The 115,343-nt window shown below is 54.6% G+C and carries 105 protein-coding genes (2 of these 105 cut by a window edge); 86 read left to right on the top strand and 19 right to left on the bottom strand.

The features are described from left to right. The 22 genes from ABD796_RS27465 to ABD796_RS27355 all read left to right on the top strand — a co-directional run. Positions 1–57, top strand: the 3' portion of a protein-coding gene (locus ABD796_RS27465) for a peptidoglycan DD-metalloendopeptidase family protein (protein WP_344914337.1). It extends 486 nt beyond the left edge of the window; only the last 57 of its 543 coding nucleotides appear in the window; its start codon lies off the left edge, out of view; it ends in the stop codon at positions 55–57. A gap of 166 nt (positions 58–223) precedes the next feature. After that, positions 224–994, top strand: a complete 771-nt coding sequence (locus tag ABD796_RS27460; protein WP_344914335.1) for a helix-turn-helix domain-containing protein — start codon at positions 224–226, stop codon at positions 992–994. Positions 995–1,259: 265 nt separating this feature from the next. Beyond that, on the top strand, positions 1,260–1,769 hold the full coding sequence (locus ABD796_RS27455) for an endonuclease V (protein ID WP_344914333.1): 510 nt from the start codon (positions 1,260–1,262) through the stop codon (positions 1,767–1,769). A 19-nt stretch (positions 1,770–1,788) separates the two neighbouring features. Beyond that, on the top strand, positions 1,789–3,117 hold the full coding sequence (locus ABD796_RS27450; protein ID WP_344914331.1) for an SMI1/KNR4 family protein: 1,329 nt from the start codon (positions 1,789–1,791) through the stop codon (positions 3,115–3,117). 491 nt (positions 3,118–3,608) lie between these two features. Further along, entirely contained in the window at positions 3,609–10,292 is a 6,684-nt protein-coding gene (locus tag ABD796_RS27445; RefSeq protein WP_344914329.1) for a cadherin-like beta sandwich domain-containing protein, read from the top strand. Between the two features lie 233 nt (positions 10,293–10,525). Next, positions 10,526–11,221 (top strand): hypothetical protein, encoded by a 696-nt coding sequence (locus tag ABD796_RS27440; protein ID WP_344914326.1) that lies wholly within the window; start codon positions 10,526–10,528, stop codon positions 11,219–11,221. 58 nt (positions 11,222–11,279) lie between these two features. Next, on the top strand, positions 11,280–11,888 hold the full coding sequence (locus ABD796_RS27435; RefSeq protein ID WP_344914324.1) for a DUF4304 domain-containing protein: 609 nt from the start codon (positions 11,280–11,282) through the stop codon (positions 11,886–11,888). A gap of 100 nt (positions 11,889–11,988) precedes the next feature. Further along, positions 11,989–12,534, top strand: a complete 546-nt coding sequence (locus ABD796_RS27430) for a helix-turn-helix transcriptional regulator (RefSeq protein ID WP_344914322.1) — start codon at positions 11,989–11,991, stop codon at positions 12,532–12,534. Further along, positions 12,491–12,958 (top strand): WYL domain-containing protein, encoded by a 468-nt coding sequence (locus ABD796_RS35715; protein WP_425566941.1) that lies wholly within the window; start codon positions 12,491–12,493, stop codon positions 12,956–12,958. Before ABD796_RS27430 ends, ABD796_RS35715 begins: the two co-directional genes overlap by 44 nt. Positions 12,959–13,053: 95 nt before the next feature. Continuing rightward, positions 13,054–13,572, top strand: coding sequence for a DinB family protein (locus tag ABD796_RS27415; protein WP_344914320.1), 519 nt, complete (start codon positions 13,054–13,056; stop codon positions 13,570–13,572). Between the two features lie 143 nt (positions 13,573–13,715). Then, positions 13,716–15,464 (top strand): sensor histidine kinase, encoded by a 1,749-nt coding sequence (locus tag ABD796_RS27410; protein ID WP_344914318.1) that lies wholly within the window; start codon positions 13,716–13,718, stop codon positions 15,462–15,464. After that, positions 15,442–16,560 (top strand): response regulator, encoded by a 1,119-nt coding sequence (locus ABD796_RS27405; protein ID WP_344914316.1) that lies wholly within the window; start codon positions 15,442–15,444, stop codon positions 16,558–16,560. Before ABD796_RS27410 ends, ABD796_RS27405 begins: the two co-directional genes overlap by 23 nt. A gap of 122 nt (positions 16,561–16,682) precedes the next feature. Then, positions 16,683–17,885, top strand: coding sequence for a macrolide family glycosyltransferase (locus ABD796_RS27400; RefSeq protein ID WP_344914314.1), 1,203 nt, complete (start codon positions 16,683–16,685; stop codon positions 17,883–17,885). Positions 17,886–18,041: 156 nt separating this feature from the next. After that, positions 18,042–18,785, top strand: a complete 744-nt coding sequence (locus ABD796_RS27395) for a hypothetical protein (protein WP_344914312.1) — start codon at positions 18,042–18,044, stop codon at positions 18,783–18,785. A 421-nt stretch (positions 18,786–19,206) separates the two neighbouring features. Then, complete coding sequence (gene mqo / locus ABD796_RS27390; protein WP_344914310.1) at positions 19,207–20,709, top strand: malate dehydrogenase (quinone); 1,503 nt, start codon at positions 19,207–19,209, stop codon at positions 20,707–20,709. A 214-nt stretch (positions 20,710–20,923) separates the two neighbouring features. Continuing rightward, the gene (locus ABD796_RS27385) at positions 20,924–22,399 is read left to right on the top strand and encodes a protein adenylyltransferase SelO (RefSeq protein WP_344914308.1); all 1,476 of its coding nucleotides are present in this window, start codon (positions 20,924–20,926) and stop codon (positions 22,397–22,399) included. A gap of 180 nt (positions 22,400–22,579) precedes the next feature. Continuing rightward, complete coding sequence (locus tag ABD796_RS27380) at positions 22,580–23,413, top strand: alpha/beta fold hydrolase (RefSeq protein WP_344914307.1); 834 nt, start codon at positions 22,580–22,582, stop codon at positions 23,411–23,413. Positions 23,414–23,416: 3 nt separating this feature from the next. Beyond that, positions 23,417–24,400, top strand: a complete 984-nt coding sequence (locus tag ABD796_RS27375; RefSeq protein WP_344914305.1) for a sensor domain-containing diguanylate cyclase — start codon at positions 23,417–23,419, stop codon at positions 24,398–24,400. Positions 24,401–24,454: 54 nt separating this feature from the next. Continuing rightward, positions 24,455–25,141 carry a hypothetical protein gene (locus ABD796_RS27370; RefSeq protein ID WP_344914303.1) on the top strand — a complete coding sequence of 229 codons (687 nt, stop codon included), beginning with the start codon at positions 24,455–24,457 and terminating at the stop codon, positions 25,139–25,141. A gap of 48 nt (positions 25,142–25,189) precedes the next feature. Next, positions 25,190–26,083, top strand: coding sequence for an SMI1/KNR4 family protein (locus ABD796_RS27365; RefSeq protein ID WP_344914301.1), 894 nt, complete (start codon positions 25,190–25,192; stop codon positions 26,081–26,083). Between the two features lie 25 nt (positions 26,084–26,108). After that, on the top strand, positions 26,109–26,453 hold the full coding sequence (locus ABD796_RS27360; protein WP_344914299.1) for an immunity 51 family protein: 345 nt from the start codon (positions 26,109–26,111) through the stop codon (positions 26,451–26,453). A 266-nt stretch (positions 26,454–26,719) separates the two neighbouring features. After that, on the top strand, positions 26,720–27,706 hold the full coding sequence (locus ABD796_RS27355) for a polysaccharide deacetylase family protein (protein WP_344914596.1): 987 nt from the start codon (positions 26,720–26,722) through the stop codon (positions 27,704–27,706). A gap of 96 nt (positions 27,707–27,802) precedes the next feature. Here the strand turns inward: ABD796_RS27355 and ABD796_RS27350 are convergent, their stop codons facing one another. After that, a complete protein-coding gene (locus ABD796_RS27350; protein ID WP_379119023.1) occupies positions 27,803–30,985 on the bottom strand; it encodes an ATP-binding response regulator in 3,183 nt (1,060 codons plus the stop codon). 50 nt (positions 30,986–31,035) lie between these two features. Beyond that, positions 31,036–34,179 (bottom strand): ATP-binding protein, encoded by a 3,144-nt coding sequence (locus ABD796_RS27345; RefSeq protein ID WP_379119222.1) that lies wholly within the window; start codon positions 34,177–34,179, stop codon positions 31,036–31,038. Positions 34,180–34,379: 200 nt separating this feature from the next. Here ABD796_RS27345 and ABD796_RS27340 point away from each other — a divergent pair, with 200 nt between their 5' ends. Continuing rightward, entirely contained in the window at positions 34,380–37,244 is a 2,865-nt protein-coding gene (locus tag ABD796_RS27340; protein ID WP_344914295.1) for a hypothetical protein, read from the top strand. Between the two features lie 70 nt (positions 37,245–37,314). After that, complete coding sequence (locus ABD796_RS27335; RefSeq protein WP_344914293.1) at positions 37,315–38,265, top strand: YbjN domain-containing protein; 951 nt, start codon at positions 37,315–37,317, stop codon at positions 38,263–38,265. Positions 38,266–38,329: 64 nt separating this feature from the next. Here ABD796_RS27335 and ABD796_RS27330 read toward each other — a convergent pair whose 3' ends face one another. From ABD796_RS27330 to ABD796_RS27320, 3 genes are all read right to left on the bottom strand, one after another. Further along, positions 38,330–38,734 (bottom strand): DUF2752 domain-containing protein, encoded by a 405-nt coding sequence (locus ABD796_RS27330; protein ID WP_344914291.1) that lies wholly within the window; start codon positions 38,732–38,734, stop codon positions 38,330–38,332. After that, complete coding sequence (locus ABD796_RS27325) at positions 38,715–39,053, bottom strand: DUF4234 domain-containing protein (RefSeq protein WP_344914289.1); 339 nt, start codon at positions 39,051–39,053, stop codon at positions 38,715–38,717. Before ABD796_RS27325 ends, ABD796_RS27330 begins: the two co-directional genes overlap by 20 nt. 277 nt (positions 39,054–39,330) lie before the next feature. Then, positions 39,331–40,221 carry a hypothetical protein gene (locus tag ABD796_RS27320; protein WP_344914287.1) on the bottom strand — a complete coding sequence of 297 codons (891 nt, stop codon included), beginning with the start codon at positions 40,219–40,221 and terminating at the stop codon, positions 39,331–39,333. A 228-nt stretch (positions 40,222–40,449) separates the two neighbouring features. Here ABD796_RS27320 and ABD796_RS27315 point away from each other — a divergent pair, with 228 nt between their 5' ends. The 16 genes from ABD796_RS27315 (at position 40,450) to ABD796_RS27240 (ending at position 56,926) form a co-directional block, all read left to right on the top strand. Further along, positions 40,450–41,889: a M14 family zinc carboxypeptidase gene (locus ABD796_RS27315; protein ID WP_344914285.1), complete on the top strand. Its 1,440-nt coding sequence runs from the start codon at positions 40,450–40,452 to the stop codon at positions 41,887–41,889. A 194-nt stretch (positions 41,890–42,083) separates the two neighbouring features. Then, on the top strand, positions 42,084–42,725 hold the full coding sequence (locus tag ABD796_RS27310; RefSeq protein WP_344914283.1) for a helix-turn-helix transcriptional regulator: 642 nt from the start codon (positions 42,084–42,086) through the stop codon (positions 42,723–42,725). Between the two features lie 107 nt (positions 42,726–42,832). Next, a complete protein-coding gene (locus ABD796_RS27305) occupies positions 42,833–43,819 on the top strand; it encodes an ABC transporter ATP-binding protein (RefSeq protein WP_344914281.1) in 987 nt (328 codons plus the stop codon). Continuing rightward, positions 43,816–44,808, top strand: a complete 993-nt coding sequence (locus ABD796_RS27300) for an ABC transporter ATP-binding protein (RefSeq protein WP_344914279.1) — start codon at positions 43,816–43,818, stop codon at positions 44,806–44,808. The genes ABD796_RS27305 and ABD796_RS27300 overlap by 4 nt, the downstream gene beginning before the upstream one ends. Beyond that, positions 44,805–45,914 carry an amidohydrolase/deacetylase family metallohydrolase gene (locus tag ABD796_RS27295; RefSeq protein WP_344914277.1) on the top strand — a complete coding sequence of 370 codons (1,110 nt, stop codon included), beginning with the start codon at positions 44,805–44,807 and terminating at the stop codon, positions 45,912–45,914. The genes ABD796_RS27300 and ABD796_RS27295 overlap by 4 nt, the downstream gene beginning before the upstream one ends. A 72-nt stretch (positions 45,915–45,986) precedes the next feature. Next, the gene (locus ABD796_RS27290) at positions 45,987–46,904 is read left to right on the top strand and encodes an ABC transporter permease (protein ID WP_344914275.1); all 918 of its coding nucleotides are present in this window, start codon (positions 45,987–45,989) and stop codon (positions 46,902–46,904) included. Between the two features lie 17 nt (positions 46,905–46,921). Continuing rightward, on the top strand, positions 46,922–47,773 hold the full coding sequence (locus tag ABD796_RS27285; protein ID WP_344914272.1) for an ABC transporter permease: 852 nt from the start codon (positions 46,922–46,924) through the stop codon (positions 47,771–47,773). Positions 47,774–47,815: 42 nt separating this feature from the next. After that, complete coding sequence (locus ABD796_RS27280; RefSeq protein ID WP_344914270.1) at positions 47,816–49,057, top strand: threonine synthase; 1,242 nt, start codon at positions 47,816–47,818, stop codon at positions 49,055–49,057. Positions 49,058–49,125: 68 nt separating this feature from the next. Continuing rightward, complete coding sequence (locus tag ABD796_RS27275) at positions 49,126–50,658, top strand: ABC transporter substrate-binding protein (RefSeq protein WP_344914268.1); 1,533 nt, start codon at positions 49,126–49,128, stop codon at positions 50,656–50,658. A 23-nt stretch (positions 50,659–50,681) separates the two neighbouring features. Then, the gene (locus tag ABD796_RS27270; RefSeq protein WP_344914266.1) at positions 50,682–51,839 is read left to right on the top strand and encodes a M20 family metallopeptidase; all 1,158 of its coding nucleotides are present in this window, start codon (positions 50,682–50,684) and stop codon (positions 51,837–51,839) included. Between the two features lie 6 nt (positions 51,840–51,845). Next, a complete protein-coding gene (locus ABD796_RS27265) occupies positions 51,846–52,904 on the top strand; it encodes a serine hydrolase domain-containing protein (protein WP_344914264.1) in 1,059 nt (352 codons plus the stop codon). 10 nt (positions 52,905–52,914) lie between these two features. After that, the gene (locus tag ABD796_RS27260; RefSeq protein ID WP_344914262.1) at positions 52,915–54,000 is read left to right on the top strand and encodes a mandelate racemase/muconate lactonizing enzyme family protein; all 1,086 of its coding nucleotides are present in this window, start codon (positions 52,915–52,917) and stop codon (positions 53,998–54,000) included. Positions 54,001–54,035: 35 nt separating this feature from the next. After that, on the top strand, positions 54,036–54,500 hold the full coding sequence (locus tag ABD796_RS27255; RefSeq protein WP_344914260.1) for a RidA family protein: 465 nt from the start codon (positions 54,036–54,038) through the stop codon (positions 54,498–54,500). A 121-nt stretch (positions 54,501–54,621) separates the two neighbouring features. Further along, a complete protein-coding gene (locus tag ABD796_RS27250; protein ID WP_344914258.1) occupies positions 54,622–55,131 on the top strand; it encodes a DUF1572 family protein in 510 nt (169 codons plus the stop codon). 195 nt (positions 55,132–55,326) lie between these two features. Further along, positions 55,327–56,553: a DEAD/DEAH box helicase gene (locus ABD796_RS27245; RefSeq protein WP_344914256.1), complete on the top strand. Its 1,227-nt coding sequence runs from the start codon at positions 55,327–55,329 to the stop codon at positions 56,551–56,553. A 208-nt stretch (positions 56,554–56,761) separates the two neighbouring features. Next, positions 56,762–56,926 (top strand): hypothetical protein, encoded by a 165-nt coding sequence (locus tag ABD796_RS27240; RefSeq protein ID WP_344914253.1) that lies wholly within the window; start codon positions 56,762–56,764, stop codon positions 56,924–56,926. Between the two features lie 128 nt (positions 56,927–57,054). Here ABD796_RS27240 and ABD796_RS27235 read toward each other — a convergent pair whose 3' ends face one another. Then, on the bottom strand, positions 57,055–57,798 hold the full coding sequence (locus ABD796_RS27235) for an SDR family oxidoreductase (RefSeq protein WP_344914251.1): 744 nt from the start codon (positions 57,796–57,798) through the stop codon (positions 57,055–57,057). A 165-nt stretch (positions 57,799–57,963) separates the two neighbouring features. Here ABD796_RS27235 and ABD796_RS27230 point away from each other — a divergent pair, with 165 nt between their 5' ends. The 21 genes from ABD796_RS27230 (at position 57,964) to ABD796_RS27130 (ending at position 80,244) form a co-directional block, all read left to right on the top strand. Beyond that, the gene (locus ABD796_RS27230) at positions 57,964–58,347 is read left to right on the top strand and encodes a winged helix-turn-helix transcriptional regulator (protein ID WP_344914249.1); all 384 of its coding nucleotides are present in this window, start codon (positions 57,964–57,966) and stop codon (positions 58,345–58,347) included. A gap of 119 nt (positions 58,348–58,466) precedes the next feature. Beyond that, a complete protein-coding gene (locus ABD796_RS27225) occupies positions 58,467–59,657 on the top strand; it encodes a helix-turn-helix domain-containing protein (RefSeq protein ID WP_344914246.1) in 1,191 nt (396 codons plus the stop codon). 48 nt (positions 59,658–59,705) lie between these two features. Next, entirely contained in the window at positions 59,706–60,728 is a 1,023-nt protein-coding gene (locus ABD796_RS27220; RefSeq protein WP_344914244.1) for an ABC transporter substrate-binding protein, read from the top strand. Between the two features lie 57 nt (positions 60,729–60,785). Then, positions 60,786–61,643 carry an alpha/beta hydrolase gene (locus ABD796_RS27215; protein ID WP_344914242.1) on the top strand — a complete coding sequence of 286 codons (858 nt, stop codon included), beginning with the start codon at positions 60,786–60,788 and terminating at the stop codon, positions 61,641–61,643. Positions 61,644–61,828: 185 nt separating this feature from the next. Next, positions 61,829–62,668 carry an STM4015 family protein gene (locus ABD796_RS27210; RefSeq protein WP_344914240.1) on the top strand — a complete coding sequence of 280 codons (840 nt, stop codon included), beginning with the start codon at positions 61,829–61,831 and terminating at the stop codon, positions 62,666–62,668. A gap of 1 nt (position 62,669) precedes the next feature. Then, a complete protein-coding gene (locus ABD796_RS27205; protein WP_344914238.1) occupies positions 62,670–63,893 on the top strand; it encodes an STM4014 family protein in 1,224 nt (407 codons plus the stop codon). Positions 63,894–63,947: 54 nt separating this feature from the next. Continuing rightward, a complete protein-coding gene (locus ABD796_RS27200) occupies positions 63,948–64,733 on the top strand; it encodes an STM4013/SEN3800 family hydrolase (protein ID WP_344914236.1) in 786 nt (261 codons plus the stop codon). Between the two features lie 26 nt (positions 64,734–64,759). Then, positions 64,760–66,124, top strand: a complete 1,365-nt coding sequence (locus ABD796_RS27195; protein ID WP_344914234.1) for an STM4012 family radical SAM protein — start codon at positions 64,760–64,762, stop codon at positions 66,122–66,124. After that, a complete protein-coding gene (locus ABD796_RS27190; RefSeq protein ID WP_344914232.1) occupies positions 66,121–66,996 on the top strand; it encodes an STM4011 family radical SAM protein in 876 nt (291 codons plus the stop codon). The genes ABD796_RS27195 and ABD796_RS27190 overlap by 4 nt, the downstream gene beginning before the upstream one ends. Next, positions 66,996–67,340, top strand: coding sequence for an MGMT family protein (locus ABD796_RS27185; protein WP_344914230.1), 345 nt, complete (start codon positions 66,996–66,998; stop codon positions 67,338–67,340). The genes ABD796_RS27190 and ABD796_RS27185 overlap by 1 nt, the downstream gene beginning before the upstream one ends. Positions 67,341–67,641: 301 nt before the next feature. Next, positions 67,642–69,321, top strand: a complete 1,680-nt coding sequence (locus tag ABD796_RS27180) for an ankyrin repeat domain-containing protein (RefSeq protein WP_344914228.1) — start codon at positions 67,642–67,644, stop codon at positions 69,319–69,321. Between the two features lie 69 nt (positions 69,322–69,390). Further along, the gene (locus ABD796_RS27175; RefSeq protein WP_344914226.1) at positions 69,391–70,104 is read left to right on the top strand and encodes a DNA alkylation repair protein; all 714 of its coding nucleotides are present in this window, start codon (positions 69,391–69,393) and stop codon (positions 70,102–70,104) included. A gap of 170 nt (positions 70,105–70,274) precedes the next feature. Beyond that, the gene (locus ABD796_RS27170) at positions 70,275–70,658 is read left to right on the top strand and encodes a MarR family winged helix-turn-helix transcriptional regulator (RefSeq protein WP_344914224.1); all 384 of its coding nucleotides are present in this window, start codon (positions 70,275–70,277) and stop codon (positions 70,656–70,658) included. 12 nt (positions 70,659–70,670) lie between these two features. Next, positions 70,671–71,423 carry an SDR family NAD(P)-dependent oxidoreductase gene (locus tag ABD796_RS27165; RefSeq protein ID WP_344914222.1) on the top strand — a complete coding sequence of 251 codons (753 nt, stop codon included), beginning with the start codon at positions 70,671–70,673 and terminating at the stop codon, positions 71,421–71,423. 234 nt (positions 71,424–71,657) lie between these two features. Next, positions 71,658–73,022: an extracellular solute-binding protein gene (locus tag ABD796_RS27160; RefSeq protein ID WP_344914220.1), complete on the top strand. Its 1,365-nt coding sequence runs from the start codon at positions 71,658–71,660 to the stop codon at positions 73,020–73,022. Positions 73,023–73,132: 110 nt separating this feature from the next. After that, on the top strand, positions 73,133–74,017 hold the full coding sequence (locus ABD796_RS27155; protein ID WP_344914217.1) for a carbohydrate ABC transporter permease: 885 nt from the start codon (positions 73,133–73,135) through the stop codon (positions 74,015–74,017). A gap of 1 nt (position 74,018) precedes the next feature. Next, on the top strand, positions 74,019–74,843 hold the full coding sequence (locus ABD796_RS27150) for a carbohydrate ABC transporter permease (RefSeq protein ID WP_344914214.1): 825 nt from the start codon (positions 74,019–74,021) through the stop codon (positions 74,841–74,843). A gap of 112 nt (positions 74,844–74,955) precedes the next feature. Next, positions 74,956–76,287 (top strand): extracellular solute-binding protein, encoded by a 1,332-nt coding sequence (locus ABD796_RS27145; RefSeq protein WP_344914211.1) that lies wholly within the window; start codon positions 74,956–74,958, stop codon positions 76,285–76,287. Beyond that, entirely contained in the window at positions 76,284–78,143 is a 1,860-nt protein-coding gene (locus tag ABD796_RS27140; RefSeq protein WP_344914208.1) for a cache domain-containing sensor histidine kinase, read from the top strand. Before ABD796_RS27145 ends, ABD796_RS27140 begins: the two co-directional genes overlap by 4 nt. A 5-nt stretch (positions 78,144–78,148) precedes the next feature. Beyond that, positions 78,149–79,750, top strand: a complete 1,602-nt coding sequence (locus ABD796_RS27135) for a response regulator (RefSeq protein ID WP_344914205.1) — start codon at positions 78,149–78,151, stop codon at positions 79,748–79,750. A 14-nt stretch (positions 79,751–79,764) separates the two neighbouring features. Next, entirely contained in the window at positions 79,765–80,244 is a 480-nt protein-coding gene (locus ABD796_RS27130) for a hypothetical protein (RefSeq protein WP_344914202.1), read from the top strand. 25 nt (positions 80,245–80,269) lie between these two features. Here the strand turns inward: ABD796_RS27130 and ABD796_RS27125 are convergent, their stop codons facing one another. Further along, a complete protein-coding gene (locus tag ABD796_RS27125; protein ID WP_344914199.1) occupies positions 80,270–81,001 on the bottom strand; it encodes a YHYH domain-containing protein in 732 nt (243 codons plus the stop codon). A 135-nt stretch (positions 81,002–81,136) separates the two neighbouring features. Here ABD796_RS27125 and ABD796_RS27120 point away from each other — a divergent pair, with 135 nt between their 5' ends. The 5 genes from ABD796_RS27120 (at position 81,137) to ABD796_RS27100 (ending at position 85,301) form a co-directional block, all read left to right on the top strand. Then, positions 81,137–81,898 (top strand): GNAT family N-acetyltransferase, encoded by a 762-nt coding sequence (locus ABD796_RS27120; protein ID WP_344914196.1) that lies wholly within the window; start codon positions 81,137–81,139, stop codon positions 81,896–81,898. A 2-nt stretch (positions 81,899–81,900) separates the two neighbouring features. Next, positions 81,901–82,074, top strand: coding sequence for a hypothetical protein (locus tag ABD796_RS27115; RefSeq protein ID WP_344914193.1), 174 nt, complete (start codon positions 81,901–81,903; stop codon positions 82,072–82,074). Between the two features lie 307 nt (positions 82,075–82,381). Beyond that, positions 82,382–83,578, top strand: coding sequence for a ParM/StbA family protein (locus ABD796_RS27110; protein ID WP_344914190.1), 1,197 nt, complete (start codon positions 82,382–82,384; stop codon positions 83,576–83,578). A 32-nt stretch (positions 83,579–83,610) separates the two neighbouring features. Beyond that, entirely contained in the window at positions 83,611–84,090 is a 480-nt protein-coding gene (locus tag ABD796_RS27105; protein WP_344914187.1) for a hypothetical protein, read from the top strand. A 569-nt stretch (positions 84,091–84,659) separates the two neighbouring features. After that, the gene (locus tag ABD796_RS27100; RefSeq protein ID WP_344914184.1) at positions 84,660–85,301 is read left to right on the top strand and encodes an NAD(P)-dependent oxidoreductase; all 642 of its coding nucleotides are present in this window, start codon (positions 84,660–84,662) and stop codon (positions 85,299–85,301) included. Between the two features lie 87 nt (positions 85,302–85,388). Here the strand turns inward: ABD796_RS27100 and ABD796_RS27095 are convergent, their stop codons facing one another. Further along, positions 85,389–86,210 (bottom strand): class I SAM-dependent methyltransferase, encoded by an 822-nt coding sequence (locus ABD796_RS27095; protein WP_344914181.1) that lies wholly within the window; start codon positions 86,208–86,210, stop codon positions 85,389–85,391. Positions 86,211–86,389: 179 nt separating this feature from the next. Here ABD796_RS27095 and ABD796_RS27090 point away from each other — a divergent pair, with 179 nt between their 5' ends. The 5 genes from ABD796_RS27090 to ABD796_RS27070 all read left to right on the top strand — a co-directional run bounded on the left by ABD796_RS27090 (position 86,390) and on the right by ABD796_RS27070 (position 91,382). Continuing rightward, a complete protein-coding gene (locus ABD796_RS27090; RefSeq protein ID WP_344914178.1) occupies positions 86,390–86,935 on the top strand; it encodes an NADPH-dependent FMN reductase in 546 nt (181 codons plus the stop codon). A gap of 170 nt (positions 86,936–87,105) precedes the next feature. Further along, complete coding sequence (locus ABD796_RS27085) at positions 87,106–88,341, top strand: M16 family metallopeptidase (RefSeq protein ID WP_344914175.1); 1,236 nt, start codon at positions 87,106–87,108, stop codon at positions 88,339–88,341. A 111-nt stretch (positions 88,342–88,452) separates the two neighbouring features. Continuing rightward, positions 88,453–89,481 (top strand): agmatine deiminase family protein, encoded by a 1,029-nt coding sequence (locus ABD796_RS27080; RefSeq protein ID WP_344914172.1) that lies wholly within the window; start codon positions 88,453–88,455, stop codon positions 89,479–89,481. Between the two features lie 101 nt (positions 89,482–89,582). Beyond that, entirely contained in the window at positions 89,583–90,458 is an 876-nt protein-coding gene (aguB, locus tag ABD796_RS27075) for an N-carbamoylputrescine amidase (protein ID WP_344914169.1), read from the top strand. 120 nt (positions 90,459–90,578) lie between these two features. Next, positions 90,579–91,382: a polysaccharide deacetylase family protein gene (locus ABD796_RS27070; protein WP_344914166.1), complete on the top strand. Its 804-nt coding sequence runs from the start codon at positions 90,579–90,581 to the stop codon at positions 91,380–91,382. Between the two features lie 144 nt (positions 91,383–91,526). Here ABD796_RS27070 and ABD796_RS27065 read toward each other — a convergent pair whose 3' ends face one another. The 3 genes from ABD796_RS27065 to ABD796_RS27055 form a co-directional block, all read right to left on the bottom strand. Continuing rightward, positions 91,527–91,961 (bottom strand): DoxX family protein, encoded by a 435-nt coding sequence (locus tag ABD796_RS27065; RefSeq protein ID WP_344914163.1) that lies wholly within the window; start codon positions 91,959–91,961, stop codon positions 91,527–91,529. Positions 91,962–92,048: 87 nt separating this feature from the next. Beyond that, positions 92,049–92,654: a TetR/AcrR family transcriptional regulator gene (locus tag ABD796_RS27060; RefSeq protein WP_344914160.1), complete on the bottom strand. Its 606-nt coding sequence runs from the start codon at positions 92,652–92,654 to the stop codon at positions 92,049–92,051. A gap of 180 nt (positions 92,655–92,834) precedes the next feature. Then, on the bottom strand, positions 92,835–94,199 hold the full coding sequence (locus ABD796_RS27055; protein ID WP_344914157.1) for a TrkH family potassium uptake protein: 1,365 nt from the start codon (positions 94,197–94,199) through the stop codon (positions 92,835–92,837). Positions 94,200–94,351: 152 nt separating this feature from the next. On the opposite strand from ABD796_RS27055, the gene ABD796_RS27050 reads away from it, so the two are divergent. The 3 genes from ABD796_RS27050 to ABD796_RS27040 all read left to right on the top strand — a co-directional run bounded on the left by ABD796_RS27050 (position 94,352) and on the right by ABD796_RS27040 (position 99,019). After that, entirely contained in the window at positions 94,352–96,751 is a 2,400-nt protein-coding gene (locus ABD796_RS27050) for an ATP-dependent DNA helicase (protein WP_344914154.1), read from the top strand. Positions 96,752–97,378: 627 nt separating this feature from the next. Further along, positions 97,379–97,801, top strand: coding sequence for a DUF1641 domain-containing protein (locus ABD796_RS27045; RefSeq protein ID WP_344914151.1), 423 nt, complete (start codon positions 97,379–97,381; stop codon positions 97,799–97,801). Between the two features lie 39 nt (positions 97,802–97,840). Then, the gene (locus ABD796_RS27040) at positions 97,841–99,019 is read left to right on the top strand and encodes an NAD(P)/FAD-dependent oxidoreductase (RefSeq protein WP_344914146.1); all 1,179 of its coding nucleotides are present in this window, start codon (positions 97,841–97,843) and stop codon (positions 99,017–99,019) included. A 71-nt stretch (positions 99,020–99,090) separates the two neighbouring features. Here the strand turns inward: ABD796_RS27040 and ABD796_RS27035 are convergent, their stop codons facing one another. After that, complete coding sequence (locus ABD796_RS27035) at positions 99,091–100,188, bottom strand: YeiH family protein (protein WP_344914141.1); 1,098 nt, start codon at positions 100,186–100,188, stop codon at positions 99,091–99,093. A 125-nt stretch (positions 100,189–100,313) separates the two neighbouring features. On the opposite strand from ABD796_RS27035, the gene ABD796_RS27030 reads away from it, so the two are divergent. After that, a complete protein-coding gene (locus tag ABD796_RS27030; RefSeq protein WP_344914138.1) occupies positions 100,314–101,195 on the top strand; it encodes a LysR family transcriptional regulator in 882 nt (293 codons plus the stop codon). A 125-nt stretch (positions 101,196–101,320) separates the two neighbouring features. Here ABD796_RS27030 and ABD796_RS27025 read toward each other — a convergent pair whose 3' ends face one another. Beyond that, complete coding sequence (locus tag ABD796_RS27025) at positions 101,321–103,180, bottom strand: ABC transporter ATP-binding protein (protein WP_344914135.1); 1,860 nt, start codon at positions 103,178–103,180, stop codon at positions 101,321–101,323. After that, positions 103,180–103,842, bottom strand: coding sequence for a PadR family transcriptional regulator (locus tag ABD796_RS27020; RefSeq protein ID WP_344914132.1), 663 nt, complete (start codon positions 103,840–103,842; stop codon positions 103,180–103,182). The genes ABD796_RS27025 and ABD796_RS27020 overlap by 1 nt, the downstream gene beginning before the upstream one ends. Before the next feature lie 264 nt (positions 103,843–104,106). Between ABD796_RS27020 and ABD796_RS27015 the strand changes: the two genes are divergently transcribed. The 7 genes from ABD796_RS27015 (at position 104,107) to ABD796_RS26985 (ending at position 109,969) form a co-directional block, all read left to right on the top strand. Further along, positions 104,107–104,616, top strand: a complete 510-nt coding sequence (locus ABD796_RS27015) for a cation:proton antiporter regulatory subunit (protein ID WP_344914128.1) — start codon at positions 104,107–104,109, stop codon at positions 104,614–104,616. Between the two features lie 3 nt (positions 104,617–104,619). Further along, complete coding sequence (locus ABD796_RS27010) at positions 104,620–105,840, top strand: cation:proton antiporter (RefSeq protein WP_344914125.1); 1,221 nt, start codon at positions 104,620–104,622, stop codon at positions 105,838–105,840. Between the two features lie 486 nt (positions 105,841–106,326). Beyond that, a complete protein-coding gene (locus tag ABD796_RS27005) occupies positions 106,327–107,682 on the top strand; it encodes a dicarboxylate/amino acid:cation symporter (RefSeq protein WP_344914122.1) in 1,356 nt (451 codons plus the stop codon). 109 nt (positions 107,683–107,791) lie between these two features. Beyond that, positions 107,792–108,382 (top strand): TVP38/TMEM64 family protein, encoded by a 591-nt coding sequence (locus tag ABD796_RS27000; protein WP_344914120.1) that lies wholly within the window; start codon positions 107,792–107,794, stop codon positions 108,380–108,382. A 152-nt stretch (positions 108,383–108,534) separates the two neighbouring features. After that, a complete protein-coding gene (locus ABD796_RS26995; RefSeq protein ID WP_344914117.1) occupies positions 108,535–108,900 on the top strand; it encodes a response regulator in 366 nt (121 codons plus the stop codon). A 223-nt stretch (positions 108,901–109,123) separates the two neighbouring features. Beyond that, entirely contained in the window at positions 109,124–109,339 is a 216-nt protein-coding gene (locus tag ABD796_RS26990; RefSeq protein WP_344914592.1) for a YwbE family protein, read from the top strand. A 96-nt stretch (positions 109,340–109,435) separates the two neighbouring features. Next, positions 109,436–109,969 (top strand): DinB family protein, encoded by a 534-nt coding sequence (locus ABD796_RS26985; protein ID WP_344914114.1) that lies wholly within the window; start codon positions 109,436–109,438, stop codon positions 109,967–109,969. A 100-nt stretch (positions 109,970–110,069) separates the two neighbouring features. Here ABD796_RS26985 and ABD796_RS26980 read toward each other — a convergent pair whose 3' ends face one another. After that, positions 110,070–110,537 (bottom strand): hypothetical protein, encoded by a 468-nt coding sequence (locus tag ABD796_RS26980; protein WP_344914112.1) that lies wholly within the window; start codon positions 110,535–110,537, stop codon positions 110,070–110,072. A 154-nt stretch (positions 110,538–110,691) separates the two neighbouring features. Next, positions 110,692–111,198: a MarR family winged helix-turn-helix transcriptional regulator gene (locus ABD796_RS26975; RefSeq protein WP_344914109.1), complete on the bottom strand. Its 507-nt coding sequence runs from the start codon at positions 111,196–111,198 to the stop codon at positions 110,692–110,694. Positions 111,199–111,364: 166 nt separating this feature from the next. Between ABD796_RS26975 and ABD796_RS26970 the strand changes: the two genes are divergently transcribed. Beyond that, on the top strand, positions 111,365–111,850 hold the full coding sequence (locus tag ABD796_RS26970) for a CcdC family protein (protein ID WP_344914107.1): 486 nt from the start codon (positions 111,365–111,367) through the stop codon (positions 111,848–111,850). Positions 111,851–112,042: 192 nt separating this feature from the next. Here the strand turns inward: ABD796_RS26970 and ABD796_RS26965 are convergent, their stop codons facing one another. The 3 genes from ABD796_RS26965 to ABD796_RS26955 form a co-directional block, all read right to left on the bottom strand. Continuing rightward, complete coding sequence (locus ABD796_RS26965) at positions 112,043–112,465, bottom strand: hypothetical protein (RefSeq protein WP_344914104.1); 423 nt, start codon at positions 112,463–112,465, stop codon at positions 112,043–112,045. Further along, entirely contained in the window at positions 112,452–113,084 is a 633-nt protein-coding gene (locus ABD796_RS26960) for an ImmA/IrrE family metallo-endopeptidase (protein WP_344914101.1), read from the bottom strand. The genes ABD796_RS26965 and ABD796_RS26960 overlap by 14 nt, the downstream gene beginning before the upstream one ends. A 103-nt stretch (positions 113,085–113,187) precedes the next feature. Beyond that, positions 113,188–113,574, bottom strand: coding sequence for a helix-turn-helix domain-containing protein (locus ABD796_RS26955; RefSeq protein ID WP_344914099.1), 387 nt, complete (start codon positions 113,572–113,574; stop codon positions 113,188–113,190). A 234-nt stretch (positions 113,575–113,808) separates the two neighbouring features. Between ABD796_RS26955 and ABD796_RS26950 the strand changes: the two genes are divergently transcribed. The 3 genes from ABD796_RS26950 to ABD796_RS26940 form a co-directional block, all read left to right on the top strand. Continuing rightward, positions 113,809–114,441 carry a hypothetical protein gene (locus ABD796_RS26950; RefSeq protein ID WP_344914096.1) on the top strand — a complete coding sequence of 211 codons (633 nt, stop codon included), beginning with the start codon at positions 113,809–113,811 and terminating at the stop codon, positions 114,439–114,441. 280 nt (positions 114,442–114,721) lie between these two features. Further along, positions 114,722–115,117, top strand: a complete 396-nt coding sequence (locus ABD796_RS26945) for a hypothetical protein (protein ID WP_344914094.1) — start codon at positions 114,722–114,724, stop codon at positions 115,115–115,117. 114 nt (positions 115,118–115,231) lie between these two features. Next, a protein-coding gene (locus ABD796_RS26940) for a phage tail terminator family protein (protein ID WP_344914091.1) crosses the window boundary here: on the top strand, positions 115,232–115,343 show its 5' portion. It continues 314 nt past the right edge of the window; only the first 112 of its 426 coding nucleotides appear in the window; its start codon is at positions 115,232–115,234; the stop codon falls past the right edge of the window.

The following is a 115,343-nucleotide window of genomic DNA, read 5'->3' as shown; positions in this document are numbered from 1 at the left end:
TTAAGAGAATTGGGAAAGTACTTTAAGCAACTGGGAGACAGAAGGTATCATTGTTAATAGCGGGAGATGTTTCAGAATATCAAGTGGACGCGCGCAGATAGGTTGATTCAACTGAAGGTAAAGCTTTTTCAACCGTGGGTTGATGACTCACGTACACCTCCATACCAAAAGGGACGGGAGCACCTTATGATAAAGGCAAACAGGCAAGGAGGTTTTCCTTTCAATGGATAAATTAAGCAATACCGGTGTAAAGCTTGCTCAACTACGGCGATCCCATGGCATGACCCAAGAAGAGCTGGGGAAACGGTTATCTGTGTCTGCAAAAGCTGTATCCAAGTGGGAGAATGGCGACTCTTTACCGGATCTTTCGCTTATTGTAATGCTAGCGGAAACTTATGATTGTACGACAGACTATTTGTTGGGGCGGGAGGGTGGACTCGTATCGTTGCTACCCCAGATCCGAGAAACGTTCGTTAGCATGACAGTAGAAGAAAAAATCGGCTTCCTCGGAGATATCATCACGGTAGCAGGAGCATCGATGCCTACGCCTCCGGTTAGCCCGCACGGGCATCCCTCGCTTGTGCACATTCGCTTGGGTCCATTTGGAATCGGTCTATGGGCAAAGGATCGGCTGGTCTGTATCGCGACGACGACGTTTCTGAATGAAGCAGTTGAAACGTTAGGAAAAGAAGCCGATTTCCCGCTCACCCTTCTGCCCGACGAAATCCGTCCTGTCCTATTAGCCCTCTTACGAGACATGAATGATTTGAAACCGGACTACGCAGTAGATGAAAAGACGCTACAATCTCTCTTGCCAAATACCATGAATTTCGATGATGTCCTTACGGAATGCATCGAACTGGGATTTGTAGATCGGGTACGCGGCGGCTACCGGCTGAATTTCAAGGCTGATCTTGCGGTGCGATTACTAGCAATCATTCATCAAACGATCAACAAGCGGGGAACGATGAATGTGACGGTGGGGAGACCTTAGTAACCGTTTTATTGAAGTAAGCAGGTATGGCGGGTTTGCGCGGCTGCGCAGAGCCCGTCTTTTTCGTTTTCGGCTTTTGCACGAGTGGTCTTGGCCGCCGGCCGAGCGGAAGAAGGCCTAGCGAACTATACGTCGGAGCGTGAAAATTAAGGTATACTGATAGCATGAAAAAACGGAACCGAGATATTTCCAAAGTCTGTGCTGCACTTGCGGAAGGCTATCATATATGGCTTAAACTGAGCTTTGAAGGAAGGAATCACTATCCATGATCGTCGCTGTCGATGTGTATTACGAGGAAAACAAGGCAAAATCAGTGGGGGTTATTTTTCAAAGCTGGGAAGATTCCAAACCACTCGAAATCATCACGTCTTATACGGAAAATCCTCCAGAGTACGAACCGGGATTTTTCTATAAACGTGAGCTTCCTTGCATACGGGAATTGCTGAAAGGTACAGATATTAACCAAATCCATACCATTGTTGTGGATGGCTATGTGTACTTAAACGATGAGAAAAAGCCCGGGCTCGGACATTATGTTTACACCGATTTTGCAGGGGAAATTCCAGTGATCGGTGTTGCCAAAAGCGCCTTTCACGACAACGAAGCCTTTGTCCAAAAGGTTTACCGGGGCAACAGCTCCAAGCCTTTGTACATAACCTCTGTCGGCATGGAGCTAGCAGTCGCTGCCAAGCACATCCGGAGCATGTACGGAGCATACCGATTTCCGCATCTGCTGAAATTGCTGGATCAGCAAACGAAGGAAACCCGGCTCTAAACAACAGGGGGGATGCAAGATGTTGTTTTGGAAGAAAGAAACGCAGCTTGATCGAATACAAAACAAACTCGAACAGGCCATGCGCAAAGATACGGCTTTTTCGGTGTTTGGAGCATCCTCGCACCAATACAAGGTTCGTGAAAAGCTTGCGGCAAAAGAGCTTGAAGACTGGCAAGCAAAAAATCAGGTCACACTGCCGAAGCTGTATACGCAGTTTTTAACGAAAGTCGGTAATGGAGGTGCGGGACCGTTTTACGGGATGTATTCGCTTGAAAAGGCAACCTCCTATACCGGTACATACGCACTCACTGCAAAATGCGTTCTGCACCCCGGAATGACAAAAGAGGAATGGAACCGTCTGATCGAGCCTCTGATCAAGGATGAGGACATCCCCGATCTGGAATACGACGCTGTCCGTGATCGGGTACTGGGCGGCATGTTGTGTATCGGGACACAAGGCTGCGAATACGATATGTACCTCGTACTGGAAGGGGAATACAGGGGAAAAGTCGTTTACACGTCAGATTTTCATCCGGATCACCCCTTTTTCTTTGTCTATGAAGAACACGTTCTGGACTGGTATGAGCGCTGGCTGGAAGAAATCATTCTGGATTATGATATCGCGTGGTTTGGCAGCAGAATGCCGGGCGATGAGAATGCGTTGATACAGGTTTATCAAAACGCCCCAAACGAAGAAATCCAATCCAAAGCGCTTGGTGGAATGTTCAAGTTTAAGAAAATATCGCAGCCAACCATTGATTTTTTAAAAAGTGTTGCCGGGCAAAGTCAAAAGGATCGCGCAACAGCCATTCAGCTCATTTGCAAAACCTCTCTTGACGCGGGAAGAGACTTTCTTCTCGAGTTGTTGCATGCTGAAAGAAACGAAGATTTTTTACAAGCTTTAAACATCCTGAACTGGTACGGGAAATCTTCAGATTTAAAGCAATTTATAAAAGTGATCCTGCAAAGTCTGGATAGGGTTCACGACCCGGAAACGTTACGTCATGTGGGATATGTTTTGGAATCTTCCGGCGCGGTTACCCTCGAAAACTTCGCGCCCTTTTTGTGCCACAACGACTCGAATATGCAGGCTGCCGCAATCTATGCCACACGTAATTGTAAGGACAAAACAGAAAGGTGGAAAATTGTAGAACTTGTGTTTATGGGCGGCGACAAGGAGGTTATGAAAAACACGATTTTGTATTGGGGCATTGTCCCTCATGAAAAGTTATTGCCTTATTATAAGGCGGTCTGGCCGGAATATAAAAACAATCCTAATTTCAGGGAAGCATTTATAGGTTGTTTGAAGGAATTAAATGTGCCGGATGATTATTTTGACAAAGAATAAGGGAAAACCGTATGTTAAGCACAAAAAGCAATAAACTCATTCTCTCGGGACTGGGCTTATTGCTTTTTGTTATTGAACAGGGACGGGGATCCACGGCGTGCGGCCTGGATGAACAGACCTGAGCTTTCGAAGATGTGTCACCGAATGCACACAAGCCTCCAAACCCGCCTAAGAAGTGGGGATGGAGGCTTGTGTTTTTATTGAAGTATTTTTTTCTATATTTACCCCAGTTTAACCTTGGACGTTTACAATGAGTTCGCTTAAGAAATAGGGTTCATTGCTAATGATGATGATCCAAGCTCAAATACAAGAAATGGAGGGGTAGAATGAAAATAAGGTTGAGGAGTAAGGTTTATCGAAGCTTCATTTTATTGCTTATAGGAATTATGATGGGGGCCTCGTATCCCAATTCTTCCTTCGCTGCTAACTCTGTCTTTAATGGAGGAGACGGGTCGGTCGCGTCCCCTTACCTGATTGCAAACGCGGATCAGTTGAATGCGATCCGAACGAATGTAAATGCCAGCTATAAGCTAGTTTCGGATATTGATTTGTCCGCGTATGCCGCATCCGATGGAGGGAAGGGCTGGAAGCCGGTAGAGGGAAATTTCTCCGGATCGTTGGACGGTGACGGCCATCGCATTACAGGTTTGTATATCGATCGCGGCAATGACGGAAATGTGGGCTTGTTTAGCTCCATTTATTCGGGCAAAATCGTGAATGTGAAGATCATTCAAGCCGATGTCAAAGGAGGCTCTACGACCGGGATTTTAGCGGGAAGCGTCGTATTCGCCACGCTTTCGCAAGTGTACACGTCCGGTCGTGTCCAAGGCAACCAGGAGGTAGGAGGGCTGGTTGGCAAGCTGGAGGACTCGAACGCCAGTTATACCGGTTCTTCTGCAACCGTCGAAGGAAACGCGTATAATGTCGGCGGCTTGATCGGTCACTATTACGGCGGTAATGGAGAGCTCGCGGACAATTATGCCGAAGGAGATGTTCACGCAGCCGGTTCCAGCGTAGGAGGGCTTGTTGGTTTCTCGATTTCCGGCACGATCAAGCGGAGCTACGCTTCCGGCAACGTGGTTAGCGATCAAGAAACGGCCGGGGGATTGCTGGGAACGGGAAATTCCGGCAGCATTCAGGACAGTTATGCGCTCGGCTCCGTGAAAGGAACGCAAACGGTCGGCGGTTTGGTCGGCTATTTTAATGGCATTGCGATCGCGAACAGCTATTCGACCGGTCATGTTGATGCCGACAACAGCCTGGGCGGTTTTGGAGGATACAGCTACGGTTCCACGGTTACGAATTCGTTCTGGGATGAAACGGCATCTGGCCGTCCGTACAGCTACGGCTGGAGCTCCGATCCTTCGGGTGTTACCTCATTAACGACTTCGGGCATGCAGAACTCGGCCAACTTCGCAGGCTGGAACTTTAATGGAACATGGGCCGGCGCTTCGGGAACTAGCTATCCGTATTTGCAGGATAACGCGCCTTTATGGTTGACGCATTTGGCCGTGTCCCCTAACGCGGGTATAAGCGGTACCTTGACGCCAACGTTCCATTCGGCTACGAAGCAATATAATATCAGCGTGACCAATGTTGCCGATTCCGTGACGATTACGGCTCCGGCGGCGAATGGCAGAGCAACGGTAGCTATTCTCGGAGGAACGACGCTTGCTGCCGGCAACAATACCGTAACCTTGACGGTCAGCGACGGCAATGGCCGGGATCAAGTCTATACGTTGCACGTACATAAGCTGGCTTCGAACGCCTTGTCTTCCGATGCCCAACTATCGGATTTGCAAGTGAACGGGGTTTCTATACCAGGGTTCAACGGCAGCACAGAGACTTACTCCGTACCTGTCCCGAATACGGCTACGACTGCCACGATAACGGCTGTCACCCGCCATCCCGATGCATCCTATGCCGTCACCGGATGCAGCAATCTCGTTCTGGGGAGCAACCTCTGCACGGTTACCGTAACGGCATCGGATGGAACCCAGAAGATTTATTCCCTTACGGTGATTCGCAACCGATTCGCTGGGGGAGAGGGAACAGCAGCATCCCCTTATCTTATTGCTACAGCGGATCAACTCAATGAGGTTCGGAACGATTACCAGAAAGTGTTTCGGCTTACGGCCGACATCGACTTGTCCTCCTACGCGTCAGCAGACGGAGGGGAAGGCTGGAAACCGATCTATTTTGAAGGTGTTCTGGACGGGAATGGGCATAGCATAACGGGGCTTACCATACGGCGTCCGAATGAAGATATCATCGGTTTGTTTCAATATATTTATTTGGGCAGCGTGTCCAATCTAAAACTTGTCCAAGCGGCGGTCACCGGTCGGGATAAAGTAGGCATGTTGGTAGGATGGCACAGCTCGGGTACGGTAACTAATGTTTCTGCTTCCGGTACGGTGTCGGGCCGAGATAGCGTGGGTGGTTTGATCGGTTATGTGACATACGGCTCGGTGTCCATGAGCGGCTCCATCGCCGCCGTGGCCGGCAGCGGCAGTGCAATCGGCGGTTTAATCGGACTCAATGAGGGCGGCACGGTAGACACAAGCTATGCGGAGGGCAACGTTCAAGGCTCCAGTACGGTGGGGGGGCTTGTAGGCAGCGATAGAAACTCGGGAAAGGTCTCCAACTCTTACGCGACGGGACAAGTGACCTCCGTACAAGCATCGGCAGGCGGTCTGATCGGCAAAACCCAATCCGGAACCTATAAAAACAATTACGCCACCGGCAAGGTGACGGGAGGCAGTGCAGTCGGCGGATTGGTAGGTACGAAAACGAGCGGAACCTTTACGAACAGCTATTGGAATAAGACGACCTCAGGGATGAATAGCGGAGTCGGTTCAGGAACAGCTACTGGAATAACGGGATATACGACAGATACGATGAAGCTTAGCGCGAGCTACAATACATGGGATTTTAGCACCGTATGGAATATCGTCAGCGGGACGACGACTCCATATCTTCGCGGAACTGCGCCTTTGTGGCTGACCAGTCTGACGGTAACACCGGATTCGGGGGCAAGCGTTCCCGTGTCCCCAAGTGTGGACAATATGACGTCGGCGTATACGGCTGTCGTTGCAAGTAATGCTCATAGCGTCACTGTAACAGGAACGAGGTTAAACCCAGCGGACACCTTGACTGTAACAGGAGGAACGAACCTTGTTGCCGGGACGAACCCTGTAACGATTACGGTCGCGAGCTCGACCGGTTTCGGCAGCAGGGCATATGCATTGAATGTGGTTCGTTCCGATCCGTCGGCTGCAGGGCTAAGCTCGCTTACCCTGTCCTCCGGCACACTGAGTCCGAGTTTTACGGAAACCGTAACCGACTATACGGCGAGTGTTGCATACAGTGTTACGGCTCTCACCGTGACTCCGGTTGTCAGTAACCTAGGCTCTACAGTGAAAGTGAACGGAGTGGGCGTGGCGAGCGGCCAAGCGAGCGGAAGCATTTCGCTTACGGCAGGTACGGCGAATACGGTTATGATCGAGGTCACATCAGAGGACGGAACGCAAACGAAAACTTACACAGTGATTGTCACGCGTGCGGCAGGAAGCTCGAACGCCAATTTAAGTGCTTTGACAACAAGCGGCGGCGCGCTGAGTCCAACATTTGCAGCCGGAACTGTAACTTATACGATTCCCACTGTTGCGAATACGACCTCCTCGATTACCGTTAGGCCGACTGTAGCGGATTCCACGGCGACGGTGAAGGTGAAGGTAAACGAAGGAACCGATAGTATTGTAACAAGCGGCACCAACAGCCCGGCGCTCCCTCTTAATGTGGGCAGCAATAGCATTGTCGTGACGGTAACGGCGCAAGACGGGACGACGAAAAGCTATACCATCTCTGTGACACGTGCAGCAAGCACAGTCGCGACATTGGCTGGTTTAACCTTGTCTTCGGGCGCGTTAAGTCCAACCTTTAATGCCAATACGATGTCCTATACGTCTACTGCAGCGAACAGTTATTCCAGCGTCACGGTTACACCGACCGTTACGAATTCGAATGCGACTGTCACCGTGAGCGTCAACAGCGGCACTCCGACACCGGTTGTCAGCGGTCAGAGCAGCGCGCCTCTTGCTTTGAATACGGGTTCCAATATTATTAATGTCGTTGTGACAGCTCAGGATGGCACAACGACGAAGACATACAAAATTACGGTTACACGCAACAAAAGTAACAACGCGGACATGACAGCCTTTAGCTTCGAGGGATTATCCCCGGCTGTGAGCGGTACGATCAGCGGAACTGCGATTTCCTTGACTGTTCCCTATGGAACGAATAGAAGTGCGTTGGTTGCCACCTTCACAAGCGCTCAAGCATCCAGTGTTCAAGTGGGGTCAATCTTGCAAACGAGCGGGGTAACGGCGAATAATTTTAACGCTCCGGTTGTTTACAAGGTGACGGCCGAAGACGGGACGACGACCAAAAACTATACGGTAACGGTAAGCGAATCGCCAGCGCCGTTAAGCGGAGCGAACGATATTGTTGGTTTTACGCTGGCAGAGCAGACAGGAGCGGCAACGATTCAAGCAGCTACGCATTCGGTGGCGATTGAGGTAGCGGATGGAACCAATCTGTCGAGCTTGGCACCGACGGTGGCAGTATCTCCCCATGCAACGGTAAGCCCGGCTTCCGGGGCAACGGTGAACTTTTCCAATGGTCCGGTAAGTTATACCGTAACCGCCCAAAATGGCGCTACTCAGGTATGGACGGTAACGGTAAGCGAAGCGCCAGCGCCGTTAAGCGGAGCGAACGATCTTGTTGGTTTTACACTGGCGGCACAGACCGGGTCGGCAACGATTCAAGTAGCAACGCATACGGTCACGATTGAAGTAGCTCATGGAACGAACCTGGCGGCCTTGGCGCCGACAGTGACGGTATCTACGTATGCAACGGTAAGCCCGACTTCCGGGGCGACGGTGGACTTTTCCAATGGTCCAGTAAGTTATACCGTAATCGCCCAAAATGGCGCTACGCAGGTATGGATGGTAACGGTAATAGAAGCATCGGCCCCTTTAAGCGGAGCGAACGATATAGTGAGCTTTACGCTTGCAGCGCAGACAGGGGCGGCAACGATCCAAACCGCAACGCATACGGTGGAAATTGAAGTAGCGCATGGAACCAATCTGTCGACGTTGGTGCCAACAGTGACGGTATCAACTTACGCTACGGTAAACCCGGGTTCAGGAGCAACGTTGGACTTCTCCAGTGCTCCCGTCAGTTACACAGTAACCGCCCAAAATGGCACTGCACAGGTATGGACGGTCACGGTAAGCGAAGCGCCAGCACCACTAAGCGGAGCGAACGATATAGTGAGCTTTACGCTTGCAGCACAGACCGGGTCGGCAACGATTCAAGCGGCAACACATTCGGTGGAAATTGAAGTAGCGCATGGAACGAACCTGTCGACTTTGGCGCCGACGGTGACGGTATCTGCCCATGCGACGCTAAGCCCGGCTTCCGGGGCAACGGTGAACTTCAGTGGTGGAGCGGTCAGCTACACCGTAACCGCCCAAAATGGCGCTACGCAGGTTTGGACGGTCACGGTAATAGAAGCATCGGCCCCTTTAAGCGGAGCAAAAGATATTGTGAGTTTTGCGTTGGCATCGCAGACAGGAGCGGCAACGATTCAAGCAGCAACGCATACGGTCATGATTGCAGTAGCTCAAGGAACCAACCTGTCGAGCTTGGCGCCGACAGTGACGGTGTCGACGTATGCAACGGTAAGCCCGGCTTCCGGGGCGACGGTGGACTTTTCCAATGGTCCCGTTAGTTATACCGTAACCGCCCCAAATGGCGATACCCAGGTGTGGACGGTGACGGTAAGCGAAGCGCCAGCGCCCTTAAGCGGAGCGAAAGACATTGTGAGCTTTGTGCTAGCAGCGCAGACAAGTGCGGCAACGATTCAATCGGCAACGAATACAGTCACGATTGAAGTGACGCATGGAACCAACCTGTCGAGCTTGGCGCCGACAGTGACGGTATCCACGTATGCAACGGTAAGCCCGGCCTCCGGGACGACGGTGGACTTTTCCAATGGTCCCGTTCGGTATACTGTAACCGCACAAAACGGGACACAGCAGACCTATCTCGTTGCGGTAAATCTTGCTCCGTTAGTACCAACCAGCCCTGGCAGTGGCGGCGGTGGCGGTAGTAGTTCTCCGGCGGTTACACCAACTTCGGCGAACGGTAAATTGATTTTGCCGGCTGGCTCCTCCGGTATTGCGAAGTTGGACGACGAGATCGTCGTCACCATTCCTGCTGGAGCAACAGATCAAGACATGCAGCTCACGATAGAAAAATGGCTCGACCTCGCCAAATTGAACATGAAAAACGTAGTCTTAATTAGTTCTGTATTCGAAGTCACTAAGAATGTTAGAGAACATTTCAAAAAGCCAGTATCCATTACGATTATCTTTGATCCTAACCAAGTTCCAAAAGGTCAAACACCGGCCATCTATTATTATGATGAAGCTCAGAAATTATGGATTCGTATTGGCGGAGAGGTGAGGGGTAACCAAGTTACAGCTCAGACCGATCACTTTACAAGATTTGCAGTGTTAACTCCTCGGGAGGAGCAGGCGACGCAGCCCGAGAATACCCAAATTCGGTTCTCCGATATAAGGGGTCATTGGGCGGCAGCGAGTATTGATCAAGCGGTGGCCAAAAGGCTGGCAAACGGTTATCCTGATGGAACGTTTCAACCCGATAGATCGATTACCCGGGCCGAATATGCAGTAATGCTTTTCCGGGCCATGATCCTTCGGCAGGAGGAGAGCGGGGAGCTTCTCTTTAAGGAGCGTATTGGTTCGTGGGCCAAACAAGCCATTGGGCAGCTTGTTAAAATGGGTGTAGTGAGCGGTTATGAAGATGGAAGCTTCCAGCCGGATCGGGAGATCACTCGTACCGAGATGACGGTTATGCTTGCTAGAACATTAAACACCGTTTATGGTATTGAGGGTCATCCAACCTATGACCTAGCGGTCTTTGACGATCATGCTAGCATACCCGAATGGGCAAAGGCTGAAATAGCTACTGTGGTCAGGCTGGGGATTGTGCAAGGTCAGGCGGGCAATCGTTTCGCACCAGTCTCCCTGGCGACTAGGGCCGAAGCGATAACCGTTCTATTGAGGGTGTTGGAGTTGAAGAAATAGGTAAGGCGTACCAAGAGTAATAGGCCGTGCTCTCATGATGAGTGCGGCTTATTTTTATTTTGTAGAGATGCTTGTCTGGACGGGACATTTTGAATCGCAAATAGGATCGGAAGCTCCGTGCCCGAAAAAAATGCTCCCAAGGTCTGATTCAAAAAATGCAAAGTGATAGAATAATTGTTGAAGGCAAGTACATATGGCGAGAAGGGTTCGGAGATGAAGGGAGGAACATGACGATGCTTCTGAAAGACACCGATCAATTGGATGACTTAAAGGCGTTTCTAATCAACTGGTACGGAAAGTACGATAGCGCCTACGGAGTGCCCGAGGGCGAGATCCCGGCCGATCTTCCAACGGCGTTGCGTGAGCTATATGCGTTTGCAGGACGCTGGAAGGATGGTTCCGATGACCACCTAGAGAACTCTCCAGAAATATTTCAACATCAGGATTGCCTATATAGGGTGGAGCGACTGAAAAGGGATCAGAGCAAAATCACGTTTCTGGAGGAAAACCAAGCAAATTGGACGTGCCAAGTGGAGACGGGCAATAACCAGTCTCCTGTCTACTGCGACGAATGCCTGCTTTGGGATGACCATGCGGAAGGACATATCATCGTAAATGACTCTTTATATCATTTCTTGAAAAGCTTTTGTTTACAGGAGGTCGTGTTTGGCTGCAAACACCTTTACACGGTAAAAGGAGAACTGGATAACATACAAGTATTGTTTCATAAGCCGGTGGAAGAAGTGTGGCTCGATGGGTTCTATACGAGCCCGAAAGAAGAGGGGCCCACTCATTCCTTTTACCGTTTCGGGGACGTATTGGTGATGGAGCGTTACGGAGACTATTGGTTGGGATATAACGTTGATGCACCTGCGGACTTTAATCCGGATACCCTTTCTTCCATAAAACTGATACCCGTTACCTCTTGATGGTGGCCTTATGTTTCTGTGATAACCATTCAAAACGATACTTACTGGAGGGATTACGATGCAGCAACGTTTTAACGATATGATCAAGCAGGATGTAAAGCCGTTTCTTTCCAAGCGCGGCTTCGCGAAGAAGGGTTTGAATTTCAGTAAACACACAGAGAGCCTTATCCATATATTCAATTTCCAAAAATCGTCCGGCAATTCGGCGGACAATGTAATGTTTTATGTGAACTGCGGTATATACTCAGCGGAGTTGGCACGGATACAATCGAGAGATGTTTTGACGGCCCCCCAGGAGGTGGATTGCCACTTCAGAGCGAGAATCAAGGACATAGCGGAGGCGGCTCCAGATCGTTTTTCAATCACTCCCGATACGAATATGGATGAGTTAAGGGAAGCGCTGCTGCATGGATTAGAAGAAGTTATCCGATTCTATGAGACGATGACCAGTGCCAGATGCATTGTTGATTACTACACGGCGGGCCCATTCCTGCATCTGGGCGAAGAGAGCTTTCATTTGTTATTTCAATCCGATGATGTCGCAGCAGCCAAACAATATTTGAAGGCTTTGCAGGAAAAGTACGGAGCCGAACAGCGATGGACCATATTTGAAAATAAATACGAGGCCATCTTCAATCAATACGGAGTGGAATTTGATAAGCTCTAACATCCTGCAAGTGGAAATAGTTCGGAGGTTCCGAAGAATGTACAGATAGGGTGCAGTGCTCAATCGATTTCATTTACGCGAGAAAAAGAAGGTGCTCCCGGTGGCGAAATGGGATAACATGCTGTCCATGCTTTGGATGCTGCAATCCGGAAGGAAGCTTACCGCCGCGCAAATCGCGGACAGTTTGGAGATCAGCGTCCGCACCGTGTACCGGTATATCGACGCATTATGCGCCAGCGGAGTGCCAGTCGTCGCGGAATCGGGCCATGACGGCGGCATTCGCATTCTGGAAAGCTTCAAGGAGACGCCCTTGTTCTTCAACTCCTTAGAGCTAAAGGCGTTCGTGGACGCGTTTAAATTTGCGCAAGGCGCTGGCTATCCGTATACGGAGGAGCTGGAAAGCGCATTGAAGAAGGTGGAGAATGGGCTGCACGAAGAGCAGCGCCATGATCTGTCCCGTCAGACGAGCGGCTTGGATGTGATTTCTTCGGCGCGTCCGCCGTCCTTCGTCCCGTTGTTGCGGGACCTGGAGCAGGCGGCGAAGGACGGGCGAACGGTCTGTATCGCCTATCGCAAAGCGAATGCGGAGCAGGCCGACGAACGTGAAGTCGATCCGTATGGATTGGCTTACGACCGAAACGAATAGTACGCTGTCGCATTCTGCCATCGATCGCAGGCGGTGCGGACGTTCCGCGTGGACCGCATCGCGCGGCTGGAGCCGACCGAAGCGCGGTTCGATAAGCCGGAGCGTTTCTCCGTCCGCCTATTTCCGCGACCAGTCCGAGCGGGAACGGGAGGCGGACGGGCCGCTGACGGCCATCCGCATTGAGGGAGAGCCCGACACGCTGAACGCGGTTTGCGAACACTGGCATCTGCGCCACTATTTGACGGAACGGACCGATCGGGAGGCGCGGTTTCTGCTCGACGTCCCGACGATGAACAAGTACCTTCCTATTTACCTGATGACGTTCGGCACAGCTATTCGCATTCGGGAGCCGCTGGGACTGAAGCGTCGGATCCAGGAAATAGCACAAGGAATCGCAAACCATTACGAAGACGATCCCGATTGAACTTTGCTGACAACGATTGGCAGTCAATCCGGTATACGATAGAGACAAGGCTGCGCAGCCAAACGACGACGAATCAAGGAAAGGGGAATTCATCCATGCTTCAACATCCGCATTCATTGTACGAATACCATGTTTGGGCGAACGACCGGCTGTTTGTCCACCTGGAGCAGCTTCCGAAAGATGCGTTCCATGCGGAAGTGACGAGCGTGTTCCCGTCCGTTTCGCAAACGTTTGGGCACATGTACTTGTTCGAACAGCTTTTTATGTCCGTGCTCGCGGAAGTTCCGAATGAGGACATTTTTCCGAAAATCCCGGGCTGGACAGAGGAAGCGCAGGGCAAAACCGTGGACGAATTGCGGCGGCTGTTCACAGGGGTCGCCGAACAGTTCCGCGATTTGCTCGGGCGTACGCCCGACCCGGACAAGGCGATGACGATCGAGCATCCGCAGTACGGTCGTCTCGATACGCATTTCTCCGACATCCTGCGGCATGTGGTCAACCACGGGACGTATCACCGGGGCAATGTGACCGCGATGCTGAGGCAGCAAGGGTATACCGGGGTTCCGACCGATTATATGTTATATTTGGTGGAACGGCAGAAAGGTCAACGGTAACGGGGGCGGCGCGCGCGGCTGACGGTTTTATCATAAACCCTACAGAAACAGACTCTACGGTCGATATATAGAAAGAGGGTATGACTTCGCATGTGAGGAATGGAATCATCAACGGTACCGATGATGGTGGAGGACCTACTTCTATGGCTACAACAATGGAATTTATCTTTATGATTGCTTCAGTGATCATAATGTGCATCATCTTTATCTTTGTGTATGAGTTTAGAAAAGAACGCGGTATAAACTATCTGATCGGTGTAATCGTGTGCCGAATTAGTTATGCAAGCGGTGTTATTCTGGAGAAAAGCAGCGATACCTTGATGGATAAACTTTTTTTTCGCAATATCCATCAAACCGCGTTAAATTTAATGGTCCCGTTCTTCGTCTTGTTCGTACTTGAATTGGTCGCTCACGGCAAGCTATTTCGGACACGAGGCAAGATTATGCTCATCTTGGTATTCGCGCTCTGGTCGATGCTGATGTGGTTCGATTCGGATCTTCATGTGATCTATCGTAAGGTTGAACTCTATGATGGTCATCTATTCACGATGAAAACCTGGTATTCTATGACGTACTCTTTGATTTGCTACAGTATCGTGGCGGTTTGTTTTTATTTTCTAATTCAATATATAAGGAATATCCGTAAAGATTTGCGCAAGCCAGGGATGTGGGTTCTGTTTTTGATCTCATTTTCGGTTATTATAGAGATTGTGAAATTAGTCAATCCGGAGTGGTCGTCATGGTTGCTTCCAGTGTCGGTCTACTGTGGTTTCTTAGGCATGTTGGTTCTACTTATTATAATGCGATACAAGTTTTTCTCTCTCGTTCCTTTTGCAAGAAATATTGTACTGGATACGCTTCAGGAAAGTATTCTGATTGCGAATGCTTCAGGAAAGATTATAGATAGCAATAAACAGGCTTCTCATTGGTTTTCAGGGATGGGTTATGCAACTATTTCCGGGCGGAATATCTCGGAACTGCTGGCGCTTTGGCCCCATTGGTATACGTTGTGCCAGACTATGCAACAAGGAAATGTAGAGATTGACGCTTGGCTGGATGGAGAAAGAAAAGTTTACAGTGTGAACGTATATCCGCTTCATACACTACGTAGGCAGGGACAGGGGAGTATTTCTCTTATCTTTGATATTACGGAGAAGCAGCGTCATCTGGAGCAGATCGCTCAACTCAACCAGTTGAAGGATCAACTGTTTACGATCGTGTCGCACGATATTCGTAGTCCGCTGGCGTTGCAATTTCAACTCGTTGAATTGCTGGAAGAGGATCGAGACCGTTTCGGTCCGGATCACCGGGAGATCGTGGAGATGCTGGGCGGCCAGATTCGGAACACGCTCGGAATGGCTACGAATTTGTTGGAATGGTTTCGCAGCCAGCGGGAAGACATGGCTCTTCGTCCACAGTTACTGGAGTTGTCTGAGGTAGTGGAAGAATGTTGTCATGCGCTGCATATTAAAAGCGAAGCCAAACAGATTATGGTGCATCAAGACATTGCCTTAGGCACTCGTGTGTATGCTGACCGGGAAGCGCTTGGATTAATTATTCGCAATTTGTTATCCAACGCGATTAAATTTACCGGATTGGGCGGTTCCGTCCATGTCCATGCCCAGTTATCGGGGGAGATGGTGATCGTTTCTGTCCGCGATAGTGGGGTTGGCATGGACGAGGAGCAGGTTCGTCAGCTATTTAACGAGAAGCAGCTCCATTCATCGGCAGGCACAATGGGAGAAAAGGGCGCGGGACTGGGACTTCTCGTCAGCCGACAGTTCGTACAACGAAGCGGCGGGACTATATGGGTGGAAAGCAAAGGTGGGCAAGGAAGCGTATTTTACTTCACCATGAGAGGGGAGCGGCATGATGAAAGTTCTCATAGTTGACGATGAGCCTGCCATGTTGTTCGCTATGAAGCGGATGCTATCGACGATGGAAGACGTGGAGCTTGTCGGGAGCTTTCAGAATGCGGAAGAGGCGCTGGACTTCGTGCGGAATCAGGATGTGCATCTAGCATTTCTGGACATCAAGATCGCCGAGGATGACGGATTAGAGCTGGCCCGCCGCTTGCGTTCGCTTCGTGCCGAACTTGACATCGTGTTTACTACCTCACATACAGAATTTGCGCTCCATGCTTACGATGTTTATCCATTGGACTATATGGTAAAGCCGATTTCCAGAAAGCGTCTGGCCCAGACGATTACTCAAGCAACTAACAGACGCAGCGCTTCTTCTGATGACGCTGGCGACCTCACGATGAATCGACTGACGGTTCGGGGCCTGGGTTGCTTCGAGGCCAGTAGTAAGCATGCGGGTGCTGTGAAATGGATTTCCAAAAAAAGTATGGAGTTGTTTGCCTATTTGCTCGTTAACCGGGGGCGAAGCGTAACCAAAACCCGAATTTTGGAGGATATTTTCCCGGACAGGCCCCTCAAGAATGCGGAAACGTATCTCTATACGGCAGTTTATCAACTGAGGAAAGCGTTGTCGCCGCATGGGTTCAAGGATATGGTCATTTCAGCGCAAGAACAGTATCGTTTAGACTTGGATCAAGCCGATGTCGATTTTATTCAATGGGAGCAGGACGTAAAGGAGTTATCGGAAATCAACGCAGCGAATGTAGCGGCGGCAATCGATCTGGAGAAACAGTTTGCAGGCGAACTGTTCGAGAATCATTCGTTTATGTGGGCAACGGTGGAACATGAGCGAGTGGACATTATGTACGATACCTTTGCCAAGCTTCTCGCAAACTGGCTGCTGGCTCGGAAGCAATTCAGGGAAGCGGCGCAAATTGCGAGAAGACTGGTATCCCGTAACGAGTTTGAAGAAGAGTCAAATCTTCTTCTGTTGAATATATACGGAGCCTTAGGAGATCGACAGTCGCTACATAACCAGTACGAGCACTATAAGCAATTGCTGCTTCAAGAGCTTGGCTTGCAGCCTTCGTCGATGATTCAACAGCTATACGAACAGCATCAGTGATCACCTTCTCGTATATGGAGAGGGTGTTTGTTGTATTTTGTCAACTTTCGGGCCATCCTATAGAGTATCCATGATTTGATGCGAGAAATGGTAGAAAACAATATGCCTGAGGAGTGATAACCGTGGCGCGTGTTTTATTTATCAATGGTGGATCAGAAGGGCATATCAATCCAACGATTGGAGTTGTGCAAGAGCTTGTTTCTCGTGGAGAAGAGGTCGTGTACTTCTCTATAGAGGCTTTTCGGGAGCGTATCGAGAAGGCGGGAGCTGCCGTACGGACATTTGACGATCAAAGATTTATAAAAGCCTTTATCTCAGGTGGAAGAGATTATTTACTGGAAAGAATCAACGGTCTTTTGCTTACGGCAGATATAGTTATACCAAGCGTTCTTGAACAGATCAAAGGGGAGTATTTCGATTATATCATTCATGATTCCATGTTTGGTTGCGGGCGTTTGCTTGCTCAAATGCTTAAGCTTCCTGCAATCAGCTCCTGTACTTCTTTCGCGCAGACAAAAGAATCATTCGATCATAGGATGGAACAGTTTTACATAAAAGCTCCTGCAGACATAGTGAAACCGATACACGATACATTTCAAAATCTGACGATAAATATAAAGGAGCAATACGGTGTGGAAATCCATTCTCCTTACGAAGTGTTTTGTAATCCTGCACCGCTTACAATCGTTTATACGACAAGGGCGTTTCAGCCTTATGGAGAAACATTCGACCCAACGTATACATTTGTTGGTCCTTCCATCTCTCCGCGATTCACTCAAGAACAGTTCGACTTTCCTGCAATCAAGGGAAAAAACCCCATTTACATTTCGATGGGCACCGTCTTCAATCAAGCTATTGATTTCTATAAGCTTTGTTTCGAGGCATTTGGCAATACGGATCATACGATGGTTATGTCCATCGGAAATAAAGTGCAAATCAACGATTTGGGGGAAATACCCAAAAACTTTATCGTAAAACATTATGTTCCGCAAACGGATGTATTGCCATACACGAAATTATTCATTACACATGGTGGAATGAACAGCACCCATGAAGGTCTTTATTACGGGGTTCCGTTACTTGTAATCCCGCAAAGCGCGGATCAGCCGATCATTGCGGAACAAGTCGCCAATAGTGGGGCAGGCCTTACCTTACAAATGCAAAGCTTGACGGCAACTCAACTACGTGAAGCTGCAGATCATGTATTGGGACTCTCCTCGTTCAAGAATGCCGTTGCAACGATCAGGGATTCCTTTCGAACATCAGGTGGGTATCATCAAGCGGTTGAGGAGATTTTCAAATTCAAAAGTCAATATTGTTTCTAGTCTCCTAGTACAAAGTCAGAGCTAATCCTCTGTATTCGGGAAGACTCGATCCCTTGCAATGCACGTTTTGAATGGATAAAGCCAGATGGTACATTTACGTGGTCTTTTTAAGTGTAATAAGAGCAATTCCATTGAACGTAGCAGGGGGAGTATCTTATGCTTATTTCTAACCATTTAACAAGGTATAAACAGGCGCTGCTTTCACTCCCCAAGGATACTACGCTAGCAAAAGAAGACCTGCTGGTCGATGATTTTTTAATGAAGCGGGATGGGGAACTCGAAATGTACTACGCGCCGCATAACGAGTACATCAACGCATCGGCTAAGGTGGTCATGATTGGACTGACTCCTGGCTGGACACAAATGAGAATCGCTATGCAAGAAGCAAAGGCGGGCCTGGAAGAGGGGCTTTCCGATGAGGACGTTTGCAGAAAAGCGAAAGAAGACGCCGGATTCGCAGGTACAATGAGAATCCATTTGACAAACATGCTGGATGCACTTGAGCTGCATCGGCATTTGAATATATCGTCCAGCAGCGAATTGTTTCAGGAGCATCGGGAACTGCTGCACACTACTTCTTTGCTGCGATTTCCGGTTTTTGTTGGGAGGGAAAACTATAACGGAACCCATCCACCTTTACTATCGAACCCATTTCTCAAGCAGGCGGCCCTATTGTCTGTGCATGAAGAGCTTGAGTGTTTGAAACAAGAACTCATTATTCCGCTGGGAAAAACGGTGGAGGGCATTCTTCGGCTTCTCGTGCAGGAAGAGAAGCTGAATGCTGAACAATGCTTATGGGGATTTCCTCACCCGTCTGGAGCCAATGGACATAGACTTAAACAATTTGCGACTCACCAACATCATATGAAAGCGATGATCAAGGCCATTTCGCGAAAATAAGAAAATATGCGGTTACTTTGGAGCTTCAGCGACAAAATGTTCTTTTGGTTTACAGTTTTGACTGGTACAATAGGTATTAGTGTTATCTTTTTGTTAAAAGGAACTGATGCGGACATTGCCAATAACATCCTCTATGATTTGTTTCATTTTCGTAATTCCCTACAGTTAATTTCCGAATAAAAGTACGTCAAATTCATGTTTGTGTATTCCTAGTGTTCCACTGAAATTTACCTGCTTTTAAATAGCATATAACTATCATATAATAGTAAATAACGCAATCTATAAATACAATGATACGCTATGACGAGGATATATGGAATCCAGAAAAGGTGTGTGACCAGGTCGCAGCCTGGCTTGCTATGGAGTCTAAGCAGAAGTGCCTCATCTTTTCTTCAACTATTAGCGTGTAAGGACGGTAAAAATGAGCAACAGCCAAATCAAAACAGACGTTATCTTAATTGGTGCCGGAATCATGAGTGCGACTTTAGGGTCACTGTTGAAAGAATTAGTGCCGGACTGGAAAATTACAGTGTTCGAGAAGCTGGCAGGCGCGGGAGAGGAAAGCTCCAACGAATGGAATAATGCCGGAACGGGGCACGCTGCATTGTGCGAGCTTAACTACACAGCCGAAAAACCGGACGGAACTATAGATATTAGCAAAGCTATAAAAGTGAATGAACAGTTTCAAGATTCCATGCAGTTTTGGTCCTATCTTGTTAACAGCAATCGGATTCGTAATCCGCAGGACTTTATTATGCCGCTGCCTCATATGAGCTTGGTTCAAGGGGAACAAAATGTAGCGTATTTGAAAAAACGTTTCGAAGCGATGTCTAACAATCCCCTGTTTCAAGGGATGGAATTCTCCGATGATCCGGACAAATTGATGGAATGGATTCCGCTTATTATGAAAGAGCGGACACTGAATGAACCTATAGCGGCAACAAGAATAAAATCCGGCACGGATGTCAACTTTGGCGCTTTAACGCGTATGTTGTTTGATCATTTAAAGGGTAAAAGCGTCGATATCAAATACAAACATAATGTTGATGATATGAAACGCACCAGCGATGGCTTGTGGGAACTGAAAGTGCGGAATGTGGATAGCGGTTCAGTCGAACGCCATACTGCCAAATTCGTCTTTATCGGGGGCGGGGGAGGAAGTTTTCCTTTGCTGCAAAAATCCGGTATCTCTGAAGGGAAGCATATTGGAGGATTCCCGATAAGCGGGCTATTTATGGTGTGCAACAATCCGAAAGTTGTAGCGCAGCATCATGCCAAAGTATATGGCAAAGCTAAGGTTGGTGCGCCTCCAATGTCGGTTCCGCATCTGGACACCCGATTTATCGATAATAAAAAATCGCTGCTCTTTGGGCCGTTTGCCGGCTTCTCGCCAAAGTTCTTAAAAACCGGTTCCATGTTTGATTTGATAGGCTCTGTAAAACCGAATAATGTGTTAACGATGCTGGCGGCTGGAGCGAAAAACCTTTCATTGACCAAATACCTCATCCAGCAAGTGATGTTATCGAAAGAAAAGCGTATGGAAGAGTTGCGGGAGTTTATACCGAACGCCAAGAATGAGGATTGGGATTTATTGGTGGCGGGCCAGCGTGTGCAAGTTATTAAAGATACGGTTGCTGGCGGTAAAGGAACGCTTCAATTCGGTACGGAAGTGGTTAGTGCCGCTGACGGATCGATAGCCGCACTGCTAGGCGCTTCTCCAGGTGCGTCTACTGCTGTTTCCGTCATGCTTGAAGTAATAGAAAAATGTTTCCCGCAGCATTTAAAAGCATGGGAACCGAAAATAAAAGAAATGATTCCAGCTTATGGCGTGTCCCTTTTGAAAAAGCCAGAGCTTATCCGCGACATTCATACTTCAACAGCGCGGACGCTTCGTCTAAACGGTGAACTGCATCCCGTCAAGTAGACGGTATGAAAAATAAAAATGGCTTATATGGCACCCGCACGGGTGCCTTTTCTTTTTCGCCGAGGGTCCAAAATGCTGTTCCGTGAGTCCGGATGAAGGTATAACAAATTGGCATAAGAAGACACTACCATGAGACGATATGGAGAGCGTTAACTCAAAAAAGGCATAGTATGGTATGATTTTTTACAGAAAACCACACAAAAAAGGTGATACGATGACAGAGCATCAAGCAAGCATAGAAGCAGGATGGAACTTCGACAATAGTTATGCGCGTCTGCCGAAATCATTTTTTACCTATCTTAACCCAACCTCTGTAGGTTCACCGAACTTGATCATCTTGAATCATGCATTGGCAGCATCACTGGGGTTGGACGTCGAGGAGCTGAGAAGCAAAGAGGGGGTAGAGGTGCTGGCCGGCAACCGGGCCCCCGAAGGCGCCATGCCTCTTGCTCAAGCTTACGCAGGGCATCAATTTGGGCATTTTACCATGCTAGGGGATGGCCGTGCTTTGCTGCTTGGCGAACAGATCACTCCCCAAGGCGATCGGGTGGATATTCAGCTTAAAGGTTCAGGCAGAACACCGTATTCCCGTCAAGGCGATGGTCGAGCGGCACTTGGGCCGATGCTGCGCGAATACATCATCAGCGAAGCTATGCATGCACTCGGCATCGCAACCACCCGGAGCCTGGCTGTGACGGCAACCGGCGAGGAAGTCATTCGTTATACCGAGGAGCCCGGCGCCATTCTTACTCGGGTGGCCGCCAGTCATCTGCGTGTCGGCACCTTTCAATACGCTGCCAATTGGGGCACTGACCAAGATGTTAGGAGCTTGGCTGATTACACCTTGCAAAGACATTTTCCCGAAGTTGAAGCAGATGACAACCGCTATATTCGCCTGCTTCAGGAAGTGATCAAGCGTCAGGCGGAGCTGATTGCCAAATGGCAGCTCGTTGGCTTCATTCACGGGGTCATGAACACGGACAATATGGCCTTAAGCGGAGAGACCATCGATTACGGTCCTTGCGCCTTCATGGATGTTTATGATCCCGCAACGGTGTTCAGCTCCATTGATCGTCAAGGACGCTATGCGTATGGCAATCAGCCGCGTATTGCCGCCTGGAATCTCGCGAGATTTGCCGAAGCTTTGTTGCCGCTGCTGCATGTGAACGAGGAGCAGGCTGTTACACGGGCTGAGGCTGCCATTGCCGATTTTGCCCCGTTGTTTCGCCAAAGCTGGCTTGTGGGAATGCGAGCGAAACTGGGAATTTTTAACGAAGAAGCGCAGGATGAAGTCCTTATCGAAGAACTCCTCCAGATGATGCAGAAGCATCGTGCGGACTATACCAATACTTTCCGTGCATTAACATTTGATAGGACAGAAGATACCGTCCTGGCGGGTACCCCGGAATTCGCGTTGTGGCTTGAGCAATGGAAGGCCAGACTGGGAAGGCAGCAGGAGTCTGAGGCTTCTTCGCATCAGCTGATGCGGAGCAGCAATCCCGCGCTCATCCCGCGCAACCATCGGGTCGAGGAGGCGTTGGAGGCCGCGGAGAAGCAAGGGGACTACCGTGTGATGGAACGGCTTCTTGATGCTTTATCGAGTCCTTACGCGCATTCCTCCGAACAGGACGAATACGCCGCACTGCCCGAGCCATCAACCCGACCTTACCAAACCTATTGCGGTACATGATAGGAGAAAAAAATTGAACCGCTATCTGTCACTCCCCTTCTTAGAGGGGTTGGGACAGGAGCGGTCTTTTTTTGGGCAAACAAAGTATTTGGCGTATATATTTCCGCATAAAGTAACTTGATATTTACAGATTGCCCCTGCAAAATAAAGAGAATGCGATTCATAAAGGAGTTATCGGGAATGCTTGATGTTGCTGTACGGAATCATGTGAAAATCATCGGATCGGGAGAACGCACTATTATGTTTGCCCATGGATTCGGGTGCGATCAGAGTATGTGGAAATACGTTACGCCCTCGTTTGAGCAAACGTATCGAATTGTTCTTTTCGACTATGTCGGTTCGGGCAATTCGGACTTAACCGCATATGCATCGGACAAATATAACACGCTGCAAGGCTACGTGCAGGATGTATTGGATATTATCGAATTCTACGGCCTGCGCGATATTATTTTCATCGGTCATTCCATTAGTTCGATGATCGGGATGCTGGCATCCATCAAGCGGCCGGATTATTTTGAAAGGCTGATCATGATTGGGCCTTCCCCATGTTATTTGAACGAGCCTGACGTGTATTTCGGCGGCTTCGAGAAAAGCGATATTGCGGAACTGCTGGATATGATGGAAATGAATTTCGCGGGATGGGCCAGCTTTATGGCTCCTCTGGCGATGAATCAACCGGAGGTGCCGAGGCTATCCAAAGAGCTGGAGCAAAGCTTTATTTCGGCGGACCCCGTCATTGCCAGGCAATTTGCGGAGGTCACCTTTTTCTCCGATCATAGGTCGGATTTGGCGGCGGCCGAAGTGCCCATCCTTATCCTGCAATGCTCGGATGACAGTATTGTGCCGTTAGAGGTCGGCCGCTACTTGCACCGTCATCTGAAGAACAGCACGTTTCGGTTAATGGAGGCCAAAGGCCATTACCCGCATATCAGTCATCCGCAGGAGACAGTTCGCCTCATTGAACAATATCTTCATACAACGCAACAAAACCGCTCGGATGGAGAGGAAAGTTAGGTCATGGATCCACGATTAAATGAAGCGCCATGCGGGTACGTTTCTATTACGCACGAAGGGTTAATTATGGATGTGAACCAAACGTTCCTCGATAAAATGGGGTATGCGCGGTCGGATCTCGTAAATCAACATGTTGAAGCCATGATGTCTACGGCCAATAAACTTATTTTCCATTCGTATTTCTATCCTTTTATTAATCTGAATGGGCAAGTGGAAGAGTTGTTTATCGGTCTAAAAAATAGCAGCGGACAGTCGATTCCTTACTTGCTGAATGGGAGAAGGTTCGATCACGAAGGCGTGGAGGTCATCGATTGTATTCTGATGCAGATGGGCAAACGCATCGATTACGAGCAGGAGCTGCGATCCGCCAAGAAGCAAACGGAAGAAGCCTATCGGGAAAAAGAGCAGGCGTTTGCCAAGCTGGAGCACATTCATAAGGAAATCGAGAAGAAGCAGGCCGAGCTGATCGAGATGAATGCCCTGCTCGTCGAACTGTCCACTACGGATAAGCTGACGGGATTAAAAAACCGGAGGTTTTTTCAAGAAAAGCTGACCGAGCTAATCGACGGGTACAGCAGGACGCGGCAGCCTTTTTCTTTACTGATCGTAGATATCGATCACTTCAAAAGAATAAACGATACCTTCGGGCATCAGACGGGCGATGATGTGTTAGAGAAGCTGGCGAGTATTCTGAAGGCTCATTCCCGTCAGGACGATATAGCGGCCAGATATGGCGGGGAAGAATTCGTCATCATCCTGCCTAACACGGACGGGCCGGAGTCAAGGCGCATAGCCGAGCATCTGCGGACAATCATTGCCGATACGGCTTGGCAAACCGGCACCGTAACGGCGAGCGTAGGCGCTGCGACGTTCACTCCGGAGGATTCCGCTGCGACCCTTCTGGAGAAAGCCGACAGGGCGCTGTATGTTTCTAAAGAAACAGGCAGGAATCGCGTTACGCATGCTATGGATTTGCCGCAAGGTTAATGGAGACAGATAAGGGCGTTTTAAAAACGAAAGGAACGAAAGGAAGCGAACGTTATGGTTACGCTCTCCGCTCTGTTGTATTTCCTAACTTATCACCCGATGTGGTCATTTCCGTTGATAATCCTGTTTTTCTGCGCGATTGGCGCCCTCGTGACCATGTGGCGCAAGAGCGTTTCTTGGGGATCCTCCATGCTGCTGGTCGGTTTCCTTGCCGGTATGTTCAATATCTTTATAGCGCATTATGCTAATGCCCTCTTCCTCAACGCTTTCGGCATACCAGGCACCGGAATCATTGTTCAAGGGAAGCAAACGTCCTCCACGCTCAATGACCAGTATGTTTGGAAGTACGATGCAGTCCTCCAAACCGCGGACGGACGCGATATCAAGACACAATTTACGACCATGTCCGCCACTACGTACCCGCTCCGCAACGCCATTCTCATACCGCCCGAGGGGGAGACCTTTGTCACCAAATACATTCCGGGCTTTGAGCGCAATATCGTCATCATGAGCGATGAGTCCCTCTACGGGCAAAGATTACGGATCGACGAGGATCTTCAGCCGGTTCTCAAAGCCGAGGCCCAACTGGCTGTAAGCCCTGCCAATTCGGAGTTTCTGAAGGAGTATCGCGAGGCGCTTCGAAGCTTTATCGGTAAGCACGGAGAGGCTTCGGATTCTCCGATCGTCGCGGCCTATAAGCGAAAGCTCGAATCATTGGAGACGATGAAGCTTGGACAGTAGGCCAGCGTGTAACGGGATAGAACAGACCTAACGAATAGAGGTAGAGCGATGGACAAAGACCTATTGGAACAGCTCGCATTATGGCATGATAAGAACAAATATCAAAAAATAGTGGACCGGATTTTGCAAATGCCCGAGCAGGATCGAGATTATGATGTGAATTGTCATTTGGCAAGAGCCCTGAATAACCTGGGACGTTACGAGGAGGCTTTGCAGCAGCTTTTGGCTATGAAGGAGCAGGGCGAGCATGACCCTTTATGGCATTTTCGGACCGGCTATGCCTACTACTACCTGTCGAAGTACGAGAACGCGGAAGCCGCATTTGAAATCGCGAGTAAGCTGGACCCCAAAGACCGAAGCGCTTCCATGTTTTTAAACTGGAGCCGTCGTGATGCAGGACAGAGAAAGCGCAGAACAAAGAAACCCAAAGCCGGTCAGACGGAAAGGCAAACCCCATTCGAAGGTTTTGACTTCTCCAGCTTTTGGGACGATAGCGATTATGCCTTAAAGGAATATACTGGCGCGCCTCCTACGGACGAACTTATCGCTTCCGTAGAGGAGGAGTTAGGCTACAAATTGCCTGCTTCCTACATGGCAATGATAAAAGTACATAACGGCGGAATACCTATCCATTCCTGTTTCCCTACGGATGAAGCCACCTCTTGGGCAAGCGACCATATTGCGATTACCGGCATCATGGGGATTGACCGTGACAAGAGGTATTCGTTGTGCGGGGATTTGGGCGGCAAATTTATGATAGAAGAATGGGGCTACCCGGACATTGGCGTTGTGATTTGCGATTGCCCTTCCGGGGGTCACGATGTCCCGGGCATGCGGCCGAGAAGGGGAGCCGGAAGTCGTTCACGTCGACCAGGAAAGCGATTATGCCATTACGTTTTTGGCAGAAAATTTCGAGACCTTTATTCGCGGGCTGGTGAATAACGACCATCACGAGGAGGAAACAGTTATGCATATAGCAGAACAGATAAAACCGTTCGTATGGGTAGAGCATGATAGTGGCAGCACATCCGTCATATTGAATGTAGGTACTTACAAAGCTGACGTATTTCAAACAAGGGCCGACGAAGGATTCGAAGGCAACGGTTACGACTGGGGATCGTTGGCGTCTGTGTATCTTCAGGAGCAGCTGCCCCATCTGGTCGACATCGTACGTTTTGATCCGGAAGGCAGCATGTTCTGCGCTTATTCCGGCGATCGAGAGGCTTTGCAGCGTTTTGCGATCGGGTTTAAGGAGGCTTGCGAAGACGATGCGGTCATCCGGGATTTATTTTCCCGTGCCGAATTGGATTGATCCGCGCGCGTTCTGTTATTGCGAAGTGTTGGACAAGAGGGACCTATTAGTGATGTCGGAGAAATAACCGGGAGGCTACTCGTCCGGTTATTTCTTTTTTTAAACAACCTCTAAAGCTCGGATGTACTTCATCGAAGAGGCTTCGATCCGAAGCTTTTCTTATGCGGCATTTTGGAGAAATGGGGATGTATTGCCTTTCGTTTCTACATCTTGTATAATAAAAAACAACTTGTAGAAACGAATAAGAAAGAAGTGCTGCTTTGCAAATGGCGAAGGCGCAAAGCGACCGTCCTGTTCGTTCAAACGATGCCTCCGCTTGGGGAGTGTCATCATCATTGTTGTGCATTTTTTCACAAACTAATTGGCGACAAGGAATGATGAAGGTAGACATTATGAAAACATGGTTCTCAGCAGGAAAAAAAGCGGCGGCGATCTTGCTTCTGTTGCTTGCTGGATTGGCTATCGCGAGCTTCGAGTCGGACGGGAAAACGAAAAGCACTGCGGAACGACTGAAAATTCCCATCCTGATGTATCATGAGTTTACCACGGACCCGGCTCAATGGGATTATGCCACCGTTTCGCCCGAGAAATTTTACAACGATCTGAGGACGCTGAAGGATAACGGGTTTACCCCCATTTTCTTCAAGGACATCGATCTGGCGCGCCAAGGCAAGGTCAAGCTGCCAGGCAAGTCGGTATTGATCACGATTGACGACGGGTACTACAGCACTTATGAGTTCGCTTATCCCATTTTGAAACAAATGAACATGAAGGCAACGATCTCGATCATCGGTTGGTCGGTAGGCAGGGAATACCATAATGACGGCATTACTCCTATAACACGTCATTTTACGTGGGAGCAAGGAAAGGAGATGTATGAGTCGGGTTTAGTGGATATTCAGAGCCATTCCTTCAATTTGCACAATCAATCGGATGGCGAACATGGTGTGGCTCCTTATACTAGAGAAACCCAAGAGGCTTATATAGAGCGTTTTAAGAGGGATACGCTCCGCATAAAGGAACTGATTGAGAAGCGAATCGGAAATGAGGTCGTGGTCTATACGTATCCTTACGGGGTACACAACCATATGTCCGAAACGATACTTCGAGAGTTGGGCTTCAAGTACAGCCTTACGGTAGATGACGGTGTCTCAGATTTCAATGCCAACCCGTACCTGCTGAAACGTATTAACGTTCCGTTCGACCTCTCCAGTATGGAGCTGATCAAGAAAATAGAGAGAGAAAATCAATAGCAGCGGCAACAGACCCTTCAAGTAACCGCTCCTTCCCGACCATCCGGGAAGGAGCTTGCTCTTTCCGTTTTCCGTATGATGACTGATGCTGCCGGCTCATTGGAAACGGGAGGGGGCGGACCGATCCTGCTTATGACGGTCTTCCGCAATGCCAAACGATACGATGGTTCCTTCATTGGGCCGACTCTGAATGGACAAGCCTTGACCGTACAATTGAATCAACCGCCGGTTTGTATTGGATATACCGATCCCGCCTTTGCCCATCATGGTCGGACTCAACAGTTGAGCAACCGTGTCTTGATCCATGCCTTTGCCGCTATCTATGACTTCAACCAGCGTAAAGCCGTCCTGGCGGGCGATCCGCAATTGAACTGTACCGCCTTTCTTCTGACGGAGGATGCCGTGTTGGATGGCGTTCTCAATTAGCGGTTGTATGGAAAGCGGCGGGAGGAGCAGGTTAATGTCGGGCTCGACCTCCCACTTGATCGTCAGCCGGTCTCCGAACCGCTCCTTCTCGATATATAAATATGCTTTGACAAGCTCCAGCTCATGGGAAAGCTCGACCAGTTCTCCCGTATTGAGAAAATTGAAGCTGATTCGTAAAAAGGAAGCAAAGGATTGGACCAGCTTGCGCATCTTGTCCGTATCCAAATCGCCAAGCGCCACAATGGAATTAAGCGTGTTGAACAGGAAGTGAGGGTGAATTTGCGCCTGCAAATAGGCGGCCTCCATGCGCAAACGTTCGTTCATCGATTGTTTGAGCGTGGTCAATGCCCGGATCCGGTACTGCAGCTCGAGAGCGTCTACGGGCTTGGTCACATAATCGTTGGCTCCCGACAGAAACCCGGTGTAGATGTCGGCTGGCTGAGTACGCGCGGTCAGCAGCAGGACCGGAAGTTCCGTAAAGGCGTACTTTTCCCTTACTCGGTTCGTTAACTCATAGCCGGACATATTGGGCATCATCACATCGGTAATGAGCAAATCCCAGGGCCGGGTGTCTAGCAATTCCAAAGCCTCTTGTGCGGAGCGCGTTGTCGTAACGGCATACAGCTCTTTCGACAACATACCTGCGAGCACATTCAAGTTGACGGGGTCGTCGTCGACTGCCAGAATATTCACTCTCCCCGTATTGAATAGCGGAGGAGTGAGGACGGAGGAGGCCCATTCTTGAATGGCGGCATTCGGAAACATCGACCCGTCGGTCTCGTCCTCGACCCCGCTCGCGGTCTCGTGCAGAGCGGACGGTTGCTGCGTCGAGGGGAAAACGGATGAGTCGGCCAACGGCAGTCCGAAGCTGAAAACGGAACCTTTACCCGGCTCGGAGCGGACAGTTATAGTACCCCCGTGCAATTCGACCAGCTGCTTGCATATGCTTAAACCGAGTCCGATTCCTCTTCCATCGCTTATTCCATGCGCCCCTTGTTCATAAGGAAGGAATGCTCGCTCCCGTGTTTCTTTGTCCATACCGACTCCGGTGTCGGAGACGTGGACGATCGCTTGTCCGTCCCGTATTTCGGCAGTTACGGAGATCGTTCCTTTTTCCGTGTATTTTAGGGCGTTGTTCAGCAGGTTATATAAAATTTGTACAAGCCTTTTCTCGTCGGCCATAACCGGCGGCAGCGAGCCCGCGATATCGGCATGCAGCCGGACCGGCTTCCCCTCTGCCATATAGTTCAGCATGGCCATAACGCCGGGAACGATCGCTTGTATGGAGAGCGGCTCCTGCTGGAGTACGATGCGATGCTCCTGAAGCCGCACCACATCGAGAAGATCGCCGAGCATATGAGACATGCGCCGGCTGATCGTGATCAGCAGCTCCATATCCTTCAGGCTGCTTTCCTCCAGCTTCGCTTTTTCTTTGGTCACGACGGTTTGGGCGATGTTCATAATGCCGTGCAGCGGCGTTCTCAGCTCGTGCGACGTGTTGGCGAGAAATTGATCCTTCAGCTTGTCCGCTTTTTGCAGCTGTTCGTTCAGCTTGGTGTTTTCCTGGGCATTGCGGAAGTATTTCTTGAACCAATAGGTAGAGAACCCGACGATGGTTACAAATATATCGATCGGATAGTAGACCGTCGATATGCCATTTGCGGGCTCTAGAAATCTTCCTGCCAAGTTGGAAAGGATGCCGGCAGCGGTCAACAACAAGAAAACGACGTCGTTGTCGGCTTGCTTCTCGAAGATCATTGTCCCTACGATGTAAATAAACCAAATGAACGGAATTAAGCCAAAGACGATGACGACTTGTAAATCGATCATCGTATTTACGATGGAAGCGGGAGCGAACAAGAGGATGCCTGTCAGCGAAACAAGGACTGCCGTGTAGGCTCGCAGCCAGCCGTTTCGCGGAGAAACCTCCGAAAATTTTCGGAAAACAACAAGAATAAAATAGTTTTGCCATAGAAAGGAGATCAGTCTGATCTTGACGACCCCGATATAAGGAATAGGCAGCCATGTCAAAAGCAGGTTATCATAGCCGCTCACGATCAAGAGGCCGACGGTCAGTATTAACAGACCGGTAAGCAGCAGAGCCCGTTCTTGACGATTCAATAAGTAAAGGATACAAGCATATAAACCGTGAAGCAGCAAGATAACAAACGTGACGAGTTGAAAACCCATGGAGTACCCGCGAACCTTGTCGATTTCGACTTGAGAGCCAAAACGGATAGGGTTCAGAATGCCGCCTTTATTAGGTTTGTCGAAATTGGCCGCGTGTATCAGCAGCTCGATCTCCGTCGCTCCCCTATTCGAGTAGGAAGCGGTGTAGGAGTAATTCCCCGGTATGTATGCAGCGGCTTTCTCTGCCGGGTTGCCGCTTCCGCCTGCCTCTTCCCCGTTGATTTCGACTTTGGATGAAGCTTGAATGCCTTGAACCCAGAAGGAGACAGGTTGTTTCAGCGGATCGGTCAGAATGCGCAGCCGATACGTTCCAAACCCGTAAGAGGGACCGGAATCGCTGCCCAGCACGTTTCTCCAATCTCCCGGAACCTGAATAAGCCGGGCTTCGTTCCGCGCCAAGGGTATATCCGGACGGGAGAGAAATTGATCGGGATAAAACTCCCATTCGCCGTTCAATTCGAACAATGGCGTTTTCTCCAAATCCACACCGCGCATATCCAGTATGCCATTAACGGGGATGGGCGCCTCTGCCGCATAAAACAGTTGAGACCATCCCCAGCGCAGGCCGAAGAGAACGCTAAGGAACAATAGAACGATGGCTACACGTCTGGCAGCGGGAGTCATTTTTGTTATCATTCGCATCATATCGAGGGAATTCGACATAAATAGCGTATATTCCTTTGTTTACCTCCCCCTAATGAGGGAGGTTTGACTCAAAGATTCCGGGGGCCCGGCTTGTCCGGAATGACGAACGATACGGCAGTTCCCTCATGAGGCTTGCTGACAATGGACAAGCCGAGGCCGTACAAGCGGGTCAATCGCCGATTCGTATTGGCAAGCCCGATTCCGCCTTTTCCCTTCAGAGTCGGATTCAACAGCTGAATGATTTTTTCCTGTTCGATACCTATGCCGTTGTCTTTCACTTCGATAAGCGTGAAGCTGTCGTGATGCGTAATCCGAATGTGGACCGTACCGCCTTTGTTATGACGAAGAAGGCCGTGCTTGACGGCATTTTCAACCAACGGCTGTATCGAAAGCGGCGGAAGAAGCAAGCTCGTGTCGGCTTCGACTTCCCAAACGATGGATAAACGCTCCGCAAAGCGCTCTTTCTCGATATACAAATAGGCTTCGACAAGCTTTAGCTCGTGTGACAGCTCGACCAACTCGCCCGTATTGAGAAAATCAAAGCTGATTCGCAGAAAGGATGCAAAGGCTTGGCCCATTTTCTGCATCTTCTCCGGGTCTACGTGACTGAGCGCCAGAATGGAGTTCAGCGTGTTGAATAGAAAATGAGGATGGATCTGGGCTTGCAGGTATGCGGCTTCCATGCGTAAACGTTCATTGATCGACTGCTTCAGCGTAATCAAAGCCCGGATCCGGTACTTCAGTTCCAGAGCGTCTACGGGCTTGGTTACGTAGTCGTTGGCGCCTGACGAGAATCCGGTGTAAATGTCGGCAGGCTGACTGCGCGCGGTCAGCAGCAGAACGGGCAGCTCCGATACGGAGTAGTGCTCCCGTACCTTCTGCGTCAACTCGTAGCCAGACATGTAGGGCATCATCACATCGGCGATTAGCAGATCCCATTGCCCGGTACCGAGCAGCTCCAATGCCTCGCGGGCCGAAAGAGCCGTAGTCACATTATAAGGCTCCGTCGAAAGAATGCCGACCAGTACGTTCAGGTTGACCGGATCGTCATCTACGGCGAGAATATTCGCGTTCCCTTGCTGCAACAACGGCGGGATACGCGCCGAGCTTGCCAACTGATGGATTGCGGTTCCCGGGTACCGGAGGCCGGCCGACTCCTCCTCCACACCGTTCGTTATGGGACGGTACGGTGCCAAGGGGAATTCCAGGGCGTTTGCCAACGGCAGAGCAAAGCTGAAGACGGAGCCTTTGCCTAGTTCGGAGCGGACCGCCAAAGTACCGCCGTGCAATTCGACCAGCTGCTTGCATATGCTCAATCCGAGTCCGATTCCTCGACCATCGCTTATTCCGTAAGAGCCTTGCTCATAAGGGAGAAACACTCGGGCTTGTGTTTCCTCATTCATGCCGACACCGGTATCGGACACATGGATAACGGCAAGCCCGTCCCGAACCTCGGCAGAAACGGAGACCGTTCCTATTTCCGTGTATTTGAGCGCGTTGTGCAGCAGGTTATATAAAATTTGCACGAGTCTTTTCTCATCGGCCATCACCGGGGGCATCGATTCGGCAATATCCATATGCAGACGAACCGCTTTCCCTTCTGTCATATAGGCGAGCATAGCCATAACGCCGGGAACGATCGCTTGAATGCGCAGAGGCTCCTGCTGGAGCACGAGACGATGCTCCTGCAGACGAGCGACATCGAGAAGGTCGCCAAGCATGTGCGACATGCGCCGGCTGATCGTGATCAGCAGCTCCATATCCTTGAGGCTGCCTTCCCCCAGCTTCGTTTTCTCTTTATCGACCACGGTTTGGGCAATATTCATAATGCCGTGCAGCGGGGTTCTCAGCTCATGCGACGTGTTGGCGAGAAATTGGTCTTTCAGCTTATCCGCTTTTTGGAGCTGTTTGTTCAGCTTGATATTTTCCCTTGACTTGCGAAAATATTTCTTGAACCAAAAGCTGGAGAATCCGATAATGGCCAGAACAATATCGACGGGATAGTATACGGTGGTCACGTCTTTAGACGATTCTACTATGCTCCATGACAGATTGGACATGATGCCCGCTGCGGTCAGCAGCAAAAAAGCGACATCTCTATCGGACCGCATCTTGAAGATCATCATACCTACGGTATAAATAAACCAGGCAAATGCGATTAGGTAGAGGGTTATAAATATTTTTAAGTCTATGATTGCATTTGCCCATGAAGCGGGTGCCGCCGCCAGAAGGCCCGTAATAACGACGAGCGCCGCGGTGTAGACGTGCAGCCAAACGTTTTGCGGCGGGGACTGAGCGAATCTTCTGAAAACGAGAAGAATAAAAAGGTTTTGCCACAGCAGGAAGATTAGTCGAATCTTGATCGCCCATGTGTAATTGATCGGCAGCCAGAGCAAAAGCACGTTATCGTGACCGCTAAGAACCGCTACTCCGACTGTCAGCGTCAACAGTCCGGTAAACAGCAAAGCTCGCTCATGGGGATTGAACAGGTACAGAATACAGGCATACAAGCCGTGGAGCAGCAAGATGATAAAAGTAACGAGTTGAAAACCGATGGAATACCAGCGTACATGATCAATCGCGGCTTGAGAGCCGAAGCGGATAGAGCGCATGATCCCGCCGTTAAAAGGCTCGTCAAAGTTGGCCACGCGAATAAGCAATTCGATTTCGGTTGTCACTTCTATCGTATAAGAAGCGGTGTACGAGATATTTTTGGGCGTATAGTCCTTACCGTTCGTGGCAAGTTTACCAAAAACCGCAGAGTTCGTCCCGTTGATCTCTACTTCCGACGAGGCTTGAATATTTTGAAACCAAAAGGCGGCGGGTTGCTTCAGCGGATCGATCAGAACGCGCAGCCGGTATGTGCCATACCCGTACGAGGAACCGGAGCCGGGATTCAGCTTGCTCCCCCAGTCCCCCGGAACCTGAATAGGGAGGGATGAGGCCTCCTCCGATCGTATATCCGAGCTGGAGACGAATTGCGTCGGGTAAAACTGCCACTCGCCGTTCAGAAAGAAGGAGGCGGAGTTATCCAAGTCCACGCCGCGCATGTCGAGTACGCCTCCGACGATACGCGGGGGCTCGGATGTGTAAAAGAATTCGGACCACGCCAATCGCAAGCAGAAGAGCGCGCCAAGAAAGCATAGGGTTAGGACCATATAGTGAAGGGGGGATTTGGTAAGGGTTCGCATCATACCCCAAAAATTCGACATCATTGTGTATATTCCTTGTTTGACTATTGATCTTGTATATGGCAAGCCTACAAAGATGATACAATAGAACTATCAGAAACAGATAGAGTGCGCGGCTTCAAATTATCCGCAATGGGGGCTATGTTGTGAGCGAGCATGCATCCGCACATCGAACAACAAATAAGCAGACAACAGTCCATAATCAACCGGCTGTAAGCGAAATGGAAACTTTAGGCAAGCTGGACGCCCAGCAATGGTCCCCGGCGCGAATGATGCAACTGCAGAGAACCTTGGGCAACAAGGCCGTCCAGGGTATGGTCCAACGGATGGGCACCGAACTTTCGGTCGTGCAGCGAGCAGGGGGCTCCGGCACGGCCCCGGCCACTCTATCGCCGGAGCAGCAGCAGCGTAAAGCGGAGATGGACACCGAGCGCGACGCCAAAGTGGCGTCTTTTGTAGACGCTTCTTTTACCGATATTCAAGATAAAGTGACGAAAAATCTCGATACTTATTTAACCTCCGATTCCAAAGCGGACTCGATTCGTAAAAACGTAAAAGCCAAGGTCCTATCCGAAATTGCCGCTAGCATGACCGCGGGCACCGCCGACCAGAGGAAAGATGCGTTGAAGTATGCGCAAGAGAGCGCTGAAGGCATTATGGTGGCCAAGCTGAAAAGCTATGCCGCGGAAGTGGCTCAAGATCAATTGACCGACGCTAGAAAGAACGGGCTGGCGGCTGAAGCGAATAAAGCTTACGATACGGTTGCGCCCAGCTTAAACGATGCCGCATTCGAGAAGCAGAAGACGAAAGCGGCTGCCGAGGCGCAGAAAAAGCTGAATGTCTTGGCTAAAACCGTCATAACCGAAACGATCCGGGATGCTAAAGTCGTCATTACCGCGAAATTTGCTCCTGCGGCCGTACCTGGAGGCGCTTCCGGCTTTGACCGGATCGATGTAGGCACCGTCGGGACGGACGAGTTGGATAAGCGGATGACGCTCGATGGTTCACTGGTCGATCAAACGGTGATTCGACAAGAAACCGCCGGGGGGCAAACAAGAGATATTAAAGACATGGAGAACATCTACAAGACGATGCTCTTCGATCCTTTGAAAACGGCGGTTTTATCGAAACTGGGCGTGGGCCGGAGAGCATTCAGAAGATCCAAAGAACTGAACGATTACCGTCAGGTGCTGAAGGACGCCGCCCGGGCCAAGGTGAATGAACAGATTAACGCCGAGGTAGATGATAGACAGGCTGGCGGCAATCCCATTGCCCCTACGACCGCTCCAATGAAAGCCGAATATTTGAAGATGGCTTCTAAAGTGATGGCCTTCCAAGAATCGAAGAAGCTGGTCGACGATGTAATGGGCGATGAGGCCGATATTATTGTGGAACAGCTGGTACCGAAAGACAGCACGATTGACCAATTGACGACCGTTGCCAAAAGCTCTGCCTACGAAGTGGCCCGAAAAGATAGAACGGCGGCGGATAAAATACAAGCCGCGGGTATCGGGGCCGCCAAAACGCAGGCCGAAAAGCTGCTGAAGGAAAATAAGGAAAAAGCCGTATTGGAGGCCCGAAAGCTTACCAAGGGCACGAAGAAAACGGCGACGGAGGCAGCGACGGTACCGGATGCGGCCAAAACCGGGCAAGTCAAAGCGGCCGTAGAGGACGACACGAAAACGAGAACTATGGCCAAAACCGTTATCGACAAGTCCGTCGAAGCGAACGATCTAAACAGCGGCTTCAACAAGGTAGGCAAGTTAATCGATATTTCCACCCCGAATGCCGGCGACTCCAGCTCGATGAGCATCGAGCTGAAAATACCGTTTGCGTCCGCTTCCGGCGGGGGGCAAGGCTACTTCCTGTTCGGATTCGAAGGCGAAGCGGAGCGGGAAGCGGACGATTTGACGGTGAATACGCAGATTACGTTCGGGGCCGGCTTTACAACGTTCGGCTTCGATGCCAATTTCCGTTTAGGGCTTTTCCTGGAAGGGAAAGGTAAAGATACCGACAGTGTGATGAATCTGCTTTCCTATGGCTTGTACAGAGAGATGAGCGGGATTTCGTCCGGGGCGGCGGCCCACTTCTGGGGGAGAGGCGGCAAATCCGGGGATACGAAGCTGGTCGAGGCCGAGAAATGGGCCATGATGGTGGAAGAGCAGAATATGGACGACGAGGCCGAGGTTAAGGTGGGATTGTTGACCAAGATTGCCATGGAGGCGAACGTTGGCGTAGCCGGGTTTTCCGGAGAGCTTGCCCGCAAGCAGCTAAGCAGCTACAAGAAGAAGATTATCGAACAGTTGGGCAAAGATAGCGGAGGAAACCTGCTGACCGCCGCCGAGCGGGTCGCCGGCAACAGCATCGGCAAGGGTGAAATCCAGAAAATTTATGAAGCGGCGGCCGAGGTAGAGGTCAAATTCGGTAAAGATCAGGTAGCGTTCGGCGTGGAAGGCTCGATGACCCGGATCAATAAAAAGACGAGGGAATTGAGTTTAGCCCTTTCCGCCAGCATTCCGTCCCAGTTCGGGGAGGAAAGCGGAGATTTTACCAAATATGCTGCTAAAATCGTCACGGCGGCCGTAGGCGGCGGCAAAAACATCTCTCAGCTGTTCAAGAAAGCCGTCGCGACGGAGCCTGATCGAGCCGCGCGAGCCGGCGGTACTGCCCTCGATTTGGGCAGCGATGCGCTCTTTACCGGGAATTACTTCGATAGCATCGGAGCCAGCTTCGCAGAGAAGATTCAGGGCGACGAGACGATAAACGATACCATGCGCTCCTGGCTTCCCGGGCAAGACTCCGGAGCCTCTGCGATCGAGCAGGCGAACAAAATTGCTTTGTCCAATTCGTTGAAGTTGTCTGCGGAGTTTAAGCGGAAATACGATGAAACGGGTACGCCAAGCGACTGGGAGATTTCGATCGAAGCCAGTCAGGTGAAATCGCAGGAAGTGGACGCCGAGATTATCAAAGTGGCCGTAGAGAAATCCAAACGACTCGGCAAATTGGAATTCGCCAAAGGCAAGACGGCCAAAATGGAGCTTTTCGGTTTTGAGCGCGGAGGAGATGCGGCTCCTACAACTCCGTAAATCGGTCAATACCCGCATCAGCAAGCTGTATCCAATCCGGAAGCATCATATGGCAAAGGAGGCCGGTTAGATGGCCGATCAAGAAGCAGTAGGCAGCTCGGCACAGTCCCGCTTGGAGTTGGACCACAGCCTTGCGTTCAACACCTTGAAGGGCGACAGTCTCATGGCCGTGATCAAGCGGATGACGCTGACCGCACCCGGGGAGAACGCCTTATGTACGCTTTCTCTTGAAGTGGAGTGGAGCGTATACCGTCAAATGATAGCGGAAGAGTGGATGGGGCTGCTCTCTATAGCAAGAAGCGGCGAAACTGACACCCTCTTCGAAGAAAACCAGCCGATCGAGCTTAAGGTCGTTTTAAGACACAGCCTGCTGAAGACTGCCTTGCGCAAGGGAACGGAGGTGGAGCAGGTTTTGCAAGCTTTGCTGGAGGACGCCGCGCAGTCGGGGATTCTTGGCCAAAGCGAAAGCTGGCTCGTTACCGAAGTGAAGCAGCGGGTGCGATTGCCCGAGGAGCTGGATGGCGGAGGTACTCTGAAAAAAGGATACCGCACCCTATGGGCGGAAGCTGCCGCTGTGCGTGTGGCATCCGATGAAGCCTCGCCCGGGTTGAATCAGGTCGCGGAGCGTTACCTGGATCGTATGGACCTGCGCTACGAACGGGTGGACGATACGATTTTGCGCTTATCTTATACGGGAGAGCAGGGCGCTTGGATCGTCCTGGTTCGCATCGACGAGGAGAGGCAAATTTGCGTCGTATATTCCGTTTATCCGGATGCCGTGCCTGAGGAGCGGCGGGCGGATACGGCCGTATTCCTGATCGAGGAAAACTACGATTTGGCGGTCGGCAGCTTCGAGCTGGATACGACCGACGGGGAGCTGCGTTATCGGACAAGCATCGATGTCGAGCATGACCGGTTATCCATGGAGCTGTTCGGCCAGCTTTTTAGCACGAATGTGGTCGTAATGGATCATTACTTCAACGCAATCAAGGACGGTATCCGGCAAGGTTTTCCCGAATAGCACCACCATCAAAAAGACCGAATTCGTCATTGAACGAGTTCGGTCTTTTCTTCTGTCCGATTTGTTAGCGAACGGCAATCGGCGCCAACCAAGCGAATGCCGGAATATTTCTGCATATTCCAAAGGCGAAGGTTACCGTCAACATGACAGCCATCAACACTTTTCCAGGCAGACGCTTTTGTTTCTTGGTCGAGATCGCGTAAATCAGATACAAGGGAGGAAGCAGAAATAGCAAGGGATTGTATTGGAAAGCCTGATCCAAGCGGAATTGCAGCAAGGAAGCAGCAGCCCTTGTTATTCCGCATCCCGGACAATACAGCCCCGTGATTTCGTGAAAAAGGCATGGAATCCCCAATTGGGTCGCCGGCAGCCATACTTTCAGATAGAGGAGCCCGCCGACTCCAAGAGAAATGCCCCACACCAGCTTGGTGTTTCTCTGCGGGTTCGATTTATACCAGTTTGTTAACATCTGACTGCGCCAATGCATAGGTTACGATGCCCAGACCGAAGAAGGTAAGCACAAGATAGAGGACCGAATTATCCGTTACCAGCATTCCGCGTTGACGTTGGGCTTCCCCGATCTGCTTGGCTGCCTGATAAGACCAGATGTAGCTCCAAATCCCGCACGTAACCAATACCAAAAGAAAATGCTTGCCGCCCGTAAATGAAGGATCTCCGCTCAGTTTCCCGATTTCCGTAGTCAAGACAATGAACCAATAAATGCCGAAAATGCCGCACGTAACGATGGTTAAAATGATGGCCACCGCGATATCCCTCTGAGTAATCATTGAACACCGTCCTGATCGTGTAATAACTCTCTCACTACTAAATTTCGACATAAACTAACAAAAACAACTACTAAATTATATGAGATGTTCCTTCGAAACTCAAGATAATAATGGTAATTAATTTGATAAGTGCCATTGTGCCCAGCTTTAATCAGGAGTTTGGGAAACATAGTCTACCGGTTCGGGAGCTGGTTTTTGACTTTTGCGCGACAAACAGATGGTCTCAAAGAGAAGAGCCTGACTCCCCAATAGGGGGCAGGCTCTTCTTGTTTATTCGTTATTCCACGTAGGCGGCTTTGGTGTCGATCCCGATGGAGCCGGCGGTGGCATCCCACGTCACGCCGATGTTCATCAGCTGGGCCACATCCCGCAATTTGAAGTAATTGTTGCCGCCGATCAGATAGGCGGTGAATTTCACATCTTTGCCGTCAAGCGTCACATTCGCCGTCGTCTCCGTCACTTGCTGACTGACCGGCTTGCCGGAAACGCCCAGCTCGCTGCCGTCCGGAGTATACGCTTTCTTGGACGTAAGCGCAATCGCGTTCTTCGCCGCATCCCAGCTTACTTCAAAGCTTTTGTCGGTACCGTTGACGGACATTGCCAAGTCCCGTAATTTGAAGTAATTGTTGCCCTCAATGGTGTAAGCCTCGAAGGCTACATTCTTGCCGTTCACTACGACTTTGGCCGCGGTGGGAGCCGCTGTCACCGGTGTGGGGCTAGCTTTAGCTTCAGAAGTCGTTGGTTTCGGCTGGCTTGCCTCCTTTTTGCCCGCGATGACCTGCAGGATAATCGGAGGGTTGGATTCTCGGGTTTCTCCTTGAAAGATAGGGAAAATGCCGTACTCGACTTCCTCCGTAAGAACGGCCTTGTTGTCCGTAATATCGACATAATCGAGGCTTTCGTCATCCACCCATTTGGCGATAGCCGTCTCGTCCGAAAGCTTCCCATGAAATGTGATCGTGGCCGGGGCCGATACCACATACATCGTTTCGCCGTAGCCTACGTCTTCGATTTTCTGAGTTTCCACGAAATTGGATATCGTGACATAACCGCCGTTTTTCATATCAAACCGTTTTTCGTTTGCTGCCATTGCCGGCAATGCTGCGAATAGCGTTGCGATCAATCCGAAGGCAAGCATAACCGATATTCGTTTGGACAACCTTCTCATCTTGTACCCCTCCTGGTATTCGTTTATGATCATTTTCTTTCTTTGCTATTCTACAGCAATTCTCATAATATGACAAATTGCCTACTTCATATGGTAGATACTAGAAAAAAATCGAGAAAAATGCCGAAAATCTAGTATTTTTGTCGGATGTCTATTAAAATAAATGAGCCAATCAGGAAATTCCTCTTACCAAAAGGAATCATACATAAGCAGATAGGAGGGCGCTTCTTGCGGACAGAAGGAACAATGGCAATGCTGTTGAAAGTGCTGGCGGTCATTCTGGGAACAACCCTGCTGGCAGGGCCTGTGCGGGCAGCGGGCTCGGAACCGGCAAGCGTCAATAAGTCGATTATTAATCCATATCAGATGTACACGTACAACTTAATGATGCAACAAATCGATCAATTGGCCTCCGCTTATCCAGAATTGATCGAAGTGAAATCGATCGGTAGAACGGTTTTCGGACGGGATATTCAGGCGGTTAAGTTAGGAAAAGGAGAAGCGAACGTACTCATAGACGGGTCCCAGCACGCCCGCGAGTGGCTGGGGACGAACCTGATTTTGTATTTGATCGACCGCTATGCCTATGCCTACGAGAATCAGGTGAACTATGACGAATACAACGTGAGCGACATTCTCGATCATTGCTCCATATGGTTTGTCCCTATGGTCAATCCGGACGGCGTGGCGCTCCAGCAGGAAGGGCTGAGCGCGTTTCCCGATTTCTGGCAGGCTAGCCTCATCGGGATGAACGGGAACAGCGATAGCTTTAAACATTGGAAAGCGAATGCCCAAGGAGTTGACATAAACCGGCAGTATCCAGCCGTGTGGTCAGACATCCGTAATTCCCCCGGGTATCCGATGTTCAAAAACTTTAAAGGCTGGGAGCCGGCGCAAACCGCGGAAGCGATCAGCATGATTCAGTTTACGTACGAAATCGATCCGGAAATTGCCTTTTCGTACCATACGTCCGGTCGGGTATTGTACTGGCACTTCAATACGCCGCCCGAGCATCTGGCCAGAGACAAGAAGATAGCCAATGCGATCAGTGCGATGACCGGATACGGGCAGGTCAAGCCGGAGAAGAACCCTTCCGGCGGCGGCTTCACGGATTGGTTTATTATGCAATTCGGGCGTCCGGGGTTTACGGCGGAGCTCGGGCCGTACCACGCAGAGAACGAGCTGCCGCTCTGGACGTTTGCCGACGTGTGGGAAGAGAATAAAAATATGGGGCTGTATTTGGCTGCGGAAGGGTACCGCCTTTGGCAAGAGCGTTATCCAATAGAGCGGGTGGAGGTCAAGATTCAACTGCTGGAGGACGTGCAGCTGTATAATCGTCCCGACGAATCCACTCCGGTCGGCGCGAAGCTGAACGGAGCCAAGCTCGTAGCAGACGCCCGTCTGGGAGAGTGGTATCGTGTCCCTACATGGCTTGGTCCGAAATGGATTCGCCCCCAGCCGACCGCCTATCTCCAGGGACATAGCGAGCCCTATGCGAAACGGATCAAGCTGACGGATAAAACCCCGATCTATTCTTCTCCCAAAGCGGAGGAGTCGCTTGCGCTAGCCGAATTGCATTCGCAAGAAGTGGATGCCTTGGAGCGGTGGAACGATTGGATCCTTATCAAAACATGGCTGGGCAGCAATTGGATCAAAGAAAAGAACTAGAGGATCATGCGAGTATGGGTACTCGCAGATGGGACCGGAGAAGCGGATGCTCTCCGGTCTTTTATCTTTTGCGAAGGAAGCTATATGTGAGGGAGGTGATAATTTAGTATTGACTAATTGGACATGCTCCCTATAATAAAAATATAAAGAAAATTATTTTGGTTACCAAAAAAAAATTCAGGTGCGTGATGTCGATGGAACATGTAAAAGGCGAAATGGAATTTCTGCATGCGCTGATCGAAGGAATTGCCACTCAATTTGGGGACAAGTGCGAGGTCGTTCTGCACGATTTGACCTTGAATTACGACAGCACGATTATCGCGATCAAAAACGGACATATCACAGATCGACGTATCGGCGACTGCGGCAGCAATCTCGGGCTTGAAGTGCTGCGCGGTACCGTCAAGGACGGGGACCGGTATAATTACATCACCCAGACGAAGGAAGGAAAAGTGTTAAGATCGTCCTCGATCTACATCAAGAACAGCAGCGGCGATACGATCGGAGCGATCTGCATTAATCTTGACATCTCGGATCTGATCATGGCTGAAAACACGATCCGTTCGCTCACGATGCGCGATACGAACACGGAAGTGGAGGAAGTGTTCGTCAAGGATGTGAACGAGCTGCTCGATTTTTTGATCAAGGAGTGCCAGAACGAGATTGGCAAGCCGGTCGCGCATATGTCGAAGGACGAGAAGTTCAGGGCGATTCAGTATTTGGACAGCAAAGGCGCTTTCTTGATTAAAAAGGCCGGAGATAAAGTTTGCAAGTATTTCGACATCTCCAAATTCACCCTATACAGCTATCTCGACGAGGTGCGGGGACAAAAATAAATTTGTCCCGAGCCAAGCCCGAATGATGCTGTGTTCCGCAAAGCAGCTTGCCGAAACTTGTTTTGCCGGGCAGCCTTTAAGCGCTTTCAAGAACAGGGGGTAGACAGATGAGTAAACCGCTTTTAAGCATTCAAAACTTGAAAACATACTTTACGCGAAGCGGTAAAGAAGTACACGCTGTCGACGGGATCGACTTGGATATCGAACCACGGCAAATCGTTTGCGTCGTCGGCGAATCGGGCTGCGGCAAAAGCATCACTTCGCTTTCGATCATGGGCCTTATTCCGAAGCCGAGCGGCCGGATCGTAGATGGACAGATCCTTTTCAACGGCACCGATCTCGTTAAGCTGAAAGAAGAAGAGCTCGCGGAGATTCGGGGAAATGAGATTTCGATGATTTTTCAAGAGCCGATGACCTCGCTCAACCCCGTCTTGACGATCGGCGATCAGATGACCGAGGTGCTGCACCGCCATCGGAAGGTGAGCAAGCAACAAGCATGGGGCATGGCCATCGATATGCTGAAGTATGTGGGCGTCGGGCGCGCCGAGAAAATTGTAAGCGATTACCCGCACCGGCTTTCAGGAGGGATGCGCCAGCGGGTCATGATCGGCATGGCGATGATCTGCGAACCGAAGCTGCTGATCGCCGACGAGCCTACAACGGCGCTCGATGTGACGATTCAGGCCCAGGTGCTCGAGCTGATGAGGCAGATGCGCGAGCAGTACGACACGTCGGTGCTGATGATTACGCATGACTTGGGCGTTGTGGCCGAGATTGCCGATTACGTCGTTGTCATGTACGCCGGTCAGATTGTGGAGAAGGCCGATGCGGACACGATCTTTGAGCGGCCGCTCCACCCTTATACGCAAGCGCTGCTCCAATCGATTCCTTCGCTCGACGAGGTGAAGGAATCGCTTTATTCCATTCCCGGTACCGTGCCGGACGCTTCGAACTATCCTGTCGGCTGCCGGTTCGCGGACCGCTGCGCCGTCGCCCAGCCCTCTTGCCGGGAAAAGCCGCCGCAGCTGCGGGAGATTGAACCGGGGCACTATGCGCGCTGCGATTTGATCGGGAAGAAAGGAGTGCACCCATGAAAGCGAAAAAGCAGCTGCTTGAGGTCAAAGGAATTAAAAAGTATTTTCCGATTCATGCCGGTTTGCTGCGCCGCACCGTCGGCCAGGTAAAGGCGATCGACGATGTCTCCTTTACGCTTGGCCAGGGGGAGACGCTCGGCATCGTGGGCGAATCGGGTTGCGGCAAATCGACGCTCGGACGCATGATTATGCGTGTTATGGATCCCACCGAAGGGCAAATCATGTTCGAAAATCAAGATCTGACCGCCATGAAAGGCAAAGCGCTGCGAGGCAACCGGCGCAACTTTCAGATGGTGTTCCAGGACCCTTACGCTTCGTTGAACGTCAAGATGCGGATCGGGCAGATTATAGCGGAACCGCTCATGGTCAACGGAGTGATGACCGGGGCGCAAGCCCGGGCCGAGGCCGCTCGCCTTATTACGCGCGTCGGCCTGCGGGAAACCGACCTGACCCGGTTTCCGCATGAATTTTCCGGCGGGCAGCGGCAGCGCGTCGGCATTGCCAGAGCTTTGGCGCTCAATCCGAAGCTGATCGTTGCCGACGAGGCGGTATCTGCGCTGGACGTTTCGATACAAGCGCAAATTTTGAACCTGATGATGGACTTGAAGAAAGACTACAATCTTTCCTATATGTTCATCTCGCATAATTTGGCGGTCGTGCGGCATATCAGCGACCGGGTGGGCGTCATGTATCTGGGGCAACTGGTCGAGATCGGAGAAAAGGAAAGTCTGTACCGGCATCCTCTTCATCCTTATACGCAAGCGCTTCTATCGGCTTCGCCAAACGCGAAGCGGGGCGCCCGGCGGGAGAAAATGATTTTGCAGGGCGAAGTGCCGAGTCCGGCCAATCCCCCGAAGGGTTGCCCGTTCCATACACGCTGTCCGCATGTCATGGACGTATGCCGTTCGATACGTCCGGCGCTTGTTGAACTGCAGCCCGGCCATGCGGCCGCATGTCATCTATACGAACAACCAGGAGGCCACGCATGAGTGATTCCCTATTCGTCCAAGTGATCGATCCGGCAGGTCACGCCATTTATCCCGCTCAGGTCGTGAAAACGGGAGAAGGATACCGGCTGGAGCGGAAGACGGCAGCCGAGGCGCAAGAAGCGGCGCCAAATGTGTACTTGAGTCCAGGCTGGATCGATTTGCATACGCATGTTTATGACGGCATGACGAGCATAAGTGTCCCGGCCGACGATGTGGGCATCCGAACTGGGGTTCATCTTGTCGTCGATGCAGGCAGCTCCGGGGAAGCGACACTGCCGGGTTTCCGCAAATATGTCGTCCCCCGAGCGGTTACGCAAATCCGCGCCTGGCTCAATATCAGCTCGATCGGGCTCGTTCATCTGCGCGAGGTATCCGATCTCAGCCTGATCTCCGTCGATCGGACCGTCCAAGCGATCGTCGACAACCAGCCGTTCGTCTGCGGAGTAAAGGTACGGGCAAGCGGCGCGATCGTGGGCTCGATGGGCACGCAGCCGCTGCGTCTGGCGAAGCTCGCCGCCCGCGAAACCGGACTGCCGTTGATGGTGCACATCGGGGAGGCGCCGCCAACGGTCGACGAGGTGCTCGATCTGCTGGAGGAAGGCGATGTCGTCACGCATTGCTTCCATGGCAAGATCGGCCATCCGTGGGGGCGGAGCGGCTTGCCGGAACCCGCGCTGGAGCGTGCGCTCGCCCGGGGGGTGAAGCTGGACGTCGGCCATGGCGCCGCGAGCTTCAGCTTCGATATATGCAAGAAGGCGATGGAATCCGGACATGCGCCGTTCTCGATCAGCACCGATGTGCACATTCGTAATATTAACGGTCCGGTACACAATCTGGCGACGACGATGAGCAAGATGCTCGGCTTCGGCATGCCGTTGCCCGAGGTAATCGCCGCCGTGACGGCTGCTCCGGCCGACGTGCTGCGGCTGCCGCACTGGTGCGGCCTGGATGGCACGCTCAAGCAAGCGACGCTGTTCCGGATCGAAGACAATGCTGGCAGAACCCGGGTTTATCGGGATTCCAAAGGCGTCGAGCTGGTTCCGGAGCGCACCATCGAGCCGATGGCGGTCATTTGCGGGGAAGAATGGATTAATTTGACTAATTGACGAATAACGTCATTTATTCGAAGCGCGGTTTTTTAAAAGAAAAACCAGTTATGGGAAAGGGGCTCGCATCCGTTGCTAGCGTATATCCTCCGTCGCTGTTTCTACGCCATATTCGTCCTGTACGGCGTGGCGACCATTGTCTTCTTCATCTCCAGGCTAACGGGTGACCCGGTATCCATTATGCTTCCGCCGGAAGCGACGGTGGAGCAGGTCGAGCAGCTTCGGCGCGCACTCGGTCTGGATAAACCGCTGATCGAGCAGTACGGCATTTTCTTGGCAAATCTGGCCCAGCTCAACTTGGGTGATTCGCTACGCTACGGGGAACCGGCTCTGCGGCTCATCGGCGAACGTCTGCCGGCCACGATGCAGTTGGCCGGAACCGCGCTCGTGCTGTCGCTGCTCATCTCCGTGCCCGCGGGCATCATCTCCGCGCTGAAGCGCGGTACGCTTTCGGAAAGCGGCATAACCGTGTTCGTGCTGATCGGGCAATCGATCCCCGTGTTCTGGCTTGGCATCGTGCTTATTATGCTGTTTGCAGTACATTGGACGATCTTCCCCACCGGGGGGATCGGAACATGGCAGCATCTGGTGCTTCCGGCCGTGGCGCTTGCCTTCAACATGATCGCGCTCGTCACCCGGCTTCTCCGTTCTTCGTTAATCGAGCAGATGGGCTCCGATTATGTTCGTACGGCACGAGCCAAGGGGCTGCTGCCGCGCAGCGTCGTCGGCAAACACGCCGTGCGCAATTCGCTGCTGCCGGTCATAACGGTGGTAGGACTGGAGATCGGTTCGCTGCTTGGCGGGTCGGTCGTTACGGAAACGGTATTCGCTTGGCCGGGCGTAGGACAGCTGTTGATTCAGGCGATCAATTACCGCGATTTTCCGTTGGTGCAAGCCATCATCATTTTATTGGCCGGGGTGTTCGTCATCGTTAACTTGATCGTCGATGTCCTGTATGCGGTACTCGACCCGCGTATCCAGTACAAGTAGGGGAGGGGGAACATACAATGAAGAAGCATTGGCGGTCCCGCTTCTCGGGAAAAGCGTTGAAATGGTTTTCCATCGGTATATTGGGCTTGTTTATTGTGATGGCGATATTGGCGCCGCTGCTTGCGCCGCACGATCCGAATGCGCAAAATTTGCTGATGAGGTTCAAGCCCCCCTTCTGGATGGCAGGCTACGAGCCGGGCTATCTGTTCGGAACCGATCATCTGGGCAGAGATATTCTGAGCCGGATCATATACGGCAGTCAGGTATCCATTCTCGTCGGCGTCACCGCCGTCGCCGTCTCGGGGGTCATCGGTACGCTGGCTGGCCTGTTGTCCGGCTATTACCGGACGATGGACCATATCGTTATGCGGATTGCCGATATCAAGCTGGCATTTCCGACGATCCTGTTGGCGCTGGCGCTGGTTGCGGTCGTGGGCAGCGGCTTGGACAAGCTTATATTCGTGCTCGGCATTACCGGATGGGTCTCTTATGCGAGAATCATTCGCTCCGAGGTGCTGAGCATTCGCAACAGCGACTTTGTCGTCGCGGCTCAGACGATCGGCGTTACCGACTGGCGGCTGTTGTTCCGGCATATTTTGCCTAATATTTACGCTCCGATTATTACGATTGCCACCTTCCAGATCGCGGCGGTTATTATCGCCGAGTCCTCGCTGAGCTTTCTCGGTCTGGGCGTCCCGGTGAGCATCCCGAGCTGGGGCAATATTTTGAGCCAAGGCCAGCTGTATATGGGCACGGCCTGGTGGATCTCGTTTTTCCCGGGACTGTCGATCATGCTGATCGTACTGGCGATCAACGTGCTGGGCGACGTGATCCGCGATGCGCTTGACCCGAAAACGCGGCAAAATTAATCAAACGCGAAAGCGAGACTTCGCTCGTCAGGAGGATCAAGGATGGCTTGGAGCTATGTAACGCATTATGTATGCGACGGCTGCGCGGCGGCCTACGAGCTGTCGCGCCCGCTCAACACTTGTCCCGCTTGCGGGGGGCTGCTCGAAGCCAAGTATGATTTGCCCGCGATGAAACGCGATCTTCATCCGGGGATGTTTGAAGGACGTACGACTTCGATGTGGCGCTGGCACGAATTTTACCCGCTGCGCGAAGAAGCCCATATCGTCTCGATGGGCGAAGGCGGGACGCCGCTGCTCCCTTCGGTCTATGCGGGCAAACAGTTGGGCTTATCCCGGCTGTACTTCAAAAATGACGCCCTGATGCCGACCGGCAGCTTCAAGGATCGCGGATTCAGTCTGGCCGTCAGTTTTGCCAAGGAGCTTGGCGTCAGTCAGGGGCTGACCTACAGCTCGGGGAATGCCGGATCGTCGTTCGCGGCCTACGCGAACAGGGCCGGGCTGAACGCCACGATCCTCGTCGAGTACTTGGCGAATCCGCTGAAGAAGGCCATGATCGGGCTCTACGGCGCCCGCACGGCGACCCTGTATTTCGAAAGTATGAACGAGATTACATCGATGCTGGAGGAAGCGGTGCGCGAGCTGGGGCTGTACCAGTTCGTCAACTTCATCAACCCGGTCCGTCACGAGGCGATGAAGGGCTACGCGTACGAAATCAGCGAAGCGTTCGACTGGAAGGCCCCCGATTGGATGGTCCATCCGGTCGGCACGGGCGGCGGCATTTGGGGGGCGTGGAAAGGGTTCGGCGAGCTGGCCGAGCTTGGTTGGATCGACTCGCTGCCGCGTATGGTCGCCGTGCAGCCTGATGCGACGGGGCCAATCCCGCGGGCATTCCGCGAAGGGCTGCGAGAGGCGGGACGCTACGGCGATTCCAGCGCCACGATCGCCCAGAGCATTGCTGCCGACGCGCCGATCCAGGGCGGTCGCCGCGTGTTGGATGCCGTATACGATTCAGGCGGTTTCGCCGATACCGTGACGGACGAGGAAATTCTTGAGGCGATGCGCTGGTTGGGCAAGGAAGGCATTTCCGCCGAGCCGTCGTCGGCTTCCGCACTGGCCGCCGTCCGGCGGGGCGTTCGCGACGGGCTTATCGGACCGGACGACTGCGTCGTCTGCGTCGTAACCGGAAGCGGACTGAAGCAGCCTTCCGCCATCCAGAAGGCGGTCGAGGAATCGCCGCTTCAACTGCGGGCCAGCTTCGCCGAACTGAAGGCACTGCTTTCCTGAAAAGAGATAGACAGAGAGTGGATGTAGCCGTGCTGTAACAAACCAATATTCTTGGGGAGGGTTTTCTTGTGAAGTTGAAAGCTATGCTTGTTGCGATGTGTGTCGTGATGATGTTGGTCGGGTGCTCCAAGGCGGGCGGTACGACCGAAGGCAAGGAAGGCGGTGCGCAAACCCCGTCGACAGCCAAAACTACGTTGACGGTCGGTCAGGAGCTCGATGCCGGTACGCTCGATCCGCAAAAGCAAGGCAAAATGCCGGACATGAACATTCTGATCAATATGTTCGATACGCTCGTCGCCCGCGACAAGGACAACAAGCTGGCTCCGGCGCTCGCGACGGAATGGAAAAGCGTGGACGACACTACATGGGAGTTCAAGCTGCGCGAAGGAGTCAAATTTCATAACGGCGAGCCGTTCAACGCCGACGCGGTCAAGTTCAGTATCGACCGTCTGAACAATCCGGATACGAAGTCGCCGATCGTCGAGCTGAAGACGGTCAAGGAAGTCGTCGTGGTGAACCCGACTACCGTCCGGTTTATTACCAACGGTCCGGACCCTATCCTGCCCAACAAGATGACGTTGTTCGGCGGCGTTATGGTTCCCCCGCAATATATTAAAGAGAAGGGCGACGATAACTTCGCGAAAAGTCCGGTCGGGACCGGCCCGTTTAAATTCATTTCGTGGCAAAAGGACAGCCAAATCTCGATGGAAGCGAACGCCGACTACTGGCAGGGAGCCGCCAAATTAAGCAAGCTGACTTTCAAAATCATTCCGAACCCATCCAACATGGCTGCGGCGCTGCGCACAGGAGAGATCGATATCGCGGCAGGCATCAAATCCGAAGTCGCCGACCAGCTGAAGGGTCAGTCCGGCATCAATATCGTATCGTCCCCGGGAATCCGTACGTTCTATATCTCGCTCAATACGACGCAAGGCCCGCTTGCCAAAAAAGAAGTGCGCCAGGCGCTCAACATGGCCGTCGATGTCGACACCATGATCAAGACCGTCATGGGCGGACATGCTGAACGCGTGTCGACGATGGTGCCCAAGCAAAACTTTGGCTACGATGCAAGCGTCAAACCGTTTGAGTACAATGTACAAAAGGCGAAGCAAATGCTGGCGGATGCCGGTTATCCGCAAGGCTTCTCGATCCAGCTCGATGCCGCTACGCCGGATGCGAACAGCGTGCAGGTCATTGCCGCGCAGTTGGAACAGATCGGCGTGAAGGTGAATATCAACCTGATGGATAATACAACCCTGGTCTCCAATATTACGGCCAAAAAGGTTGCTCCGATGTACTATATCGGCAATACCGGCTGGACGATGGATGCTTTGAGCAATTTCCAGTCGTACCTGAAGAGTGACAGACGTTACAATAACTGGGTAAATGCCGAAGTGGACAAGCTGATCGACGAAGAGGAGCTGACCATCGACCCGCAGAAGCGCCAAGCCGCTTTCTCCAAGCTGCAATCGATTCTGAAGGAAGAGGCGCCTTATATTTTCCTTTATCAAATCAACGGTTTGTACGGCATGCGGACGAATGTCGACTGGACGCCGAATCCGGTCGGTCTGATGAAAATGTATACCGCTTCTTTTAAATAAGAGACTCTCGGAGGTATTACCGGATGACTGAGCAACAGAACAGCCGCGTCATAGAGGCGCTTATCGCTTGTATGTCGAGGCCTACGCCAAACCCGCCCGGGGAAGTGGCGGTTGTCGCCGACTGGCTGGAGGAGTGGGGCGTCTCGTTCGGAGCGCGGGTGGAGCGGCAAACCGTAGAGCCGGGCAAGGACAATGTCATCATTACGCTGGACTTCGGTCCCGGACCTTGCCTTGTATTCAATTCGCACATGGATGTGAACAACCCCGCCGGGCAAGTATGGGCGAGTCCGCCCTTCGAGCCGCGAATTAGCGAAGGCAAGCTGTACGGCGTAGGGGCGTGCGATGCGAAAGGGAGTCTAGTCAGCATGATGGCGGCGCTGGAACAGGTCGCCGCCAACCCCGAAGGGGTAAGCGGCAAGCTGGTGCTGACGGCGGTCATGGGCGAGGAGGCGGGCGGCATCGGATCGCTTCACCTCGTTCAGAAGGGCATTCAGGCCGATGGAGCGGTAGTGGGCGAACCGACCGGACTGGAAGTGGCTTCTGCGCATAAAGGAACATATATGCGGCGCCTGCGATTTCGCGGTCGCGCCGCCCACTCGGGCAGGCCGGAGCTGGGGATTAATGCGATCGTGCATGCGTCCCGGTTCATCCTCGAATACGAGAAGCTGAACGAGCGGCTGTCGCTCGATCCTCATCCGCTGCTCGGGGCGGCCAGCGCGGCGGTAACGATCATCAGCGGCGGAACGCGCCAGAATACGATACCGGGTGCGGCGGAGATGATTATCGATCGTCGTCTCATACCGGGAGAAACGCATGCGAAGGCCGACGACGAGCTGGAAGCGATTATGGCCGAGTTGAAGCGAAACGTTCCCGAACTGTCGCTCGACCCGATCGAGCAAGTTGTCGGCACGATTCCTTCCGAAACGCCCTCGACGGCGCGCATTGTAGATACGGCGCTCGAAGCCGTCTCGCATGTTACCGGGAAGGAGCAATCGCCCCAAGGCTTCCGCGCCGGCTGCGATATGAGCAAGCTGGTGACGATCGCCAATATCCCGACCGTTATTATCGGTCCGGGCAGCCTTGACCAGGCGCATGCGCCTGACGAATTTGTGGAGATTGCCCAAGTCGAACAGGCCGTGCGGATCTATGAGCGCATAGCCCGTCAATTTCTAGGCAGGTGACGGTAAATGAATCCTATAGAAACGTTTTTGCGGCAATGCCGGGACCGTCGCGTCTTCTCTGGCGCTGTCTATGCAGTCGGCGATTCGGCGGGCGTTATCGCCCGCGGCGCGGTCGGCACGCTTAGCTGGGATGGAGAAGAAGCGCGACTGGACAGTATCTGGGATTTGGCAAGCGTGACGAAGCCGATTGCGATGCTTCCGTTCATGACGTATTTGGAACGGGGAGAGCTTTCTCTGGACGAGACAATCGCCGACTTTTTGCCGGATTATACGGATACGGACAAAGCGAATATTACGCTGCGCCAGCTGTTGACGCATTCCGGCGGCATCCCCGGACAGCAGCCGCTTTACAAGACGGCCCCGGTCAAGGACGAGTTGATGGCCGCCGTCCGGGCGCTGCCGCTGCGGTATGCGCCGGGAACGGACGTGGAATATACGTCGCAAGGCTATATGATACTGGGCTGCATCTTGGAAGCCATTGCCGGTAAGCGACTGGACGACATTTTGCAGGAGACGGTATTCGGGCCGCTCGGTATGGAGGAAACGCGGTTCAATCCGCCGGAGCAGCTGCTGCCGCGCATCGCCGCGACGGAATACTGCCCGTGGAGGGGCCGCCTTGTGCGGGGGGAGGTGCACGATGAGAATGCCGTCGTGCTCGGCGGTATCGCCGGTCATGCCGGCTTATTCAGCACCGTGGACGATATGAGCCTCCTCTGCCAGGCGATGCTCCAGGCCGGCCAGGGCCGCCGGACCGAGTGGCTGAAGCCGGAGACGGTCCGGCTGATGACCCGCAACCATACCCCGAAGCTGAAGCTGGCGCGGGGACTCGGCTGGCAGGGGAAGGACGAGGAGCATTCTCCGGCGGGAGAGCTGTTCTCGCCAAGCTCGTACGGCCATACCGGTTTTACGGGAACGAGCCTGTGGATGGACCCGGAGCAGGATGTGTTCGCCATTCTGCTGACCAATCGCGTTCATCCGACCCGGGACAACCCGGCGATCAAGCGGGCTCGGGCCATATTTCACAACCTCGCGCTTCTTGCCGCGAAGGCGGCAGAACGGCGATAAGGAGATTGTCATGCATATCGCGGATATTGAAACGGAACGGCTGAGCGTTCCTCTGAAAAAACCGTTCAAAACCGCGCTCAGGACGGTTGACACGGCGCATTCGGTCATCGTGCGCATCGTATGCGACGACGGCAAGGTCGGTTGGGGCGAAGCCCCGCCGACCGTCGCCATTACGGGCGATAGCTTGGAAAGCATCGAAGCGTTTATCCAGCTTGTCCGCCCCCGGCTGATCGGTCAGGACCCGCTGGATGCAGAGCGGCTATTCGCCCTGCTCCAGCGGTCTGCGGTCAACAATACGAGCGGGAAAGCCGCGATCGATATGGCGCTTTACGATCTGATCGCCCAAAGCTGTTCGCTACCGCTTTACCGGCTGCTCGGCGGTTACCGCAGCGAGATCGAGACCGATTATACCGTCAGCGTCAACGACCCCGCGGAGATGGCGGACGATGCGGCCGGCTATGTGCAAAGCGGCTTCTCCGTTCTGAAAATCAAAGTCGGTCTTGACGATATATCGACCGATCTGCAGCGCGTTCGTTCCATCCGGGAGCGGATCGGACCGGATATCAAGCTGAGAATCGACGCCAACCAGGGATGGGAGGCGAAATCCGCGATTCGCGCCATTCGCGCGATGGAAGATGCCGGGTTCGATATTGAATTGGTCGAGCAGCCGGTTCAGGCTCGGGACTTCGTCGGCATGAAGCAGGTGACGGATGCGGTAGATACGCCGATCATGGCGGACGAGAGCCTGTTCAGTCCGGCCGATGCTTTAGAACTGCTCAATCACCGTGCGGTCGACCTGTTCAATATTAAGCTGATGAAGTCGGGCGGGATCTCCCGTGCGGACACGATCAACCGGATCGCCGAGTCTTGCGGCGTCGAGTGTATGATGGGCAGTATGGTGGAGTCGAGAATTGCGATAACGGCCGCATCGCATTTTGCCGCAGCGAAGCGCAACGTCACCCGAATCGATTTCGATGCGCCTTTGATGACCGTATATGATGCGGTTTGCGGCGGGGCAGTGTACGAGGGGAGCCGCATCCGGCTTCCTTCGGTCCCTGGTCTGGGCATCACGGGGCTTAATCGCCAGCTGCGATAAAGAAGACTAATAGGACTGGGGAGGATTTTGGAGTAATGGGTATCATTGTCGAACGTTTGAAAGCTTTGGGGATTGAACTGCCGGAACCGCCGCCAACGGCTGCCCGGTATGTGTCGGCCGTAACGGTTAACAACTTGGTCTACACTTCGGGCAACGACTGCCGGGTGAACGGCACGCTCATGTATAAGGGGAAGCTGGGCAAAGAGCTGACCATTGAGCAGGGGCAGGAGGCTTCTCGCCAGACGATGATCAATCTGCTTTCCGTCCTGCAGGAGCATCTGGGGGATCTTGACCGTATCGACCGCATCGTCAAGCTATTGGCGTTCGTCAACAGTGCGGAAGGTTTCGCCGATCAGCCGTATGTCATTAACGGAGCGTCGGAGCTGCTCGAAGCAGTGTTTGGCGAGAACGGCCGTCACGCCCGTTCCGCAATCGGCACGTCGGAACTGCCCTTCCATACGCCAGTCGAGATCGAAATGATTGTGAAGTTGAAAGACTGATAATAAAGCGCCTTCCCGCTGCGTCGGAGGAGGCGCTTTTGTTTCTTATGTTCCCATATACATAAGAACGTATGTTTGCTATACTTTTTGCAAAAAGCGGAAATAGAAAGGGTCGTGCGCTATGGATGTGTCCCTTTTGCTTCTGGACAGCATGCTGGGCAAGTTTAGAGCAGAGAAGAAATGGGTGCTTCAGGCCCTCGGGCAGTTGAGCGATGAAGATATCGTGTGGGCGCCGACTCCGGAGAGCAACAGTATCGCGAATTTGATCGCGCACATCAGAGGAACCGTACATCAACGGATCGAGACGATTTTCAAGGGAGTGCCGGATATCAGAGACCGGCAGAGCGAATTTGAGAGGGGACTATATTTGTCCAATGAGCAGGCCACGAACCTGAGCGGCGAAGCGTTCGATATCGTGATCCAGTACTTGGAGCACCTAAAGGGTCAGCCTGCGCTGCTGCTGACTCAGCCTTATCTGGACAAGGCTTCGCTGACCCACAGTGCGGTAAACAATCAAACGACCGTGCTCAACCTGATGATCCAAATGGTGAGGGAAGTCCATAACCATACGGGACAAATCATGTACATCGCCAAGATGAGAAAAGGTCAGCTGCAGTGGAAATACGACTAACCTCTCCTTAGAACCGTCGGAAAGAGACTTATTCGCCATCGGAACCTGCTCCCCTCTAGGTGGAGTATTACGGCGATGATTCGATCGGCATTGATCTGCACAACCAGATATGATATGACTTATAGGAAGGTTTGCGATGAATCGTTGCCAGCCCACTTGGACCCAATATATGCTTTTCACTTTAAAGGAGACCCCATGACATTCGAGGACTTGAAATTGATCCCCCCCATTCTAAAGGCGCTGAGCAAGGAAAACTATACGGCTCCGACACCGATTCAGGAGCAGGCTATTCCGCCGGTGCTGGAAGGCCGGGATTTGTTCGGCTGCGCACAGACGGGAACCGGCAAGACGGCGGCCTTTTCGCTGCCGATTATTCAGCGGTTAAGCCAGCAGCAGGCGGTTAACGGCTCGAAACGGCGCATTCGCTCGTTGATTTTGACGCCGACCCGCGAGCTGGCTCTGCAAATCTCGGACAACATGAAGGCGTACGGCCAATTCACGAATCTGCGCAATATCGCGATTGTAGGCGGCGTATCGCAAAAGGAGCAGGAGCGCTGGCTGGAGCAGGGCGCGGATATTGTCATTGCCACGCCGGGGCGGCTCATCGATCTGATGAATCAGAATCTCGTCGATTTGCGCCACGTCCAAATTCTCGTACTCGACGAAGCCGACCGAATGCTCGATATGGGCTTCATCAACGATATGAAGAAGATCATTGCCAAACTGCCGACGTCCCGGCAAACGTTGTTCTTCTCGGCGACGATGCCGCCGGAAATCTCCAAGCTCGTTCAGACGCTGCTCAAGGACCCGGTGAAAGTGGAGATTACGCCGGTGTCTTCGACTGTGGATCGGATCGAGCAATCGGTTTATTTGGTAAACAAGGAAAACAAGCTGGCTCTGCTGAACCATCTGCTGCAGGACCCGTCGATCGTGTCGGCGTTGGTGTTCACCCGGACGAAACATGGAGCCGATCGCGTGGCGCGCGGGCTGACGAAAGCGAAGATCGCCGCTCAAGCGATTCATGGAGACAAGTCGCAGAATGCCCGTCAAGCGGCCTTGAACAATTTCAAGAGCGGAACGACGCGCGTGCTGGTCGCGACGGACATTGCCGCCAGAGGCATCGATATCGAGGAATTGTCGCATGTCGTCAACTTCAACCTGCCGAACATTCCGGAAACGTACGTTCACCGGATTGGCCGTACCGGTCGAGCGGGAATGAGCGGAATTGCCATTTCGTTCTGCGAGGAAGAAGAGCTGCCGTATTTGAAAGATATCGAGAAGCTGATCAAGAAGACGATTCCTAAAGTGAAGGACCACCCCTACCCGATGCAAAGCGTGCCTGCAGCGGCAAAGGCGGAGGCCGTCCCGGCCCAGGCTGCATCGCGGAAGCCGGCCAAGCCGAGGGAAGCGAGAAGACGATAACCGTAAAGACGATGGGCTTTTAGAACCGTATGGGCCTGGGCGTTTGGCTTCGGATGAGTGCCCTGAGGCGACACGACACTGACCGACGGAAGCTCATCTTTGCTTTCACGCGGCGCGAAAAGGACCTGCCTGGCATACGCTAAAGGATACAGCTTGGATTTCACGCTGGGTAAGACAAAACCAAGGCGAGTAGGAGCGGGGGAGGGTTATGGAGAATAGCGACGAGCGAATCATAGCGATCGATACCCACCTCGACGAATACGCCGAGTGGGAGGACGAAGATGACCGTTGGCGTCCATCCGTCGCCGCCGAACGGGTGCTGAAGGATCGGGCCGGCGCCGTGCGCGGCAAACGCCGCTCCTCTTCGCTGTAGCGGCAGCGGTGAAAGGTCCATGTTCATCCGCCTTAAGTCAAAATAACCCCGCTCTTGATTGAATGCGCAAAAACCGGCCCATTAGGCGCCGGTTTTGTTTTTTCATGGTATAGTCGCTCGAAGTTCTGTCACACGAAGCCGCCATTGACCCGAATCGTCTGCCCGGTAATCCATTGCGCTCCCTCGCTGGCCAGGAACAGCACCGTGCCGGCAATATCCTCCGTCTCGCCCAAGCGGCCGAAGGCGTTCATATTTTTGATCGCGTCGATCTGGGCTGCGGATTTCCCTTGCGTAAACAATTCGGTGTTGATCGGTCCGGGAGCTATGGCATTGATCAGTATACCCTTGGGACCCAGTTCTCTGGCCAACTGCCGGGTAATTTGCTCGACCGCGCCTTTCGTACCCGCGTACAAGCTATATTGAGGAAACATCGAGCCGGCTACGGATGTGGAAAAGTTAATGATGCGTCCGCCAGGTGACATGTGAAGGACGGCTTGCTGGCAAGCGAAGAACGTGCCCTTGACGTTGCTGTCGAAGAGTCGGTCGAAATCTTCTTCGGTAAACGCTTCGATCGGCTTAGTCATCATAACGCCGGCGTTGTTCACCAAAATATCGATCCGGCCGTAAGCCTGGAGGACGGCTTCGAACAGCTTGCGCACATCGCCGACCCGGCTGATGTCGGCTTGAACCGCTATTGCCTCTCCGCCGTTTTGCCGGATCCGGGAGACGACTTCATCGGCCGCGCTGCTGCTGCTGTTATAATTAATGGCGACTTTCGCCCCGTTGTCCGCAAACTGCTCGGCGATCGTGCGTCCGATTCCTCTCGAGGCACCCGTCACGAGCACCACTTTGTCCGCGAATGTTTTCCCCATCAAGATCCTCTCCTTAGAACGTTTTCTCTACTGTATAGGCTGTTAGGTAGCTTCTGCAAGAAGGCACTATTTATTCGGATAGTTACTTTCGGGTAAGAAATGTATCGGACTGCGGTTCCGTGATACGATAAGAGCAATCGAATGCCGCGGAAGGAGAGAATACGCATGTTTCTGGACGAGCTGCGAACGGACCCGGCCTATAACGAGGAAGATATTGATTGCTATATTCATGTGTCCGCTACGATTCAGGCCATCGGGGGAAGGTGGAAAATGCTGATCCTTTGGCACTTGGAGGAAGGAGCGAGGCGGTACAACGAGCTTCGCCGTTTAATACCCGGGGTGTCCCAGAAGATGCTGACCCAGCAGCTCAAGGAGCTGGAGCAGGACGGGTTGATCGAACGCAAGGTTTACCCGGAAACGCCTCCGCGAGTTGAATACGTCATGACCGATTACGGCAAGACGCTCGAGCCGATTTTCAACTGTATGTACGACTGGGGGGTTATCCACCGGAAGCGATCGGGACAACAAAGCGCTGCAGAAACGGACTAATTTTGTTCGGAAGCAATGAGCCGAGGCTGCTTCATTGACCGCCGATAGGGCATATGATACCTTTATATTGATAATGATTATCATTTGTGATGGAGTCATTGTCGAAAAGGAGGGTTCTCATGCAATCGTTCGAACCGGACGGAAGACCCAAGGAGAGGTTGGCGGAAATTCGGACCTATATGGACCGGCATTATTCCGAGCCCATCTCTGTAGCTTCGCTTGCGCAAATGGCGAATCTCAGTCCCGGTTATTTTGTCGAGCTGTTTAAGAAAACGTACGGGCGAAGCGCCCTTGATTATTTGACCGATTTGCGGATTAACCGGGCCAAGCGATATTTGGCCGAGTCGGACGAGCGACTGCGGGATATCGCCGTTAAAGTCGGGTATAGCGACGAGTTTTATTTTAGCCGAAAGTTCAAGAAGGAGGTCGGCGTATCGCCTTCGGAATTCGCCAGAAATTACCGGAAACGAGTGGCCGTTTGTTCTTCTTCGGTCATCGGGCATTTGCTTGCTCTGGACGTTTTGCCGGAAGCCGCGCCGCTGGATCCGAAATGGACGTTCTATTATTACAACGGGTACCGGACGCTGATCAAATACCATCTGAAGCTGACCGCCCCGTATACGGAAGGAACATTCGAGGAAAACGCGGATCTGCTGACGCAGCTTCGTCCCGACGCGATTATCGGTACGGACCGGCTGCACCCGGCGGAGAAAAGCAAGATGACGCATATAGCGCCGGCCTTCTTCGTGTCCACCAAAGGCAACGGCTGGAGGGAGCAGCTTCGCTCGATAGCCCTTTTTCTGAATCGAATCGAGGCAGCGGATCGGTGGATAGACCGCTATGACTGCAAGGTCCGGGATGTCCGCGAGCAGACGAGCGCTGCGCTTGGCAACAGTTCCGTTCTCGTTTTGCGTATTTACGGCCCCGATCTCTTTCTGTATTGGAACCGCGGTCTGGACGACGTGCTTTACGAGGACTTGCGGCTTAGGCCGGCTTGCGGAAGAGGACCGTCGCATAAGCAGCCGCTCACACTGGCGCAGTTGGCCCAGCTCGAACCCGACCGCATTCTGCTCGTCGTTTGCCCCGAAGCCTCGTCTCGCGCGCATTGGTTAGCTCTGCAGCATTCGGCGGCGTGGAGACGGCTGAAGGCGGTTGCGGACGGTTACGTGTATCCGATCCCTTCGGACCCCTGGTTCGAGTATTCCCCTGTATCGATCATGCGCATGCTGGACGAGGCGCTGCTCTTGTTTACGGGGAAATGTCCAAATGCATACCCGAGTAATGTCCATGGCGGCTTCTGCGCGACATGATTTATAATCGTTCTCAATGAGAATTGTTATCACAGGAGGAGAACGATTATGCTGTACCCTATCCGAAGGGCTGGGTCTTCTGCAAAAAAACATACGGCCATCTGGCTGAGCATGGTGCTCATCGGAAGCTTGCTTACCGCCTGTGGCGCCAATAACGGGAACCGCGAAGAGCTTCCTGGCAATCCAAGCCCCGCTGCGTCCGCCGGAGGAGCTGTCGCGGAGAAGGGCAATGCTCCAACCTTGGAGCGCACCGTAAAGGACGAGCTTGGCCACGAAATCAAATTGCCGGCTGCGCCTAAGCGTATTTTCGCCCCGTATTTGGAAGATTCCTTGCTCAAGCTGGGGATGAAGCCTGTAGCGCAATGGTCCAACGGAGCGTTGGGGCACGATTATTTGCAGGACGAGCTGAAGGATGTTCCGAAGCTGGACTTGTCGGGCGGGCTGCCCTCGCCGGAAGTGCTGCTGAGCTACAGCCCCGATCTGATTATTTTGCATACGGCGACATATGCCGCCAACGGTCTTTATGAAAATTATTCGAAGATCGCGCCGACTTACGTATTTAACAATGCGTCCGGGGAAATCGAGAAGTCGCTTGTCACATTAGGAGAGCTGCTTGGCAAATCGTCTGAGGCGGACCGGGCGCTAAAGGCCTACGAGCAGAAGGTGAAGGAAGCCAAAGAGAAGCTGGAGCGGGCGACAGCCGGCAAGAAGGTCGCGATCCTGCGTTTTGCGGCCAAAGGCGTCAGCTTGATGGGGGCTAATTATTTCTGCGGCTATGTGGTGCATCAGCATCTGGGTATAGCGAAAACGAAGCTCGTCGAGAAGGAGAACAGCGCGACCGTCTCCCTGGAAGTGCTGCCGCAAATCGATGCCGACTACATCTTCGTCATTAACGCCTACGGGCAGGGGACCGAGAGAATGAAGGAGATGATGGGAAGCCCAATCTGGAATGGTCTGTCTGCCGTAAAGCAGGGACAGGTATACGAGGTGAGCGATAAGCATTGGCTCGGCAGCGGTCTGATCGCCTATGAGAAAATTATCGACGATACGGTCAGGCTGATTGCGAAGTAACCGATGTCGCCCGACCTGCGACAGTCTATTCAGAGTAGGGAGAGAGAGGATGAAAACATGGCAGTCGACATCAACGGACAGCATGGAAATGAAGGGAGGCGGCCGGAGCGGGAAGGCGTGCAGCTTCCGTATACCGGACAATGGACCGTGCATTCGCGCGTCGAGAACCGCAAATACCGGATTATGGTGTACAAGCCGGCGGAAGCCGCACCGGTCGAGGGCTACCCGGTCTTATACTTGCTAGACGCCAACTCCGCCTTCGGTACGGCGGTGGAGGCAGTGCGCCTGCAGGGGCGTCGGCCGGACAAGACAGGGGTGACGCCGGCCGTAATTGTCGGCATCGGCTACGAGACGGACGCTCCGTTCGACGATAGCCGCTATTACGATTATACGCCGGTAACGACTGAGGCCTACAGCCGCAGACCGGACGGCACGGAGCTGCCCGCACAAGGAGGAGCGGACGCGTTCCTGCGCTTTATCGAGGAAGAGCTGAAGCCGGACATCGAGCGGGAGTTTGCTATCGACCGGAGCAGGCAGGCGATTTTCGGCCATTCGCTGGGCGGGCTCTTCGTTTTGCACGCGCTGTTTGCGAAGCCGGAAGCGTTCCGGCATTACATAGCCGGCAGTGCATCGATTCATTGGTGCAAGCCGTTTCTGAGAGAGGCGGAGCGCAAGTTCGCAGACCGGCTGCAGCAGGAGCCCAGAGCCATCGATTTGCTGATCGGTTTTGGAGAGCTGGAGAAGTCGCATGCCGCGCGCAACAACGATAACGCGCGAGAGCTCGTCGAGCGGCTGGACAGTTTGTCCGGGAGCGGCATAAAAGCGACGTACAAGGAATTCGAGGGCGAGGGTCACGTTTCGGTAGTGCCTGCCTTGGTGAGCCGGGCGCTGCGAACCGCTTTTTATTCGGAATAAAACAGAGCAAAACCTCCTGCCTGAGGCTGGAGAGCCTTATCATGAGAGAAGCCGGTGCTTGAGCGCCGGCTTTTGGGCGTTCCGGCATATTTGGGTACATCGGAGTTTGCGGCAAATTGCGGGGATCGGGTATAGTTATGGATAGAATGGCAGTCATATGGATACCGGCCGGGGAGGGCAAAGGAATGACGGAAATAAAGCTGGCAATCGATTACGATCAATATGAGGAAGGCGTGAAAATGGCCGAGCTGCTGGAGAAGCTGGCGGACGGGCCGGAGGCGGCGGAGCTGACAAGTTTGACGATCGGCGACTGGGGCGGTTCCTACGAGAACGACTCGACATCTATCGTGGAGACGCTGGTAGCCTCGAAGGAGCGGTTTCCGAAGCTGCGCAAGCTGTTTATCGGCGATATGGATTACGAGGAATGCGAAGTGTCCTGGATCATGCAGAGCAACATTGCCCCGGTGCTGGAGGCATTTCCGGAGCTGCAATCACTAACGATCAAAGGCAGCAGCGGTTTGAAGCTGGAGCCAGCCGTCCACGCCAAGCTGGAGGAGCTTGTTATTATTTGCGGAGGGCTTGGTAAAGAGGTGCTGCACAGCATCGGCAACGGCTCGTTTCCGAAGCTCCAAAAGCTGGAGCTTTATCTGGGCGTAGACAATTACGGATTTGACGGCGGTTTGGAGGACGTTCTGCCGCTGACGGAGCCGGGGAAATTTCCCGAGCTGACCTACTTGGGCTTGAAAGATAGCGAGATTCAAGACGAGATTGCTAGCGCCTTGGCGAACGCGCCGATTTTGGACCAGCTGCATACGCTCGATTTGTCGATGGGGACGCTGTCTGATCAGGGCGCGGAGGCGCTGCTAGCAAGCGATAAAGTGCGCAAGCTGCAATATCTGAACCTCAGCTATCACTATATGTCCGACGAAACGGTGGAGCGTTGGAAGCAAACCGGGCTGAACGTCGACACGAGCGAGCAGCAGAGTGTAGACGACGACTATCGCTACCCGTCGCTGACAGAGTAGAATGAGACGGCTGATCGTGATCGGCAATCCGGGAAACCGGCGCACGGAGGGGATTCAGCAGGCAAGAGCCGCGCTGGGCCTTGCTCCGGCGGTGATCGTACCTTATCTGGAGCTGCTGCAGGGCCGTCTGACGCTCGCGGAAGCGGCGGATGAAGCTTGGGGGGCGGACAGCGATGACCCGCCGCCGCTGCTGAGATTGGATGCGCCGGGCGAGCATTTTGCGGTCGAGCGGGAGTTAATCGCGCTTGGCGCTCCGGATCGGAACGCCGGCCGCGACAGCGACCGGCTGCTGCCGTTCGGCCACCGGCCGGACCCCGAGCCGTGGATGGCGAAGACGGCGCTTTCGCTGACGGAACAGAACGGAAGGTTGTATCATCCGTCCCAATGGTTCCGCGGCTTCGGGCGCTTGCTGGCCCGTCTGGAGCGGGAGGCGGAGGAGCATTGGCCGCACGGCCGCTGGCTGAACGCGCCGGGAGACATTATCGGCATGTTCGATAAAAGACGGACGCACCGGGTGCTGAAGGCTGCCGGCGTTTCGGTGCCGCGTCTGCTCGCCGAGCCGGACGGATTGCCGGATTACGAGGCGCTGCGCGAGACGATGCTTCGCCTCCGGCTGCACCGCGTATTCGTGAAGCTTGCCGCCGGCTCCGGCGCGTGCGGGGTTGTCGCGTATCAGCTCAACCCGGTGACCGGCTCCGAGGTGGCGGTGACGACGGTCGGGGTGGAGCGGTTCCTATCCAGGCCGCCGGTCTTTTATAATGCGATGAAACCGCGCCGGTATACGGAGAGGGCGGATATCCGCACAATCGTCAACTGGCTGCTCCGCCATGGCGCTCACGTCGAGCAATGGATGGCCAAGGCGGCCTACGGGGATCGCGGCTTCGATATCCGCCAGCTCGTCGTGGCCGGAGAGGCTTGCCACGGCGTCGCCCGCGCCAGTCGGACGCCGATGACGAATTTGCATCTGCGCAGCGAACGGCTGGATGTCGAGGCGCTAGCTTTGCCGCCGGAGACGGTGGATGCCGTCAGGCGCTCCGCCGTCGAAGCGGTTGCCGCATTCCCGGCATCGGCGGTCGCCGGCGTGGACGTGATCGTCGCCCGCGGCACGCTGCGTCCTTACGTGATCGACGTCAATCCGTTCGGCGATCTGCTGTACCGCGTGCAGCACGAGGGCTGTGATACGTATACATGGGAAATGAAACGGCTTGGCGATTGCTGGCCGTAGCGGGAGCCTTCCGGTCCGCCTGCATGAATGAATAACGGAAAAGGGGGAGCCGGCATGCCGGATATGAACGCCATCGTCGGAACCCACGACATCTTGATGATTACGCTCGATACGCTCCGCTACGATGCGGCCGTGCTGGAGGAAGCCAACTGCCCGAACTTGTGCGGGGACGGACATTGGGAGAAGCGGCATACGCCGGGCAGCTTCACGTATGCGGCGCATCACGCGTTTTTCGGCGGCTTTCTGCCTACGCCGGCGACAACCGACAAGTCCGGTCACATACGGCTGTTTCACTCCCGGAACACCGGCTTGAAGACGCATCCCCACACGTGGCTGTTCGATACGCCGGATATCGTGTCCGGCTTGCAGGCGGAAGGATACCGGACGATCTGCATCGGCGGCGTGATCTTTTTCACCAAAAAAGTGCCGCTGGCTCGCGTGCTGCCCGGCTATTTCCAACAAAGCTATTGGCGGATGACCTTCGGGGTGACGAATCCGCAGTCAACGGAGCACCAGGTGAACCATGCGCTCAAGCTGCTGGATCGGACAGACCGGCAGGAGCGTCTGTTTTTGTTTCTCAACGTGTCGGCGATACACGGTCCGAATCATTACTATGTAGAAGGCGCCCGGCACGATTCGGTGGAAACGCAGCGGGCGGCTTTGCGTTACGTCGACGGGCAGCTGGGCCGCTTGTTTGCAGCCTTGCGGGAGCGGGAACGCCCGGTGTTTTGCCTGGCCTTTTCCGATCATGGAACGTGCTACGGCGAAGACGGCTACGAAGGGCACCGGCTCGCTCATGAAGCGGTGTGGACGGTGCCGTACCGCGAGTTTGTTTTGTAAGCTTTCCAGAAAGGATGTGAACGGGGATGAGTCATGCTCCGATCGGTCAACCATCGGACGCTGTCAGTTGGAGCGAGCGTCTGCGCGCCGATCCTTATCGCGCTTATTTGTACGCTTACCCGCATAAAACGGCTTATCGCCGCTTCGCCGCCCCGATGACGCTGGAGGAGCTGTGGAAGGACGAGCCGGCGGAAACGCTATTTTTGTACATGCATATCCCTTTTTGCGGAGCCCGCTGCGGGTTTTGCAATTTATTCACGCTGCCGGACAAGCGGAGCGACGTCCATCTCGAATACGTCGACGCCTTGGACCGGCAAGCCCGGCAATGGGCTCCCCATGTGGGCCGCAAGCCGTTCGCCCGCTTCGCGATCGGGGGAGGGACGCCGACTTTGCTGGAGCCGGCGCTGCTGGACCGGCTGTTCGTCATCGCCGAACGGACGATGGGACTCGATCCGACGCGGGCGTCGATATCGGTGGAGACGTCTCCGGAGACGGTGACGCCGGAGCGGCTCGGCATTTTGCGCGAGCGGCAGGTTGACCGCGTCAGCATGGGCATCCAAAGCTTCATCGAGGCGGAAGCGGCCGCTATCTATCGTCCGCAGAAGCCGCATGAGGCGGAGCGGGCGCTGGAGCTGCTCAAGCGCGATCCGTTCTCGATACTGAATCTCGATCTGATCTACGGCTTGCCCGGTCAGACGGTGCAGTCGTGGCTGTATTCGGTGGAAAGGACGCTGGCGTACGAGCCGGAAGAAATTTTCCTGTACCCGCTCTATACGAGGGAGCAGACGATTCTGAAGCCGGAGAGGGTGCGAGCAGGGGGGACAGATATCCGGATGGACTGCTATATCGCGGCCCGGGACCGTCTGCTCGCGGCCGGTTACGAGCAGCATTCGATGCGCCGGTTTTCCAAGCCTTCGGCCGCATCGGACGACGCCAAACGCATACTGCCCTACGGCTGCCAAGAGGAAGGGATGGTCGGCTTGGGCTGCGGGGCGCGCTCTTATACGCGGGGCGTTCATTATGCATCCCGCTATGCGGTCAGCCGCTCGGCTACGGCCGGGATTATCGCCGACTTTGTGGCCGCGGAGCGCCACGATCTGGCCGACTACGGTTATGTCTTGAACGAGGAGGAGCAGCGGCGGCGGTTTGTCATCAAGGCCATTTTGCATAGCGAAGGGCTGACGTTGTCCGATTATGCGGAGCGTTTCCCATCAAGCGCAGCGCTGGACGACGTGCCGGAATTGCGCTGGCTGCTGGACGGAGGTTTAGCCGTATTGGAGCAAGGCGTGGTCAAGCTGACGGCGGAGGGGCTCGCTTATTCGGACGCCATCGGGGACGAGCTGATTTCGCCCGGGGTGCGCGAGCTGATGGAGGGATACGACTTCGCATGAATGCCACCGTCTATTACCGAGGCAGTCTGTCGTCCTGCAATTATGATTGCCCGTATTGCCCGTTCAGCAAAACGAAGGACAGCGCCGATACGCTCGCCGTCGACCGCCAGCAGGTGCGAGATTTCGTCGTCTGGGCCGGCAAGCAGCATGCGGAAGGGCACCGGCTCTCCGTCTTTTTCAACCCATACGGCGAAGGACTCATTCATCGATGGTACCGGGAGGCAATGATCGAGCTGTCGAGCATGGAGCATGTCGACAAGGTAGCGATTCAGACCAATCTGTCGGCCCGGCTGGACTGGGTAGAGCAGCTGGACGCGCGCAAGGCGGCTTTTTGGGTGACATACCATCCCGGTCAAGTCAGCGAGGAAGCGTTTCTCGGCCAATGCATGGCGCTCCATAGCCGGGGAGTGCCGTTCAGCGTAGGCTCGGTTGGGGTCAAAAGCGCCTTCGGCGCGCTGGCGTCTTTGCGCAAGCAGCTTCCGGATGATGTGTACATGTGGGTCAACGCGTTCAAGGATAAACGCAACTATTATTCGGAGGCGGACAAGGACGCGCTGCGGGCCATCGACCGGCATTTCGACCGGAACGCCGTCGACTATGAAAGCTTAGGCCGGTCGTGCCGATCTGGATACGATGTGTTCTATGTACAGGGTCCGGGGCTGGTTAAGCGCTGCTACAAGGACCGCGGCGTGCTCGGCCATCTGTACCGCGACGGCCTGAACGGCTTGTCGCAGAAAAGAGCATGCCGGATGAACGTCTGCGATTGCTATATCGGATACATCCACATGCCGGAGCTGGAGCTGGAGCTGGAAGGCGTCTACGGCAGCCGGCTGCTGGAGCGTATTGCAAGCAGTGTGGGTGGAGGTGACTGATGCAGCCGTTTACTAGACAAGTGATTGACATCATTCGGAGCATACCGGCAGGATGCGTCATGACTTACGGCCAGATCGCCGGAATGGCGGGCAGCCCGAGAGCGGCGCGGCAGGTCGTACGCATTCTGCATTCGTCCAGCCGCGCCCACAAGCTGCCGTGGCATCGGGTGATCAACGCCAAGGGCGAGGTGGCGGTTCAGGAGGAGGAATCGCGCTTCGAGCAGATCATGCAGCTGCAGCATGAGGGCGTAGAGGTGGATGAGGACGGGAAGGTGGATTTGGACCGCTTCCAGTTCCGGCCTTCTTCATCGGCAGATGCGCCGAGCTCGACCGAGCCCCGGTAATACGTGCTCTTTGAGGAAGTAATACTTGGTAATTCCGAGTGTTACTTCCTTGTTCGGCGTTCCTTTTGCGGCATATTCCACCATCAGGCTGCAGAAACAGCCCGCCATCAACCTGGGACTGCAGCATTCTGCATCGCTCCGGCCATCCCCAGCAAGCTCCCGTTCTCCTGCCGGAAAAGCGGGTTGCAGCTCCCACAGAGTCGGGGAAGTTTGGTACGATAAAAGCAGCGACTCGGATTCGTGCAAGAAGAAACTACAGAAGTCCGGTCTGTCCCATAAAAGCCCGAATGGAGGTCATAGGATGAACGGTCATCATCGCGCAAACAAGAAGCCGGCAGAGGAACAACCGGAGGCGCTGCGAACGGAGCAGCCCGTACCGGGAAGCGGGGGCAGAGGAAACGATGTGTGGGGCCTGCTGGTCAGCTCCATGACAGGAGATGCCGACCGAGCGGAACGGTTGTTGCGAAGCGATCCCGGCTTGGCCAATTGCCGGTGGGGGTATAGCGCCCCGCTTCATTTCGCCGTATGCGAAGGGCATGAGCAGGTGGCCTCCTTGCTGCTCGAGCACGGGGCCGATGCGACGTACCGTTCCCCCTTGAGCTGGCAGGACGATTATGTGACGGTTGCCCGGGATCGCGGTCATGAGGCGATCGTCCGCCTGCTGGAACGGCATCTGGAAAGCCGATATGGCACCTCTTCGGAAGGCGGCCGATTGGCGGAACTGATTCGGGCCCGTCAGACGGACTTGGCGGTGCAGATGCTCGATCGTTCCCCGGAGCTGCTCCATGCAGCCGACGAGCGGGGCAATACTCCGCTTCATTGGGCGACCTTAACCCGCCAGCTTCCGCTGATCGACGTTCTGCTGGAGCGGGGCGCGGATATCCGGGCACGACGGGGCGACGGAGCGACGCCGCTGCAGCTTGCTATTGCCGGAGGCGACTACTGGTTCCGGGCGCGAAGAGACTTGACCGAGCGCGCGATACGCAACGAATGGTTTCTGGTCGGCTATTTGACGGCGCGCGGCGCCGATTACGACATAGGGGCAGCGGCGGCGGTAGGCGACACGGAGCGGCTTACCCTGCTGCTGGAAGCTGACCCGCAGCTGGCGAATGCGGGCAGTCCGGCCGGGTTCCGACCGCTCGGCTTTGCCGCAAAGTACGGCCATACCGCGGCCGTTCGGCTGCTGCTGGAGCATGGGGCCGATCCGAACGCGCCAGAGACCGACGCTCCGCAAGGGAGCGCGTTATGGCACGCGGCTGCCGGCAACCACGCCGGTTGCGCGGAGCTGCTGCTGGAGCGGGGAGCGCTCCCGGACGCCGCTGTGGAGGCGGGGGGCACCCCTTTATTTATCGCCATATCCAAAGGCTACGACCGGCTGGTTCGCCTGCTTTATGCGCATGGAGGCTCTATCGGTCTGGACTCCGCCTGCTGGCTCGGCCGAATCGATCTGGCCGGGGAAATGATCCGCGCGGACCGGACGCTCGTCAACGGAGGGGGCGATTATGGTCCGCTCTGCTTGGCGGCGGGAGCGGGCCATGCGGATATCGTCCGGCTGCTGATCCGCAGCGGGGCCGATCTGCAAGCGCCCTGGTATGCCAACAACTATATGGGCTATGCCGCCGATTCCGGGACGGAGATGGTCCGTCTACTGCTGCAGGCCGGAGCCGACCCGAACCACGCCAACTGGCAGGGCGTCACTTATTTGCATACGGCCGCCTATCGGGGACAGACGGCTGTCGCTGCCCTTCTGCTGGAATTCGGGGCCGATCCCGATGCGATCGACCAGGAGCACGGGACGACGCCGCTCGGCTGGGCCGCGAAGGCCGGCCAGACGGACATGGTCCGCTGGCTGCTGGAGCAAGGCGCCGACCCCCGTCTCCCTGCGGGAGAACCGCGCCTGACGCCTTCGGCATGGGCCGAGCGCAGAGGCCATGCCGATCTGGCGGTTATGCTGCGTAAGGCGGCACAAGTGCACGACTGATGGGTACACGAGGATCTCGATACCGCAAGTCGAATCAAGCGTATAGATTCCGAAAGGGGCCGATGTCAAATGGCGAACGCTTTGCAAGAAGTGATGGATAAGCTGCAGGAGCTAGGCACGGAGCAGACCAAGAACACATTCATGCGCCACGGGGCCCGGGAGCCCCTGTTCGGCGTCAAGGTCGGGGATTTGAAGAAGCTCGTCAAGGCGGTACGGAAGGACCAGCAGCTCGCCCGCGACCTGTTCGATACCGGCAATAGCGACGCCATGTATTTGGCCGGTCTGACGGTCGATCCGGCTTCGGCTACGAAGGAGATGCTGCGGCATTGGGCTCGATCCGCCAACTGGTATATGCTGGCCGAATATACGGTAGCGGGAGTAGCGGCCGAAAGTCCGTTCGCCGTCGAACTGGCCCGCGAATGGATGGCTTCTCCGGACGAGTTCGTCGCTTGCTGCGGCTGGAGCACCTACGCCAACTATATCTCCGTTACCCCGGACGAAAGATTGGATTTGGAGGAGCTGTCCCGCCTGCTGCGCCAGGTGGAACGAACGATCCATGAAGAAAGAAACCGCGTACGCTATACGATGAATGTCTTCGTCATCGTCGTCGGAACGTCGGTCCGGTCGCTTCACGGCGCCGCCGCTGCGGTAGCCGAAGCAATCGGCAACGTGCGTGTCGACGTCGGCCGGACAGCCTGCAAAGTGCCGCTTGCGTCCGACTCGATTCGCCTAGCCGAGGCGAAAGGCACTATCGGCAAGAAGAAAAAAACGTGTATTTGTTGACCACATGGACTGCCCATTGTTTAGAAGTTGACTCCCGGCCGCCGGGAGTCTACAATAGTAATTAGTTAATACCTTTTAACTATTAATCGAGTTGAAGTACCTTCTGGAAAGGAAGGTGATACGGTCTGGACGAGAAAAAAGAGGCGCTGGCCGAGCTAGTCGGCAACCAGATGACGGGATTTGTCATCGCCTACGCCAAAATATTGGATAACGATTTGACCGCGCCTCAAACCTACATTCTGCAAACGCTGGCTTCCGTCGAGCAACGGAACTGCACGGAGCTGGCCGAGGCGCTAGACGTCACGCTGCCTGCGGTGACGAATTTGGCGAATAAGCTGGCGCGCAAAGGGTATATCGAACGGACGGTTTCGAAGACGGACCGCCGCAGCGTTCAGCTGCGCATTACCGAGAAAGGGCGGGAGATGGACCGGCGGCTCGCGGAGAAATACAAGCAATTGACCGCCGATCTGTGGAACGACTTCACCGAGCCGGAGCTCGACCTGCTCCTTGCTTCGTTCCGGAAAATGCTGCGTAATTTCCAAATCAACCGATAAGGGGATGTTCCTATGGGAAGACTTACGGGTAAAGTAGCCATCATCACCGGCGCGGCCGGAGGCATGGGCAAGGCGGACGCGGTTCTGTTCGCCCGGGAAGGCGCCAAAGTCGTAATCACCGATCTGCAGCAGGACAAGCTGCAAGAGGTCGTGCAGGAAATTTTGGACGCCGGGGGAGAAGCGGTCGGGCTGATTCAGAACGTCGCCGAGGAGGACGATTGGGTCCGCGTCGTGGAAGAAACGATGACGAAATTCGGCAAGATCGATATTCTGGTCAACAATGCCGGCATCTCGACAACCGTTCCTTTCCTGGACACGACCGTCGAGCATTGGAACAAAGTGATGGCGATTAACGTAACCGGCACGTTCCTCGGGCATAAACACGTCATACCGCACATGATCGCCGGCGGCGGCGGCTCGATCGTCAACATCTCTTCCATTGCCGGCTTGACCGGCGGCAGCGGCGCCGGACCTTACACGGCCAGCAAAGGGGCGGTCCGCATGCTGACGAAAGCGGCGGCGATCGATTACGCCCAGCATCATATCCGCGTCAATTCGGTGCACCCGGGCTATATCGCCACGCCGATGACCGCCGATCTGTTCGCCAACGACCAGATGAAGCAATGGTTCCTGTCGCAGACGCCGCTGCCTCGTCTCGGCAATCCCGAGGATATCGCCAATGGCGTCCTGTTCCTCGCTTCCGACGAATCTTCCTTTATTACCGGCGTCGAGCTGCCGATCGACGGAGGCTATTACGCCAAATAATACGCGGCCTTACGCAAATTGACGTCCGCCGGGCTTTCGCTTCTATCGTTAGTCAAGTCGACAGCTTTTATCCAAGCCGTTCTGCCCATGCAGGACGGTTTTTTTACGCCGCCCGTCCCGGTTCATAGATAATTTTATCCCTCGATTCGCGAAATGACCTTCTCCTTGAAAACGCCGATTGCTCCTATAATCAGACTTGTAAGCGAATTCAAATGTTCCGGAGGAGGTCTTGTTATGAATAAAAGAAAAGCGGCATGGTCCGTCGTGGTGGCGGCGGCGCTGGCAACTACGGCGATAGGCTGCTCGGGCGGCGGCGATACGAAGACGAGCGGAGGGACGGGGGGATCGACCCCGGCGGCCACGAAACCGGCCGATGGCGATAAAGCGAAAGAATTCAAGATGACGATCCGCCATATCAACGTGCGCGAGACGGCCAAAAATACGCTGGCCATGCTGCAAGAGGCTGCCAAAGCGACCGAAGCGCAGGTGCCGGGTCTGAAATTCGAACTGGACGGCGTCGAGGATACGGTCAATCGCGATCAGAAGCTGAAGGCGGAGATGTCCGCCGGCAATCCGCCTCCGATCTTCAACCTGTTCGGCGGCGACGATACCAAAAACTATTCCAAGGCCGGACGTCTGCTCGATCTGACGCCGATTCTCGCCGAGCTTGGGCTGAAGGATAAATTCATGAACCTGACCGAGTTTACGGTCGATGGCAAAATATACGGTTTGCCGGACGCAGGCTTCGTGGAAGGCTTCTTCTACAATACGAAAATGTTCGCCGACGCCGGCGTGCAGGTGCCGAAAACGTGGGAGGAATTTCTCAAGGTGTGCGAAGCGCTCAAGGCGAAGGGCATCACGCCGATCGCGATGGGCGGAGGCAGCGGCGACGGCTGGGTGCTGAACATGCCGGTCAACACGATGTTCGTCCGGCTCGGCGGTATGCAGATTCAAGAGAACTTCGCCAAGGGCAGCTCCAAGTGGACGGACGCTCCGGTCGTCGATGCGTTCAAAAAATTCGAAGAGCTGAAGACGAGCGGCTACATCGACAAAAACGTCATCGCCATGAAATACGCGGACGGCCAAGCGAAGTTCTATACCGGCCAAGCGGCGATGCTGTTCGACGGCAGCTGGGCGATCGCCGGCATTACGGGCGACAAATCGACGGTTAAGGACAACGTCAGCTTCTTCAACTTCCCGAATATGGGCGGACCGGGGGATGACACGATCAATGGCGGCTGGTCCAACGGCTACGGCTTCTCCAGCAAATTGAACGAGAACGAATTAAAAGCCGTGAAAGCCTTTATCAAAAACTACTACACCGAAGCGAATCAACTGAAGGAGCTGAAAAACTCGGGCCGCATACCGGCCATGAAGATTCCCGACATCGGCGATACAAAAGGGCTTGTGGCGGACGTCGTGAAGGCGCAGTTGGCCGCCAAGAAAGGGGCGTTCCCGGCATTCGATGCGCTCGTTCAAGCGACGGTCAAAAAGACGCTGGAATCGTCGATGGAGGAGCTGATGGGCGGCAAGGCGACGCCGCAGAAGGCTGCCGAGACGGTGCAGAAGGCGCAGGAGGAAGCGAACAAAGCGAAATAAGGAGCGGGTGCGCGCGGACCGAAGCCGCCGCGATGCCGGGCGGGCGCAGCATGGGCGTCCGTCCGGCATCCGGCCAGCCGGTTTCGCATATCCGTTAACAGGAGGCTACCATGAACAAAGTGCTGCGCAACCCTTACGCCTACGCCCTGTTCGTCGTTCCCGCCTTGCTGCTGTACATCACCTTTTACGTGGCGCCGATGTTCAGCTCTTTACGGTATTCGGTGACAAGCTGGAACGGCATCAATGAGGCGACATTCAACGGTTTGGACAATTTTGTGAAGGCGTTCTCGGATGAGAAATTTCTGATTGCCCTGAAAAATAACATTTATTTTGTGCTGTTTTCCGTATTCGTGCAAATTCCCGTCATCGTTCTCGTCGCGCTGCTCGTCAGTGCGGTGCGCCGCTTGCTGGACTTTTACAAGACGACAGTTTTTATGCCAAGCGTGCTGTCGACGGCGATCGTGGGCATCGTATGGAAATTCATTTACCATCCCGATGCCGGACTGGTGAACCAGATTTTGCGCGCGGTCGGATTGAAGACGTGGACGCGCGGCTGGCTAGGGGAAGAGCATTTTGCTTACTTGGCCATCCTGATCGCGAACGGGTGGCAGTGGACCGGTTTCTATGTCGTGCTCGTGCTGGCCGCGATCTTCGCCATACCGAAAGAAATGCAGGAAGCCGGGGAAATCGACGGCGCCGTCGGCTGGCGGAAAGTGCGCTACATTACCGTCCCGCTCATTCGTCCCGTGCTGCTGGTCGTGACGCTGCTCTCCATCACTGGCGCGATGAAGGCGATGGATATCGTCTACATCATGACGTCCGGCGGGCCGTTCGGCAGCTCCGAGGTCATGGGCACGTACATGTACAAGCAGGCGTATTCGATGTCGCAGTTCGGCTACGCCAATGCGATCTCCATTATTATTTTCGTCTTCACCTGTTTATTGACGCTTATTTTCCATCTCGTCACGAGAAGGTCGGAGGAGGTTGAATACTGACATGAACCGCCGCGCGAACTGGCTTCCTCATCTCGTGCTCGTGCCTTATTTGCTCATCGTGCTTTACCCGCTTCTGTTCGTGTTCAATTCGTCGTTCAAGGGCAATTCAGAAATTGTGCTCAAGCCGTGGAGCTTGCCGGAATCATTCTCGCTGGACAACTACGCCAACGCCTTCAGCAACTCGCGCATCGGCATCTACTTTATCAACAGTCTGTATATCAGCTCGCTTTCGACCCTGGTCGGCATTTTGCTGTCCACGGGAATCGCTTACGCCGTGACGCGGATGAAATTCCCCAAGCTGAGCAAGCTCGTGTACGGGGTGCTGCTGCTGTCTCTGCTCATTCCGCCGGTTTCATTGCTGATCCCGCTCTATATCATGATCAAAAACATGGGGCTGTACAACACGCCGCTGGCTCTGATCGTGCCGTATACGGCGTTCGGCATTCCGCTGTCGGTCTTCATTATTGCGGCATTCCTGAAGTCGATTCCGAAGGAGCTGGAGGAAGCGGGCATTATGGACGGATTGTCCGTCTACGGCTTACTGGGACGCGTCGTGCTGCCTCTGTCGATGCCAACGCTGGTCACGGTGTTCATACTCAACTTTATGAACCATTGGAACGAATTCATCATGGCCAACCTGTTCCTGTCCAGCCAAAACTTGCGTACGCTGCCGGTGGCGGTCGTCGCCTTTATGGACAAATTCAATATGAACTATGGGGCCCTATGCGCCTCCGTTATGATCAGCTGCGTGCCCGTGATCATCGTGTATGCGATTCTGCAGAAAAAAATTATCGAAGGCGTTACCGCCGGCAGCGTGAAGGGCTGATAGGGAAAGTTCGGTGTTGATCAGGAAGGATTGGATATGTTGCCGCAAATAATTGTAAAATAAAGGGGAACGAAAACGAATCCGGAACGGCTTACAAACAGGGGGGCGGGCGATGAAAATCCACAAGGCGGGCGTATGGTGCGTTTTGGCGGGGCTCGGCGCGCTCACCTTCGGCTGCGCCATGAAGGATGGGGGACCGGCAGATCCTGCCGAGGCAGGCGAAGCGAAGCCGTTCACGGTTACGCTTCGGCATGTGCAGGTGCGCGACGATGCAAAATCCAGGCTGACGATGCTGGAGGATGCGGTGCGTCTGATGGAGGCGGAGGTTCCCGGCCTGAAGGTGGAGCTGGAGGGCGTCGAGGACAAGGTGAACCGCTTTGAGAAACTCCCGGCCGAGATGGCCACTGGAACCCCTCCGAAAATGTTCGATTTGTTCGGCGGCGCGGATACGCACAAATATGTGAAAGCGAACCGGCTGCTGGATGTAACCCCGATTCTGAACGAGCTCGGCTTGCAATCGAAATTTTACAATCTTGATGAATTTACCGTCGACGGCAAAGTGTACGGCTTGCCGATGGCCGGTTTCGTCGAGGGCGTTTATTATAACAAGGGGATTTTCCGCAAGCTCGGCGTTCAGGTGCCAGCCACTTGGGAGGAGCTGCTGGACGTGGCCGGGAAAGCGAAGGCGCAGGGCATTACGCCGATCGCGATCGCCTCGGCGGACGCCTGGGTGCTCAATATGACGGCGAATACGCTGTGGGTGCGGACTGCCGGGGCCGATTCGGTTCCCGGATTCGTAGCCGGTAAGCGGAAATGGACCGATCCGGACGTAGCCGAAGGCTTCCGTCTGTTCGAGACGCTCGTCAAACGCGGTTATTTTCAGGAAGGCAGCTTGGCGCTGAAATACGCGGAGCAGCAAAACAAGTTCAAGGCCGGAGAGGCCGCCATGATGTTCGACGGCAGCTGGGCCAATTCGGCGCTGCTGGATAAGCAAAAGTCGCTAGCCGCCGAGGATATCGGCTTTTTCAATTTTCCGAACGTGGGCGGCAAGGGGGATTCGCTGATCAACGGCAGCTATTCGAACGGCTACGGCTTTTCGGCCAATGTAGACGAATACGAGCTGAGGGCGGTTAAAGCTTTCATCAAAGCGATGTTCAGCGAAACGATGCAGAAGCGGCAGCTGACCGAGGTCGGCGTCCTGCCGGCGATGAAGCTGAGCGACTTGTCCGGCGTCCCGGCGATTGTCGGCGAAGTCTTGCAGGCGGCGGGCGCGAAGCAGTTCCCGGCGTTCGATTCGATCGTGCAGGCCAAGGTGCGAGAGACGCTGGAAACCGGCATGCAGGAGCTGATCGGCGGCAAGACGACGCCGGAGCGGCTGCTCGAAGCGGTACAGCGGGCACAGGAGGCCGCCAGCAAGGAGCCGGCGGTCAGGGGGGCGCGATGAATCTTCGCTTCAAGGTGTTTGCGGCTTTCGTAGCTTTTATCGTCGTCCCGTTATTCGTGCTTGGCGTCATTACGTTCTCGGTCTCCCAGCATATTATCGAGAAAAACTTCAACGAGCAGTCGGAGTTTACGCTGAAGGCGGTCGGACGAAATATTACTTATATGCTGAAGGAAGCGAACTACTTCTCGGACGTCAATCTGCTTCAGCAGGATATCCAGAACTCGCTGACGGATAAGTACGAGCTTGATCTGTACGAGGTAACGGAGTATACGCGGCAGCTGCAAAGAACGTTTCTCGCTTATCCGCCGGTTTACTCGGCCGCTTTGTACAACTTCCGCGGAGCGGGATACGCCGACGGCAAGATCGGCTATCGGATTATCCCTTACGCGCAGCTGACGGCTCACCCGCTCTATCCGGAAATACGCAGGTTGAACGGGCTGTCCAAATGGCTCGGTCCGTACGAATACCCGGAACTGACCGGGGGCGGTCCGCTGTTCACGCAGATTCGCATCGTCAACGACAAATATTCGCTGGACAACAAAGGCATTCTCATTCAACAGCTGCAATTCCAGGAGCTGGACAAAATATTCAACTTCTTCGGAACGGGGGCCCGCAAAGATATCCGGTTCATGATCGTCGGCCGGGACGGGGTCGTCATGGTGGACAACAAGAAGGAGTTGGACGGCAAGCCGATGGCGCAGCAGTTGGAAAGACCGATCGAGCCCGGCTCGGAATACGCCAGCTCCAAGATGAGGTTCGGCGGAGTGGAAAGCGTCGTCTCGGTACACCATCTGGAGCTGCGCGACCTCGGCTCGATGGACTGGACGCTCGTCTCGGTGACGCCATGGGACGTGCTGTCCGGCACGACGGTGCTGGTGCTGAAATGGGTGGCGGCCATTACCGTGCTCTGTCTGATCTGCGCCCTGCTGTTCAACCTGCTGTTCGTCAACCGGATTATCCGATTTATTTTGCGGGTCGTGCATTCGATGAAGCGGGTGGAGATCGGGGACTTGGGCATCCGCGTCCAAGCGGGAGGCCGGGATGAGACGGCGGTGCTGGCGCGAGGCTTCAATTCGCTGGTGGAGCGCATCCGTACGCTGCTCGACGAAGTGAAGCGGGAGCAGGAGCGGAAGAACAAGGCCGAGCTGATGCTGCTGCAGGCGCAAATCAAACCGCATTTTATATTCAACACGCTGGAATCGATCAATGCGCTGGCCGTCCAGAACGAGGGTCGTAAAGTCAGCCAGCTCGTGCACCGGCTCGGAACGATGCTGCGGATCAGCTTCAATCAGCGGGAGGAAATCCCGATCGAGCTGGAGATCGAGCACTTGCGCAATTATTTGCACATACAAAAATATCGGTTCGAGGACTTGTTCGATTACGAAATCGATGTGCCGGAGACAGTCCGGATGTATTCGATCTTGAAGCTGACGCTGCAGCCGCTCGTCGAGAACAGCATCCAGCACGGCTTCGGCGGCTTGGAGCGGAGAGGCGTGCTGCGTATCCGTGCTGTGGAGCGGGACGACGCCATCGCTTTCTACGTTGAGGACAACGGCATCGGCATTCCGCACCGCACATTGGCCAAATTCCGTTACAAAGGAACGGATGCCGGACGGGACGCGCCTTATCGGGACGACTATGCGGAAGCTGCCGCCGAGGGGATTTGGAATCAGCCGGCTTCCCCGGAAGCGCTATCTGCGGAGAGTGCCCTGCCTGAGCGGATCGGCCTCGGTCTGCTGAACGTAGCGGACCGGATACGCATTCAGTATGGAACCCGCTATGGCATGTTCATCTGTTCGACGCAGGGAGAAGGAACGGTAATTCAGGTGGTCATTCCGAAATATGAGGCCAGGTGATGCGGATGGACTTGAAAGCTTTGCTCGTCGATGATGAAATTAACATCATGCGCAACCTGCAAACGGTCATTCCGTGGGAGGCGCTCGGCATAGAGGTGGTCGGTCTTGCTCTGAACGGGGTCAAGGCGCTGGAGCTGATCGAGGAGCATGATCCGGATCTGATCCTCTCGGATATCCGCATGCCGGTCATGGACGGCATCGAGCTGCTGAAACGGCTGCAGGAACGCCAGTACGAAGGCGAGGTCATCATGCTGACCGGCTTCCAGGAGTTCGATTACGCCCGTTCGGCGGTCAAATATGGCGCCAAGGATTACATTTTGAAGCCGATCGACTACGAGGAGTTGGAGTCGGTCGTTGGCCGTCTGGCCCAGCAAATTCGCGAAAGGCGGAACACCAAGCTGCAGGAGCAGCGGAAGTGGAAGGAAATGTCCACTCTGGCGCACGAGAAGATGCTGTACGACGTTCTGATGGACTATACGACAGTCGGCTCTTTGCCCGACGACGAGCATGGGCAGCTGGACCAATCCGTCTATACGCTGCTGGTGGCCGATCTTGACGGGTATTCCCAGTTGGCGCGCCGCTGGGAAGAGGGCGAGCGCAAGCTGCGCAACTTTGCGATCCGCAATGTGCTGCAGGACGCTCTTCAGCCGTACCGGCTCGTCTACGCGGTCATGCAGACGCGGGAAGGGGAATGGTGCGTGCTCATCCAACGGGAGGCGAGCGGCCCGCAGGCGGCCTCCGACGAGGTGCGCCGCTGGTGCGCAGCGCTGCTCCATGCGGTGGAGCAGTATGCGAAGCTAACGATTAGCGTAGGCATTTATCCGTGCCCCGTTCCTCTTGAGAGCTTGGCTGCGGCTCGTATAAGCGTGCAGCGCGCGCTCCAGCTGTCGCCAGGCGAACGTCAGGTGCTGCTGGCTGACGACTGCCGTCCGGCCGACGAGGCGAATACGCCGTTATGGGGCGTAATCGATCAGCTGGCGACCGGCATGAAGCAGGGCGACCGGGAATCGATCGAGCAGGCCATCGGCGACCTGCATGCCGGCATTCGCGCCGTCTTGGGCCAGTCCGTGCTGCGCGGGGAGCAGATGATGCACTTCCTCGTACTCCATCTGATGCGAGAGATGCGCGATGTCGGCATGCTGACCGGGGAGCGGGAAGAGGCGGTATGGGCGAAGCTGGAGAAAAGCGTCAGCGTCAAGGGGCTGTTCGATACGCTCGACAGTCTGATCGACGAGTGTCTGAGCGCCCGCACGGTCAAGAAAACGGGCGAGGTGCTGATGATGTCGGCCAAAGATTATATTGACCGCCATCTATCGGATGATCTCGGCGTCGAGCAACTGGCCGATCATCTCGGCATCAGCTGCAGCTATTTCAGCCTGCTGTTCAAGCAGCAAAACGGGGAGACGTTCGTCGAGCACGTAACCCGCCGGCGGGTGGAGCGGGCCAAGTCGCTGCTGCTCGCCGGGGACAAGAGCATCACCCAGATCGGCAAAGAGGTCGGATATGCCGAACGGCGGTATTTTACGAAAGTATTCCTGAAGCAGGTCGGCCAGACGCCCTCGGAGTTCCGAGAACGCAGCGGCGCCGAAGCCGAACCGCTACTTTGATAAAGGGGTGCCCGATGAGCCGTCTCCGTCCGACTCCGGATGAATGGTTGAGGCAGATTGTGCGGGAAGCGGCCATTCTGATGGAAGACCGAACATTCAAAATAACGGGCTACAAGCCGCAACGCTTTAGCTTCCTGCATCTATACTATGACTTGCCCCCGTGGCATAAATCCGATGGCTGCCGCATGCGACTGCGGTACGATCATACGCGGACGGATACCTTTGTCACCCGGGTGGAGTTCGGCTTCAAGCCGACGGGAACGGCTTGGACGCGGGCACAAAACGAATCGATGCGCGATTTCCTGGACGGCTACGCTGCCATGAAGCGGCTCGTCCGCTCTTCTACTCCGGTGCTGGAGCTCGTCTACAGCGACCTGGAGCAATTGGACGAACGGCGGGCGGTCAGCGAAACGGCCGACTCCTTGGCCAGCATGATGAACGATATGCGAAAGCTCGTGTCGCTCGTCGGATTGCGCGGATACTTTCTGGCATGAGACGCTGGAGACCGAGCGGAAACTGTTATTTGGAGATATAGAAAGCTCCGTCCTTCGATTCCAGAGAGAGTCCCAGCTCGTCCACGGCAAATTTCCAGGTCATCGGAAAATAGGTGATGTCATTCATGACGAGTACCGGGTAAGGCTCGTTGGCATTGTCCAGCCAGCTTCCGTTGATCGTAATGTTGAAGTCCGGGTATTTGGCGCGCAGCTTGGCACCGGAGGCGCCGGTATCCGGCGTCAGCTTCTCCGCTTGCTTGTCGCTTTTGCCGATTGAGAAGCCGGTGGTCGCATTCCAACCCGTGTCAATGCCCAGCGCTTGCGTGTAGCTCCAGGTCATCGGAAAATACAGGATGTCTTTGTAAGTAAAGACCGGATATTTGGCCGTCGAATTGTTCAGGCGTTCCTTATTCACATACACGGTGACGTCCGGCCGCTGGACTTCAAACGTGCCCGCAAGCGCCGGATCCTCCACGGCGGGAATCGGAGCTTGAGCGGGCGCGCTCCGGCTGGTCGACGATGTCGGCGAACTGCCGCTGGAACCGCCGGAACTGCCGGTACCGCTCGAGCTATTGGAGCTGCCTCCGTTATGATAATGATACTCCCCGTACTTAAGCCCCCACTTCTCGCAATTGGAACGGCACGTATGTCCCCCATTGGCGTCGGTTCTTCCCGGATGCGCTTGCGCGACGGTCGTGATGCACGATAAGGCGCACACGAGGACGGCGCTTACGATCGTTTTTCGAATAGCAGGCATCTTGCATATCCCAACCTCTCCTTATTTTACCTGATATAAATTAACATGAGATGGTAGATTTATCAATATAGAATTTTGAATTTTAATTCAATTTTATGTATATTAATACCATTCGAACAAGAGGGGATGGTAGACATGTACAAGCATTTGGAGGAGATAACGCTCAATACGTGGCCGGCGCAGCAGACGCTTCTACTGCACGGCTGGGTACTCCGATACGCTGGGGGTTACACCAAACGGGCCAATTCGGTAAGTCCGCTCTACAAGCCGGAGGGGAAAAGCGCGGAAGAGCTGATTTCGCTGTGCGAAGCGTTTTACTCCGGCTGCGTGCTGGATACGGTGTTTAAAATAACGCCCTATACGGAGCCGGACGACCTGGACGAGCGATTGCACCGGAAAGGCTACGCCGTCGCCGATCCATCGAGCGTCCGCGTGCTGGATTTGGAGCGGGTGCCGGAGCCGGACCGCGAGGCTGTATGGCAGGAGCGGCTGGATGACGAATGGCTGGATGGCCTGGCCCGTCTGAACGGACTTTCGCTCAGAGACCGGGAGCTGACGCGAGACATGCTGAAGAACTCTGCGCTAAGACAAGGTTTCTTTCGGCTGATGGAGCACGGAAGTACGGTTGCTTGCGGACTGGGCGTTGTCCATAATGGCTATGTAGGGCTGTACGACATTGTCACCGATGTGCGGTATAGACGGAGGGGCATGGCGCAGCAGCTGATTTTGAATATTTTGGCTTGGGGAAAAAGGGTCGGGGCGCGCGCTTCCTTCCTGCAGGTGGTCGATCGGAACGAAGCGGCCGTCGCGCTGTACGACAAGCTCGGTTATGAAGAAGTGTATACGTATAAGTACCGCATCAAGAAAACGCATCCGCAAATGGAGGAGGAATCGTAGGCTTGGAAATGTATCTTCTTATTATTGTCCTGCTGCTGCTTGTTCTGGCAATCGTCCAGATTCGAATCGCCTGGCTGCTGTCCCGCCAAGTCCGACAAAACAAGGAGGTGGAGGACGCAGTGTATCGGCTAATCGAGGTGACCAAGGAGAATACCAAGGGGACGGGATTGCAATAATGAAAATGTGCGGCTCGATCTGTTCGTTGTGTATTCAACCCGCCTCGATCCTGTTACAATAGAAGGGTACGGAAAGTCATTTTCTTCCAAGACGACATAGGAGTCTTCTTACTCTAAATGATGCAATTGTATGATAAACTAGACTCAAATCCTTGCGGTATTACGAAGTGTTATTATGTAGGACTGCATGGTTGCACCGGAAAGCGCTATCGACTGAGGGCGATTGCGGCGCTTTTTGCGGCAACGGGTTATGCTAAGGCGGATTCGTGTTGAAAGGATTCCGGACCAATAAGGAGGCATTGCGCTCATGCACTATCATTTTTTTGTAGGAAACGATAACGGGAACAGCGAGCACGATTTATTCGTCGACGGGAGGCTGATCAAGCAGCCGAACGTTTATTGCGGAGTGGACAAGCTGCCTTGGAGCGAAGAATTGCCGCCGGAAAGCTTTATTAAAAACTTGTCCGAGCAGCTGATCGTTACGATCGATTCGCCGGCTGTCCGGCCTGGTATGTACTACATCGGCAAGTTCGCGCTGGAAAGCGGAGAGCTGCTGGACACGCTGCAAATCGGCACCGATTTGAAATGCGATATGGATTTGCCGATCATCAATACGCTTGCGCAAATAGCGGCAGTGGCGGTACAGAAAGGATACGAGGACAGCCAGTCGATCCCCGAGCAGATCGAGGTTCATGTCGATATGGCGACCGCGCTCCCGGTTACCCAGCATTCCGACGAGACGGCCGCCCGCTTCGAGCGGAGGTTCACCGAAGGCTCGCATCACGTTACGGTCCATCTGAACAAGCAGCGTGTCGCCGTGAAGATCGTGTTCGAATATACGAAGGTCATCCCGGAAGCGACGCCGGTTATATTCGCTCTGCAAAAGGATACCGCCGGCAATTGGCGGGAGGGCGATATTTTTCAGGAGTTCGTGGAGACGTACGGGCTAGGCAAAACGTTCAGCGGCAGCTTCTTCAAGGACAAGCGCATTTTACATACGGATATCGGCGACGGCTCGACCGAATATCCGATTACGGAGGGCAACAAATTTCTTCGCCAATTCGTTCACGGCAGCCATCACGGGGCGGGCTATGCGATCGAGGAAGCTTTGGGCGAGTTTAATCGGCTTGTTCATTTGCCCGACAGTCCGCGGCAATTTTACAGCGACGTAATCAAAAATCCAAAGCACAAATATTACGCGCGGGCGATTAACACGCTAAGTCGTCCATTGGAAGGACAGGCGAAGCAAATTATCCAAAATATCCGCAAACAGCTGACGAAGGCGCGCAACGAGATCGATGTTATCTGCGTATACGGGGGCGGCAGTATTCTCATGCGGTCCATTCTGTACCCGATGCTCAAGGAGCTATGCGATGAGCGCGAAATCCGGCTGCTCTATATTCCGCCTCAGCATGCCATTACGTTAAATGCGGAAGGGCTGAACGCCTTCGTCCACGGCAAAATATATGAAACGTTAAAAGGGAAGTCGAATAAAGCCGGGTAAGCCCTAATACAACTCGGCGAGGTGGGACAGTCATGAAAAAACAGAAGCTGCCAGGCGAAAACATTAGCTTGAAAACGAAAAAAAACGAGTCAGCCGTCATTATGGATTGGATCAATAGTCAGTCCAACCTGATGGACTCGATCCGGTATTTGATCGAGAACGAGCTGCGGGCTAACGGGCTGCGTAATTTGCAGCATTATATTCCGTCCGACAGGCCACTTGCTATCCCTGCTTCGGTACTCGGCCTCGGCGAAGCCGCAGCGGCTTCGGAGCCCCTGCTATCTTCGACGACGTTGGCGACTGCAGCGCAGGAACTTGCTGCGAGCAACTCCATCGGCCATGCGGCAAACGCCCAACAATCCGTTCTGCAAGAAGCGGCGGCAACGAAGACCGTAGGGCAAGCGGTTGCCGACGATCAATCTGCCGCACAGCAGGCCGGGGCCGAAATTCGGCAGGACGAACCGGCAGCGGTCGATGAAATCGACGAAGAGGATATTGAATCATGGCTGTAGGATGACAGCTGAATCAGGGAGGTCCTGAATCGGCAGTCGAAAAAGCCGTGTAGCCTTTTTGACAAAAATCGGTGATTGCCGAAAGCGCAATCGCAATAGCAAGGGACACGGGAAGTACCGGAATACCTTCTGCAGGGAAGGGATGATTCGGTACTTCTTTGTATTTCTTAGTATTATAAAGTTTTACCTAATAATACTTTGGTGTCTAAAGTAATATTAGGTAAAACTATTTGTGGGCAATAATCTGACCAGCTAGGTGGAGATTTTGTGAATTACAAGTTTATTGATGGATGGAGGAAAGAGAAAAAGAGAATCTTGAGTGAAATTTGGAATTACTGAGTAATTCTTAGTTGTTCTTAGTAATGTTAAGTATTTCTTTGGATTATAAAGTAATTCTCTATATTACATAGTGTTTCTTTATGTTGCCAACCATATAGAGGGTAAAAATCCCAGCCCAAAAAAGAAAACGGACAACAGGATTGACTTTTGCATCAAGTTGTAACTATAATTGTTACATTACAAATTAACATTCAAGGCAACCCAAATTGCCTTCGGAGGGAGCTAGAGCATTGAATATTGCCATCATAGGAGCTAGCGGAAAAGCGGGTAAACGGATCGCCAAGGAAGCGGCCGACAGAGGCCATACCGTTACGGCGCTTGTACGCGATGCGGGCAAGCTCGGCGAGTTGGGAATTCCGGCTGTCGAGAAAGACATTTTTCAGCTTCAGAGCGAAGATTTGCGCCCTTACGATGTGATTGTCAACGCGTTCGGCACGGCGCCGGGTCAGGAGCATCTTCATGGAGAAGCCGGCCGATCGCTGATCGCAGCGCTGCAAGGCGCGCCGAATACCCGTCTGATCGTGGTAGGCGGAGCGGGAAGCTTGTTCGTGGATGAGGCGGAAACGATCCGTTTGCTTGATACCACGGAATTTCCGAAAGCCTATTATGCAGTGGCTTCCAATCAGACTAAAAATCTGGAGGATTTACAACGGTCCGAAGGAATCAACTGGACGTTCCTTAGTCCTTCCGCTTTTTTCGACCCGGACGGCAAACGAACGGGTACATATCGGAAAGGCGGCAATCGGCTGCTTGTGAACGCCCAGGGCAACAGCTATGTAAGCTACGCGGATTACGCGATCGCTCTTGTGGATGAGATCGAGAAGCCGCAGCATGCGAACGAACGGTTTACCGTCGTCTCCGAAGCGGAATGACCGTTAAAACCGATTGATTCCCGTACAAAACAGACCGGACGTGCGAGGGCCGATGGCTCCGCAGTCCGGTCTGTTGCGTTTTTCGACTTATTTGATCCCCAGCCGCATCCGGTAGCTGAATATGAACTCCAGTGTCCGTCCGGCAAAATAGTTCTCGGCGCTGCGTCGGAAAGCGGCAATGTCTTCATCCAACTCGGCGGACCCGAGCTTCAATACGGTTTGCAGCCCGCCCTGGCTGACGGCCAGACCGACGAATCGCTCGGCGTCGCCCTGCTCGACGTTGTGGAACACGATTTCCTTTGTATACCGAAACAGGCCGCTATGTCTTAGCTGCTGTAGATGCTGCTCCTTGTCCCGCTTGATCGCCTGCTCGTCGGGGCTTGCCAAACGGCTCAGCAGGGCGTCGGATTTGGCGAGCAGCCGGTTGTACGCGTCCTCAATCGACCAATGGACGGTAGGCGGCCAATCGCAGTCGTAAGCGGCGAAGATCCCCCCGTCGGCAAGTATCCGCGATACTTCTCTAAGCGTACTGACCGGCTCCATCCAATGGAACGATTGGGAGCAGGTTACGATTTGGGCGGAACCGTCCGGTATGGCGATCTCATTGGAATACCCCTGAATAAACGACATGTGGCCGGTATTGTCCATAGCCGCTTGCTTGGCCTTTGCTTTGCCGATCATATCCGGATTGGGCTCTACGCCGATAATCCGCTCCGCGTCGTCCTTCCAGGCGAACGTAGATAAACCCGTACCGCATCCGAGATCCACCACGAGAGCGGGCTTGCCGGACAAGTAACGGGTCAGCAGATCGACAACTTGGGGAGGAGCTTCGGGGCGAAACCGGTCGTATAACTGTTCAAAGCCCAAAAACCGGTCGATATTGCTGCGCAAATTGCCTTCGGGTATCATGAGCGTTCCTCCGTTCGTTATGGGAATCTTAAATCTGTTTCTATAGCAGAAGGAGGAAACCCTGCTAAACGGGAAAAATATAATCAGCAGGGTTGACTTTTCGGAATCAACTAACTAAAATATAGTTAGCTAAGAAAGTAATGCAACTATACAAAAACGAAAATGTGGAGGGAATCATCGTGAAAGTGGTAGCCATCGTCGGCAGTATCCGCAAAGATTCTTATAATCTCAAGCTTGCCCAATATATTCAAGACCGTTACAAGGACCGTTTCGATCTGGAAATTTTGAGCCTGCGCGGCCTTCCCATATACGATCAAGATATTGAGAACGAGCCTTCGGAAGAAGTGAAACAATTTAAAGCCAAAGTGGCTGACGCCGATGCGGTTCTGTGGGTGACTCCGGAATACAACGGAACGATTCCGGGCGTGCTCGGCAATGCGATCGACTGGCTGTCTCGCGTGGATCGCGTCATGAACGGAAAGCCTTCCTGGATCGTCGGCGCTTCTATGGGCGCTCTTGGTACCGTCAAGGCACAGCTCCATTTGCGCGAAATCTTGTTCTCGCTCGGCATCTCCTCCCCGCTGCTGCCGGGCAATGAAGTATACGTCGGCTCCGTTCACGAGAAGATCGATGCCTCGGGCAATTTGACGCATGAGCCAACGGCAAGCTTCCTCGATTCGGTCGTCAACAATTTTGTAGCTTGGGTTGGAAGCCTGTCCCGTTAATCGCGGGACACAGAAGGGGCGAAAACTTTCATTCCGGAAGAGGGAATGAAAGTTTCCGCTTTTTTTCATTATGTACATGCGTTTGCCAGTGAAAACAGGAATGTTTCCCGCGCGGAGCGAATCTTCTGTAAGAAGAGGCACGACAAGACGGCTTTGCGGGAGGAAACGGGATGAACAAAACGGTACTGGACAACGGGCTTACCGTCGTCAGCGAGCATCAGGAGCAAGCGTCCTCGACGCTGCTATGCTATTGGGTCAGAGCCGGGGGCCATCACGAGGAGCACTATCCGTACGGTATCGCCCATCTGCTGGAGCATATGTTGTTCAAGGGAACCGGTACCCGGACGAAGGAGCAGATTTCCTTCGCGATTGAAGAGTACGGCGGGCATCTGGGAGCCGGCACGAATACGGACAGAACCCGCTATTACGCCTATACCCCTTACGATAGGTGGCAGGATGGCCTGAAGCTGCTGACCGATATGGTGTTTCACTCGATCATTCCGGATCAGGAGCTGGAGCTGGAGAAGAAGGTCGTGCTGGAGGAAATACATCGCGCCCGTGACAATCCGCGCGAGCATGGAGGGCGCACGCTGACCCGGCTGCTGCGTGCGAAGCATCCGGAGCGGGCCAGCAACCTCGGTACGGAAGAAAGCGTGTCGGGCATTACTCGCGACGACCTGCTGCGCTTTCATCGCGAGTATTACGGGGCGGGCAACATCGTTCTCGTGGCTACCGGACATGTGCGGCACGACGAGCTGGTCGCGCTGTTGGAGACGCTTGGCATCCCGTCCGGCGGCGGGCCCGCGGCTCCCCTCGCCAAGCTCCGGCAGGAGGAGCTGGGAGGCCGGGTCGTCCGCGAGACGCGGGATATCCGGCAGGCGCAGCTGTACTGGGGGCTGTACGGACCGGATTCGTACGACGAGGCGAAATATGCCGGTATAGTCGCGATGCATCTGCTGGGAGGCGGGCAAGCTTCGCGGCTGTGGAGAAACGTGCGCGGCGAGAAAGGGCTGGCCTACGAAGTTTGGGCTTCACTCAATCCGATGGTGACGGAAGGCTTCATTACCGGTTACGTAGCGACCGACCCGTCCCGGCTGGAGGAAGCCAAGTCGATCATTGTCGCCGAGCTCGAACGGCTGGGCCGGGAGCGCGTGTCGGCCGAGGAGCTCGCCCGGGCCCGAAACGCCATAACCGGACGGCATCTGATCGCCCAGGACAAACCGGAGGCCGTGCATGCCAACTTGGCAGCCAAAGAGCTGTACGGCCTTCAGACCGACCCGCGTTACTTCGCCGAACGCATTCGCGGCGTCACGGACGAAGCGGTGCTCGATTTTGCCCGCACGTACTTGGCCGCCGACCGGATGCTGTTCGTCCAGGTCGGGCGCGAGCCGCAGGAAACCGTCTGAAGCCCGAGGGCGGAGGGCGGCCTGGCGGCTTTTTGCCGCGCGTTGAGGTATCGGCGTTTTTCGTATATGATGGTCTAAAAGAAAAAACCTACAAAGGGAGATACCCGTTTCATGTATCCACAACAATTGCAGTATACGATGCCTGCCGAATGGGCGGAGCACGAGCGGACGTTCATTTCGTGGCCGATCCGGTCCTCGATGGTTTATCCGGAGCAGTATGAGCTAGTATGCGCAGGCTATGAGCAGATTGTCAAAGCGATTGCCGAATTCGAGCCGGTAACCGTCATTGCCAATCCGGACGATGCCGGGCAGGTGAAGAGCCGTTTCGTTGAAGCGAATGTCGAGGTGCTGGCGATCGCTCATAACGATGCCTGGTTCCGCGACAACGGCCCCACCTTCGTCGTCGGCGCAGATGGCGAAGTGGCCGGCGTGAACTGGAAGTTCAACGCTTGGGGCGGCAAATACGCTCCTTGGGACCTCGATGACGCCGTAGCGCCGCACCTGCTGGAGCAGTTTGGCGTACGCCGCTTCGACGCCCCCTTGGTCATGGAGGGCGGTTCGATTCACGTAGACGGGGAAGGCACGCTGCTGACGACCGAGGAATGTCTGCTGAACGAGAACCGCAATCCGGATATGACCCGCGAACAGATCGAGGTAGAGCTGAAGCGGTTTTTGAACGTAAGCCGCATCGTTTGGCTGGAGCGCGGACTGAGCGGGGACGAGACGGACGGGCACGTGGACAATATCGCCTGCTTCGCCGCCCCGGGCAAAGTGATTCTGCAAGTGTGCAACGACCCCGAGGACGAAAACTATGCGATTACGCAGCGCAATTTGCAGCTGCTTGAGCAAACGACGGACGCCCGCGGAAGGAAGCTGGAGATCATTGCGATCGAGCAGCCTCCGCTGGCGACCTATGAAGAGAGCCGGCTGACGCTGAGCTACCTGAACTTTTATTTTGTCAACGGCGGCATTATTCTGCCGGTGTTCGGCGGAGCGGCGGAGCGTACCGACAAGCTGGCGGCCGAAGCGCTTAAAGCGGCCTTTCCCGAACGGCGCATCCGCACGGTGGACGGCATGGCCATTATCCGCGAGGGCGGCAACGTTCACTGCACGACCCAACAAATGCCGGCGCGCCGATAAAAGGACCGTTGGCTGGCAGCCGATCATCCGAACTTATAGAAGAGCTTTCCGCGCCGTTATAGGGTGAGACTTTGTACAAGCAGGAGAGGAGAATGGGAGACATGAGAACCGTCAAGGTAGCCGCGACGCAGATGAGCTGCTCCGGCAATATCGAGGAAAATATCGCCAAGGCGGACGCGCTGGTGAGACAAGCCGCAGCTCAGGGGGCGCAGATCATCCTGCTGCAGGAACTGTTCGAGACGCCGTATTTTTGCCAGAAGGAAAAAGCGGATTATTACGTGTATGCGACGGAATTGGAGCATAACAAGGCGGTTCATCATTTTCGCGGCGTAGCCAAGGAACTGAAGGTCGTCTTGCCGATCAGCTTCTATGAGAAAAAAAATTATGCCCGCTACAATTCGCTGGCGGTTATCGATGCCGACGGCGAAGTGTTGGGCAAGTACCGCAAAAGCCACATTCCCGACGGCCCCGGCTACGAGGAGAAGTTTTACTTCAATCCCGGAGATACCGGCTTCAAGGTGTGGAATACGCGCTATGCCAAAATCGGCGTAGGCGTCTGCTGGGACCAGTGGTACCCGGAAGCCGCGCGCTGTATGGCGCTGATGGGCGCGGAGCTGCTGTTCTACCCGACGGCGATCGGCTCGGAGCCGCAGGATAGCGCGATCGATTCTAAAGATCACTGGCAAATGTGCATGCTCGGTCATGCCGCGCATAATCTGATGCCGGTCATCGCCTCCAACCGGATCGGGGAAGAAGGGGACGAGGACTCGACGATCCATTTCTACGGTTCGTCGTTTATCGCCGGGCCTCAGGGCAACAAAGTCGCCGAAGCGGGCCGTACGGAGCAGGAGGTGCTTGTCGCCGAATTCGATCTCGATCAGCTGGAGACACAGCGGATCGAATGGGGTATTTTCCGCGACCGCCGGCCGGATTTGTACAAGGTTATTTCCACCTATGACGGAGAAACGAAGATATAACGGCAAGGAATGGGCCCGGATGCGGCTATCAGGAGAAAGCTCCCTATGCAAGGGAGTGAACAGGAGAGGCCCGGAATGGAAGCGGTAGGTCAGTGACCATGAGACGGGGGATTGGAAAACGTGCCGAATGTACTGATGGTGTTTCCCGAAGGGAAACATAAAGTGCTCACGATGAGCTATGATGACGGGGTGACAGCCGACAAGCGGCTGGTCAACCTATTTAACGAGTACGGGGTTAAAGGAACGTTTCACCTGAATTCGGGTCTCGCCGGGCGCCCCGGCCGGCTTCCGCTGGAGGAATTCGCCGAGCTGTACAAGGGCCACGAGGTTGCTGCGCACACGATGAACCACCCCACGATCGCGCGCTGCTCGAAGGAGCAGATCGTGGAGGAGGTGGCTGGGGACCGGAAAGCGCTCGAGCGCGCGGTCGGCTACCCGGTTCGGGGATTTTCTTACCCGAACGGTTCCTTCAATCAGCAAATCAAAGAGATGCTGCCGTATCTCGGCATCGAGTACGCCAGAACCGTTAACAGTCACGGCGATTTCCGCATGCCGGACGATTTCTTGGAGTGGAACCCGACTTGTCACCATAACGGCAATCTGCTGGAGTTGGCCGAAGTGTTTAAAAAAGCGGACAAGAGGCAATATGTCTATATGATGTACGTATGGGGGCACAGCTACGAATTCGATCAGAAAGAAAACTGGGATTTGATCGAACGGTTCTGCCAGTCGATTGGCGGACGGGACGACATCTGGTACGCGACCAATATAGATATCGTGGATTACTTGAAGGCTTACCGTCTGCTGCGCTTCTCCGCCTCGATGGACATTGTCTATAACCCGTCCTACGGCTCGGTATGGCTTGATGTGGGCGGAAAGACGGTAGAGGCGAAGGGCGGCTGCCAGACCGTGCTATTCTCTTAGAGTCAGCAAAGGAATGCGCATTTTTGGATACACTGGCTTACTCCGGATTGGGTCAGTCTCGGCTCCGAGCCGGGTCAGGCCGTCAGTTCAATTCGGGACCTGGCTCTAGCGCGCGATCGCTCCCGATCGCGCGCGGCTGGCCGGTCATCCCGCCAAAAGGACAGCGGCAATAAATACAACCTGCAACACGGAGCGCACGAGCAGCCCCGGAGTCGGCCGGCCCAAGATGGTCAGCTTCTCCCGGGCTGCTCGTATGTTGGCCGGGAACATCGCGAGAAGCAGCAGCGCGAGACATAGCGATGCAGCGAATGACAAAGGCCTGATCAAGATTCCGACCGCTCCGGCGAGTTCCAGCACGCCCGTAATGGTGACGATCAGCTCCGGCTTCGGCAGAGCCGGCGGCACCATGCGAATCAGGTCGGGCCGTCGCTTGCCCCAATGGGCGGACGCGGTCAGCAGCAGCATGGCCGCTACCGCTCCCTGCAGAGCGGCGTGCGAGTCGTTCATGTAGTCCCAGCCGGCTAAGCCGGACAGGCGCAGCAAGAAAAATACGGATAATAGCACGAAGAATGGAGCCATTTCGACTGCTTCCTCCCTCTTTTTACACGAATTGAAGCGGTTTTGGGCGGATTTTGCGTTCGTATACAGGCACTGGCCTAGCCTTCCTCACGACGAAGCGGGAGGATTCAGCGTATGCGCCAAGAAAGCGGCAAAATCGTCGGACGTGAACGACGGGGTGCCGGCCTGGATCGCCGTTCGCATACGCAGGCCGTGCGAAACGAGAATGAACAGCTCGGCTGTCCGGTCCGCATCGATCGCCGCCGGAATGACGCCGTGGTTTTGCCCGGTAACGATCCATTGACGGGCCAGTTGAAACGAGCTTTCGTGAAAGTCGCGCAGCGCGGCCGCGACGACCGGCTGGGAGCTTTTGCCCAACAAATACAAAATGATCTGATTGGTCGTTTCTTCCGAATCGTCGAGGGCGGAGAGCTTTCTTGTAATTTCCTTCAAAGGTCCTTGGAACTCCCTCTCTTCCTCTTGATCGACCCGCTCGTTGAACCGGGCGTCGATATCGTCCAGCCTCTCCTGCAAAATAAGCGCGAACAGCTCGTCCTTCGTCTTCACGTAATGAAAGATAGCGCCTTTGGACAAGCCGGAGCGTTCCATAATATCGCTCATCTTGACCTCATCGCAGCCCTTTTCGTGAATCAGCTCCTTGACCGTACTCAGAAGCAGTTGCAGCGTTTGCTGACGTCGTTCCTCTTGCTTCATGATCCGCTCAACTCCTTTCCACTCTATTATATAAACCGACCATTGGTTTGTAAATGAAAATTGTCGAATCTTGGGTCATTACGAATGGCTGATCGCAATAAGGGCGTACGTATACGACGCTTCTTTCCGCGGTCGTATCGTACGCCCTCTTTTCCTTGTACAAGAACGGATAACCCTTCGCTACCCGATCGTGATTTTGCCCTCCGGATACCGGAATAGCTCCTTCTCGGTTTTGGGCGTCAAGGTAAACGCCAGCGTAACCGGGCCGAGCCGTCCGATGAACATCATCAGAATGATGACGATTTTGCCGAATGTTGTCAGTTGGGCCGTCAAGCCCATCGACATGCCGGCCGTGCCGTAGGCGGAGGTCACTTCGAACAAAATGCCGAGGAACGGAAACTCCTCCGTCGTGGATAAGATCATGGCGGCCAGCACGATCAGGAAGAAGGACAGCAGCGTAAACGTAATCGCCTTGTATATGCGGTCCTTGGCAATCCGATGGCGGAACAGGACGATGTCTTCCTTGCCGCGCACCATGGCGACCATCGCTCCGATCAGGATGGCGAACGTCGTGACCTTGATCCCGCCGCCCGAGGAGCCTGGCGCCGCTCCGATGAACATCAGCAGCAGGATAAAAAATTGCGTCGCCTGCCGCAGGTCGGCGGTGTCCAGCGTGCTCAAACCGGCGGAACGGGCGGTGACGGACTGGAACATTGAGCTGAACACCTTGCCGATCGGCGACAACGGCTGAAGCGTCTGCGGATTCGTCAGCTCGAACAGGAAAATGACCAGTGTTCCGATCACGATCAGCCCGCCTGATACGGTCAGCACGACTTTGCTGTGCAGCGTCAGCTTTTTGTGCTGCCGATATTGGAGCAGATCGGAGATGACGATGAAGCCGATTCCGCCCAGAACGATGAGCCCCATCGTGACCGCGTTGACGATCGGGTCGTCGACATAATGCATGAGGCTGCTCGCACGCTCCGGGAACATCCCGAACAAGTCGAAGCCGGCGTTGTTGAATATCGATATGCTGTGAAACAATCCGAAATAGAGCGCCTGCCCCCAGGGCATCTCGAACATCCAGCGAACCGCCAAAACCAACGCCCCGATCGCCTCGATAATAAGCGCGTATAGCAGTACTTTGCGGATTAGCCGGACGATCCCCTCCGTGTTCGACTGGTTCATCGCTTCCTGAAGAATCAGCCGCTCCCGGAACGAGATGCGTCTGCGGAATACGAGCGCGGCCAGCGTGGCCACCGTCATGAAGCCGAGACCGCCGATCTGCACGAGAAGCAGGAGCACCAGTTGGCCGAAGGTGGAGAAATGGCCCCCGATATTGAAAAAGGACAAGCCCGTCACGCACGTTGCCGAAGTCGCCATGAAAAGCGCATCGATATAGGGCAATCCGACACCGTTCGCGGACGAAACTGGCAAGGAAAGCAGGACGGACCCGACGGCGATCATGATCATAAAGCCGAATGCCAGCACCTGAGGAGGATTCGGCCGAAACCGTTTCAATCTTTTTTGGAATGGACCAAGCATGATTAAGGCCCCCGGCATAAGGATTTGCGATCTATTCTATAGCTCCTTTCCCCAATTGTAAAGACGGGAGACCGAGGTGTGGTATAGTGGAGAGGGGAACAAATGTTTTGTCCGGATGCTGAAATCAACTTATCTGGGGGCGGGTGAGGCTTATGCCCGAAATCGTGGAAATAGCGGTAAGGCCGTTGGTGGAGCACGTGTACCGGAGCGGCCATATCGAGAGCGGCTTCCGTACCGGCGAGGCGCTGACGGAGGGAGCGAAAGCCCACCGCGCCATACAGCGGAACTATGGCGAAGCCGATCGTATGGAAGTATACGTGCAGGGCGAGCTTGCGCTGGGGGAAATCCTATACCGGATCGACGGCCGCTGCGACGGCCTGCTATTCGGAACGCAGACGGAGGAAAGCGAAGCTGGCAGAGAGCCGGAGGCCCGCGAAGCCGTTCGGGAGCTCGTGGCCGGAGACGCGCCTCCCGCCGCTGCAGTTATCCTTGAAGAGATCAAGTCTACGGGGGGAAGTCTGGAGCCGATCGGAGAGCAGACGTACCCGGTGCACTGGGCGCAGGCCAAATGCTACGCTTACTTGTATGCGAAGGCGGAATCGCTGAATTCGATCCGAGTCCGTCTCACGTACGTGCAGCGTACGACGGAGGAAATCAAGCGGTTTGAGCGGACGTATTCCTTCCAAGAGCTCGAGCGATTCGTGCTGGAGGTGCTGGAGGCGTACGACCCGTATGCCCGGCAGCAGCTGGCGCATGCGGGGCGGAGGGAGCAAAGCATTAAGGCGCTTGCGTTTCCGTTCTCCGGCTATAGGCAAGGACAGCGCAAGCTTGCCGGTGCCGCATACAAATCGATGGTAGACAAGAAGAGGTTGTTCGCGCGGGCGCCAACCGGGACGGGTAAGACGATATCGACGCTGTTTCCCGCCGTCAAGGCGATCGGAGAAGGCGTGCTGAGACGTTTTTTCTATATTACGGCCAAGACGACGACGCGGACGGCTGCGGAAGAGACGCTTGGCCTGATGCGCGGCCAAGGACTTTGCCTGCGTTCGGTTACGCTGACGGCCAAGGAAAAAGTATGTTTTCAGGAAGAAGTTCGCTGCGATAAAGAGGCGTGCCCATTCGCGGACGGCTACTACGACCGAATCAATGGCGCCCTGGCCGATCTGTGGTCGGCGGAGACGGCCGTGACCCGCGAGGTGGTGGAGGCGTATGCTCGCAAGCATCGCGTCTGCCCGTTCGAGTTTTCGCTCGATGCCGCTTACGCGGCCGATGCGGTCATCTGCGACTACAACTACGTGTACGATCCGCGCATTTCGTTAAAACGGCTGCTGGAGGAACAGAAGCGTCAAACGGCCATACTGGCGGACGAAGCGCATAATCTGGTCGACCGGGCGAGGGAGATGTACTCGGCCGTACTGGCCAAAGCCCCATTCCTCGAGTTGAAGCGGCAAACCCGAGAGGCGAACCCCGCCCTGTATGCGGCAGTAAAAGCGATCAATGACGCGTTTATCGCGCTTCGCAAAGCGACGGGCATGACCGGCGGGGACGCAATTATCCTGGAGCGGGCTCCGGAGTCGCTGCCGCCGCTGCTGGAGGCGTTCGTCGTTCAAGCCGAAGCGGAGCTTACGAGGGCGGGGGAGACGTCTTACCGCCTGGTGCTGACTGATGCTTATTATGCCGCACAGGCGTATATCCGCGTTGCCGGTTATTTTAATGAACGTTACGCGGTCTACGCGGAACTGGAGCGCAGCGACGTGCGGGTCAAGCTGCTATGCGTCGATCCGTCGGAGATGCTCAGGCAGGCGGGCAAAGGGTACCGGTCGCAGCTGTTTTTCTCGGCTACGCTCACTCCTTTGTCCTATTACCGCGATACGCTTGGGGGAGATGGAGAGGACTATGCGATGGCGATTCCGTCGCCGTTTCGCAAGGAGCAGCTCGATGTGCTGCTGCTTCCCGTCTCTACCCGTTACCGCGACCGCGAACGGTCGAAGACGCCGATTGCGGCCATGCTGCGGAGAGTCATTGCGGAACGCCCCGGCAATATGCTCGTGTTTTTTCCTTCGTACGAATATATGAATGCCGTGTACGAGCAGTTTGCGGAGACGCCCTGGAACGGTGGGGATGTGCGGGTGCAGCAAAGCGGCATGACGGAAGACGAGCGCGATTCGTTTCTTGCCGCGTTTCGGGAAGATGCCGAGCGACCGCTGCTCGCCTTCGCGGTTATGGGCGGCGTTTTCGCGGAAGGGATCGACCTGACCGGCAACCGGTTGACCGGCGTTGTCGTCGTCGGGGTGGGCTTGCCTCAATTCGGAGGCGAGCGGGACGTTATCCGGCGCTACTACGACGAAGCGGGCAAGAACGGGTTTGACTACGCTTATAAATTTCCCGGCATGAACAAGGTGCTGCAAGCCGGCGGCCGCCTCATTCGTACCGAGCAGGACCACGGCATTCTGGTGCTGGCCGATGACCGGTTCGCCTGGCCCGACTATGAGGCGCTGCTGCCGGAGGAATGGAAGCCGGTGACCGTCATGGACCGGACAACCCTGGGTTGAAGCCAGTGAAGCCGCTGTTATGGAAAAGGAGGCCGCTTGGGGTTACGGTCCGTCCGGCGGACGTACGCCTACTGCTGCTTCCAGTTCCAGCTGCTGCCGGAGATGGTGACGGAAATGCATGTCGGCCAGATCGAACCATTCGCGCGCCGTCATCCCGCCAAGACGTCCGTGAGACGCCGAAGCCGGAAAGAAATTTGTTGAATCGGTTCCGTTCTTGGCTAAAGTTGGCGAAAAAGGACGGAATATTGCCATAGCGGGACAATATGCCCGAAGACAGGCCGCTAATGTCACCAAATGTTCACAAATGTCAAAAATTGATTTTTCCCTATTTTTCAGTTGGGGGGTATAATAGAGAGCATATAGGGTTCGTATCGAACCTGTCCCTGCTCTTGGATAACGGAAGACGCGTACATCTATTCCCGAATAACCGATTCATGCGACCTGATGCGCTGTGCGCAATCAGGTCGTGCTTGTGAAAAATGGAACAACTATCGGTTATTCGCAAGCTTGTTTCTCGCTTTTGTGCATTTGTAAAGATGGTGGGAAGAAGACGTACGTCTTGCTTGCTTGAACAGGTATCGGGATACTCGGCGGGCTTCTATTTCACGCAAAGGAGGACGTTTACTAATGTCAGAAACAACTACGCAAGAAGCGGTTCTGGCTCCGGCTGCACGGGAAGATGTACTCGACCAATTGATGAAACCCGAGGTGCAGCAATCGCTGACGGTTCTTGTCGAAAACATGCCGAAGCTGGCAGAAATGGTTACGCTTATGACGCAAGCTTACGATTTCGTTCAAAGCGTAACGACCGACCGCGTACTGATCGAAGATCTGAAGGGCGGCATGGACGAGATCGTCAAGCCGATCACGGAGAAGGCCAAAGGAATTGCATCCGCAGCGATCGAGGCCAATGACCGTTCGCAAGCCGAGTCCGCGACGATCGGATTGTTCGGGCTGCTCAAAATGTTGAAAGACCCGCAAGTGCAGCAATCGCTCCGTTACGCGCAAGCGTTCCTGGAAGTGCTCGGAGAGCGCAAGAAACAAGGCTAATCGCTACACGCAACGCCGAAATCAGAACGGAGGATCCGTATGTCTAAGCAAATCGTAATACTGGGTGGCGGCTACGGCGGCTTGCTGGCCGCATTGAGCGCTCGCAGTCATATGACTGCCGAGGAAGCGACCATCACGGTCGTGAACCGTTTTCCGACCCACCAAATCATTACCGAGCTGCACCGTCTGGCGGCAGGCAACCTGGCGGAACAAGCCGTAGCGCTCCCGCTCGAGAAGCTGCTGCGCGGCAAGCAAATCAACCTGATGATCGACACCGTGCTGGAGATCACGCCTGATCAGAAGACGGTCAAGCTCGCTACCGGCGCTTACTTGAAATATGACGCGCTCGTCGTCGCACTCGGCAGCGAAACCGCGTTCTTCGGCATCCCGGGACTGCAGGAGCACAGCTTCATCCTGAAATCGGTCAACGATGCCAACAAGCTGCGCGCTCACGTCGAGTCCCGCGTACAAGCTTACAGCCAAACCGGCAACAAAGCGGACATCACGTTCGTGGTTGGCGGCGGCGGCTTGACCGGCATCGAGCTGGTCGGCGAGTTCGCCGACATGCTTCCGGGTCTTTGTCGCAAATACGGCGTGGACAACAGCGAAGTATCGCTGTACTGCGTCGAAGCCGCTCCTTCGATCCTGATGGGCTTTGCTCCTGACCTGATCGAGCGCGCGCAAACGAGCTTGTCCAACCGCGGCGTTACGTTCCTGACCGGCGTAGCGATTACGGAAATGCAAGCAACGACCGTGTCGTTGAAAGACGGCAGCTCGATCGAGACGAGCACGCTCGTCTGGACCGGCGGCGTTCAAGGCAACTCGGTTGTAGCGAACTGCGGCATCGAAGTTAACCGCGGCCGCGCTACCGTTACGGAAAACCTGCAATCGACGTCGCATCCGGACGTATTCCTCGCCGGCGACAGCGCCGTCGTTATGAGTCCGGAAGGTCGTCCGTTCCCGCCAACGGCTCAGCTGGCTTGGCAAATGGGCGAACTGGCCGGCTACAACATCTTCGCTTACTTCAACGGTGCGAAGATGGATTCGTTCGAGCCGGTATTCTCCGGTACGCTTGCGAGCCTTGGCCGCAAGGACGCGATCGGCACGATCGGCGGCAACAAAACGAAGCTGAAAGGCTTCCCGGCTACGTTCATGAAAGAAGCGAGCAATATCCGCTACTTGTCCCACATTAAAGGGGTATTCTCGCTGGCTTACTAATATCCATACCGATACAGGAACAGGGCGCCCTCGCATTAGCGAAGGCGCCCTGTTCTTATTCCGGATAAAAATCATAGGGAGAAATAGGTCAAAGCCGAAAGCAGCACGGACGCCAGCGTCATGGACAGCAGCGGGCGCAGCGCCTTCGTGCGCAGCTGTTGCAGATTGACGTTCAGACCTAGTCCGACCATCGCCATCGACAAGAGCAGCGTCGTAACGGTTGCCAGAACGTCCGGGAATCGTTCCGGGACCGGTATACGCTCGCCGAGCACAAAGCTGCCGAGCAGGCTCATGCCGATAAAGCCGAGCAGAAACCAAGGGAAGGATACGCGGGCGTCCGGCTGAGCGGTGCCGCTCCTCTTCTTCCAGGCGAGCAGCAGCAGACAGACCGGGACGAGCAGAAGCACGCGTCCGAGTTTGACCAGCAAGCCGGTGGCCAGCGCGTCCGGCCCGGCGGGTGCCGCAGCCAGCGCTACGTGGGCGATCTCGTGCAGGCTGAGCCCCGACCATGCGCCGTAATCGACGTCGGCGAGCGGCAGAAACGGACGGAGCAGCGTATAGCCGACAGCGAAAACGGTGCCGGCCAGTGCGATCGTCCCGGCTCCGATCGCCGTATCTTCGTCCTTCGCGCCCAAGACGGGCGAGACGGCAGCAATCGCCGCCGCACCGCATATGCCCGTGCCGATGCCAAGCAGCAGCGTAATCGCCGGATCGGCCTTGAACCGTTTGCCGAGCCAGACAGTGACGGCAATGGCGAACGCGACCGTAGCGGCGTCTCGGATCAGCAGTCCGGGGCCGTCCTGGACAACGACGGCGATGTTCAGCTTCAATCCGTACAGGACGATGGCGAGCCTTAGCAGCGTTTTCGAGGCGAATTGGATGCCGGGCCGCAGCCGCTCCGGGTAGCCCAGGAAATGCCGGTACGCGACGGCGATCAGGATGGCGCAAGCCAGCGGGCCTATGCGGCCGAGGCCGGGAAGCTGCGCGATTGCCCAGCCGGTCAGCGCCACCGCCAGTGTGAAGACGATGCCGGCTATCCGGGAGCCGAACGGGCCGGTACGTTTCAGGATAAAATCAAGCCATCCCTTGCTTTCGTGTATAGGACCCGATGAATGCGCAGTTTGAGCTGCGTCAGTCGAGCGTGTGGAGCGTGCCGAGCGTGTATACATGGGTTTCCCCTCCAGTTCAGTTCCGGTTGCCTCCTCAGCATACTGCCAAACTGGAGATAAATAAAATAATAGTTTACAATGAAAAGCATAAGTAATTACTTATGATAAAAAAGGGGGGAACACCGATGGATCAGGCGCTGCTCGTCTTTATTACGGTAGCCGACAAGCAAAGCTTTACCCGCGCCGCAGAGGAGCTGCATATGACCCAGCCGGCCGTCAGCCAATACGTGCAAACGCTAGAGCGGACGTATGGAACGAGGCTGCTCGAGCGCGGCGGCAAGCGGGTGAGGCTGAACAAGGCGGGGGAGATTATTTACCACCATGCCAAGGAAATTGTCGGCTTGTATGCGCGCATGAGCGATTTGGTCGACGACCTGATGAACCAGGCCAGCGGAACGTTGGCGATCGGCGCCAGCTATACGTTCGGGGAATACGTGCTGCCCGGCGTTATCGCCCGGCTGCAAGCGAAGTTTCCGCTGATCCGCCCGGAGATTGCCATCGGCAACACGCGGCAAATATCCGAGGGGGTGGCCGCAGGCGATTTGGAGATCGGGGTCGTCGAAGGGGAGTTCCGGCACGAGAAGCTGCACGTCGAACCGTTTGCCGACGATCAGATGTACATCGCGGCGTTTGCCGATCACCGGCTGGCCGCCAAGGAGAGGGTAAGATTCGCCGAGCTGACGGAAGAACCGTGGATCGTCCGGGAGTCAGGCTCGGGAACGAGGGAAGCGACCGAGGCGATGTTCGACCGGTTCGGCCGGAAGCCCCGGCGGCTGATGGAGTTCGGCAGCACGCAGCTGATCAAGGAGTCGGTCGAGGCCGGTCTCGGTATCACGCTGCTGTCCCGCTGGGCGATACGCAAAGAAATTGCCCTCGGCTCGATGGTTGTGCTGGATGTGGAAGGACTGCCCGTCAGCCGCAGATTTTCCGTCGTCGCGCGGGACACTCCGTTCCATACCCGGGCTTCTGTCGTTTTTCGCGAGCTGCTGCTCGAAACAACGGATTGAAGAATAGAGTCCAAGTGAAAGGCCGCCCGGTTATAGAGAGCGGCCTGTTTATCCATTTTACTAACTCGTCTGCCCGCCGACATTCGGGGGAAACGCTGTCTGATGCGAGACAGTATGTCCACGGGTCATTGGTCCGCTTCGGTTGCGTTCGTCTCCTGCGGAAACTGCATATCGTACAGACGGCGGTATTTGCCGCCCAGCTCCATCAGCTCGGCATGCGTCCCGCTTTCGGTAATTTTGCCTTGATCGAGCACGACGATAAGGTCGGCGGTCTGGATCGTGGACAAACGGTGAGCGATGACCAGGCAAGTACGGCCGACGAGAAGCCGTCCCAGCGCCTCCTGAATCAGCTGCTCGGATTCGGTGTCGAGCGCGGCTGTCGCTTCGTCCAACACGATGAGGCGCGGGTTTTTCAAAATTGCCCGGGCAATAGACAGACGCTGCTTTTGCCCGCCGGACAGCTTGACGCCGCGCTCGCCGATTTCCGAATCATAGCCTTTCGGGAAGGCGGAGATGAACTCGTGAGCGTTGGCCGCTTTTGCCGCGGCTGCAATCTCCTCGTCAGTCGCGCCCGGCTTGCCGTACATAATATTGTCCCGAACCGTGCCGTTGAACAGCACGATGTCCTGGGACACGACGCCCATTTGCTCGCGCAGCGACTTGGCGGCAATATCCTTTAAGGAATAGCCGTCAATCGTAATCCGGCCTTGCTGAGGGTCGTAGAAACGGGCGACTAGATGGGCGACCGTCGATTTTCCGGCTCCCGAAGGTCCGACCAGAGCGACGATCTGCCCGGGTTTGAATTCCAGATTAAAATCGCGCAGCACCGGTACGTCGTCGCGATAGGAGAAGCCGACGTCCTCAAACACGATGTGTCCCCGAAGCGGAGGCAGCTTGACGGCGTCCGGCTTTTCCGTAACGTCCGGCTTCGTCTCCAGTACCTCGACGATTCGCTCGTAAGCGGCGGCCGACTGCTGGATCGTGTTGAGGATACGGCTGAAATGGCGAATTGGGTTTTGCAGCAGCCGGAGATAAGCGAGAAAGGCCACGATCGCACCCACCGTCAAGTCTCCGCGCATCGTCTGCCAGGCGCCGAATACGAGCACGGCCACCATGCCGAGATAGTTCAGTATATCGATAATCGGTTCGTAAACGGCGCGCAGCTTCACCGTTTTTAGGTTGGCATTCATATTCGTCTCGCTGCGGACGGCGAAGCGTTCGGATTCGTACTCCTCGCTAGCGAACGATTTGATGACGCGGATGCCGGACAGCGTGTCTTGCAAATGGTTGCTCACTTCCGCGACCGACTGCTGCACGGTCTTGAACGACGAGCGGATACGCTTGCTGAACTTGCGCGTCGTCCAGATCATGAGCGGAAAGGTAGCCAACAGGAGAAGCGTCAGCTGCCAGTCGACGTACAGCATATACAGCGCGATCGCCGTAAAGGTAAACAGATCGGTGGCAATCTGCATCATGCCGGAGGAGACAAGCTGTTGAAGCATGCCGACGTCGCTCGTGACCCGTGACATCAGATCCCCGGTCCGGTTGCGGTCGAAAAACGCCATATCGAGGCTTTGCAAATGCCGGTACAGATCGTTGCGGATGTCATAAATAGCGCGCTGGCCCACAGATGCGAGCGATACGCTGCTCAGGTAGCCGAATATGCCAAGCAATACGGCGGTTCCGAGCACGCCTCCGGCTATCCAGGGCAAGGCGCTGTATTGATGACCCGGAATGGCCGTGTCGATCGTATACCTTGTCAACTGCGGAATGACGAATTCCAGCAGCGAGTTGGCGATCAGACAGCCAAGCGCGAGCAGCATGATCACCCAGCGTCCTTTCACATGCAGAAACATCCTCTTGTACATCTCGCGAACCGTATGATCCTTCAGCTTCCGCTCCGGTTTGTCCGCCCCCGCGCCGAATCGTCCGCCCGGTCCGCCGCGTCCGCCGGCCAATCCGCTTCCTTGCGCCCATCGCTCCATTACGGATCACGCTCCTCTTGCCGGTCGTCTCGCAGTTCGCCGGGTTCTTCCATCGTCCCGCCCCGCCGCTCTTCGCCCTTCCGGCCGTCTCGGTCGCCCTCTTCGTGCCGGTCGCGCAGCAGCTCCCGTAACTGGCGCAGGGAGTCGTCCACAAAACGCTGCACCCGTTCCGCATAAGCAGGATCGAAGGCTGCCCTTCTTTCCGCCTTCGTCAGCAGGCGGATCAGCTCGAAGCCGTCGGCCAGCCGTTTCTCCCGAGCGGAGGGGGCGGACTGCCCATCCGTAGGGAACGACCCGCGGGGCTTGCGCTCCCGTAAGCGCCATTCCTCCAGTCCCTCGAGTCCGGCCTTGGTCGGGCGGTATATTTTCTTGCCCTCCGCTTCGTCGGATTCGATCCAGCCGCGATCGTCCAGCATTTGCAGCGTCGGGTAGATCGACCCGGCGCTCGGCGTATAGTGGCCGTCCGATTTTTCTTCAAGCGCCTTCATCATCTGGTAGCCATGCATCGGCTCCTTTTCCAGCAGCTCCAACAGAGCGAACTTCATATAACCGCGGCCGAAAAAGCGCCTTCCCGAACCGCCCCAGTCTCCGTGCTCCCAGCCCCCTCCGGGGCGGCAGTGCTCTCCGCGTCTTCCCGGGCCCTCCCGGTTTCCATGTTTCATCCGCAATCACTCCTTTTCCAACATAATACGATATATCGATATAAGTTGTAAACGATATATATCGTTATTAAAAAAATTCATTGTGTTATAGAACGTTCTTATCCTTCCGTTTAATTGGACGGGGCGCTCTTAGCAAGTGTGTTAGAATAGGGGTAGCCCTTATACGAGGGTGATTTTATTACTATGGGGAGGAAAAAGGCATGGCAGGATCGTTTGCAACCTTTATCAGACAAGGAAATGAGCAGGTAGGAGGTAATATTTACTATGAGCCATAGTGACCATCATTTTATGGAGTCGATTTTGCCCGGCATCGGCCGCAAATTCAGTCTGGTTACGAAGGGAGGGAATCATATCGTCATCGTCGTCCACAACGACGAGAGGCGAGAATTGTTTCAGATGAATCCCGAATCCCCGGATGAAATGCTCTCCATGGCCTCGCTGGATGACGAGGAAGCCCGCGCAATATCGGCTATTCTGGCCGGCATCACTTACAAGCCCAAGCAGATTGAAACTCAAGAGATGGTGCTCGACCAGCTCGTCATTGAATGGATCTGCGTGGAACCCCAGTGGAAAAGCATCGGGCAGCGTATTGCCGATTTGGACATTCGACAAACGGCCGGGGCGATCATCATTGCCGCCATCGAGAAAGATCACAGCAAACAGATTAATCCCGGCCCGGAATATGTCATTGCCTCCGGCTCGACCCTGGTCGTCACCGGCGAACGAATGCACTTGAAGGAACTGCGCAAGTTATTGACGAACGGGAGCCTCTAGGATATGGATATGCTTATCTTTGAGGTCGGCCTGGCTGTGGCTTTGATTACCCTCACCGGTTTCCTGTCCAAAAAGCTTAAACTCTCGGTCATTCCGTTCTATATTCTGATTGGAATGGCCGTCGGCCCGCATGCTCCGCATTTCTGGATCATCGATTTGAGGTTTATCGAAAGCTCCGGCTTTATCGATTTCATGGGCCGCTTGGGCATTATCTTTCTCTTGTTCTATTTGGGTCTCGAATTCTCCGTCAAGCGCTTGCTCAAATCCGGAAAAGGAATTCTCATCGGTGGAACGTTCTACGTGGGACTTAATTTCCTATCCGGATTGTTGCTTGGCTGGTTCATGGGTCTTCCGCTGAAAGAAACGCTGGTCGTCTGCGGAATTATGACAAGTTCCTCGACCGCCATCGTAGCCAAGGTTCTAATCGATTTGAAGAGGAGCGCCAACAAGGAAACCGAGATCATCATGGGCATGATCATGTTTGACGATTTGTTCATTGCGGTGCACATTTCCATTCTGACCGGTTTGATCTTGAGCGGAGCCTCCTCCTTCGCGAGCATCTTGCTCGTTTCGTTAACGGCTTTTTTGTTTATTTTCCTGTTCTTGTATATCGGTAGGAAAATTATAAGGTATATCGATATTCCTCTGGGCGTGTCTTCGACCGAATTATTTCTGCTCATGGTCATGACGCTGCTGTTCCTCGTAGCGGGATTTTCGGAGACGCTTCATGTCGCCGAGGCGATCGGTGCGCTGATGATCGGCTTGGTTCTGGGGGAATCGAAACACGTGAAGCGAATTGAGCAGCAGGTTATGCCTTTTCGCGATTTTTTCGGAGCGATCTTCTTCTTCGGCTTCGGGTTGACCATCGAGCCTTCCACGTTGGGCGGCGCGGTAGGCATGACGCTGCTGGCCGTCGTCCTGACGCTCGTCGGGAACCTGGCTGCGGGCATGATCGCAGGCCGTCTGTCCGGCCTTCCCCGGAAGCTTTCGTTGAATATAGGACTTACTCTCGTTTCCAGGGGAGAATTTTCGATCATCATGGCGAATATCGGAAAAGCGGGAGGACTTATGCCCGCCATCCAGTCGTTTGCCGTCTTGTACGTGCTGATCCTAGCCGTATTGGGTCCGCTTCTAACGAAGGAATCCGGTTCCATCGAGAGGTTGTTTACAAAATGGTTTCGGATCGGGCGCAAGAAGAACAGACAGGAGTACGGCCCTAAGTGAATATTAGCGCTATGCTAGCAGCGCTGAGCGGCTTAGTGAGGCCGGGTTCCTTCAGGAATTGAAAACATGGAAAATTATTATACATGTAAATCCCATTTCAGCAAAAATCTCGCTTTATTTGGCGAGATTTTTGCTTTTTGTTTCAATTGATTAACGCTTCGAAGAGCGTGTCTGTCTAGATAATCCGTATCGGCGCGAAAGGACCCGAGCAGTCATCGACGCTCCGTTATTTTCTGCCTATGCCTTTCACCTCGTCCAATGTGTGCAGCTCATGCCGGAGCGGTATTTTAAAAAATGAGAAATAATATGAACCCAAAATGCGTATACCAACAGTAAAACAAGAATGGGTTTCCGGACAAATTGTCAATATTTACATGGAACGAGAAGCCGGAAAAACCGTTGACAACACGACAAAAGCGGGAGTATTGTTGTATACATATTTCCTGTCGGAAAACTGGGGATAACAAAGAAAGGAAGTTGGGAATCATGCAAAACAACCTGTGGACGGCTCTTCAATCGAACTGGGTCAGTCTTGTCGTGTCGATCATTATCATCGGCTTCTTGCACGTGCTGGCCCGCAAGCGGATCGGCTTCGGTACGCGCGTCCTGATCGGCCTCGGCCTCGGGCTGGTGGCGGGCATCGTCTTTAACACCTTGAAGCTGGATTACAAGAGCGTCAGCACCATCGGCACCATTTACGTCAATCTGATCAAAATGCTTGTTATTCCGCTCGTCTTCGTGTTGGTTATCAACAGTATCGCCCAATTGTCGAGCTTGGGCCAGCTTCGCAAAATCGGCGTCAAAACGATCGGATGGTTCCTGCTTACGACAGGCATCGCCGCCATTATCGGATTGATCGTCGCTCTGTTGATCGATCCGGGCGCCGGTATCGAAGCGGCTGTGCCTAAGGATTACAAGCCGAGGGAAATTCCGACGTTCTCGCAGGTCATTCTCGATCTTGTGCCGTCCAATCCGTTCAGTGACGCGGCCGGCGGCAAAGTCGTGCCGGTGTTGATCTTCGCGATCTTCGTGGCGGTGGCGATTATCCACGTCGGTTCCAAAAAGCCGGAAGCCGTCGAGCCCATCAAGGCGCTCATTCAGTCGGCCACGCAAATTCTCCATCAGGTCGTCAAATACGTCATCCGCCTGACTCCTTACGGCGTATATGCGCTGATCGGATCGATGGCTGCACGGTACGGGCTGGAGACGCTGACTCCGCTGCTAAAGTTGATCGGCACTTCGTATTTGGCACTGATCCTGCACTTCGTCCTTATTTTTGGCGGTCTGGTCGCGCTGGTCGCCAAGGTGAATCCGATCAAGTTTTTCAAGAAAGCTTACCCGACGGTAGCCGTGGCGTTTACGACCCGCAGCAGCTACGCGACGCTGCCGGTTAACCTGGAAGTGATTACGAAGCGGTTGCGCGTATCGCCGAGAATCGCCAGCTTCGTTGCACCGCTCGGGGCCACGATGAATTTCAACGGCTGCGGCGGCATATGGCCGGCGATCGTGGCGGTTTTCGTCGCCAAGGTATACAACTTGCAGCTTGGTTTGTCCGAATATATTGTGCTTGTGCTGGTAGCGGTCATCTCGTCCATCGGCGTGGCCGGGGTTCCCGGACCGGCGACGATCTCCACGACCGTCGTTCTGACGGCGCTCGGATTGCCTCTGGAAGGCATGGGGCTCGTCATCGCCGTAGAATCGGTTATCGACATGGGGCGGACGGCGGTCAATGCGACCGGCACGACGGTGACTGCCTTGCTGGTGGCCAATGCGGAAGGCGAATTCGACCGCGAAGCGTTCGATCGCGACGAGGAAGATCCGCTCGATATCGGCGCGGCTTAAAGCCGCCGCTGGACCTCGGATGGGGTCGAAACGCGCCCAATGTCCGATTTGCTTTTGCCCGTTTCCCGGTAGTATAGTGATAGTATCTATACAGGGGTGAACGGGACGGATGATAGGGAGCTTCGATGTATCGGCGATGAATTGGGAGGATATGGAGCATGTGCTGAACCGGTTCGCTGCATTGGGACCGTTCCCCGGCTTATTCGCGGCCTGGGTGGAGTCGCTGCTCCCTTTTCTGCCGCTTGTAGCCATATTGGTCGCCAATGTGAATATATACGGCCTGGGAGAAGGGTTTCTGATCTCCTGGTTCGGCGTGTGCGCCGGGGCGGTGACCGTATTCTGGGTCGTCCGCCGCTTCGGGGGACGGCTGCGCCACTTCGTGGAACGGAAGAGCCCCCGTTCGACCCGGCTCATTCATTGGCTGGAGCGGCACGGTTTTCTGCCGATATTCCTGCTCTCCTGTTTCCCGTTCACGCCCTCCTTCTTGGTCAATCTCGTCTCGGGCATATCCAAAGTACCGTTTCACACGTTCGCGATTGCTACGATTCTCGGCAAAGGCGTCATGATACTGATGGTTTCCTTGGCCGGCTACGATTTGGCCGATCTGGTCAAGCAGCCTTGGAAGCTCGTGTTCATTATCGGGATTTTCGGGCTGATGGCGTTGACCGGACGCAAGATCGAGTCCAAATATTTTAAGTAAACGTTCAACTTCTATTAAGCAGGCCTTCCTTCTATAGGGGGGCCTGTTCTGCTGCTTGGAGCCGTTCGTTCCGATCATAGCGGACCCGACCTGTTCAGAATATGTACAGAGCTATTTGATATAATAAGTCAAAATGGGACGGAGGCGGACGTATGGCAAAAATTATGGTGGTCGACGATGCGGCATTCATGCGGCTCATGCTGAAACAAATTTTGGAGAAGGGCGGCCATGAGGTGCTGTGCGAAGCCGCCAACGGCAACGAGGCGGTCGAGAAATACCGTTCGTTCCGGCCGGATCTGGTAACGATGGATATTACGATGCCCGAGATGGAGGGCGTGGAGGCTTTGCAGCATATACGCCGTGCCGATCCGGAGGCAAAGGTGATCATGTGCTCGGCCATGGGGCAGCAGCAGCGCATTGTCGAAGCGATCCGGTCCGGAGCGCGGGACTTTATCGTCAAGCCTTTTCAGGCGAGCCGCGTCCTGGAGGCCGTTACAAAAGCGATGGTCACCTACTAAAGCTTCTTCACAGGCGGACGGTTCCGTTTGTCGGACGAGCCGGGTTGGCATACATAAGGTGCTTCACGAACAGGCTGCCGCTTCCGGCAGCTTGTTTTTTGCTTATCTGCATTCAAAGAGCCGCCCCGTTGCATTCCTCGGGGCCGATGATTATAGTGGAGGTAACCTAAAAACCAATGAAAGGGATCCGACCGGCAGTCGGATTAACGGTAGGCGTCCCATGATGCACGGAGACGGAAGGAAGCGCGCCGGGATTGCCCCGGGGCTTGAAGTGGACATCGTATTGAAGCAGGACCAGCGGACCGGTAAAACGACCCGCGGCATCGTCAAAGACATTTTGACGAAATCGCCGGATCATCCCCATGGCATCAAGGTGCGTCTGCAGGACGGCCAAGTCGGCCGCGTCAAACATATTGTGACCGCGAGACCGCAGGCTTGACGGATCAAGCCTTAGTAGGGCAATGGAGTGTGGACTTGTACAAGCCGGGCACGGCAAACGTACCGGCCGGAATCTTATGGAGGAGCGTGTTCAGCAATGAGTTTGCGCAGGCCGGAAAAAACGGAATTTGGGTCCTATTTCGCAAGATATACCGGGCTTGTGCCCGAAGGAAAGCTGACGGAGGTGCTGCAAGGACAGACCGAGCGGATGCTTGCCCTATTCGGCTCGTTGTCTGAGGAAGACGGCTCGTACCGGTATGCGCCCGACAAATGGAGCGTCAAGCAGGTCCTCGGCCACATCACGGATACGGAGCGTATAATGGGCTACCGGATGCTATGCATAGCCCGGGGAGATGCTTCGCCGTTGCCAGGCTTCGACGAGAATCGGTATGCGGAGGCAGGCGAATTCGATCGGCTGCCCTTGGCGGATCTACTCGCGGACTTTCGCGTCATGCGCGCTTCGACGCTTTCGCTGATCGGCAGCTTGCCGGAATCCGGCTGGGACCGAAGCGGAACGGTCAGCGGGAATGCTATGACCTCGCGCGCCCTTGCGTATATTATCGCCGGCCATGCGCTCCATCACCTGAATGTGTTGGAGGAGCGGTACGACGCCGTCATTGGCAAGCTCTGATCGGTCGGCTTGCAAGGAAATCGAGCTCAGCGGCCGGGGGAGGACGGTGCAAAACGAAACGACGACAGAAACCGCCGTCTGCCGGACCGGATCGTCCGTGCTACAGATTGGCGGCTTTCGCTTTCGCTTCCGGCCTGGCCGCAGCCCACACCGCTTCTAACCCCCGAGAGAGCTGCAAGGCGGCCAGCAGGCCGAGCAGCGACATGCCTACGAAGACAGGCAGCGTCCACAGATGCGGCAGCGGAGCGAAGAACGGGATCAGCGCCACAGCCAGCAGCGGAGCGGCCTGGATGCGAATGAAGTGAATGATGCCCAGCGCCATGATGCAGGTCAGCAAAAAGGCGACGGAGCTCGGGTGGAGAGCGTTCAGTGCGCTACCCGCCGCCGCGACCGCGATGGCCGCGCCGACCAGCTTGACGGTCTCGGTCTTTTGCAGATTGCGGCTAATGAAGAAATAGCTGAACGCTCCGAGCGACGGGTAGAAGCACATTTTCAACAGGCCAAAATGCGAAGAAAGCCAGTAGGCGACAAGCAAATAACCGCATATGACAGACGATTTGATCCACATGGGCTAGGGAAGGGCCTCCGTTCTAATGGAAATCGGCACGCGCCTCAAGCTTCCGAAGGCGGGTGAACGATCGCTTGAATATGTGAAAGTTACCGTAGATTATTGTAAACCTTAATGCTTTTTCAGGTCAATGCCTATGCTCAGAATTGACGCGTCAATCCGATATCGTTCCGGAGCTTGTCCCGTCGGGCTTCTCCTCTTGCGCTTGCCGGACGGCCGTCTGCCCGTGGCGTTTGACATTATCGTACATATGCGTCAGCAGGCGGCGCAGCAGCAGCTTGTCTTCGTCGGAAAGGCCTTCCAGCGCTTGGGCTTCGCTCGCTTGCAGCGCGGCGCGCACTTCCTTGACCGCACTCCGCCCTTTGTCTGTCAAGTAAACGCGCGAAACGCGCTGATCCTGCGGATCGGTCCTCCGCTCGACGAGGCCGTTTTTGACCATCCGGTTCAGCATGACGGTCACGGTAGCCGGCTTTACCAGCATCTTCTCGGCCAGCTCGTTCTGACGCAGCCCGTCGTTCCGCGACAGCGCGAACAGAAGCGGAGGCTGCCCGGGGTGCACATCCTGGTCTTTGAGCGATAGGTGGGAGTTATAATGGTGCTGCCGCATCAGGCGGGCGATTAAGCCCATCAGGGGAATCTCGGGGTTATTCGTGGGTTCCATGCGCAAGCTCCTCCGTTTTATCGTACATAGGGGATCTATCCGAATGATGCAGCGGACTAAGAATACCGTAAGAGGAAGAGACGGCGTTGTCAAGCGCAGGTCAGCCGGAGTAAGATAAGGGAGTGTCCTTACCGATGTTCGTGATGAAACCGGAGGTGTGTTCGAGGTGAATCTTTCATGGCTGCCCCAACTGGCCTCGATTGCGGTCGCCCTGGTCGTAGGTGCGGTCATTATTACCGTACGCCTGAAGGCGTCGTCCAAGCCGACCTCGTTCAAAAAAATTATGATTCCGCCGCTCGGTATGTCAACCGGGTTTGCGATGTTTGCGTACCCGCCGACGCATGTGCCCTGGCTGTGGGCCGCAGCCGCGCTGCTGGCCGGCGTATTGTTTTTCTCGTACCCGCTTATCTTGACCTCGAAATTCGAGGCCAGGGGAGGCCAGGTGTATATGGTTCGGTCAAAGGCGTTCGTCTTCATCATTATCGCGCTGCTGATCGTTCGCCTGCTGCTGCACGACCTGGTCGAACGGGCGGTGACGATTCCGCAGACGGGTGCGCTTTTCTTCCTGCTCGCCTTCGGTATGATCGTGCCTTGGCGACTAGCCATGCTGCGCCGGTATCGGGTTGTCCTGGCGGCTCTCGGCAAAGCGTGAAGGCGGCATTGTCGATCTTGGGGAGGCCGTTCGCAAAACGGGGAGCCTCCGCGGGGCAATGGATAGCCGCAAGCAGGGAATAAGAAGGGAAAGGCCGCGTACCCGGACGCGGGAACGAGGGCTGTAACGGTTTTCCGCGAGAGGCGGACCGCTGCAGCTCTCTTTGCTGTTTCTTTTTGCCCAGGCGGCGAACTACCGGAAACGCACGAGTGGCGCATGCTTGTCGTTGGCGATGACCGTGTCGAGTACTGCGGTGATGCGAATATTCTCGGTCGGAGCCATAATCGGCGGGAAAGCTTCGCCGGGCACGCGCAGCAGCGTAACGTCACCGTTCCAGTAAGCTTCGCGGATCATGTAGTCTTCTTCCTGGCGGATGAGCGCAATCTGGCCGGACGTATGCAGCGCGGCTTTCGTACTGAACAGCAAATAGTCGCCCCGCTTCACCCCGAGCGATTCCAGGCCTTCGTCGTCGAGCGAGAGGGCGAATAACGCGTCCGAATAGCCGCTGATCGACAGGTGGGGGCGGTAGGCGAGATCGGACGATTCCATGTCCAGTCCGAACCATTTTCGCGTATAGCCGTCGGTGACGACAGGTATGATTTTAGTCGGATTCATCGCGGTCCCCCATGTAGCCGATCACGCCGCGCTCCCGGCAAAACAGCATATGCGAGCGGCCGGTCGGCACGATATAGTCGATCCCTTTGCGGCGTTTGAACAGCTCCTCGGCGTGAAAATGCGCGGTCAGCCTCTCCGCAATTTTGTTTGAGGTGATTTGCCGGGTATGCCGCTTCAGCCGTTCCTTGGCAAACTCGGGCGCTACCCCGAATTGGGAGGCGACCGCCGCAACCGCCTCGGACTCGAGCTTGGGCAGCTCCGCGTCCAGCAGCATGAACGTCGGAATGCAGAACTGGTAGGCAAAATTGACCGCCTTCGTCTCCTGAAAACGGATGAACGCCTCGCTGATGGTCAACTGGTTTCCTCCATGATGGAGCACGTGACACAGCTCGTGGCCGAAATCCTGCCACTGCTCCTGCCGCGACAGCCGGCTGTCGAGCACGATGGACTGGAGACCGGCCCGGTCGATCGCCCGGCTGGCGAAAGGCGCATAATGCAGCCAGATGCCGAGATGGGAGGCGATCGTCTCCGGATCGAGCTGGTGCGCCTCGCGCATATTCATAGCCCGGTACAGCCGTTCGATCGATTGCTCCAGCGGCGTGCTCTGGTAGTTGTACATCATTCGATCCCCTTTCTTCTATAGAATGTATGTTCGTATCGAAGGTGAAAAGAAACGCCCGGCTAAAGACGACGGACGAATAGGATCACTCTGCATGCTCCGCTTACTCTCCTTGCTTGTCGCCAGGCCTTCGGCCGGCTTCCCTCATCTTAATAATCTCCCAAATTTTGCGCAGCTCGTCGCGTCGTTCCTCCGGCGCTTCCAACAGTTCCTTGAACCAGATACCCAGTTCCGGGTCCTCCCATTCGCCGGCTGCGGGCGGATTGTTCGTACCGCTCGGATCGCCAGAATGGCCGCCGTTCTGGCCGACCAGCGTGTCCATACTGACGCCGAACATATCGGCCAGTTGGCGCAGCGTATCCAAGGAAGGCTCGCGATAACCCGATTCGTATCCCGCATAGGTGCTCTTGGCGATCCCGAGCCGATCGGCCACCGCTAGCTGGGACCAGCGTTGTTGTTTGCGAAGCTGTGTGATTGTCTCGCCGATCATCCGGGACCACCTCCGTTCCGCGACTCGCCTAAGAAGCCTTGGCGGTTTTTCTCTCTTTAATAATCGCACAACGCGAACTTTTTTTCAATATATTAGGCGAAATTTGCAAAAATAAGCTTGAAAAGTACGCGAATCGCGTACATAATAGGAAATAGGAACAGACGTTCCGGTTTCTGGATGGGAGCTTTGGACGCGATAAGCGTATTTTTCAAATATCGAAAGGGGCTGGCGCGGATGAACAAACCGACCTTGGAGCAAATCGACTATTATCGGGACGAGGTGTGCAGCCGTTGTCCCGGGAGCTTATGGGGGGCAAAAAGCATTTGCCGGGTGCATCAATGCTCGATAGGCGAAATCGAAGCTTGCCCGCAATGGGAAGCGAAGGATGCCGGCGCGGCAGCCGCCCGCCACGACCCCTATCGGCCTTCGGCCAAAACGGAAGATATGGAGTTGGTAGAGGAAGAGTTGAAAGATTATCCGTGGATGGTGCGGGAGATCGATCGGCTGCGCGATCTGCTGGAGCATGTCGGGGGGAGCATGACGGGTTTGTATGGATTGGACGGGGCGATGCCCAAGGGGAAGGGACGTTACACCGATTCGGTAAACCGGGAGGCGCAAAAGCGCGAGAAGCATTGGAGCCGGCTGAGGCAGTTGGAGGCCAAGGTGACGCGGCTCGAAACCGCTGCCGAGCGGATAGCCGACGACCGTCAGCGGACGGTGCTGGAATGCATCATGGAAGGCCAGCGGATGAATCACATCGCCCGTCATATCGGGGTATCTCGACAAAGGCTGCATGAGCTGAAAATCGAGCTGGTCCGTTTTCTCGCCAAAGAGATTTTCGGGGATGACCGCAAAGGAATCTCGTAAGCGAAAGGCCGATTTTCCCGGTTGACACATCCGACAAAACGGACAAGCTCGACAGCAATTGATCGAACATATGTTCTTGTTTTATAATCAAGTCAGTAACAACATCACCGATAAGCCGCCCTGCAAATAGGCGGTTTTTTTGCATATCCGGGTCGCGATAGACGGGTCTGGGCGCACGGCGTCTATGAGGGTACAGCCCAAGAAAGATGGCTGATCCGGTTTTATAAAGTTGGATGGATAAAGGGCTGCTTTGCGGCCCGAACCGAAAGGGGGAACAACGATGAGCGAACGCATCGAGTTGCCGGGTGCCGGCGTATACCGGCGCCGCTTCCCGGAGGAGGAGGAAGGCCGGGGCACGCCCGGAGGCGTCGACGCCCCGGACGAGCGCGAATGGAGCGGGGAATGGATCGTAGAGGGCGAAGGGGCCGAGGAGGACGAGGGCGCGGGCTCGGCCGCCGTTCCGACTGCGGCCGATCCCGACGAATCCGATGAAGAAGCGCCGGACGAGCTCCAGGACCTCGTACCGAAGCCGCGTGCAGAGTCCCGCTACAAACAGCCGGAGAAGTGTGTGTCCTGCGTATGGGGACGCTGGGAGGCGAGCCGGCAATTTTGCATGATGCCGGTATGCGTGCGGGTGATGGCCGTTCTACAGCAGGATGGCGGCGAAGGGGGGTGAACGCGCGTATTGCGAAAGCCGTAACGAGATTATACGCCCACCCGCGCGCGGGGACGGGCAGTAGGAAATGAAGGCCGATACGGTCCAGGACGGTCTCGAAGGGAGGGGATGCCCATGGAAGTGACGACCGGACAATTGCGAAACGGCGTCGTACTGGCGGTGCAGGCCGCCTTCCCGGTATGCGAAGTGTACGCCGAAACGGCCCCGGAAACAGCGGTGAAGCCGT

Source organism: Paenibacillus hodogayensis (genome assembly GCF_039536325.1).
Lineage (GTDB): Bacteria > Bacillota > Bacilli > Paenibacillales > NBRC-103111 > Paenibacillus_AB > Paenibacillus_AB hodogayensis.
The sequence above is the reverse complement of the archived record's forward strand: the minus strand, read 5'-3'. Positions and strand labels throughout refer to the sequence as shown.

Excerpts from the sequence above, each read along its gene's own strand:
- ABD796_RS27205 (WP_344914238.1), top strand. The coding sequence starts at position 62,670 with ATGAGACGGCTGATCGTGATCGGCAATCCGGGAAACCGGCGCACGGAG.
- ABD796_RS26950 (WP_344914096.1), top strand. The coding sequence starts at position 113,809 with ATGAACAAACCGACCTTGGAGCAAATCGACTATTATCGGGACGAGGTG.
- ABD796_RS27415 (WP_344914320.1), top strand. The coding sequence starts at position 13,054 with ATGCTTCAACATCCGCATTCATTGTACGAATACCATGTTTGGGCGAAC.
- ABD796_RS26985 (WP_344914114.1), top strand. The coding sequence starts at position 109,436 with ATGAGTTTGCGCAGGCCGGAAAAAACGGAATTTGGGTCCTATTTCGCA.
- ABD796_RS27035 (WP_344914141.1), bottom strand. The coding sequence starts at position 100,188 with ATGTATACACGCTCGGCACGCTCCACACGCTCGACTGACGCAGCTCAA.
- ABD796_RS27370 (WP_344914303.1), top strand. The coding sequence starts at position 24,455 with ATGGTTACGCTCTCCGCTCTGTTGTATTTCCTAACTTATCACCCGATG.
- ABD796_RS27145 (WP_344914211.1), top strand. The coding sequence starts at position 74,956 with ATGAAAATCCACAAGGCGGGCGTATGGTGCGTTTTGGCGGGGCTCGGC.
- ABD796_RS27305 (WP_344914281.1), top strand. The coding sequence starts at position 42,833 with ATGAGTAAACCGCTTTTAAGCATTCAAAACTTGAAAACATACTTTACG.
- ABD796_RS27440 (WP_344914326.1), top strand. The coding sequence starts at position 10,526 with ATGCTTCTGAAAGACACCGATCAATTGGATGACTTAAAGGCGTTTCTA.
- ABD796_RS27335 (WP_344914293.1), top strand. The coding sequence starts at position 37,315 with ATGGCCGATCAAGAAGCAGTAGGCAGCTCGGCACAGTCCCGCTTGGAG.
- ABD796_RS27300 (WP_344914279.1), top strand. The coding sequence starts at position 43,816 with ATGAAAGCGAAAAAGCAGCTGCTTGAGGTCAAAGGAATTAAAAAGTAT.
- ABD796_RS27140 (WP_344914208.1), top strand. The coding sequence starts at position 76,284 with ATGAATCTTCGCTTCAAGGTGTTTGCGGCTTTCGTAGCTTTTATCGTC.
- ABD796_RS27085 (WP_344914175.1), top strand. The coding sequence starts at position 87,106 with ATGAACAAAACGGTACTGGACAACGGGCTTACCGTCGTCAGCGAGCAT.
- ABD796_RS27245 (WP_344914256.1), top strand. The coding sequence starts at position 55,327 with ATGACATTCGAGGACTTGAAATTGATCCCCCCCATTCTAAAGGCGCTG.
- ABD796_RS27125 (WP_344914199.1), bottom strand. The coding sequence starts at position 81,001 with ATGCCTGCTATTCGAAAAACGATCGTAAGCGCCGTCCTCGTGTGCGCC.
- ABD796_RS27355 (WP_344914596.1), top strand. The coding sequence starts at position 26,720 with ATGGCGAAGGCGCAAAGCGACCGTCCTGTTCGTTCAAACGATGCCTCC.
- ABD796_RS27395 (WP_344914312.1), top strand. The coding sequence starts at position 18,042 with ATGCTTATTTCTAACCATTTAACAAGGTATAAACAGGCGCTGCTTTCA.
- ABD796_RS27060 (WP_344914160.1), bottom strand. The coding sequence starts at position 92,654 with ATGAAGCAAGAGGAACGACGTCAGCAAACGCTGCAACTGCTTCTGAGT.
- ABD796_RS27015 (WP_344914128.1), top strand. The coding sequence starts at position 104,107 with ATGAGCCATAGTGACCATCATTTTATGGAGTCGATTTTGCCCGGCATC.
- ABD796_RS27175 (WP_344914226.1), top strand. The coding sequence starts at position 69,391 with ATGGCGAACGCTTTGCAAGAAGTGATGGATAAGCTGCAGGAGCTAGGC.
- ABD796_RS26965 (WP_344914104.1), bottom strand. The coding sequence starts at position 112,465 with ATGAATCCGACTAAAATCATACCTGTCGTCACCGACGGCTATACGCGA.
- ABD796_RS27200 (WP_344914236.1), top strand. The coding sequence starts at position 63,948 with ATGCCGGATATGAACGCCATCGTCGGAACCCACGACATCTTGATGATT.
- ABD796_RS27310 (WP_344914283.1), top strand. The coding sequence starts at position 42,084 with ATGGAACATGTAAAAGGCGAAATGGAATTTCTGCATGCGCTGATCGAA.
- ABD796_RS27080 (WP_344914172.1), top strand. The coding sequence starts at position 88,453 with ATGTATCCACAACAATTGCAGTATACGATGCCTGCCGAATGGGCGGAG.
- ABD796_RS27055 (WP_344914157.1), bottom strand. The coding sequence starts at position 94,199 with ATGCTTGGTCCATTCCAAAAAAGATTGAAACGGTTTCGGCCGAATCCT.
- ABD796_RS27220 (WP_344914244.1), top strand. The coding sequence starts at position 59,706 with ATGCTGTACCCTATCCGAAGGGCTGGGTCTTCTGCAAAAAAACATACG.
- ABD796_RS27450 (WP_344914331.1), top strand. The coding sequence starts at position 1,789 with ATGTTGTTTTGGAAGAAAGAAACGCAGCTTGATCGAATACAAAACAAA.
- ABD796_RS27040 (WP_344914146.1), top strand. The coding sequence starts at position 97,841 with ATGTCTAAGCAAATCGTAATACTGGGTGGCGGCTACGGCGGCTTGCTG.
- ABD796_RS26975 (WP_344914109.1), bottom strand. The coding sequence starts at position 111,198 with ATGGAACCCACGAATAACCCCGAGATTCCCCTGATGGGCTTAATCGCC.
- ABD796_RS27030 (WP_344914138.1), top strand. The coding sequence starts at position 100,314 with ATGGATCAGGCGCTGCTCGTCTTTATTACGGTAGCCGACAAGCAAAGC.
- ABD796_RS27105 (WP_344914187.1), top strand. The coding sequence starts at position 83,611 with ATGAAAAAACAGAAGCTGCCAGGCGAAAACATTAGCTTGAAAACGAAA.
- ABD796_RS27360 (WP_344914299.1), top strand. The coding sequence starts at position 26,109 with ATGCATATAGCAGAACAGATAAAACCGTTCGTATGGGTAGAGCATGAT.
- ABD796_RS27330 (WP_344914291.1), bottom strand. The coding sequence starts at position 38,734 with ATGTTAACAAACTGGTATAAATCGAACCCGCAGAGAAACACCAAGCTG.
- ABD796_RS27230 (WP_344914249.1), top strand. The coding sequence starts at position 57,964 with ATGTTTCTGGACGAGCTGCGAACGGACCCGGCCTATAACGAGGAAGAT.
- ABD796_RS27180 (WP_344914228.1), top strand. The coding sequence starts at position 67,642 with ATGAACGGTCATCATCGCGCAAACAAGAAGCCGGCAGAGGAACAACCG.
- ABD796_RS27375 (WP_344914305.1), top strand. The coding sequence starts at position 23,417 with ATGGATCCACGATTAAATGAAGCGCCATGCGGGTACGTTTCTATTACG.
- ABD796_RS27110 (WP_344914190.1), top strand. The coding sequence starts at position 82,382 with ATGCACTATCATTTTTTTGTAGGAAACGATAACGGGAACAGCGAGCAC.
- ABD796_RS27270 (WP_344914266.1), top strand. The coding sequence starts at position 50,682 with ATGACTGAGCAACAGAACAGCCGCGTCATAGAGGCGCTTATCGCTTGT.
- ABD796_RS27285 (WP_344914272.1), top strand. The coding sequence starts at position 46,922 with ATGAAGAAGCATTGGCGGTCCCGCTTCTCGGGAAAAGCGTTGAAATGG.
- ABD796_RS27095 (WP_344914181.1), bottom strand. The coding sequence starts at position 86,210 with ATGATACCCGAAGGCAATTTGCGCAGCAATATCGACCGGTTTTTGGGC.
- ABD796_RS26980 (WP_344914112.1), bottom strand. The coding sequence starts at position 110,537 with ATGTGGATCAAATCGTCTGTCATATGCGGTTATTTGCTTGTCGCCTAC.
- ABD796_RS27255 (WP_344914260.1), top strand. The coding sequence starts at position 54,036 with ATGGGTATCATTGTCGAACGTTTGAAAGCTTTGGGGATTGAACTGCCG.
- ABD796_RS27435 (WP_344914324.1), top strand. The coding sequence starts at position 11,280 with ATGCAGCAACGTTTTAACGATATGATCAAGCAGGATGTAAAGCCGTTT.
- ABD796_RS27410 (WP_344914318.1), top strand. The coding sequence starts at position 13,716 with ATGGCTACAACAATGGAATTTATCTTTATGATTGCTTCAGTGATCATA.
- ABD796_RS27165 (WP_344914222.1), top strand. The coding sequence starts at position 70,671 with ATGGGAAGACTTACGGGTAAAGTAGCCATCATCACCGGCGCGGCCGGA.
- ABD796_RS27210 (WP_344914240.1), top strand. The coding sequence starts at position 61,829 with ATGACGGAAATAAAGCTGGCAATCGATTACGATCAATATGAGGAAGGC.
- ABD796_RS27135 (WP_344914205.1), top strand. The coding sequence starts at position 78,149 with ATGGACTTGAAAGCTTTGCTCGTCGATGATGAAATTAACATCATGCGC.
- ABD796_RS27020 (WP_344914132.1), bottom strand. The coding sequence starts at position 103,842 with ATGAAACATGGAAACCGGGAGGGCCCGGGAAGACGCGGAGAGCACTGC.
- aguB (WP_344914169.1), top strand. The coding sequence starts at position 89,583 with ATGAGAACCGTCAAGGTAGCCGCGACGCAGATGAGCTGCTCCGGCAAT.
- ABD796_RS27155 (WP_344914217.1), top strand. The coding sequence starts at position 73,133 with ATGAACAAAGTGCTGCGCAACCCTTACGCCTACGCCCTGTTCGTCGTT.
- ABD796_RS27050 (WP_344914154.1), top strand. The coding sequence starts at position 94,352 with ATGCCCGAAATCGTGGAAATAGCGGTAAGGCCGTTGGTGGAGCACGTG.
- ABD796_RS27195 (WP_344914234.1), top strand. The coding sequence starts at position 64,760 with ATGAGTCATGCTCCGATCGGTCAACCATCGGACGCTGTCAGTTGGAGC.
- ABD796_RS26945 (WP_344914094.1), top strand. The coding sequence starts at position 114,722 with ATGAGCGAACGCATCGAGTTGCCGGGTGCCGGCGTATACCGGCGCCGC.
- ABD796_RS27235 (WP_344914251.1), bottom strand. The coding sequence starts at position 57,798 with ATGGGGAAAACATTCGCGGACAAAGTGGTGCTCGTGACGGGTGCCTCG.
- ABD796_RS27000 (WP_344914120.1), top strand. The coding sequence starts at position 107,792 with ATGATAGGGAGCTTCGATGTATCGGCGATGAATTGGGAGGATATGGAG.
- ABD796_RS27365 (WP_344914301.1), top strand. The coding sequence starts at position 25,190 with ATGGACAAAGACCTATTGGAACAGCTCGCATTATGGCATGATAAGAAC.
- ABD796_RS27380 (WP_344914307.1), top strand. The coding sequence starts at position 22,580 with ATGCTTGATGTTGCTGTACGGAATCATGTGAAAATCATCGGATCGGGA.
- ABD796_RS27280 (WP_344914270.1), top strand. The coding sequence starts at position 47,816 with ATGGCTTGGAGCTATGTAACGCATTATGTATGCGACGGCTGCGCGGCG.
- ABD796_RS27005 (WP_344914122.1), top strand. The coding sequence starts at position 106,327 with ATGCAAAACAACCTGTGGACGGCTCTTCAATCGAACTGGGTCAGTCTT.
- ABD796_RS27405 (WP_344914316.1), top strand. The coding sequence starts at position 15,442 with ATGATGAAAGTTCTCATAGTTGACGATGAGCCTGCCATGTTGTTCGCT.
- mqo (WP_344914310.1), top strand. The coding sequence starts at position 19,207 with ATGAGCAACAGCCAAATCAAAACAGACGTTATCTTAATTGGTGCCGGA.
- ABD796_RS27325 (WP_344914289.1), bottom strand. The coding sequence starts at position 39,053 with ATGATTACTCAGAGGGATATCGCGGTGGCCATCATTTTAACCATCGTT.
- ABD796_RS27350 (WP_379119023.1), bottom strand. The coding sequence starts at position 30,985 with ATGTCGAATTCCCTCGATATGATGCGAATGATAACAAAAATGACTCCC.
- ABD796_RS26990 (WP_344914592.1), top strand. The coding sequence starts at position 109,124 with ATGCACGGAGACGGAAGGAAGCGCGCCGGGATTGCCCCGGGGCTTGAA.
- ABD796_RS27065 (WP_344914163.1), bottom strand. The coding sequence starts at position 91,961 with ATGGCTCCATTCTTCGTGCTATTATCCGTATTTTTCTTGCTGCGCCTG.
- ABD796_RS26995 (WP_344914117.1), top strand. The coding sequence starts at position 108,535 with ATGGCAAAAATTATGGTGGTCGACGATGCGGCATTCATGCGGCTCATG.
- ABD796_RS27185 (WP_344914230.1), top strand. The coding sequence starts at position 66,996 with ATGCAGCCGTTTACTAGACAAGTGATTGACATCATTCGGAGCATACCG.
- ABD796_RS27170 (WP_344914224.1), top strand. The coding sequence starts at position 70,275 with ATGACGGGATTTGTCATCGCCTACGCCAAAATATTGGATAACGATTTG.
- ABD796_RS27045 (WP_344914151.1), top strand. The coding sequence starts at position 97,379 with ATGTCAGAAACAACTACGCAAGAAGCGGTTCTGGCTCCGGCTGCACGG.
- ABD796_RS27225 (WP_344914246.1), top strand. The coding sequence starts at position 58,467 with ATGCAATCGTTCGAACCGGACGGAAGACCCAAGGAGAGGTTGGCGGAA.
- ABD796_RS27215 (WP_344914242.1), top strand. The coding sequence starts at position 60,786 with ATGGCAGTCGACATCAACGGACAGCATGGAAATGAAGGGAGGCGGCCG.
- ABD796_RS27385 (WP_344914308.1), top strand. The coding sequence starts at position 20,924 with ATGACAGAGCATCAAGCAAGCATAGAAGCAGGATGGAACTTCGACAAT.
- ABD796_RS27250 (WP_344914258.1), top strand. The coding sequence starts at position 54,622 with ATGGATGTGTCCCTTTTGCTTCTGGACAGCATGCTGGGCAAGTTTAGA.
- ABD796_RS27345 (WP_379119222.1), bottom strand. The coding sequence starts at position 34,179 with ATGTCGAATTTTTGGGGTATGATGCGAACCCTTACCAAATCCCCCCTT.
- ABD796_RS27460 (WP_344914335.1), top strand. The coding sequence starts at position 224 with ATGGATAAATTAAGCAATACCGGTGTAAAGCTTGCTCAACTACGGCGA.
- ABD796_RS27025 (WP_344914135.1), bottom strand. The coding sequence starts at position 103,180 with ATGGAGCGATGGGCGCAAGGAAGCGGATTGGCCGGCGGACGCGGCGGA.
- ABD796_RS27320 (WP_344914287.1), bottom strand. The coding sequence starts at position 40,221 with ATGAGAAGGTTGTCCAAACGAATATCGGTTATGCTTGCCTTCGGATTG.
- ABD796_RS27160 (WP_344914220.1), top strand. The coding sequence starts at position 71,658 with ATGAATAAAAGAAAAGCGGCATGGTCCGTCGTGGTGGCGGCGGCGCTG.
- ABD796_RS27240 (WP_344914253.1), top strand. The coding sequence starts at position 56,762 with ATGGAGAATAGCGACGAGCGAATCATAGCGATCGATACCCACCTCGAC.
- ABD796_RS27120 (WP_344914196.1), top strand. The coding sequence starts at position 81,137 with ATGTACAAGCATTTGGAGGAGATAACGCTCAATACGTGGCCGGCGCAG.
- ABD796_RS27265 (WP_344914264.1), top strand. The coding sequence starts at position 51,846 with ATGAATCCTATAGAAACGTTTTTGCGGCAATGCCGGGACCGTCGCGTC.
- ABD796_RS27340 (WP_344914295.1), top strand. The coding sequence starts at position 34,380 with ATGGAAACTTTAGGCAAGCTGGACGCCCAGCAATGGTCCCCGGCGCGA.
- ABD796_RS27190 (WP_344914232.1), top strand. The coding sequence starts at position 66,121 with ATGAATGCCACCGTCTATTACCGAGGCAGTCTGTCGTCCTGCAATTAT.
- ABD796_RS27260 (WP_344914262.1), top strand. The coding sequence starts at position 52,915 with ATGCATATCGCGGATATTGAAACGGAACGGCTGAGCGTTCCTCTGAAA.
- ABD796_RS27010 (WP_344914125.1), top strand. The coding sequence starts at position 104,620 with ATGGATATGCTTATCTTTGAGGTCGGCCTGGCTGTGGCTTTGATTACC.
- ABD796_RS27150 (WP_344914214.1), top strand. The coding sequence starts at position 74,019 with ATGAACCGCCGCGCGAACTGGCTTCCTCATCTCGTGCTCGTGCCTTAT.
- ABD796_RS26960 (WP_344914101.1), bottom strand. The coding sequence starts at position 113,084 with ATGTACAACTACCAGAGCACGCCGCTGGAGCAATCGATCGAACGGCTG.
- ABD796_RS27295 (WP_344914277.1), top strand. The coding sequence starts at position 44,805 with ATGAGTGATTCCCTATTCGTCCAAGTGATCGATCCGGCAGGTCACGCC.
- ABD796_RS27130 (WP_344914202.1), top strand. The coding sequence starts at position 79,765 with ATGAGCCGTCTCCGTCCGACTCCGGATGAATGGTTGAGGCAGATTGTG.
- ABD796_RS27455 (WP_344914333.1), top strand. The coding sequence starts at position 1,260 with ATGATCGTCGCTGTCGATGTGTATTACGAGGAAAACAAGGCAAAATCA.
- ABD796_RS26955 (WP_344914099.1), bottom strand. The coding sequence starts at position 113,574 with ATGATCGGCGAGACAATCACACAGCTTCGCAAACAACAACGCTGGTCC.